Origin of the sequence: Stagnihabitans tardus, assembly GCF_009925085.1 — a bacterium.
Lineage (GTDB): Bacteria > Pseudomonadota > Alphaproteobacteria > Rhodobacterales > Rhodobacteraceae > Stagnihabitans > Stagnihabitans tardus.
The window spans coordinates 55,859-166,090 of sequence record NZ_JAABNR010000008.1; the positions used below are offsets into that span (position 1 = coordinate 55,859).

At 66.8% G+C, this 110,232-nt stretch carries 118 protein-coding genes and 1 tRNA gene (2 of these 119 only partly in view); 77 read left to right on the forward strand and 42 right to left on the reverse strand.

What is annotated here, in order from left to right:
• From GV832_RS09800 to GV832_RS09835, 8 genes are all read left to right on the forward strand, one after another.
• On the forward strand, window positions 1-604 hold the 3' portion of the coding sequence (locus GV832_RS09800; RefSeq protein WP_354001944.1) for a carbohydrate ABC transporter permease. 287 nt of this gene lie to the left of the window's left edge; 604 of the gene's 891 nt are visible here — the last part of the coding sequence; its start codon lies beyond the left edge, outside the window; the stop codon is at window positions 602-604.
• Between the two features lie 4 nt (window positions 605-608).
• The gene (locus GV832_RS09805) at window positions 609-1,688 is read left to right on the forward strand and encodes an ABC transporter ATP-binding protein (RefSeq protein ID WP_168774677.1); all 1,080 of its coding nucleotides are present in this window, start codon (window positions 609-611) and stop codon (window positions 1,686-1,688) included.
• A 2-nt stretch (window positions 1,689-1,690) separates the two neighbouring features.
• Window positions 1,691-4,060 (forward strand): beta-mannosidase, encoded by a 2,370-nt coding sequence (locus GV832_RS09810; RefSeq protein ID WP_168774678.1) that lies wholly within the window; start codon window positions 1,691-1,693, stop codon window positions 4,058-4,060.
• Window positions 4,060-4,809, forward strand: a complete 750-nt coding sequence (locus tag GV832_RS09815) for a sugar phosphate isomerase/epimerase family protein (protein WP_168774679.1) — start codon at window positions 4,060-4,062, stop codon at window positions 4,807-4,809. Before GV832_RS09810 ends, GV832_RS09815 begins: the two co-directional genes overlap by 1 nt.
• Before the next feature lie 2 nt (window positions 4,810-4,811).
• Window positions 4,812-5,942 carry a Gfo/Idh/MocA family protein gene (locus GV832_RS09820; RefSeq protein WP_168774680.1) on the forward strand — a complete coding sequence of 377 codons (1,131 nt, stop codon included), beginning with the start codon at window positions 4,812-4,814 and terminating at the stop codon, window positions 5,940-5,942.
• 345 nt (window positions 5,943-6,287) lie between these two features.
• On the forward strand, window positions 6,288-6,944 hold the full coding sequence (locus GV832_RS09825) for a GntR family transcriptional regulator (protein WP_168774681.1): 657 nt from the start codon (window positions 6,288-6,290) through the stop codon (window positions 6,942-6,944).
• Window positions 6,945-7,141: 197 nt separating this feature from the next.
• A complete protein-coding gene (locus GV832_RS09830; RefSeq protein ID WP_168774682.1) occupies window positions 7,142-8,545 on the forward strand; it encodes an aspartate aminotransferase family protein in 1,404 nt (467 codons plus the stop codon).
• Window positions 8,546-8,847: 302 nt separating this feature from the next.
• Entirely contained in the window at window positions 8,848-9,969 is a 1,122-nt protein-coding gene (locus GV832_RS09835) for an MFS transporter (protein WP_227754340.1), read from the forward strand.
• Here GV832_RS09835 and GV832_RS09840 read toward each other — a convergent pair.
• The 8 genes from GV832_RS09840 to ssb form a co-directional block, all read right to left on the reverse strand.
• Window positions 9,959-11,125, reverse strand: a complete 1,167-nt coding sequence (locus GV832_RS09840) for a cytochrome P450 (RefSeq protein ID WP_168774684.1) — start codon at window positions 11,123-11,125, stop codon at window positions 9,959-9,961. The two genes, GV832_RS09835 and GV832_RS09840, sit on opposite strands and share 11 nt — an antisense overlap.
• Window positions 11,122-12,030 (reverse strand): EamA family transporter, encoded by a 909-nt coding sequence (locus GV832_RS09845; RefSeq protein ID WP_168774685.1) that lies wholly within the window; start codon window positions 12,028-12,030, stop codon window positions 11,122-11,124. The genes GV832_RS09840 and GV832_RS09845 overlap by 4 nt, the downstream gene beginning before the upstream one ends.
• Window positions 12,031-12,136: 106 nt before the next feature.
• On the reverse strand, window positions 12,137-12,880 hold the full coding sequence (gene tpiA / locus GV832_RS09850) for a triose-phosphate isomerase (protein WP_168774686.1): 744 nt from the start codon (window positions 12,878-12,880) through the stop codon (window positions 12,137-12,139).
• 575 nt (window positions 12,881-13,455) lie between these two features.
• Window positions 13,456-13,806 carry a HesB/IscA family protein gene (locus GV832_RS09855; protein WP_168774687.1) on the reverse strand — a complete coding sequence of 117 codons (351 nt, stop codon included), beginning with the start codon at window positions 13,804-13,806 and terminating at the stop codon, window positions 13,456-13,458.
• Window positions 13,807-13,837: 31 nt separating this feature from the next.
• Window positions 13,838-14,551 (reverse strand): DUF3307 domain-containing protein, encoded by a 714-nt coding sequence (locus tag GV832_RS09860; protein ID WP_227754341.1) that lies wholly within the window; start codon window positions 14,549-14,551, stop codon window positions 13,838-13,840.
• Window positions 14,548-15,186 carry a hypothetical protein gene (locus GV832_RS09865; RefSeq protein ID WP_168774688.1) on the reverse strand — a complete coding sequence of 213 codons (639 nt, stop codon included), beginning with the start codon at window positions 15,184-15,186 and terminating at the stop codon, window positions 14,548-14,550. The genes GV832_RS09860 and GV832_RS09865 overlap by 4 nt, the downstream gene beginning before the upstream one ends.
• 124 nt (window positions 15,187-15,310) lie before the next feature.
• Window positions 15,311-15,673 (reverse strand): SUF system Fe-S cluster assembly protein, encoded by a 363-nt coding sequence (locus GV832_RS09870; RefSeq protein WP_168774689.1) that lies wholly within the window; start codon window positions 15,671-15,673, stop codon window positions 15,311-15,313.
• 252 nt (window positions 15,674-15,925) lie between these two features.
• Window positions 15,926-16,471 (reverse strand): single-stranded DNA-binding protein, encoded by a 546-nt coding sequence (gene ssb / locus GV832_RS09875; protein ID WP_168774690.1) that lies wholly within the window; start codon window positions 16,469-16,471, stop codon window positions 15,926-15,928.
• 194 nt (window positions 16,472-16,665) lie between these two features.
• Here ssb and GV832_RS09880 point away from each other — a divergent pair, with 194 nt between their 5' ends.
• Complete coding sequence (locus tag GV832_RS09880; RefSeq protein WP_168774691.1) at window positions 16,666-17,268, forward strand: lytic transglycosylase domain-containing protein; 603 nt, start codon at window positions 16,666-16,668, stop codon at window positions 17,266-17,268.
• 238 nt (window positions 17,269-17,506) lie between these two features.
• Here GV832_RS09880 and GV832_RS09885 read toward each other — a convergent pair whose 3' ends face one another.
• The 6 genes from GV832_RS09885 to GV832_RS09910 all read right to left on the reverse strand — a co-directional run bounded on the left by GV832_RS09885 (window position 17,507) and on the right by GV832_RS09910 (window position 25,920).
• Window positions 17,507-19,588, reverse strand: coding sequence for a dipeptide ABC transporter ATP-binding protein (locus GV832_RS09885; protein ID WP_168774692.1), 2,082 nt, complete (start codon window positions 19,586-19,588; stop codon window positions 17,507-17,509).
• Window positions 19,589-19,700: 112 nt separating this feature from the next.
• Window positions 19,701-20,861, reverse strand: coding sequence for an ABC transporter permease (locus tag GV832_RS09890; protein WP_227754342.1), 1,161 nt, complete (start codon window positions 20,859-20,861; stop codon window positions 19,701-19,703).
• Window position 20,862: 1 nt separating this feature from the next.
• Window positions 20,863-21,948 (reverse strand): ABC transporter permease, encoded by a 1,086-nt coding sequence (locus tag GV832_RS09895; protein ID WP_168774693.1) that lies wholly within the window; start codon window positions 21,946-21,948, stop codon window positions 20,863-20,865.
• A gap of 107 nt (window positions 21,949-22,055) precedes the next feature.
• Entirely contained in the window at window positions 22,056-23,741 is a 1,686-nt protein-coding gene (locus tag GV832_RS09900) for an ABC transporter substrate-binding protein (RefSeq protein ID WP_227754343.1), read from the reverse strand.
• 261 nt (window positions 23,742-24,002) lie between these two features.
• Window positions 24,003-24,794: an AraC family transcriptional regulator gene (locus GV832_RS09905; RefSeq protein WP_168774694.1), complete on the reverse strand. Its 792-nt coding sequence runs from the start codon at window positions 24,792-24,794 to the stop codon at window positions 24,003-24,005.
• Window positions 24,795-24,930: 136 nt separating this feature from the next.
• Window positions 24,931-25,920 carry a tRNA (adenosine(37)-N6)-dimethylallyltransferase gene (locus tag GV832_RS09910; protein ID WP_168774695.1) on the reverse strand — a complete coding sequence of 330 codons (990 nt, stop codon included), beginning with the start codon at window positions 25,918-25,920 and terminating at the stop codon, window positions 24,931-24,933.
• Between GV832_RS09910 and pyrH the strand changes: the two genes are divergently transcribed.
• The 12 genes from pyrH (at window position 25,919) to lpxB (ending at window position 37,858) form a co-directional block, all read left to right on the forward strand.
• On the forward strand, window positions 25,919-26,647 hold the full coding sequence (gene pyrH / locus GV832_RS09915) for a UMP kinase (RefSeq protein WP_168774696.1): 729 nt from the start codon (window positions 25,919-25,921) through the stop codon (window positions 26,645-26,647). The two genes, GV832_RS09910 and pyrH, sit on opposite strands and share 2 nt — an antisense overlap.
• 180 nt (window positions 26,648-26,827) lie before the next feature.
• Window positions 26,828-27,394 carry a ribosome recycling factor gene (gene frr, locus GV832_RS09920; RefSeq protein ID WP_168774697.1) on the forward strand — a complete coding sequence of 189 codons (567 nt, stop codon included), beginning with the start codon at window positions 26,828-26,830 and terminating at the stop codon, window positions 27,392-27,394.
• Window positions 27,395-27,437: 43 nt separating this feature from the next.
• The gene (gene uppS / locus GV832_RS09925) at window positions 27,438-28,115 is read left to right on the forward strand and encodes a polyprenyl diphosphate synthase (RefSeq protein WP_168774815.1); all 678 of its coding nucleotides are present in this window, start codon (window positions 27,438-27,440) and stop codon (window positions 28,113-28,115) included.
• Window positions 28,112-28,888 carry a phosphatidate cytidylyltransferase gene (locus GV832_RS09930; protein WP_168774698.1) on the forward strand — a complete coding sequence of 259 codons (777 nt, stop codon included), beginning with the start codon at window positions 28,112-28,114 and terminating at the stop codon, window positions 28,886-28,888. The genes uppS and GV832_RS09930 overlap by 4 nt, the downstream gene beginning before the upstream one ends.
• Complete coding sequence (gene dxr / locus GV832_RS09935) at window positions 28,888-30,054, forward strand: 1-deoxy-D-xylulose-5-phosphate reductoisomerase (RefSeq protein WP_168774699.1); 1,167 nt, start codon at window positions 28,888-28,890, stop codon at window positions 30,052-30,054. Before GV832_RS09930 ends, dxr begins: the two co-directional genes overlap by 1 nt.
• Window positions 30,054-31,358, forward strand: coding sequence for an RIP metalloprotease RseP (rseP, locus tag GV832_RS09940; protein ID WP_168774700.1), 1,305 nt, complete (start codon window positions 30,054-30,056; stop codon window positions 31,356-31,358). The genes dxr and rseP overlap by 1 nt, the downstream gene beginning before the upstream one ends.
• A 121-nt stretch (window positions 31,359-31,479) precedes the next feature.
• Window positions 31,480-33,840: an outer membrane protein assembly factor BamA gene (gene bamA / locus GV832_RS09945; RefSeq protein ID WP_168774701.1), complete on the forward strand. Its 2,361-nt coding sequence runs from the start codon at window positions 31,480-31,482 to the stop codon at window positions 33,838-33,840.
• Window positions 33,840-34,424 (forward strand): OmpH family outer membrane protein, encoded by a 585-nt coding sequence (locus GV832_RS09950; RefSeq protein WP_168774702.1) that lies wholly within the window; start codon window positions 33,840-33,842, stop codon window positions 34,422-34,424. Before bamA ends, GV832_RS09950 begins: the two co-directional genes overlap by 1 nt.
• A 296-nt stretch (window positions 34,425-34,720) precedes the next feature.
• The gene (fabZ, locus tag GV832_RS09955; protein ID WP_168774703.1) at window positions 34,721-35,176 is read left to right on the forward strand and encodes a 3-hydroxyacyl-ACP dehydratase FabZ; all 456 of its coding nucleotides are present in this window, start codon (window positions 34,721-34,723) and stop codon (window positions 35,174-35,176) included.
• Window positions 35,176-35,958 (forward strand): acyl-ACP--UDP-N-acetylglucosamine O-acyltransferase, encoded by a 783-nt coding sequence (gene lpxA, locus GV832_RS09960; RefSeq protein ID WP_168774704.1) that lies wholly within the window; start codon window positions 35,176-35,178, stop codon window positions 35,956-35,958. The genes fabZ and lpxA overlap by 1 nt, the downstream gene beginning before the upstream one ends.
• Window positions 35,955-36,749: an LpxI family protein gene (locus tag GV832_RS09965; RefSeq protein WP_168774705.1), complete on the forward strand. Its 795-nt coding sequence runs from the start codon at window positions 35,955-35,957 to the stop codon at window positions 36,747-36,749. Before lpxA ends, GV832_RS09965 begins: the two co-directional genes overlap by 4 nt.
• On the forward strand, window positions 36,746-37,858 hold the full coding sequence (gene lpxB, locus GV832_RS09970) for a lipid-A-disaccharide synthase (protein ID WP_168774816.1): 1,113 nt from the start codon (window positions 36,746-36,748) through the stop codon (window positions 37,856-37,858). The genes GV832_RS09965 and lpxB overlap by 4 nt, the downstream gene beginning before the upstream one ends.
• 152 nt (window positions 37,859-38,010) lie before the next feature.
• Here the strand turns inward: lpxB and GV832_RS09975 are convergent, their stop codons facing one another.
• Entirely contained in the window at window positions 38,011-39,672 is a 1,662-nt protein-coding gene (locus tag GV832_RS09975; protein ID WP_168774706.1) for a glycoside hydrolase family 3 protein, read from the reverse strand.
• Window positions 39,673-39,946: 274 nt separating this feature from the next.
• Here GV832_RS09975 and GV832_RS09980 point away from each other — a divergent pair, with 274 nt between their 5' ends.
• The 23 genes from GV832_RS09980 (at window position 39,947) to GV832_RS10090 (ending at window position 56,559) form a co-directional block, all read left to right on the forward strand.
• Window positions 39,947-40,705: a sulfite exporter TauE/SafE family protein gene (locus tag GV832_RS09980; RefSeq protein WP_168774707.1), complete on the forward strand. Its 759-nt coding sequence runs from the start codon at window positions 39,947-39,949 to the stop codon at window positions 40,703-40,705.
• Window positions 40,706-41,006: 301 nt separating this feature from the next.
• On the forward strand, window positions 41,007-41,657 hold the full coding sequence (locus tag GV832_RS09985) for a helix-turn-helix domain-containing protein (RefSeq protein ID WP_168774708.1): 651 nt from the start codon (window positions 41,007-41,009) through the stop codon (window positions 41,655-41,657).
• 19 nt (window positions 41,658-41,676) lie between these two features.
• Window positions 41,677-41,871: a helix-turn-helix transcriptional regulator gene (locus tag GV832_RS09990; protein ID WP_168774709.1), complete on the forward strand. Its 195-nt coding sequence runs from the start codon at window positions 41,677-41,679 to the stop codon at window positions 41,869-41,871.
• A gap of 88 nt (window positions 41,872-41,959) precedes the next feature.
• Window positions 41,960-43,162 (forward strand): phage portal protein, encoded by a 1,203-nt coding sequence (locus tag GV832_RS09995; RefSeq protein WP_168774710.1) that lies wholly within the window; start codon window positions 41,960-41,962, stop codon window positions 43,160-43,162.
• A complete protein-coding gene (locus GV832_RS10000) occupies window positions 43,149-43,550 on the forward strand; it encodes a hypothetical protein (RefSeq protein WP_168774711.1) in 402 nt (133 codons plus the stop codon). The genes GV832_RS09995 and GV832_RS10000 overlap by 14 nt, the downstream gene beginning before the upstream one ends.
• Window positions 43,534-45,105, forward strand: coding sequence for a phage major capsid protein (locus GV832_RS10005; protein ID WP_227754345.1), 1,572 nt, complete (start codon window positions 43,534-43,536; stop codon window positions 45,103-45,105). Before GV832_RS10000 ends, GV832_RS10005 begins: the two co-directional genes overlap by 17 nt.
• Before the next feature lies 1 nt (window position 45,106).
• Window positions 45,107-45,493 carry a hypothetical protein gene (locus GV832_RS10010; RefSeq protein ID WP_168774712.1) on the forward strand — a complete coding sequence of 129 codons (387 nt, stop codon included), beginning with the start codon at window positions 45,107-45,109 and terminating at the stop codon, window positions 45,491-45,493.
• Window positions 45,493-45,837 (forward strand): HNH endonuclease, encoded by a 345-nt coding sequence (locus tag GV832_RS10015; protein ID WP_168774713.1) that lies wholly within the window; start codon window positions 45,493-45,495, stop codon window positions 45,835-45,837. The genes GV832_RS10010 and GV832_RS10015 overlap by 1 nt, the downstream gene beginning before the upstream one ends.
• 3 nt (window positions 45,838-45,840) lie before the next feature.
• Complete coding sequence (locus GV832_RS10020; protein ID WP_168774714.1) at window positions 45,841-46,338, forward strand: hypothetical protein; 498 nt, start codon at window positions 45,841-45,843, stop codon at window positions 46,336-46,338.
• Between the two features lie 112 nt (window positions 46,339-46,450).
• On the forward strand, window positions 46,451-46,762 hold the full coding sequence (locus tag GV832_RS10025) for a head-tail connector protein (RefSeq protein ID WP_168774715.1): 312 nt from the start codon (window positions 46,451-46,453) through the stop codon (window positions 46,760-46,762).
• Window position 46,763: 1 nt separating this feature from the next.
• A complete protein-coding gene (locus GV832_RS10030; protein ID WP_168774716.1) occupies window positions 46,764-47,171 on the forward strand; it encodes an HK97-gp10 family putative phage morphogenesis protein in 408 nt (135 codons plus the stop codon).
• Window positions 47,168-47,584, forward strand: coding sequence for a DUF3168 domain-containing protein (locus tag GV832_RS10035; protein ID WP_168774717.1), 417 nt, complete (start codon window positions 47,168-47,170; stop codon window positions 47,582-47,584). Before GV832_RS10030 ends, GV832_RS10035 begins: the two co-directional genes overlap by 4 nt.
• On the forward strand, window positions 47,581-47,907 hold the full coding sequence (locus tag GV832_RS10040) for a phage head completion protein (protein ID WP_168774718.1): 327 nt from the start codon (window positions 47,581-47,583) through the stop codon (window positions 47,905-47,907). Before GV832_RS10035 ends, GV832_RS10040 begins: the two co-directional genes overlap by 4 nt.
• The gene (locus GV832_RS10045; protein ID WP_168774719.1) at window positions 47,904-48,374 is read left to right on the forward strand and encodes a phage terminase small subunit P27 family; all 471 of its coding nucleotides are present in this window, start codon (window positions 47,904-47,906) and stop codon (window positions 48,372-48,374) included. The genes GV832_RS10040 and GV832_RS10045 overlap by 4 nt, the downstream gene beginning before the upstream one ends.
• Complete coding sequence (locus GV832_RS10050; protein ID WP_168774720.1) at window positions 48,338-49,960, forward strand: terminase large subunit; 1,623 nt, start codon at window positions 48,338-48,340, stop codon at window positions 49,958-49,960. Before GV832_RS10045 ends, GV832_RS10050 begins: the two co-directional genes overlap by 37 nt.
• A gap of 2 nt (window positions 49,961-49,962) precedes the next feature.
• A complete protein-coding gene (locus tag GV832_RS10055) occupies window positions 49,963-52,065 on the forward strand; it encodes a hypothetical protein (RefSeq protein ID WP_168774721.1) in 2,103 nt (700 codons plus the stop codon).
• Window positions 52,062-52,880 carry a hypothetical protein gene (locus GV832_RS10060; protein WP_168774722.1) on the forward strand — a complete coding sequence of 273 codons (819 nt, stop codon included), beginning with the start codon at window positions 52,062-52,064 and terminating at the stop codon, window positions 52,878-52,880. Before GV832_RS10055 ends, GV832_RS10060 begins: the two co-directional genes overlap by 4 nt.
• Window positions 52,870-54,621: a hypothetical protein gene (locus tag GV832_RS10065; protein ID WP_168774723.1), complete on the forward strand. Its 1,752-nt coding sequence runs from the start codon at window positions 52,870-52,872 to the stop codon at window positions 54,619-54,621. Before GV832_RS10060 ends, GV832_RS10065 begins: the two co-directional genes overlap by 11 nt.
• The gene (locus tag GV832_RS10070; protein ID WP_168774724.1) at window positions 54,621-55,169 is read left to right on the forward strand and encodes a hypothetical protein; all 549 of its coding nucleotides are present in this window, start codon (window positions 54,621-54,623) and stop codon (window positions 55,167-55,169) included. Before GV832_RS10065 ends, GV832_RS10070 begins: the two co-directional genes overlap by 1 nt.
• A gap of 3 nt (window positions 55,170-55,172) precedes the next feature.
• Window positions 55,173-55,358: a hypothetical protein gene (locus GV832_RS10075; RefSeq protein ID WP_168774725.1), complete on the forward strand. Its 186-nt coding sequence runs from the start codon at window positions 55,173-55,175 to the stop codon at window positions 55,356-55,358.
• Window positions 55,355-55,819 (forward strand): lysozyme, encoded by a 465-nt coding sequence (locus GV832_RS10080; RefSeq protein ID WP_227754346.1) that lies wholly within the window; start codon window positions 55,355-55,357, stop codon window positions 55,817-55,819. The genes GV832_RS10075 and GV832_RS10080 overlap by 4 nt, the downstream gene beginning before the upstream one ends.
• The gene (locus GV832_RS10085) at window positions 55,816-56,079 is read left to right on the forward strand and encodes a hypothetical protein (protein ID WP_168774726.1); all 264 of its coding nucleotides are present in this window, start codon (window positions 55,816-55,818) and stop codon (window positions 56,077-56,079) included. The genes GV832_RS10080 and GV832_RS10085 overlap by 4 nt, the downstream gene beginning before the upstream one ends.
• A gap of 114 nt (window positions 56,080-56,193) precedes the next feature.
• Complete coding sequence (locus GV832_RS10090; protein ID WP_168774727.1) at window positions 56,194-56,559, forward strand: hypothetical protein; 366 nt, start codon at window positions 56,194-56,196, stop codon at window positions 56,557-56,559.
• Here the strand turns inward: GV832_RS10090 and GV832_RS10095 are convergent.
• A complete protein-coding gene (locus GV832_RS10095) occupies window positions 56,552-56,902 on the reverse strand; it encodes an Arc family DNA-binding protein (RefSeq protein ID WP_168774728.1) in 351 nt (116 codons plus the stop codon). The genes GV832_RS10090 and GV832_RS10095 overlap by 8 nt on opposite strands.
• 110 nt (window positions 56,903-57,012) lie before the next feature.
• Here GV832_RS10095 and GV832_RS10100 point away from each other — a divergent pair, with 110 nt between their 5' ends.
• From GV832_RS10100 to GV832_RS10130, 7 genes are read left to right on the forward strand one after another with little or no spacing between them, the layout of a single operon-like run.
• Window positions 57,013-57,216 carry an Arc family DNA-binding protein gene (locus GV832_RS10100; RefSeq protein WP_168774729.1) on the forward strand — a complete coding sequence of 68 codons (204 nt, stop codon included), beginning with the start codon at window positions 57,013-57,015 and terminating at the stop codon, window positions 57,214-57,216.
• A complete protein-coding gene (locus GV832_RS10105) occupies window positions 57,213-57,440 on the forward strand; it encodes a hypothetical protein (protein ID WP_168774730.1) in 228 nt (75 codons plus the stop codon). The genes GV832_RS10100 and GV832_RS10105 overlap by 4 nt, the downstream gene beginning before the upstream one ends.
• Window positions 57,437-57,649, forward strand: coding sequence for a hypothetical protein (locus GV832_RS10110; RefSeq protein WP_168774731.1), 213 nt, complete (start codon window positions 57,437-57,439; stop codon window positions 57,647-57,649). Before GV832_RS10105 ends, GV832_RS10110 begins: the two co-directional genes overlap by 4 nt.
• Window positions 57,650-57,663: 14 nt before the next feature.
• Window positions 57,664-57,978 carry a GapR family DNA-binding domain-containing protein gene (locus GV832_RS10115; protein ID WP_168774732.1) on the forward strand — a complete coding sequence of 105 codons (315 nt, stop codon included), beginning with the start codon at window positions 57,664-57,666 and terminating at the stop codon, window positions 57,976-57,978.
• Window positions 57,975-58,661 (forward strand): hypothetical protein, encoded by a 687-nt coding sequence (locus GV832_RS10120; protein WP_168774733.1) that lies wholly within the window; start codon window positions 57,975-57,977, stop codon window positions 58,659-58,661. Before GV832_RS10115 ends, GV832_RS10120 begins: the two co-directional genes overlap by 4 nt.
• Window positions 58,648-58,848, forward strand: a complete 201-nt coding sequence (locus tag GV832_RS10125; RefSeq protein ID WP_168774734.1) for a hypothetical protein — start codon at window positions 58,648-58,650, stop codon at window positions 58,846-58,848. Before GV832_RS10120 ends, GV832_RS10125 begins: the two co-directional genes overlap by 14 nt.
• Window positions 58,842-59,810 carry a site-specific integrase gene (locus GV832_RS10130; protein WP_168774735.1) on the forward strand — a complete coding sequence of 323 codons (969 nt, stop codon included), beginning with the start codon at window positions 58,842-58,844 and terminating at the stop codon, window positions 59,808-59,810. The genes GV832_RS10125 and GV832_RS10130 overlap by 7 nt, the downstream gene beginning before the upstream one ends.
• A gap of 79 nt (window positions 59,811-59,889) precedes the next feature.
• Here GV832_RS10130 and GV832_RS10135 read toward each other — a convergent pair.
• Window positions 59,890-59,963 (reverse strand) — tRNA-Cys (locus GV832_RS10135).
• 139 nt (window positions 59,964-60,102) lie between these two features.
• Between GV832_RS10135 and GV832_RS10140 the strand changes: the two genes are divergently transcribed.
• From GV832_RS10140 to GV832_RS10170, 7 genes are all read left to right on the forward strand, one after another.
• Window positions 60,103-60,450: a winged helix-turn-helix domain-containing protein gene (locus GV832_RS10140; RefSeq protein WP_168774736.1), complete on the forward strand. Its 348-nt coding sequence runs from the start codon at window positions 60,103-60,105 to the stop codon at window positions 60,448-60,450.
• Between the two features lie 55 nt (window positions 60,451-60,505).
• Window positions 60,506-61,249, forward strand: a complete 744-nt coding sequence (gene modA, locus GV832_RS10145) for a molybdate ABC transporter substrate-binding protein (protein WP_168774737.1) — start codon at window positions 60,506-60,508, stop codon at window positions 61,247-61,249.
• 55 nt (window positions 61,250-61,304) lie between these two features.
• On the forward strand, window positions 61,305-62,000 hold the full coding sequence (gene modB / locus GV832_RS10150) for a molybdate ABC transporter permease subunit (RefSeq protein WP_168774738.1): 696 nt from the start codon (window positions 61,305-61,307) through the stop codon (window positions 61,998-62,000).
• Entirely contained in the window at window positions 61,997-63,040 is a 1,044-nt protein-coding gene (modC, locus tag GV832_RS10155) for a molybdenum ABC transporter ATP-binding protein (RefSeq protein ID WP_168774739.1), read from the forward strand. The genes modB and modC overlap by 4 nt, the downstream gene beginning before the upstream one ends.
• Before the next feature lie 95 nt (window positions 63,041-63,135).
• Entirely contained in the window at window positions 63,136-63,798 is a 663-nt protein-coding gene (locus tag GV832_RS10160; protein WP_168774740.1) for a TetR family transcriptional regulator, read from the forward strand.
• 61 nt (window positions 63,799-63,859) lie between these two features.
• On the forward strand, window positions 63,860-64,726 hold the full coding sequence (locus GV832_RS10165) for a choline/ethanolamine kinase family protein (protein ID WP_168774741.1): 867 nt from the start codon (window positions 63,860-63,862) through the stop codon (window positions 64,724-64,726).
• A gap of 7 nt (window positions 64,727-64,733) precedes the next feature.
• Window positions 64,734-67,148, forward strand: a complete 2,415-nt coding sequence (locus GV832_RS10170) for a GcvT family protein (RefSeq protein ID WP_168774742.1) — start codon at window positions 64,734-64,736, stop codon at window positions 67,146-67,148.
• A 205-nt stretch (window positions 67,149-67,353) separates the two neighbouring features.
• On the opposite strand, the gene GV832_RS10175 is transcribed toward GV832_RS10170, so the two are convergent.
• From GV832_RS10175 to GV832_RS10190, 4 genes are read right to left on the reverse strand one after another with little or no spacing between them, the layout of a single operon-like run.
• Window positions 67,354-68,037, reverse strand: coding sequence for a glycosyltransferase family 2 protein (locus GV832_RS10175; RefSeq protein WP_354001946.1), 684 nt, complete (start codon window positions 68,035-68,037; stop codon window positions 67,354-67,356).
• Window positions 68,016-68,579 carry a DedA family protein gene (locus tag GV832_RS10180; protein WP_168774743.1) on the reverse strand — a complete coding sequence of 188 codons (564 nt, stop codon included), beginning with the start codon at window positions 68,577-68,579 and terminating at the stop codon, window positions 68,016-68,018. The genes GV832_RS10175 and GV832_RS10180 overlap by 22 nt, the downstream gene beginning before the upstream one ends.
• The gene (locus tag GV832_RS10185) at window positions 68,576-69,616 is read right to left on the reverse strand and encodes a ceramide glucosyltransferase (RefSeq protein ID WP_168774744.1); all 1,041 of its coding nucleotides are present in this window, start codon (window positions 69,614-69,616) and stop codon (window positions 68,576-68,578) included. The genes GV832_RS10180 and GV832_RS10185 overlap by 4 nt, the downstream gene beginning before the upstream one ends.
• Window positions 69,617-69,664: 48 nt before the next feature.
• Window positions 69,665-70,519, reverse strand: a complete 855-nt coding sequence (locus tag GV832_RS10190) for a UDP-2,3-diacylglucosamine diphosphatase (RefSeq protein ID WP_168774745.1) — start codon at window positions 70,517-70,519, stop codon at window positions 69,665-69,667.
• A gap of 171 nt (window positions 70,520-70,690) precedes the next feature.
• Here GV832_RS10190 and ccmA point away from each other — a divergent pair, with 171 nt between their 5' ends.
• From ccmA to GV832_RS10215, 5 genes are all read left to right on the forward strand, one after another.
• Entirely contained in the window at window positions 70,691-71,323 is a 633-nt protein-coding gene (ccmA, locus tag GV832_RS10195; protein WP_168774746.1) for a heme ABC exporter ATP-binding protein CcmA, read from the forward strand.
• 346 nt (window positions 71,324-71,669) lie between these two features.
• Window positions 71,670-72,326, forward strand: a complete 657-nt coding sequence (gene ccmB, locus GV832_RS10200) for a heme exporter protein CcmB (RefSeq protein WP_168774747.1) — start codon at window positions 71,670-71,672, stop codon at window positions 72,324-72,326.
• A gap of 238 nt (window positions 72,327-72,564) precedes the next feature.
• A complete protein-coding gene (ccmC, locus tag GV832_RS10205; RefSeq protein WP_168774748.1) occupies window positions 72,565-73,293 on the forward strand; it encodes a heme ABC transporter permease CcmC in 729 nt (242 codons plus the stop codon).
• Window positions 73,290-73,439 (forward strand): heme exporter protein CcmD, encoded by a 150-nt coding sequence (ccmD, locus tag GV832_RS10210; RefSeq protein ID WP_168774749.1) that lies wholly within the window; start codon window positions 73,290-73,292, stop codon window positions 73,437-73,439. Before ccmC ends, ccmD begins: the two co-directional genes overlap by 4 nt.
• Window positions 73,439-73,978, forward strand: a complete 540-nt coding sequence (locus tag GV832_RS10215) for a DsbE family thiol:disulfide interchange protein (RefSeq protein WP_168774750.1) — start codon at window positions 73,439-73,441, stop codon at window positions 73,976-73,978. The genes ccmD and GV832_RS10215 overlap by 1 nt, the downstream gene beginning before the upstream one ends.
• On the opposite strand, the gene GV832_RS10220 is transcribed toward GV832_RS10215, so the two are convergent.
• On the reverse strand, window positions 73,979-75,577 hold the full coding sequence (locus GV832_RS10220) for a calcium-binding protein (RefSeq protein ID WP_168774751.1): 1,599 nt from the start codon (window positions 75,575-75,577) through the stop codon (window positions 73,979-73,981).
• A 54-nt stretch (window positions 75,578-75,631) separates the two neighbouring features.
• On the opposite strand from GV832_RS10220, the gene GV832_RS10225 reads away from it, so the two are divergent.
• Complete coding sequence (locus GV832_RS10225; protein ID WP_168774752.1) at window positions 75,632-76,285, forward strand: hypothetical protein; 654 nt, start codon at window positions 75,632-75,634, stop codon at window positions 76,283-76,285.
• A gap of 30 nt (window positions 76,286-76,315) precedes the next feature.
• Here GV832_RS10225 and GV832_RS10230 read toward each other — a convergent pair whose 3' ends face one another.
• The 3 genes from GV832_RS10230 to GV832_RS10240 are packed head-to-tail and all read right to left on the reverse strand — an operon-like array spanning window position 76,316 to window position 78,547.
• Window positions 76,316-77,311, reverse strand: coding sequence for a methyltetrahydrofolate cobalamin methyltransferase (locus tag GV832_RS10230; protein ID WP_168774753.1), 996 nt, complete (start codon window positions 77,309-77,311; stop codon window positions 76,316-76,318).
• Window positions 77,312-77,321: 10 nt separating this feature from the next.
• Window positions 77,322-78,236, reverse strand: a complete 915-nt coding sequence (locus GV832_RS10235) for a methylenetetrahydrofolate reductase (RefSeq protein WP_168774754.1) — start codon at window positions 78,234-78,236, stop codon at window positions 77,322-77,324.
• 8 nt (window positions 78,237-78,244) lie between these two features.
• Window positions 78,245-78,547 (reverse strand): virulence factor, encoded by a 303-nt coding sequence (locus GV832_RS10240; RefSeq protein WP_168774755.1) that lies wholly within the window; start codon window positions 78,545-78,547, stop codon window positions 78,245-78,247.
• Between the two features lie 205 nt (window positions 78,548-78,752).
• Between GV832_RS10240 and GV832_RS10245 the strand changes: the two genes are divergently transcribed.
• Window positions 78,753-79,895: a Ppx/GppA phosphatase family protein gene (locus GV832_RS10245; protein WP_168774756.1), complete on the forward strand. Its 1,143-nt coding sequence runs from the start codon at window positions 78,753-78,755 to the stop codon at window positions 79,893-79,895.
• Window positions 79,892-80,680, forward strand: coding sequence for an RlmE family RNA methyltransferase (locus tag GV832_RS10250; protein WP_168774757.1), 789 nt, complete (start codon window positions 79,892-79,894; stop codon window positions 80,678-80,680). The genes GV832_RS10245 and GV832_RS10250 overlap by 4 nt, the downstream gene beginning before the upstream one ends.
• A 328-nt stretch (window positions 80,681-81,008) precedes the next feature.
• Here GV832_RS10250 and mepK read toward each other — a convergent pair whose 3' ends face one another.
• Window positions 81,009-81,578: a peptidoglycan L,D-endopeptidase MepK gene (gene mepK, locus GV832_RS10255; RefSeq protein WP_168774758.1), complete on the reverse strand. Its 570-nt coding sequence runs from the start codon at window positions 81,576-81,578 to the stop codon at window positions 81,009-81,011.
• A gap of 419 nt (window positions 81,579-81,997) precedes the next feature.
• Between mepK and GV832_RS10260 the strand changes: the two genes are divergently transcribed.
• Genes GV832_RS10260 through GV832_RS10275 form a run of 4 tightly spaced genes read left to right on the forward strand, consistent with a single transcriptional unit; the run spans window position 81,998 to window position 86,013 of the window.
• Window positions 81,998-83,587, forward strand: coding sequence for a L,D-transpeptidase family protein (locus GV832_RS10260; protein WP_227754348.1), 1,590 nt, complete (start codon window positions 81,998-82,000; stop codon window positions 83,585-83,587).
• A 1-nt stretch (window position 83,588) separates the two neighbouring features.
• The gene (locus tag GV832_RS10265) at window positions 83,589-84,644 is read left to right on the forward strand and encodes a UDP-3-O-(3-hydroxymyristoyl)glucosamine N-acyltransferase (RefSeq protein WP_168774821.1); all 1,056 of its coding nucleotides are present in this window, start codon (window positions 83,589-83,591) and stop codon (window positions 84,642-84,644) included.
• Entirely contained in the window at window positions 84,641-84,868 is a 228-nt protein-coding gene (locus GV832_RS10270) for an acyl carrier protein (protein ID WP_168774759.1), read from the forward strand. The genes GV832_RS10265 and GV832_RS10270 overlap by 4 nt, the downstream gene beginning before the upstream one ends.
• Entirely contained in the window at window positions 84,865-86,013 is a 1,149-nt protein-coding gene (locus GV832_RS10275; protein WP_168774760.1) for a beta-ketoacyl-[acyl-carrier-protein] synthase family protein, read from the forward strand. The genes GV832_RS10270 and GV832_RS10275 overlap by 4 nt, the downstream gene beginning before the upstream one ends.
• An 18-nt stretch (window positions 86,014-86,031) precedes the next feature.
• Here the strand turns inward: GV832_RS10275 and GV832_RS10280 are convergent, their stop codons facing one another.
• Window positions 86,032-86,631 (reverse strand): invasion associated locus B family protein, encoded by a 600-nt coding sequence (locus GV832_RS10280; RefSeq protein WP_168774761.1) that lies wholly within the window; start codon window positions 86,629-86,631, stop codon window positions 86,032-86,034.
• 590 nt (window positions 86,632-87,221) lie between these two features.
• Between GV832_RS10280 and GV832_RS10285 the strand changes: the two genes are divergently transcribed.
• Both GV832_RS10285 and GV832_RS10290 read left to right on the forward strand, forming a co-directional pair.
• On the forward strand, window positions 87,222-88,793 hold the full coding sequence (locus GV832_RS10285) for a helicase HerA-like domain-containing protein (protein WP_168774762.1): 1,572 nt from the start codon (window positions 87,222-87,224) through the stop codon (window positions 88,791-88,793).
• Between the two features lie 89 nt (window positions 88,794-88,882).
• A complete protein-coding gene (locus GV832_RS10290) occupies window positions 88,883-90,124 on the forward strand; it encodes a CAP domain-containing protein (RefSeq protein ID WP_168774763.1) in 1,242 nt (413 codons plus the stop codon).
• An 81-nt stretch (window positions 90,125-90,205) separates the two neighbouring features.
• Here the strand turns inward: GV832_RS10290 and GV832_RS10295 are convergent, their stop codons facing one another.
• From GV832_RS10295 to GV832_RS22320, 4 genes are read right to left on the reverse strand one after another with little or no spacing between them, the layout of a single operon-like run.
• Window positions 90,206-91,510 carry an HlyC/CorC family transporter gene (locus tag GV832_RS10295; RefSeq protein ID WP_168774764.1) on the reverse strand — a complete coding sequence of 435 codons (1,305 nt, stop codon included), beginning with the start codon at window positions 91,508-91,510 and terminating at the stop codon, window positions 90,206-90,208.
• Between the two features lies 1 nt (window position 91,511).
• Window positions 91,512-92,435: a site-specific tyrosine recombinase XerD gene (locus GV832_RS10300; RefSeq protein ID WP_168774765.1), complete on the reverse strand. Its 924-nt coding sequence runs from the start codon at window positions 92,433-92,435 to the stop codon at window positions 91,512-91,514.
• Between the two features lies 1 nt (window position 92,436).
• Window positions 92,437-93,954 (reverse strand): hypothetical protein, encoded by a 1,518-nt coding sequence (locus GV832_RS10305; RefSeq protein WP_168774766.1) that lies wholly within the window; start codon window positions 93,952-93,954, stop codon window positions 92,437-92,439.
• A complete protein-coding gene (locus tag GV832_RS22320; protein ID WP_265332508.1) occupies window positions 93,944-94,078 on the reverse strand; it encodes a hypothetical protein in 135 nt (44 codons plus the stop codon). Before GV832_RS22320 ends, GV832_RS10305 begins: the two co-directional genes overlap by 11 nt.
• Window positions 94,079-94,240: 162 nt before the next feature.
• Here GV832_RS22320 and GV832_RS10310 point away from each other — a divergent pair, with 162 nt between their 5' ends.
• Window positions 94,241-94,786, forward strand: a complete 546-nt coding sequence (locus GV832_RS10310; RefSeq protein WP_227754350.1) for a shikimate kinase — start codon at window positions 94,241-94,243, stop codon at window positions 94,784-94,786.
• Window positions 94,783-95,880 (forward strand): 3-dehydroquinate synthase, encoded by a 1,098-nt coding sequence (aroB, locus tag GV832_RS10315; RefSeq protein WP_168774767.1) that lies wholly within the window; start codon window positions 94,783-94,785, stop codon window positions 95,878-95,880. The genes GV832_RS10310 and aroB overlap by 4 nt, the downstream gene beginning before the upstream one ends.
• Before the next feature lie 347 nt (window positions 95,881-96,227).
• Here the strand turns inward: aroB and GV832_RS10320 are convergent, their stop codons facing one another.
• From GV832_RS10320 to gyrA, 7 genes are all read right to left on the reverse strand, one after another.
• Window positions 96,228-97,094 carry a lysophospholipid acyltransferase family protein gene (locus GV832_RS10320; RefSeq protein WP_354001947.1) on the reverse strand — a complete coding sequence of 289 codons (867 nt, stop codon included), beginning with the start codon at window positions 97,092-97,094 and terminating at the stop codon, window positions 96,228-96,230.
• Between the two features lies 1 nt (window position 97,095).
• Window positions 97,096-97,947 carry a DMT family transporter gene (locus GV832_RS10325; RefSeq protein WP_168774769.1) on the reverse strand — a complete coding sequence of 284 codons (852 nt, stop codon included), beginning with the start codon at window positions 97,945-97,947 and terminating at the stop codon, window positions 97,096-97,098.
• A gap of 399 nt (window positions 97,948-98,346) precedes the next feature.
• The gene (gene gluQRS, locus GV832_RS10330) at window positions 98,347-99,177 is read right to left on the reverse strand and encodes a tRNA glutamyl-Q(34) synthetase GluQRS (protein WP_168774770.1); all 831 of its coding nucleotides are present in this window, start codon (window positions 99,175-99,177) and stop codon (window positions 98,347-98,349) included.
• Window positions 99,168-100,490: a methylenetetrahydrofolate--tRNA-(uracil(54)-C(5))-methyltransferase (FADH(2)-oxidizing) TrmFO gene (gene trmFO / locus GV832_RS10335; protein WP_168774771.1), complete on the reverse strand. Its 1,323-nt coding sequence runs from the start codon at window positions 100,488-100,490 to the stop codon at window positions 99,168-99,170. Before trmFO ends, gluQRS begins: the two co-directional genes overlap by 10 nt.
• A gap of 90 nt (window positions 100,491-100,580) precedes the next feature.
• On the reverse strand, window positions 100,581-100,931 hold the full coding sequence (locus tag GV832_RS10340; RefSeq protein WP_168774772.1) for a DUF6614 family protein: 351 nt from the start codon (window positions 100,929-100,931) through the stop codon (window positions 100,581-100,583).
• A 38-nt stretch (window positions 100,932-100,969) separates the two neighbouring features.
• Window positions 100,970-101,215: a hypothetical protein gene (locus tag GV832_RS10345; protein ID WP_168774773.1), complete on the reverse strand. Its 246-nt coding sequence runs from the start codon at window positions 101,213-101,215 to the stop codon at window positions 100,970-100,972.
• Window positions 101,216-101,386: 171 nt separating this feature from the next.
• Window positions 101,387-104,101, reverse strand: a complete 2,715-nt coding sequence (gyrA, locus tag GV832_RS10350; protein WP_435531756.1) for a DNA gyrase subunit A — start codon at window positions 104,099-104,101, stop codon at window positions 101,387-101,389.
• A 204-nt stretch (window positions 104,102-104,305) separates the two neighbouring features.
• Here gyrA and GV832_RS10355 point away from each other — a divergent pair, with 204 nt between their 5' ends.
• Window positions 104,306-104,569, forward strand: coding sequence for an usg protein (locus tag GV832_RS10355; RefSeq protein WP_168774775.1), 264 nt, complete (start codon window positions 104,306-104,308; stop codon window positions 104,567-104,569).
• A gap of 346 nt (window positions 104,570-104,915) precedes the next feature.
• Here the strand turns inward: GV832_RS10355 and GV832_RS10360 are convergent, their stop codons facing one another.
• The 4 genes from GV832_RS10360 to glmU are packed head-to-tail and all read right to left on the reverse strand — an operon-like array spanning window position 104,916 to window position 109,316.
• Complete coding sequence (locus GV832_RS10360; RefSeq protein ID WP_168774776.1) at window positions 104,916-105,623, reverse strand: DNA alkylation repair protein; 708 nt, start codon at window positions 105,621-105,623, stop codon at window positions 104,916-104,918.
• Complete coding sequence (locus GV832_RS10365) at window positions 105,620-106,159, reverse strand: pyridoxamine 5'-phosphate oxidase family protein (protein ID WP_168774777.1); 540 nt, start codon at window positions 106,157-106,159, stop codon at window positions 105,620-105,622. Before GV832_RS10365 ends, GV832_RS10360 begins: the two co-directional genes overlap by 4 nt.
• On the reverse strand, window positions 106,160-107,965 hold the full coding sequence (gene glmS, locus GV832_RS10370; protein ID WP_168774778.1) for a glutamine--fructose-6-phosphate transaminase (isomerizing): 1,806 nt from the start codon (window positions 107,963-107,965) through the stop codon (window positions 106,160-106,162).
• Between the two features lies 1 nt (window position 107,966).
• On the reverse strand, window positions 107,967-109,316 hold the full coding sequence (glmU, locus tag GV832_RS10375) for a bifunctional UDP-N-acetylglucosamine diphosphorylase/glucosamine-1-phosphate N-acetyltransferase GlmU (RefSeq protein ID WP_168774779.1): 1,350 nt from the start codon (window positions 109,314-109,316) through the stop codon (window positions 107,967-107,969).
• A gap of 136 nt (window positions 109,317-109,452) precedes the next feature.
• Here glmU and GV832_RS10380 point away from each other — a divergent pair, with 136 nt between their 5' ends.
• Entirely contained in the window at window positions 109,453-110,151 is a 699-nt protein-coding gene (locus GV832_RS10380) for an HAD hydrolase-like protein (RefSeq protein WP_168774780.1), read from the forward strand.
• 37 nt (window positions 110,152-110,188) lie between these two features.
• Window positions 110,189-110,232 carry the 5' end (the start) of a TCR/Tet family MFS transporter gene (locus GV832_RS10385; RefSeq protein ID WP_168774781.1) on the forward strand. 1,186 nt of this gene lie beyond the right edge of the window, so the window shows 44 of its 1,230 coding nt (coding positions 1-44); the start codon lies at window positions 110,189-110,191; its stop codon lies beyond the right edge, outside the window.

Sequence of the window (110,232 nt, forward strand, 5' to 3'; positions counted from 1 at the left end):
CGTGCCTTCGGTCATCATCTCGATCATCGTGGCAAGCGTGAACGGCTATGCCCTGGTGAACTGGAAGTTCAAGGGCAGTGAAGTCTTCTTCACCATCCTGATCTTCGGGTCCTTCATCCCCTACCAGATCATGCTTTACCCCATCGTCATCATCCTGCGTGAGCTGGGGATTTACGGCACCCTGGGCGGGTTGATCATGGTGCATACGATCTTCGGCATGCCGATCCTGACGCTGCTCTTCCGCAACTATTTCTCGAGCCTGCCGGAAGAGCTCTTCAAGGCCGCCCGCGTCGATGGTGCCGGCTTCTGGGGCATCTACTTCCAGATCATGCTGCCGATGAGCATGCCGATCTTCGTGGTCGCCCTGATCCTGCAGATCACCGGCATCTGGAACGACTTCCTGTTTGGCGTCGTCTTCACCAAGCCCGAGATCTATCCGATGACCGTGCAGCTGAACAACATCGTCAACTCGGTCCAGGGCGTGAAGGAATACAACGTCAACATGGCAGCGACCATGCTGACCGGGCTTGTTCCCCTGATCGTCTACTTCGTCTCTGGCAAACTCTTCGTCCGCGGCATCGCCGCCGGTGCCGTGAAAGGCTGAAACCATGACCCATTCCATCCAAGTCAAGGACCTGAAGCTGGACTTCGGCTCTGTCTCTGTCCTGAAGAACCTGAACCTTGATGTCGCCGAGGGGGAGTTCATCGTCCTCCTCGGGCCCTCGGGCTGCGGGAAATCGACGCTTCTGAACTGCCTCGCGGGGCTTCTGGATATCACCGACGGCGAAATCTGGATCAAGAACAAGAACGTCACCTGGGCCGAGCCTTCGGACCGTGGCATCGGCATGGTTTTCCAAAGCTATGCGCTCTATCCCCAGATGACCGTGCGCGGGAACCTCTCCTTCGGCCTGAAGAATGCCAAGGTGCCCAAGGACGAGATCGACCGCCGCATCGCGCGGGCCGCTGAAATCCTGCAAATCCAGCCCCTCCTGGACCGCAAGCCCGCAGCCCTCTCGGGCGGCCAGCGTCAGCGCGTGGCCATCGGCCGCGCCCTGGTGCGGGATGTCGATGTCTTCCTCTTCGACGAGCCGCTCTCGAACCTCGACGCGAAACTGCGCGCCGAGCTGCGGGTCGAGATCAAGCGCCTGCACTCGCGCCTGAACAACACGATGATCTACGTGACCCACGACCAGATCGAGGCCCTGACGCTGGCCGACCGCATCGCCATCATGCGTGGCGGCATCATCCAGCAACTGGCCGCCCCGCAGGAAATCTACAACCGCCCGGTGAACCTTTTTGTCGCGGGCTTCATCGGCAGCCCTGCCATGAACTTCATCAAGGGCGCGGTGGTGGACAATGGAAGGTCGATCAAGCTGGGCGAAGCCAAGCTTGACCTTGCGGGCTATGACGGCGGGCAACCGACCGACCGTCCGCAAGCCATCCTGGGCCTGCGCCCCGAGCATCTGACCATCCAGGACCATGCCGAGCCCGGCCACACGATCCCGGCCGTTGTGGAACTGGACGAGCCCATGGGGGCGGACAGCCTCGTCTGGCTCATGGTCCAGGGCCAGCAGGTCTCGGTCCGGGTGCCCTTCGAGAAGCGGCCGACCAAGGGCGCACAGGTGCATCTGAAGGTCGACATCTCCAAGGCCTCGATCTTCGACGCCACCACGGAACTGCGGGTCTGATCATGCTGAACCTTGCCGGGGATTGGGTGCTGTCGCATGACGGCCGGGACATTCCCTTTGCTCTCCCCGGCGACGGGATTGACGCCTTGCACAAGGCGGGCGTCATCCCGGACCCCTATTTCGGGCGCAACGAATATGGGTTGCGCTGGATTTCCAACTCCACCTGGGTGGCGCGGCGCAGCTTCACGGTGCCGCGGACCGACCTGGTGCTGGTGGCCTCGATGCTGGACACGCTGGTCAGCGTGGCGGTGAACGGGGTCACGGTCCTGACCTCGGACAACATGTTCCTCAGCCACCGGGTGGACCTTTCGGGCGCGCTGCGGGTCGGCGAGAACGAGATCACCCTGACCTTCGGCAACGTGGTGGAGGAAGCCGCGCGGCGCCAGGCGGCGCAGCGCTATTTCGTGCCCTTCTCGGCGAACAACACGCCGATCCACAACGGCAACATGCTGCGCAAGCCCTCTTGCGACTTCGGTTGGGATTGGAACATCGCCCTGGCGCCCTTTGGCGTCTATGGCGATCTTTACCTGGAAGAGGCGGGCCCGCGCATCGACCACCTGGTGATCTCCCAGGCCCATGAGCCGGGGAAAGCCACGGTCACCGTCGAGGCCCGCTCCGAGGAAGAGGGCGCCGAGGTCAGCTTTGCGCTCTGTGGCGTCCATGCCCGCGCCGTGGTGCGCAAGGGCGTCGCAAGGGCGGTCCTGCCGGTCGAGAACCCCGCGCTTTGGTGGCCGGCCGGGCAGGGGGCGCAGCCCTTGCATGAGCTGGTGGTGAAACTGGGCGCCCACCGCCTGACCCGCCGCATCGGGCTCCGCCAGATGGAGCTGGTGACGGAAAAGGACGCCGTGGGCCTGGGCTTCAAGTTCCGCGTCAATGGTCGTGACGTCTTCGCCAAAGGCGCCAACTGGATTCCGCAAGACGCTCTGTCGGGGCGGATCAACGCGGAGGACACGCGGGGGCTCTTGCAGTCAGCCGTCGACGCAAACATGAACATGATCCGCGTCTGGGGCGGCGGACGCTATGAGCCCACCTGGTTCTATGACCTTTGCGACGAGCTGGGGCTGATGGTCTGGCAGGACTTCATGTTCTCTTGCCATATCTATCCTGCCGATGACGCCTTCCTTTCGGGCGTGGCCGAAGAGGTCCGCCAGAACGCGCTTCGCCTTCATCACCATGCCTGCCTGGCGGTCTGGTGCGGCGACAACGAGCTCATTGGCGCGCTCACCTGGTTCCCCGAGACCCGCGCCAACCGCGATCAATACCTGGTGGGTTATGACCGCCTGAACCGCACGATCGAACAGGCGCTGAAAGCCGCCGTGCCGGGCGCGGTCTGGTGGCCTTCGTCCCCCTCGCCGGGCCCGATGGATTTCGGCGACGCCTGGCATGACGACAGCAAGGGCGACATGCATTTCTGGTCGGTCTGGCACGAGGGCCGTGACTTCGACCATTACCGGGATGTCTCACCGCGCTTCTGCTCGGAGTTCGGGTTCCAAAGCTATCCCTCGATGGCGACGATCCGCAAATTCGCCGATCCGAAGGACTGGAATATCGCCGCCCCGGTGATGGAAAGCCACCAGAAGAACGCCGGGGGCAATGCGCGGATCGCCGAGACCATGTTCCGCTATTTCCGCTTCCCGGTGGATTTCGAGAACTTCGTCTATGTCAGCCAGGTCCAGCAGGGCCTGGCGATCAAGACCGCCGTGACCCATTGGCGCTCCTTGCGCCCGCATTGCATGGGCACGCTGATCTGGCAGTTGAACGACACCTGGCCGGTCTGTTCCTGGGCGAGCCTCGACCACGGCGGCAACTGGAAGCTGTTGCATCACATGGCCAAGGACTTCTTCGCCCCGGTGTCCGTCTCGGCCGTGCCGGTGGTGGGCGGGGTCGAGCTGCGGGCGGTCAATGACACGGGTGCGCCGGTGACCCTGACCGTCGTGGCCCATGCCGTCCGCATGGATGGCCAAAGGCGCGAGCTTGCCCGCGCGACCATCGAGGTCGCGGGTCAAGCCGTGCCCGCGCTTCACGTCGCGGTCGAGGACGGGGAAATGCTGGCCTTCACCTGGGAGGGCGCGGGGGAAGCGGGCGAGGACCTCTTCGCTCCGAAGCCCTTCAAGGCCTATGACCTCTTGCCCGCGAAGCTCGCGCACAGCATCAAGAAAGCCGGGCAGGCTTTTGAAATCACTGTGGAAGCCCAGTCCCTGGCTCTTTTCGTCAGCCTCGAGGCCGACCAGCCGGGCCGCTTCTCGGACAATGCTTTCACGCTTTTCCCGGGCCAGCCCGCCCGGATCACCTTCACCCCCGATCACCTTGGGCCTGAGCCGCGCTTTACCCTGCGCGATCTTCACTCGGCCACTTACGGAAAGGACATCTGATGGTCGCCTATCAACTTTATTCCTCGCGGAACTTCCCGCCCCTGTCGGAGACCTGCCGCATGCTGGCCGAGGCCGGGATCGAGGGGACCGAGGGCTTTGGCGGGCTCTATGCCGATGAGGCCTCCCTGGCCGAGACCGCTGCCGCGATCAATGCCGCCGGCCTGACGATGAAGACCGGCCACTTCGGCCTCTCGCAGATCGAAGACACCCCGGATTGGGCGCTGAAAGTCGCCCGCACGCTCGGGATGGAGCGGCTTTACGTGCCCTATATCATGCCTGCCGATCGTCCCACGGACGGTGCGGGCTGGCGTGCCTTTGGCGCCCGGCTGGAGAAGGCCTTCGCGCCCATCCGCGCGGCGGGCTATGGCACCGGCTGGCACAACCATGACTTCGAGTTCATCGCCTGCGCCGATGGCTCGATCCCCGAAGCCGCGATCCTGGAAGGCGGGCCTTCGCTGGAGATCGAGCTGGACGTGGCCTGGGTCGTGCGCGGGGGCGCCGATCCCATCGCCTGGATCGAGCGCTATGGCTCGCGCATCACGGCGGCCCATGTGAAGGACATCGCGCCCAAGGGGGAGAACCTGGCCGAGGATGGCTGGGCCGATGTGGGCCAGGGCGTGGTCGACTGGAAGAAGCTGATGGCCGCGCTCAAGGCCGTGGGCTGCAAGAATTTCGTTCTGGAACATGACAATCCCGCCGATCACAAGCGTTTCGCGACGCGTTCGGCCGCCTATGTGAAGGGTCTCTGACCATGGAAAAACTCGGCATCGGCATCATCGGATGCGGCAATATCTCGACCTCTTACCTGCGCCTGGCGCCGCTCTTCAAAGGGCTGGAAGTGCGGGCCGTGGCGGATATTTCGATGGAGGCGGCAACCGCCCGCGCCGCCGAATTCAACACCCGCGCCCAGTCGGTCGATGACCTGCTGGCAAACCCCGACCTGGATATCGTCATCAACCTGACGATCCCGGAGGCGCATTACCCGATCACCAAGCGCATCCTCGAGGCGGGCAAGCATGCCTATTCCGAAAAGCCGCTGGTCCTGACCCTGGCCCAGGGCGTGGAGCTGCGCGACCTGGCCAAGTCCAAGGGCCTGTCGGTCGGCTGCGCGCCCGACACTTTCCTCGGCGGTGCCCATCAGCAGGCCCGCGCCATCGTGGACTCGGGCGAGATCGGCACGATCACCACGGGGAACGCGGCGATTCAAGGACATGGGCCGGAAAGCTGGCACCCTTCGCCCGACTTCTTCTACCAGCCCGGCGCCGGTCCGATCATGGACATGGGGCCCTATTACTTCGCCAACCTGATCAACCTCCTGGGGCCCGTGAAGCGCGTCGGCGCCCTGACCTCCTCGGCCGAGGCCAAGCGCCCCATCGGCTCGGGCCCCCGCCAGGGCCAGCTGATCGACGTCAACACGCCCTCGAACATCCAGGCGCTCCTGGAGTTCCATTCGGGTGCGACGATCAGCTTCTCGGCCTCCTGGGACGTCTGGCATCACAAGCGCAACCACTTCGAGCTTTATGGCACCAAGGGGACGCTCTATGTGCCCGACCCCAACTTCTTCGGCGGCACGGTCGAGGTGGCCAAGCCCGGTGGCCAGGCCGAAGTGGTCGCGCCCTGGGATCACCCTTTCCTCGTGGTGAACCAGAACCACAACGGGCGTGAGCTGGCCAATTACCGCACCGCCGGTCTGGCCGACATGGCCGTGGCGCATCTGACGGGGCGTGAGCACCGCTGCTCTCTCGACCGGACCCTGCACGGCGTCGACATCATGACCTCGATCCTGAAGTCGGGCGAGACGGGGGAATTCGTGACCCTGACCACGACCTGCACACGGCCCCAGGCCCTGGGGATCGAGGAAGCCCGCGCGCTTCTGGCCTGAAGCGGGGTCCGGGAGAAACCCGTGGCCTGGAAGGCCAAGGGTCTCTCCCGGAGGAGGCCGGGGGGCTGCCGCCCCCCGGACCCCCTGCCTGGAGGAGGGGCGCGCCCCTCCTCCAGACCTCCACCGCGGACATTTGCGAAGCAATGAAACCTGTCAGCTGAGCGCCTTGGAACGACAGGCGCACCCCGGCAGGCATGAGCGATGTGCCATTTCATCTTTTCAGAAATATCCCACGGGGGTTTGGGGGTGTGAAACCCCCAATCCTCCCTTGGGCGAATGCGCTTCATTTCCCCTTGATCCCCGGCCAAATCCCGCCATAACCAGTTTGATCAAACCGGGGCAAAGATGACCGAGACGCGCAAGATCCCGACCCACGAGGTCACCTATGTCCGCCTGCGCGACATGATCCTTTTCGGCAGCCTTGCCCCCGGTCAGCCCGTCACGATCCAGGGCCTCGTCACCGACCTTTCGGCCGGGATGACCCCGGTCCGCGAGGCCATCCGCCGCCTGGCCGCCGAGGGCGCCCTTCTGCCCCAGGGCAACCGCCGGGTCACCGTCCCGCGCCTCGACCCGGGTCTTCTGGACCAGATCGCCTTCGCCCGCCAGACGATCGAGCCGCACCTGGCCGAACTGGCCGCCCGCGATGCCTCCCCCGACCTTGTCGCCCGGCTCGAGGCCCATGACGGCGCCGTCGACCAGGCCATCCGCGCCGGAGACATTCCGGCCTACCTGGAAAGCAACCATGCCTTCCACTTTGCGCTCTACGAGGCCTCTGGCGCCGGTGTCCTGACCGATATGGCCCGGTCGCTCTGGCTGCGCTTCGGTCCGTCGCTGCGCTTCGTCATCGAAAGGGGCGGCGCCTCCAGCCTGCCCGACCGCCACGAAGAGATGCTGACCGCGATGCACAGGGGCGATGCCAAGGGGGTTGCCCGCGCCATGCGTGCCGATATCGACCAGGGGCTCGAGCAGGTCCGCGCCGCGCTGGAAAAGGGCGAGATCTGACCCAGGAGCGCCCTGGCGCCCTCCCTTCAGTCGGCAGGGCAGGGCCCCACGACCTGGCGCAAATGGGGCAGTCGGCAGAGCCTTCCAGCGGTCTTCGAGGAATTTGATCAAATTTCTTGAAGACCGCGGCGTTTGATCATAAACTCCCCTCAAGCGGTCCTGCACCGCATCAGATTCGACCCAAAGAGGGGGACGCCATGAACCAGCCCGTCAAGATCACCAACCACCTGCCGACGGCCGAGTTGCAAGCCCTCGACGCCGCCCACCACATGCATCCTTTCACCGACAATTCGGCGCTGGCCAAGAAGGGCGCGCGGATCATGAAATCGGCCAAGGGCGTCTGGCTGACCGACACCGAGGGTCACAAGATCATCGATGGCATGGCGGGCCTGTGGTGCGTCAACATCGGCTATGGCCGCAAGGAGCTTGCCGATGCGGCGTCTTCCCAGATGCTGGAACTGGCCTATTACAACACTTTCTTCCAGACCTCGCATATCCCGGCCATCGCGCTGGCCGCCAAGATCGCCGAAGTGGCGCCCGAGGGCATGAACCACATCTTCTTCGCGGGTTCGGGCTCCGAGGCCAATGACACCAACATCCGCATGGTCCGCCGCTATTGGGACATCAAGGGCCAGCCGGAAAAGCGGGTCATCATTGCGCGCAAGAATGGCTATCACGGCTCGACCATGGGCGGCGGGTCCTTGGGCGGCATGTCGGGCATCCATGCCCATGGCGGCAAGATCGCGGGCATCACCCATATCGGCGAGCCGAACTGGTGGGAGCAGGGCGGCGACATGACGCCCGAGGACTTCGGCCTGATGCGCGCGCAAGAGCTGGAGAAGGCCATCCTCGAGATCGGCGTCGAGAACGTCGCGGCCTTCATCGGCGAGCCGATCCAGGGTGCCGGCGGCGTCATCGTCCCGCCCTCGACCTATTGGCCCGAGATCCAGCGCATCGTCGACAAATATGGCATCCTCCTGATCGCCGACGAGGTCATCACGGGCTTTGGCCGCACCGGCAACTGGTTCGGCTCCACCACCTTCGGGATCAAGCCGCATATCATGACCATCGCCAAGGGCCTGTCCTCGGGCTACCAGCCCATCGGCGGCTCGATCGTCTGCGACGAGGTGGCCGAGGTCATGGGCTCCTCGGGCGATTTCAACCACGGCTATACCTATTCCGGTCACCCGGTGGCGGCGGCCGTGGCGCTGGAGAATATCCGGATCATGCAGGACGAGGGCATCATCGACCATGTCCGCAATGTCGCCCATCCCTACCTGATGCAGAAATGGCAGGGCCTGACCGAGCATCCGATGGTCGGCGAGGCGCGGCTCGTGGGCCTGATGGGGTCCATCGCGCTGACGCCGGACAAGGCCAGCCGCGCCAAGTTCGCCGCCGAGACCGGGACCGTGGGCTACAAGTGCCGCGAGCGCTGCTTTGCCAATGACCTGATCATGCGCCATGTCGGCGACCGGATGATCATTTCCCCGCCCCTGGTCATCACGCCCGAGGAAATCGACATCCTGATCGAACGGGCCTGGAAGTCGATCGACGAGTGCTACACGGCCGTCAAGGCCGAAGGCCTCTGGCAGGCCCGCTGAGGTCCCTGCGCCCGAGGGGGCTGGTCCTGCCGACTGCCCCCTCTGCGCCCAAGGACCGGCCTTGCCCTGCCGACTGCAGGACGGTTCCCCGGTGACAGGTCCCTGCAGTCGGCAGAGCCGCAGTCCGGGCCCCGGGCGCAGGCCCATCCGTCGGCAGGGCCCTGCCTGACAGTCGGCAGAGCGCGCTTGCTCGGTGTTCGCCCGGGGCCAGTCGGCAGGGCGGCCTCTCAATCGCGACATCCCTGGTCGGGGCCGAACGCGGTTCCCCTGCCACGCTGCGCTAAGGTGCAAGGATGACCGCGATGACCGACCTGCGCCTGGCCCGCGCCCCCCTGGCCTCCTTTTTCGCCATGGGGATCCTCTGGGGCAGCTTTGCCGCCGACCTTCCCGATATCAAGACCACGCTCGGCGTCGACGAGACGCGGCTGGGTGCGCTTCTCCTCATGACGCCCCTCGCGGCCCTGATCGCCATGGCGCTTTCGGGGCGCATCGCGCGGGGGCTTGGCACCCTGGCCCTGCCGCTCTCCACCCTGGCCATGGCCCTTGCCTTCATGGTCCCGGGCCAGGTGCCGATCTGGTATCTCTTCCCCCTCGCCATGCTGTTCTGCGGCGCCTCCACGGGCGCGGTCGATGTCCTGATGAATGCCCGCATCGCCGCTCTCGAGGCCGGGGGGCGCAGCCTCATGACGCTGGCCCATGCCGCCTATTCCTTCGGCTATGCCGGCGGAGCGCTTGGCACCGGTGCCCTTCGGACCCTGGGTCTCGGGCCTGGAGGCGTCCTCTTGACCATGGGCGGGGTGGCGGCGCTGGTCGCCCTCTTGTGTTTCGAAGGCCAAAGGATCGAGGGCCTGACCAAGGGCGCCCGCGTCCGGCTTGGCCTCGTGCCCTTGATCGGCGGAGGGATCGTGCTCATCGCCTTCCTGACCGAGAACGCGGCCGAATACTGGTCGGCGCTGCATATCGAGCAGACCCTGGGCGGCTCCCCGGCCTTTGGCTCGGCCGCGCCTGCGCTTTTGGCCCTGACCATGGGCATCGCGCGGATTGCGGGCCATGGCTTGGCGGACCGTGTCGGCGCGGGTCGGCTCCTGACGCTGGGCGCCGGGATCTCGGCCTGTGGCGCCATGATCATCGCCACGGCCCCTGGCGCCCCGGTCGCCTACCTGGGCTTTGTCGTCATGGGGCTGGGCTCATCGGTCATCGCCCCCACGGCCTTTACCCTGGTGGGCAGGCTCTCGCCGCCCCAAGACCGCGCCCGCGCCATCCAGGCCGCAACCATGCTGGGCTATTCGGGCTATTTCGTGGGTCCCCCGGGGCTTGGCCTCATCGCGGGAACCTTCGGCCTGCGCGCGGCCTTCGTCGCCGCCGCCATGGCGCTTTGCCTCACCTGGGTGCTGGTCTGGACCCTCGCGCGGGTCAGGCGGTAACCCGAAGCGCCTTCAGCCCGTGGAAGTGGTAGACATCGGCATAGACCGGCGCCTCGGCCAGCTTCAGCCCCGGCAGGCGGCTCATCAGGATGGGCAGGGCCACTTGCAGCTCCAGCCGGGCCAGGGGGGCGCCGACGCAGAAATGCAGCCCCGCGCCAAAGGTCGCCAGGGGTTTCGCGGCGCGGGAGGGCTCGAAGACCTCAGGCGCCTCCCAGACGCCCGGGTCACGGTTGGCCGCGCCCAGCAAAAGCCCCACCTGGTCGCCGCGCTGGAACGTCACCCCCATGACGTCGATATCCTCATAGGCCCAGCGGGTAAACATGTGCAGCGCGGGATCGAAGCGCAGGATCTCCTCGACGCCCTTTTCCGGGTCACCAAGCGCCTTGCCGCTTTCCAGAAGCGCCTTGACCCCGTTGCCGATCGTATGAACCGTCGCCTCATGGCCGGCGTTCAGAAGCAGGATGCAGGTGGTGATCAGCTCGTCGGTGGTCAGCCTCTCGCCCGCCTCTTCGGCCTGGATCAGCGAGGTGATCAGGTCGTCGCGCGGGTCCTTGCGGCGGGCCTCGACATAGCTGCGCATGAAAGCCACGAAGGCCTCGGTGGCGGCGACAGCGCGATCCTCCCGCGCCCGGTCACGGCCGGCCATATACATCCCCACCATGGCATTGGACCAGCGCAAGAGGTCCGGCGCCATCTCTTCGGGCACGCCCAGAAGCCGGGCGATGATGATGACCGGCAGCTTCTGGCCAAAGGTCTCCAAAAGGTCGAAGTCGCCTTCGGGGAAGGCGTCGATCAGCTCATGGGTCAGGGTCTCGATCTCGGGCCGCAGCGCCTCGATCCGGCGCGAGGTGAAGGCGCGCAGCACCAATGACCGCAGGCGGGTGTGGCGCGGCGGCTCCAGCTCCAGCATGGAATGGGCCTCGACCGCGTAGAAGGGGCGCAGGTGGTCGGGGATCACCGGAGCCTTTTCCGGCGGGGCCTCGCGGCCGAAACGGCGGTCGCGGAAGATCGCATTCACCGCCGCCGCATTGCCGGTGCAAACGAGGTCGTAATCGGCCCAGCGGAAGAAGGGGCCATGCGCCCTTGCGGTCTCGTAGAAAGGATAGGGGTCCTGGACGAAGGCGGGGTCGGTGGGGGATTGGTGCAGCGTGATCATGCTTTGGGTCCGATGATACCCTGGGCGATCAGGACGCCAAGGGCGACGAGTCCGGCGGCTCCGGCTTGCATCCAGGACCAGCCATGGCCGAGGAGGAAGAGAAGAACCATGACGTAAAACGGCGCGGCGTTGATATGCAGGGCGGAAAGGCCGATGCCCAGCCGCTCGACCGACATGATCCACAGAAGCTGGCTCAGCGCGAAGGAGCCCACCGAAAAGGCCAAAAGCGCCGCGATCTCCATCGGCCCCCAGAGGCCCAGATCGGGCAGGGGATTGCCGAAAGCCACACCGCCCAGGGCCACGGCCGAGGTGGCGATTGCGGCGCCGGAGGTCGTCAGGGCCGTGCGCCCGATGGCTGACAGCTGCGGGAAGGCCGTGACCGACAGCCGCGAGCCGATGGTGAAACTGACGACCGAGCCAAAGCAGAAGAGCGCGCCCAGGCCCAGCGACAGCCCCCCCGTCCAGTCCAGCGCCACGATGCCGCCGATCAGCGAAAGGATCATGCCCAGGATCAGCCCCAGCGTCATGCGCCGCCCGTCCAGCAGGACCTCGATGGCGATGCCCACCACGGGCAGGCTGGCCGAGATGACGGCGGCGGTGACCGCTCCGCCCAGGGTCTGGCCGATGATCAGAAGCCAGGCGCCAAAGCCCAGCATGGCGCCGACCATCGTGCCCTTGATCCAGCTGGCGCGGGCCAGGGCGCCTGGCCCCTCCATCACCGCCCAGACCGGCAAGAGCGCGAGCGCCGCCAGCGCCATGCGCAACGCGGTCAATTGGTCGGCGGCCAGGAGCGGGATGATGAAATCGGCAGCCGGAAGCCCCGCGGCCCAGATCAGCATGGAGGCCATGCAGACGAGATTGGCGGAAAGCGGGCTGGAGCGGGGAGGGGCGCTGGTCGCGGTCATGGGGTCATTCTTGGCGCCAGGGTCACTGGCTTGCGCGCCTGCCCGCGACCTTGGCGCGTCGCTTCGCGGCGGAAAGGGCGACCGGGCGGGGCCCGGCCGCCGAGGGTCAGGCGGCGGAGAGGGCCGCGACGATGGCACCGAAATCGGAGGCCTTAAGGCTGGCTCCCCCCACCAGGGCCCCATCCACATGGGGCACCGCGAAGATCTCGGCCGCGTTCGAGGGCTTGACCGAGCCGCCGTAAAGGATGCGCACGCCCTGGCCATCCTCTCCCAGCGCCTTGACCAGCTCGGCACGGAGGAAGGCATGGACCTCGGCGATTTGCGCGATGGTCGGCGTGCGGCCGGTGCCGATGGCCCAGACCGGCTCATAGGCGACGACCGTATTGGCCGCCGAGGCCCCCTGCGGCAAGGAACCATGCAGCTGCGCCCCGCAGACCGAAAGCGTGGTCCCCGCATCGCGCTGACCTTCGGTCTCGCCGATGCAGACCACGGCGGTCAGCCCGGCCGCCAGGGCGGCCTCGGCCTTGGCCTTGACCTGGTCAGAGGTCTCGCCATGGTCGGTGCGGCGCTCGGAGTGGCCGAGGATGACGTAAGTGGCGCCCGCGTCCTTCAGCATGGCGGCCGAAATGTCGCCGGTATGGGCGCCGGAGGCCTTGGCATGGCAATCCTGCCCGCCGATCTTCAGGGGCCCGCGCGCCGTCATGCCGGCAGCCGAGGCGATCAGCGTGGCGGGCGGGCAGATCAGCATTTCGCAGGCGGGGGCCGGATGGGCCTCGACCAGGGCCAGAAGCTCCTGCAAGGCGGCGCCTGAGCCGTTCATCTTCCAATTGCCAGCGGCGAGTTTCTGCATCGGGACCTCCTCGGGGTTGCCGGAAAGGGGTAGCGGAAAGGCTGCGCTTAGGGAAGGGGGTCAGGCAGGCCGCCGGTCATGAGAGGGCGCCAGGGCCGTCGCCGGTCTTTTGCGGATGCCCCGGGAGGGTTTCACACACTCCCGGACCCACCCGTGGGATATTTGTGCCAATGTGAAAGGGGAAGAGGGGGCGTGGTGCTGACGGGAGGGCTTTGGGGGATAGCGCGGGAGGTCTTCACGGCCTGCCCGGTCTTTTGCGGACCCCCCGGGAGGGTTTCACACCCTCCCGGACCCGCCCGTGGGATATTTGTGCCAAGTATGAAAGGAGAAAGTGGGGCGCGTTGCCTGGGCTTCCCAAGAAGTGCGGCTTCCCAAGTGCGGCTCCCCATGCTCTGCCCCCCGTGGTCGCTCTTGCAGCGCAGCCCGTTGGCCCCCGCCGTTTGCTTTCAACTTGGCGCAAATACTCCCCAGCGGAGCGACGGCCGAGCCGGTTGGGCCGCCTGCGGCCCAGAGGCGAGACAAAAGAAATGCGGGCCCTCGGGCCCGCTCCATTTGAAAATTTCCGGTTCGGCCCTTCAGGCGTCGCGGAACTTGACCGAGGTGCCGCAGCCGCAGGTCTCGGTCACGTTGGGGTTGCGGAATTTGAACCCCGATTCCAGGATCCCGATCTCGTAGTCGATCTCGGTGCCGATCAGGAACATCTGGGCCAGCGGCGCGATCAGGATGCGCGCGCCGTCGTCCTCGACCACTTCGTCATGCGGCTGGGCCTCGGCCACGAAATCCATCGTGTATTCCATTCCCGCGCAGCCGCCCTTCTTCACCCCAAGCCGCAAGCCACGGGCGTTCTGTTCGGCCATGAGCCGGGTGATCGCCGATTTCGCGGCGGGGGTCAGGGAGACGGCGGCTTTGCCCGGGATCGAGAACATGACGTTGGTCCTTCGCGCTGGAAGCCTCAATCTAAGGCGTCAGGTCGGGAATTCCAAGCGGCGCGAGGCCGTTCAACTGAATTTGCGTCAAGCCGCTGACGCCAAGCGCCCAGGCCACCGAGGCCAGGGTGCCGATGATGACATATTCGCTGACCTTGCGGTCCGTCTTCGTGTCGGAAAACCGCAGCACCGACTTGGCGGCGATCAGGAAGCCGATGCCCGCCGCCTGGTCCGTCACGATCAGCCCCAGGATCAGCCCGCGTTCCAGCTGCCCGATCAGCCAGCCGCCGCGTGCCAGGCCCTCGGGGGCCTCTCCCGCCCAGGGCGCCATCAAGAGCCCCACCATGAAGCCCCCCGCCCGCGTGGCCAGGACCAGGCCCGAAACCAGCGCCATCAAGGGCGGCACCAGCGGCAGGCCCGCCCAAAGCCCCTGCGCCATCAGCCCCGGTTGCAGGGCGGCCAGCGCGACGATGGCCGCCAGATGTGCCGCCTGGTCCAGGAGGAAGGCCGCGACGCCCTTCGGAGCCAGGCTCTTGGCCAGGTCTGTCAGCAGATGCGCCACGGTCAGCCCCAAAAGCCAGGGCGACAGGCTCCCCAGGGCCGCCGCTGCCGTGGCAAAGACGACCAGCCCATGCAGGCCAAGTGCGGCGGGCTCGCGCTTGGCCTCGGCCATCCACCTGGTCTGCAAGACGAAATCGGCCAGGACATGGGCCAGCAGAAGGGCTGCGAAGGTCTCGGTCATCATGGGGTCTCCGGTGGCAGGGCGGTCATCGCCGCCTCCCAAAGCGCAAGGCTCTCGGTCAGGGCGGCGGCAGAGGCCGCCTTCAGGCGCAGGGAGACCGCCTGTTTCGTGATCCCCAGCCGCGCGGCGATGACGGTCTGGCGCTGGCCCTCCAGCGCCGGTCCCAGGGCCTCGGCCTGTTCGGGGCTCCAGCGTCGCGCCAGCGCCTCCCAGAGCCGGGCCAGCGCCTGGTCGCGCGGATTCATCTGGCCCAAGGGGTCGGGGAAGGCACTGGCCAGGGCCAGGACCTGGTCCGGCGCCATGGCATCCAGCGCCCGTCCCGAGGCGGTCAGCGCGGGCCCTGCGGCCTGCGAGAGGAGTTCTCCCGCGCCCCAGCTCTCGACCCGTCCAAGTCCGATGGCGATGCGGCTTTGCACCCCCCCTGCCGCCACGAGCCCGGCGATCAGGCGCAGGGCAAGGCGGGGCCCCAAGGCAAGCGTGGTGGCGCAGTGCCAGCCATCGCCCCGGAACCGGGTGAAGCGTTGCGCGCCATTTTGCACCGCGATGCGCTCGATCAGGTCCAGCGCGGCCCCGGTCGCGTCGCGTCCGGCTTCGGTCGAGCCGATGAGGTCTCCAGTCAGGATGGCGGCTTGGGACATGGGTCAAGCATAGGGGCTTGATCCCGCATCAGTCAAGCCCCTATGCTTGACTCTTGCCGCTCTTGGCAATCAAGCCCCTGGGCTTGACGAAGGTTCCAACAAGCCCAGGGGCTTGTCGCCTGCGTCACATGAAGCCAAGCTCCAGCCGCGCCTCGTCCGACATCATCTCCATCCCCCAGGGCGGATCGAAGACCATGGCGACCTTGACCTCCTTGACGCCGGGCACCGCCTCGACGGCACTTTCCACCCAGCCGGGCATTTCGCCGGCCACGGGGCAGCCGGGCGCCGTCAGGGTCATGGCGATGGCCACGGCGTCATCGCTGCCGATCTCGACGGTGTAGACCAGGCCGAGGTCATAGATATTCACCGGGATTTCAGGGTCATAGACCGTCCGGCACGCATCGACCACCGCCTCGTAAAGCGGGTGATCCGTGGTGGAGGGACGGATCAGCGGAGTCCCCTCCAGCGTTTCTGGCTGTTCGGTCATGATGGTATCCCAGAGATGTTGAGAGATTATATAGGAAATCCCGCCCCCAACGTCCAGAGGGGCCGGACGGGCTTTCCCCCTTCCCAGGGCGGCTACCCCCGAAGACCCTGCCCGCAAGCCCCCGTCCCCCAGTCGGCGGGGCAGGGCTTCGGCCCTTGGCGCTGGCCTTGCAGTCGGCAGGACCCAAGCAAAAGGCGCGCCCCGGATCCTCTCCCGGGCGCGCCCTCGTCATCTCCTGCGGTCAAGCGTGGCTCAGAACGGGATCTCGTCGTCGATGTCCGAGCGACCACCACCACCACCGCCACCACCATAGCCGCCCTGGCCCCCGCCGCTGCCGCCACCATAGCCGCCACCCGAGCCGCCGCGACCGCCACCGCCAGAGCCGCCGCCCTGATCCTCGTAGCCCCCGCGGTCGTCGTAGGACGCGCCACCGCCGCCGCCATCGCCGCGCCCGCCCAGAAGCGTCAGCTCGCCGCGGAACTGCTTGACCACGATCTCGGTCGTATAGCGGTCCTGACCGTTCTGGTCCTGCCACTTGCGGGTCTCAAGCTGGCCCTCGACATAGACCGAAGAGCCCTTGCGCAGGTATTGCTCGGCCACCTTGGCCAGGTTCTCGTTGAAGATCGCGACCGAGTGCCACTCGGTCTTCTCCTTGCGCTCGCCCGACTGGCGGTCGCGCCAGGTTTCCGTCGTGGCGATGCGCAGGTTCACCACCTTGCCGCCGTTCGAAAAGGTCCGCACCTCGGGGTCGCGCCCGAGATTGCCCACCAGGATCACCTTGTTGACCGATCCGGCCATGCCACTCTCCCTTGTCTCGCAGCCCGCGCACGGGCCCTTGCCCAAGCTATGCCGCAGACGAAGACAAAGCGCAACTTGAAGCCACCGGCCGCCTGCCCGGGCAGATTCCGGCCCGCCCCGGGGGGCGGCACTTGCCTGTCCGGCAGAATCACCTATCTTGCGCAGGGTTGGTTGAATTGGTCGAGGGTGCGGGCATGGCGGCGAAGCGGATCGGGCGGGCTGTGGTTCTGTCCCTTGCGGTCTTGCCCCTGCCGTTTGGCGCTCTGGCCGAGGGCCTGGTCCTGGGCGGCAAGGGCAGCCGCTCGGCCGCTTTCCAGAGCCAGGTCGCCCTCCTGGAGGGCCGCCTGTCCCAGCAATACTCCGGCTCCGTGCGGTTGAAACCCGGGGCCGAGGCCGACAAGGATGCCACCAAGGTCCGCTATTCCGGGCGCTACAAGGGCGAGTATCTCGACGTCGCCCGCGCCGCCGCCCGCAAGCATGGCGTGCCCGAGGACCTCTTCCTGCGCCTCGTCCAGCGCGAGAGCGGCTGGAATCCCGGCGTGGTCTCCTCCAAGGGCGCCATCGGGCTGGCCCAGCTCATGCCGGGCACGGCTGACCTCCTTTCGGTCGATCCGAACGATCCGGCCGACAATCTCGACGGCGGTGCCCGCTACCTGGCCATGATGTACAGCCGCTTCGGCTCCTGGAAACTGGCCCTGGCCGCCTATAATGCCGGCCCCGGCGCGGTCGAGGAGGCGGGCAATACCGTCCCCGACTTCGAGGAAACCAAGGCCTATGTCGCGGCGATCCTGGGCTAGGCTCTTGCACGCGTGCAAGCGCAGCCAAGCTCCTGAAACCGCTACACTTTCCCTGCGGCGTTAACCTTTCTTCAACCACGTTGTCGCGGTCCCGGGGTGTTCCAAGAGGGGCTTGGCCCCTCTTGGCCAGGGGGTGCGGGGGGCGGGAGCCCCCCGCTTTGGCCCGGAGCCCGAAGACCGCCCCTTCCAATAGCGCCACGGCGGCAAGCCTTGCTCCGCCGCGACCTTGCGGCTAGCGCTACTCCGCAGCCGCCTTGATCACCGGCTCCATCCCCGCCAGGACCTCCGCGCCCAGGTGGCACTTGATCTGGTGGCCGCCCTCCAGCATGCGCATCGGCGGCATCTCGCGGTCGCAAAGGCCCCCGGGAACCTGGGACTTCCAGCGGCAGCGGGTCTGGAAGGGGCAGCCCGGCGGCGGGTTCACGGCGGAGGGGATATCGCCCTCCAGCACGATCCTTTTGCGCACCACCTTGGTGTCGGCGATGGGCACGGCCGAAAGCAGGGCCTCGGTATAGGGGTGATAGGGCGGCTGGAAGACCTGGTCGGTCGTCCCGGTTTCCACCACGTGACCCAGATACATGACCAGCACCCGGTCGGAGAGATAGCGCACGATCGACAGGTCGTGGGAGATGAAGAGAAGCGTCGTCTTGTTCTCGCGCTGGATGTCCATCAGGAGGTCGGTCACCGCCGCCTGTACCGACACGTCGAGCGCCGAGACCGGCTCATCGGCCACCACGACCTTGGCCCCGCCCGCAAAGGCGCGGGCGATGCCCACCCTCTGCTTCTGCCCGCCCGAGAGCTGACGCGGCATGCGCTCGGCAAAGGCGCGGGGCAGCTTCACCAGGTCGAGAAGCTCCAGCATCCGCGCCTCGCGCTCGGCGTCGCTCTTGCCCTGCCGGAAGACCTCCAGCGCCCGGACGATCTGGCGGCCCACGGACATCGAGGGGTTGAGCGTGTCGAAAGGGTTCTGGAAGACCATCTGCACCGAGGAGACGGTATCGACATTGCGCTTCTGAATGGGCGTCGACTGGATGTTCTCGTCGAAGAGCATGATCGAGCCCGAGGTCGCGGTCTCGAGCCCCATCAGCACCTTCGCAAAGGTGCTCTTGCCGCAGCCCGATTCCCCCACGATGGCGAGGGTCTCACCCTCACGGGCCTCGAAAGACAGGGTCTCATTGGCCTTGACGACCTTCTTGGCCCCGCCGCCGAAGGCACCGGAGGAGAGGGCGTAGTATTTCTTCAGCTCCTCCATCTTCAGGACGACCTTGCCGATGGGGGACTTGGGCTTGGAGACACGGGCGGCGGGCGGGGCCATCCAGTCGATCTCGGCCCATTTCAGGCAGCGGCTGGCATGGCGGTCGCCGCCCGGGATCGGGTCCATGGCGATGTCACCGGCATTGCAGCGCCCGGCCTCGAAGTAATCGCAGCGGGGGCCGAAGTTGCAGCCATTGGGGCGTTCATGGGGCAGGGGGAAGTTGCCGGGGATCGAAATGAGCGGCCTGGAGTTCTTGTCGGCACCCGGCAGCGGGATCGAGCGGAAGAGCGCCTGGGTATAGGGATGGCGCATCATGTCGAAGACTTCGGTCACGTTGCCGGTCTCGACCGCCTCGCCGGAATACATCACGCAAAGCCGGTCACAGACATCCATGATCAGGCCGAGGTTGTGCGAAATGAACAGCATCGAGGTGCCGTATTTGTGGCCGAGGTCCTTGACCAGGTCCACGATCCCGGCCTCGACGGTCACGTCGAGCGCGGTGGTGGGCTCGTCCAGGATCAGGAGCGCGGGTTTGGACATCAGCGCCATGGCGATGACGATGCGCTGCTGCTGGCCGCCGGAAAGCTGGTGGGGATAGGCGTTGAGGATGCGGTCGGGGTCGGGCAGGCGCACATCGGCCACGATCTGGCGCGCCAGAGCCCAGGCCTGGTCCTTGGGCATGGCCTGGTGGATCATCGGCACTTCGGCGAGCTGGGCGCCGATCTTCATGGCGGGGTTCAGGCTTGCCATGGGCTCCTGGTAGATCATGGCGATTTCACTGCCGCGAATATGGCGCAGCTCTTCGTCATCCATGGTGACGAGGTCGCGGCCCTTGAACTTGATCTTGCCCGCGACGATCTTGCCGTTCTTCCCGAGGTCCCGCATCACGGCGAGCGCGACCGTGGACTTGCCGCAGCCGGATTCTCCCACCAGCCCCATGGCCTCTCCGGCCATGACCTTGGCGGAGAAATCCATCACGGCGGGGATTTCGCGCAGCCGGGTGAAGAAGGAGATCGAGAGGTTCTCGATTTCGAGGATCGGTTGGCTTGGGTCCCAAGTGGTCATCGGTGGCTCCTGTGACTGCGGGCGGAGCGGGGGTTTCACACCCCCGCACCCCCGTGGGATATTTATGAAAAGATGAAAGAGGGGCGGGGCGCCTGGGGAGCGGCGCTCTCTTTCAGTCTTTCAGGCTTTCTTCGCGCAGCCCATCGGCCAGGAGGTTCAGGCCGAGGACGAGGGACATGAGGGCGAGCGCCGGGACCACGGCGGGGTGCGGGACCATGGAGAGGATCTTGCGACCGGCGTTGATCGTGGAGCCCCAGTCGGGGCTCTCCGGCGAGACGCCGAGGCCGAAGAAACCAAGGGTGCCCAGCAGGATCGTGGTGTAGCCGATGCGCAGGCAGAAATCGACGATCAGGGGGCCGCGGGCATTGGGCAGGATCTCCCACATCATGATGTAGGAGGGGGTTTCGCCGCGCGTTTGGCCTGCGGCCACGTAATCGCGGGATTTGATGTCCATGACGATGCCGCGCACGATGCGGAACACGGTCGGCGCGTTCACGAAGACCACCGAGACGAAGACGTTCAGAAGATTGGGCTCCATCCCCCAGACGCCGAGCGGGTCCATGTTGAAGGCGAGGCCGGAATAGGCCCAGAGGCCGAAGACCAGGGTCACGCCGACGTAAAGGTTGCGGCGCGGCGGGTTGGTGCGGTAGCGGCCGTTCAACAGGACGACGCAGAAGATCACCGGGAAGATGAAGAGCACGGCGGCCAGATAGATCGGGATGCCGGTGTTGCGGATCTCGGGGGTGACCAGCAGGTAGAAGAGCAGGATCACCGGGAAGGCCAGGACGAGGTTGGCGAGGAAGGAGAGCCCGGTGTCGAGCTTGCCGCCGAAGTAACCGGCAGGCAGGCCGAGCGTGATGCCCACGAGGAAGGCGAAGGTCGTGGCGGCCGGGGCGATGATCAGCACCTGGCGCGCACCGGCCACCATGCGCGAGAAGACGTCGCGGGCGAGGTGGTCGCCTCCGAGCAGGAAGAAGGGATAGGGCGAGCCGTCGGGCGTGGGGGCTCCGGGCAGGGGGTTCTTGGCGGAGCCGAACTGATCGAGCGGCGGCAGGGTCTGGATCATCGGCGCGAAGACGGCGGTGAAGACCCAGAACATCACGATGGCAAAGCCCACCATGCCCACTGGGCTGTCAAAGAGCTTGCCGTAAAGGCCAAGGCGGCGCTTGAAGCGGATCGAGACGACGAAGGTCACCACCAGCGCGGCCCAGACGGGCCAGAACTGCTTGACCATGAGGCCGATGATCATGGGCCAGGAAAGCATGTCGGGCATGTCAGCTCAGCCTTATGCGGGGGTTGAGGAAGACATAGCCGATGTCGGAGATCAGCTGCGTCACGAGAACCACGATGACGGCGACGACGGAACAGCCCAGGAGCATGTCGATGTCGTTGTTGCCGGCGGCCGTCACCAGGGTCCAGCCGAAGCCCTTGTAGTTGAAGAGCGATTCCGCCACGACCACGCCATTCAAGAGCCAGGGGAATTGCAGCATGATGACGGTGAAGGGCGCAATCAGGGCGTTGCGCAGCGCGTGGCGGATCACCACGTCGCGGAAGCGCACGCCTTTCAGCCTGGCGGTGCGGATGTACTGCTGGGTCATGACCTCGGTCATCGAGGCCCGCGTCATCCGGGCGATATAGCCGATGCCGTAGAGCGCGATGGTCATGACCGGCAGGAAGAAGTTCCAGAAGGTGATGTCGTCCATGGCCGATGTGGCCGAGCCCTGGAAGAGCGTCTTCGACCCGATCACGCCCCATTCGTTCAAGAGGGGCGAGAGGCCGGTCATCGGCGAGGCCAGAAGCGCCACCAGGATCACGCCCGAGACATATTCCGGCGTCGCGGTCGAGGCGATGGAAAAGGTCGACAGCACGCGGTCCGTGCGGCTCCCCTCGCGCATGCCGGCGATGATGCCGATGATCAGCGAGGTGGGCACCATCACGATCATGACCCACATCATGAGCCAGCCCGTCGCACCCAGCTTGCCCGCGACCTCGTCCAGCACCGGGTTCTTGAAGACGGTCGAAAAGCCCCAGTTGCCCTGCAAGACGCCGCAATAGGTCGCAGCCTCGGCCGGGTCGCTGCCCTGGGGGATGCAGCGGCCGCGCGTCGTGCCCTTCTCGTCGGTATGGGTCCAGCCCGGCACCACGCCCAGCCATTCGCCATAGCGATAGACCACCGGCTTGGCGAAGCCGTTCTCGGCCAGCCAGACCTTCACCGATTCCTCGGTCATCCGCACCGACCCCTCGGAGCGGGCGAGCTTTTCCAGGTTGGGTTGCAGGTTGGTCAGGTAAAAGACCACGAAGGTCAGGACCAGCGCCGTCAGGGCCATGACCCCAAGTCGCCGGAGCACGAATATCAGCATCCCGCTCTCTCCTGTCCGGTTTCACCGGCGCATGACGCTTGATCCGGCAGGCGCCGGATAGAAAAAGGGCGGGGGCGCACTGGCGCCTCCGCCCCGGGATCAGCCGATCAGGCGAGCGACCACTTGTAGTGGTGGTGCTCGAAGGCCGGGTGCATGTCATAGCCCACGACATTCGCCTTCTGGTGATGGAAGAGCGAACGCCAGTAGGGCTGGATGATATAGCCCTCGTCCTGGAGGATCTGCTCCATGATCGCGGCCTGTTCGCGGCGCTGGTCGGCATCGGCCAGCGACAGGGCCTTGGCCATGGCGGCGTCGAAATCGGCATTGGCCATGCCGGTCTCGTTCCAGGAGCCCGTGGAGGTATAGGCATAAGCCATGTTCTGCACGGCCAGCGGGCGGTGGTTCCAGGTCGTGGAGGAGAAGGGATACTTCTGCCAGTCGTTCCAGAAGGTCGAGCCCGGCATCACGGTCCGCTTCACGTTCACGCCCGCTTCGCGCATCTGGGCCGCGATGGCGTCCGAGGTGTCGAGTTCAAAGCCGCCATCCAGCGAGATGAATTCGAACTCGGCATCCGCGAGGTTATACTTGGCCAGGATGTCCTTGACGCCGTCCTTGGTCAGGACCTGGGGCGGCAGTTGGGCATATTCCGGGTGGATCGGACCGGCATGGTGGTTCTCGGCGGTGGTGCCGAGGCCCTTGTAGCCCAGTTCCAGAACGACCTTGGGATCGACCGTCTTTTGCAGCGCCTGGCGGACTTCCTTTTCCTTGTAGAGGTCGGAGTTCGAGTTGAAGCGCGCCACGATGGTCGACATGGTCACGGCTTCGACCTTGGTCCAGCCGAGGCCGTCCATCTGCTCGATGAAGTCGCCGGTGGTCTCGTAGTTGGCGTCGATTTCTTCCGAGGCGGCGAGGTTCACCATGGCCGAGGGATCGGTGCCGAAGTCGATGTAGTGGATCTCGTCCAGCGGCGCGGTGCCACCCCACCAGGTGTGGTTCGGCGCGCGGACCAGCGTGGCCTTTTGGCCGACGGCGATTTCGCCCGGGACGTAAGGCCCGGTGCCGATCGGGGTGACCGAGGGATCATCGCCGTCCTTGAACGACCGGTGCACGATGGCGGCCGGATAGTCCGAGATCGAGGCCACGACCGCGATATCGGAGGCGTTCATCTTCAGCGCGACGGTCATGTCGTCGACCTTGACGATGGCGCCGTCACGCGGGCGGGTCACCATGACCGGCTCGCCCTTGTCGTTGACGGCGGGGGTGCCATCGGCGGCGGTGGCCTGGACGCTCTCGGTCAGGCCGGGGAAGCGCGAGGCCATGGCATTGCCCTCGACCGAGCCATCGCACCAGCGGGTGAAGTTGAAGACCACGTCATCGGCGGTGAAGTCGTCGCCGTTGTTCCACTTGACGCCCGGACGGACCTTGAGCGTGTATTCGGTGGCGTCGGCATTGGCCTCGAAGCTTTCCAGGAGCCGCGGCTCGAAGGAGCCATCGGGGTTGTACTGGACGAGATACTCCAGCCAGCCGCGATAGATGTTGGCGATCTGCGGCCAGTCGGCCAGGCGCGGGTCCTTCTGCGCCTTGACTTCCATGCCCACGCGCATGATGCCGCCGACCTTGGCTTCCTGCGCCACGGCCGGAGCCTCGGCGCCCATCAGCGCATAGGCGCCCGCAGCGGTCACGCCCAGGGCGGTGACGCGGGTCAGGAACTCGCGACGGTCGAGCTGGCCGGCTTTCAGCTCGGCCAGATGCATTTCGGCAGCGGGATGGAGCCCCATCTTCATGTCTTTCATCAGTCTCTCCCTGTCAGGCCCAGGCCTTTCGGCGACCCGGTTTTTCATTCTGGCACGGCGCCCGTTCCGGGGCGCGATTGCAATGGTATTCGGCCCGTTTTTCCCCGTCACGTCAACGCTTGGTTTCGTCGCATGGTATCTCATTTGCGACATCGACATGACGCGATGCCCCGGGCTGGGCAAATGCCGCGCTGCGGCGCAGGGATGGGGGGGATTCGCGCCCGGTGGCCGGGCCTCCGTTAGAACGGAATCGAATCGCCGTCAGAGCGAGCGGCGGAAGGCCGTCGGAGAGGCGCCGGTCAGGTGCTGGAAGGCGCGGGTGAAATAGGCGGCGGAGTGGAAGCCCAGGCTCTCGCCGATCTGGTTCACCGGCAGCTTGGTCTCGGCCAGCAGGCGCCGCGCCTCGAAGATGCGGCGGTCCTGCAAGAGGTCGATGGCCGAGCGCCCGCAGGTCTGGCGGCAGCAGCGCGTCAGGTGGGTGGCGGTGACGCCAAGCTCTGCCGCAAGATCGCCCACGCCGGCGCCGGAGCGGAAGCGTTCCTCCATCAGCTTGGTGAAGCGGGCCACCAGCTTGCGCGCCCCATCGGGCTTCAAGGTCTCGCCCGATTTGGCGGCCTGGCGTTCGATCCAGACGGCCAGGAGGCCCAGATGCGCGCGGGCGGCCTTGTCATGGCCGGGCGTATCGGCATCGAGCTCGCGCTGGATGGCGTCGAGCGTGACGTTCAGCTCTTGCTGGGCATGGACCTCGCGGATGCGCAGATGCAGCGGATCGGCGGGCAGGTCCAGCTCGGGCTCTTTCCCGAAAAACACGGCCGTGCCAAAGACTTGCGGACCGACCTCAAAGCCGTGCATGACCCCCGCCGGAATGAAGATCCCGTTGTGCGCCGTATAGCCGCGCGTCTGGCCCGCAATGGTGATCCGGCCCTGTCCCTTGGTGAACCAGAGGAAGCAGGCCTCCGAGAGGGTGCGCATCGCCTCGACACGCCAACGCCCACCGGCGGCAAGACGCGGGATGGCCACGAGGCGGAAACTGGGTGTGGAGGGCGCGGACATTCTGGCTCGCATCTTCGTGAACCTTACCGATAGCAAGGCATGGCCGCAGTCCCAAGCGAAAAAAGTGGCCAAAGCAGGGCGAGATTGCAACCTGAGGCGGAATGCCGCGCAGGCGTCACCCTGGGGTCACAGGGGCTCAGCCCGGAACGATCCCGCGCCAGGCGCCCATGCGGCTGCGAAACCAGGTCCTTTGCCGCTTGGCATATTGCCGCGAGGCGAGGATGGCCGCCGCCTCCGCCTCGGCCAGGGAGAGCTCTCCGCGCAGATGGGCGACAAGCTCCGGCGCGCCGATGGCCCGGGCCCATGGGGCCTGGGGCTGCCAATGGGGCAGGGCGGCGCGGGCCTCCTCCAGCGCGCCCTCCTCCAACATGACGGAAAAACGCCGGGCGATGCGGGCGTCGAGCCAGGGCACGGAGGGGCGGAACACCAGGGCCTCGGCAGCCTCCAGCGGCACGAGGGGCGCGGGCGTCGCCTCCTGCCAGGCGGCCAGGCCCCGGCCCGAGGCGCGCAGGACCTCCCAGGCGCGCTGCACCCGCATCGGGTTGCGCAGGTCGGTCTTCGCCGCCGTCTGGGCATCGAGCCCCGCCACCATGGCAGCGAAATCCCCCAGCCGCAGGGCATCGGCCTCGGCCCGGACCTCGGGCGGGATCTCGGGCACTTCGGCCAGGCCCTCGGTCAGGGCCATGAAGTAAAGCCCCGTGCCCCCCACGATCACCACGGGCCGGTCAAGAAGCCCCCGCACCTCGCGCAGCCAGTCCCCCACCGAATAAGGCACGCGTCCGACATGGCCATAAAGCGCATGCGCGGCCCCCGCCTCCTCCGCCACCGAGGGCCGCGCTGTCAGCACCCGCCAGCAGCCATAGACCTGAAGCGCATCGGCATTGACCACGACCCGCCCATCCCGCGCCGCAAGCTCCAAGGCCAGGGCCGACTTTCCGCTCGCCGTCGGCCCCGCGATCAGCACCGGGCGCTCTCTCGATATGGCTTTCAATTTGGCCCAAATATCTCCGGGGGTCCGGGGGCAGCGCCCCCGGCTGCGCGTGGAATCAGGGGCTGGCCCCCGGACGGTTGATCCTGCCGCCGTTTTGGCCCATTTTGCGGCCAAATCCAACCGAGGGGCAGCCATGACCGAACAAGAACCGAAAATCACCTACAACCGCGTCATGCTGAAAATCTCGGGCGAGGCCCTGATGGGCGACCAGGGCTTCGGTCTGCACCCCCCCACCGTCCAGCGCATCGCCGAAGAGGTCAAATCGGTCCGCGACCTCGGCGTCGAGATCTGCATGGTGATCGGCGGCGGCAATATCTTTCGCGGCCTCCAGGGCTCGGCGCAAGGCATGGAGCGGACCACGGCCGATTACATGGGCATGCTGGCCACCGTGATGAATGCGCTGGCCATGCAAGCGGCGCTGGAATCCATCGGGGTCTTCACCCGCGTCATCTCGGCCATCCCGATGGACCAGGTCTGCGAACCTTACATCCGCCGCCGCGCCGTCCGCCACCTCGAGAAGAAGCGGGTCTGCATCTTTGCCGCGGGCACCGGCAACCCCTATTTCACCACCGATACGGCAGCCACCCTGCGGGCCAACGAGATGGCCTGCCAGGCGGTCTTCAAGGGCACCAAGGTCGACGGCGTCTACAACAAGGACCCGAAAAAGCACGCCGATGCGGTGCGTTACGACACGGTTTCCTACGACGAGTGCCTCGAGAAGAACCTCGGCGTGATGGATGCCACGGCCATTGCGCTGGCCCGCGACAACAAGCTGCCCATCGTGGTCTTCTCCTTGGATGAGCCGGGCGGCTTCCGTGCGATCCTCTCGGGGCGCGGGACCTACACCAAGGTCGGGGGCTAAGCCCCACCCCGGGACGGTGCGTGCAAGCACGCACCCTACCGCGAGATAGCCGGGGTAGGGTGCGTGGTTCCACGCACCGCCTGCACGATTCCTGCACGCGCGCCCGCTATACCTGCGGGGCGCTTTCGCCTATAGAGACGAAAAACGCCCCCGCGAGAGGGGCTCGACGATGAGGACACCATGGCCCAGGACGATCTGGATATCGACACCGATGCGCTGCAGCGCCGGATGGATGGGGCGCTGAATGCGCTGAAGAACGAATTCGCCTCGCTGCGGACGGGACGGGCCTCGGCCTCGATGCTCGACCCGATCCAGGTCGATGCCTATGGCCAGATGACGCCGATCAACCAGCTGGGCACGATCAACGTGCCCGAGCCGCGCATGGTCGTCATCAACGTCTGGGACAAGGGTATGATCGCCAAGGTCGAAAAGGCGATCCGCGAGAGCGGCCTCGGCATCAACCCGGTCAGCGATGGGCCGCTCATTCGCCTGCCCATCCCCGAACTCAACGAACAGCGCCGCCGCGAGCTGACCAAGGTCGCCAGCCAATATGCCGAACACGCCAAGGTCTCGGTCCGCAACGTGCGCCGCGATGGCATGGACCAGATCAAGAAGGCCAAGGCCAATGGCATGGGCGAGGATGATCAGAAGATGTGGCAGGACGAGGTCCAGGAGATGACCGACAAATGCATCCTGGTCATCGACAAGATGCTGGAGACGAAATCCGCCGAGATCATGCAGGTCTGAAACAGTGACCTCTTTGCGCCCCGCCGAACATGTGGCCATCATCATGGATGGCAATGGCCGCTGGGCCACGAACAAGGGGTGGCCCCGCCTGGTGGGCCACCGCAAGGGCGCCGAACGCGTCAAGGAGATCGTCCGCTGCGCCCCTGACCTTGGGATCAAATGGCTGACGATCTATGCCTTTTCGACCGAGAACTGGAAGCGCTCGACCGAGGAGGTCCTGGGCCTCATGTCGCTCTTTGCGCGCTATATCGAGGACCAGGCCGACCGCCTGGCCTCGGAATCGGTGCGGATGCGGTTCATCGGGGATCGGTCGCGCCTCGATGCGCGGCTGCAAAAGCTGATGGCGGGGATCGAGGCGCGGACCTCGGTCTATTCGCGCCTGAACCTGACCATCGCGATCAACTACGGCGGCCGCGATGAGCTGCGCCGGGCCGTGGCGGGCATCGCGCGCGACGTGGCCTCGGGGAACCTCGCGCCCGAGGATGTGAGCGAGCAGCTGATCTCCTCGCGTCTGGACACGGCCGCCTTGCCCGACCCGGACCTGGTGATCCGCACCAGCGGAGAGACCAGGACCTCGAATTTCCTGCCCTGGGCTGCGGCCTATGCGGAATATGAATTCACCCCCACGCTTTGGCCCGATTTCACGCCCGAGGAGCTGGCCCGCATCGTGGCCCGCTTCGGCAACCGGGAGCGGCGTTTCGGCGGAGTTGTCTCGGCATGACATCGGGGCGGTGGGCGGACCTGGGCGTCAGGCTGGTCTCTGGGCTGGTGCTGGCGGGGCTTGGCGGGATCTCGGTCTGGTCGGGCGGGCTGGTCTTCGTCGTGATGACGGCGGTGATCTTCGCGCTGATGGCCTGGGAGCTGGCGGCGATGACCGACCGCCCGGCCAATCCGGGCTTGCGGCTGGTGGTGGCGGGGCTGGCGGGGGTCTCGATCCTTGCGGCCCAGGGCGGCTGGGTCGTGGCCCTGCTGGCCGCGCCCCTGGTCCTGGCCCTGACCCCGCGCAAGGATGCCAGGCTCTTGGGGGTCTATGGCCTGGCCGTGATGCTTTCGGCGCATGAGTTCATCGAGATCGACCAGCGCGGCGCCATCCTGATCGTCTGGCTGGTGGGCGTGGTCGTGGCCTCGGACATCATGGGATATTTCATAGGCCGCCTGGTGGGCGGGCCGAAGTTCTGGCCCAAGGCGAGCCCGAAGAAGACCTGGTCCGGCACGGTTGCGGGCTGGGTGGGCGCGGCCCTGGTGGGGCTGGCCCTGGTGATGAGCGGTCATGGGCAGCCGGCCCTGGTGCTCTTGTCGCCCCTGGTGGGCTTTGCCGGGCAGTTGGGCGACATCGCCGAGAGCCTCTTGAAGCGCCGGGCGGGGATCAAGGATGCCTCGCGGCTGATCCCGGGCCATGGCGGCGTGCTGGACCGTTTCGATGCGCTGGTCGGCGCGGTCCTGGCGGTTTGGCTGTGGCAATTGGTCCTGCCCCTGCCGATCGGGGGCCCGTGATGCGCAGGGTTTCCGTCCTGGGCGCCACGGGGTCTATCGGCGAAAGCACCTTCGACCTTTTGCGCGACGGGACCCACCAGGTCGTGGCCCTGACCGGGGGGCGCAATGTCGCGCGCCTGGCCGAACAGGCCCGCGCGCTTCGGGCTGAGGTTGCGGTCATCGCCGAGGAGGCGCTTTTGCCCGACCTGCGGGCGGCCCTTGAGGGCTCGGGGGTCGAGGCAGCGGCGGGGCCGCAAGCGGTGATCGAGGCGGCAAGCCGTCCGGCCGATTGGGTCATGTCGGCCATCGTGGGGGCTGCGGGGCTCGCGCCCGGCATGGCGGCCCTGGGGCAGGGGGCGACGCTGGCCCTTGCCAACAAGGAGAGCCTGGTGACGGCGGGGCCCCTGATCCTGTCCCATGCCAAGGCCCATGGCGCGCGCATCCTGCCCGTGGACAGCGAACATTCCGCCATCTTCCAGGCGCTGGCGGGCGAGGACACGAGGGCCCTGACCCGGATCATCCTGACTGCCTCGGGCGGGGCGTTGCGGGACTGGCCCTTGGAACGGCTCGCCTCGGCCAAGCTGAAGGATGCGCTGGCCCATCCCAACTGGTCGATGGGCCAGCGCATCACCATCGATTCCGCCTCGATGTTCAACAAGGCGCTGGAGGTCATCGAGGCGAAGGAGTTCTTTGCCGTCCGCCCGGATCAGATCGAGGTCGTGATCCATCCCCAAAGCATCGTCCATTCGGCGGTGGAGTTCCATGACGGCGCGATCATGGCCCATATGGGCGCCCCCGACATGCGCCATGCCATCGGTTACGCGCTGAACTGGCCCGAACGCGGCCCGCTGCCCGTGGCGCGGCTGGATTTCGCGACCCTGGGGCAATTGACCTTCCGCGCCCCCGAGCCCGGACGCTATCCCGCCCTGCGGCTGGCCCATGAGGTCATGGCGGCGGGCGGCATGGCGGGCGCGGTCTTCAACGCGGCCAAGGAGATCGCGCTGGACCTTTTCATCGCCGAACGCATCGGCTTCCTGCAAATGGCCGAGATCGTCGAGGCGACGCTGTCCCGGCTTTCAGGCACAAGTGATTTCCACGAGGCTCCACAAGGGCTTGAACAGGTGCTGGCGATGGACCATCTCGCTCGCAAGGCCGCGCATCAGATCGCGGCGCAAAGGGGGCTTTGATGGAAGTGATCGGCGTGTTGTGGTTTCTCGTGGCGCTGGTCGTCATCGTCACGGTCCATGAATATGGCCATTACATCGTCGGCCGCTGGTCGGGCATCAAGGCCGAGGTCTTCTCCATCGGCTTCGGCCAGGTGATCTATTCCCGCACCGACCGGCACGGCACGCGCTGGCAGATCGCGGCCATTCCCCTGGGCGGCTATGTGAAGTTCAAGGGCGACAGCGACGCCTCCTCGCGGCCCACGGCGGGCGGGCTGGAGGGGCTGTCGGCGGCAGAGCGGCGCCAGACCATGCAGGGCGCACCCCTCTGGGCGCGGTCGGCCACTGTGCTGGCCGGGCCCTTTGCCAATTTCCTTCTGGCCGTGGCGATCCTGGTGGGGCTGATCTTCTGGCAGGGCCTTCCGGTCAACGAGGTGCGCGTCGGATCGGTCGCGCCCATGGCGCAAGGCGTGTTGCAGGAAGGCGACCTGATCCAGGCCATCGACGGGCAGGAAACCCCGGATTTCACGGCCTTTTACACCGTGGCCGATGGGCTTTCGACCAAGCCCCGCGTGGCCTATCAGATCGAGCGGGCCGGCGCCGAAGTCACGGTCGAGGGCCCGAACCCCCTGCCGCCCCTGGTGGGCCAGGTCATGCTGAAATCGGCAGCCCTCGAGGCCGATCTGCGGCCCGGCGACCTGATCGTCAAGGCGGGCGGCCAGGACATCGCGAGCTTTGGCCAGCTTCCCGACATCGTCAAGGCGGGCGACGGCGCGCCCGTGACCCTGACGGTGCAGCGCGACGGGGAAAGCTTCGACTTGACCCTGACCCCGCGCCGCTCGGACCTGCCCAAGGCCGAGGGCGGCTTCGAGACGCGCTGGCTGATCGGGCTGAATGCCGGGTCGCTCTTCGAACCCGCGACCCGCACCCCGGGCGTGCTGGAGGCCACGGGGCTCGCCGTCGAACAGGGCTTCGGGCTGTTGAAGGTCAATGTCGAGGGCGTGGTGGCGATGCTGGCGGGCAAGATCTCGGTCTGCCGCAACCTCTCCTCGCCAGTGGGCATGGCCCAGGCCGTGGCCCAGGCGGCCGAGCAGGGGGCTGCGGCCTATCTGAGCCTTCTGGCGGTCTTTTCGCTGGGCATCGGCCTGATGAACCTGTTCCCGATTCCGGTGCTGGATGGCGGCCACCTGGTCTTTCACCTTTACGAGGCCGTGACGCGGCGTCCGCCCTCGGACCGGGCGATGCAGGTCTTGATGATGGCGGGGATCGCGGTGCTGGTCAGCATCATGCTTTACGCCGTGCTGAGCGACCTTGTCGGCTGCCTCTGACTTATCCACAGGGAAGTCCACAGGAAAGGCCGCCATGGGCCTCTTGCCGGGCGGGGCCTTTTTGACAAGGCCCGCTCAAGGGGCTAGTCAGGCAGGAATTGGGTGATGGCGGATCGGTAAGATGATGCGGAATGTGGGCGTTATGGGGCGGCTGGCCTCGGCTGTGGCGGTTGCGGCTCTGGTCGGGCTTGTCCTGCCCGAACCTCCGGTCTTTGCGCAGACCGCCGAGGAGCTGGGCCTGTCCATGGGTCTGCCGGACGAGCAGGTGCAACCCACCGTCGCCCCCGTGCCCCAGGGCTTTGTCGCCGACAGCGTCAGCATCAGCGGCAATGCGCTGGTGGATGGCGCCACGATCACCGCCTTCCTCGCCCTGCCGCGCGGCAAGGAACTGTCCCAGGCCGAGCTGAACGACGCCTGGCAGCGGCTTTTTGGCTCGGGGCTGTTCCGGTCGGTGCAACTGGTGCCGCAGGGCCGGGTCCTGGCCGTGACGGTGGTGGAAAACCCGATGATCGGCGAGGTCGATTTCCAGGGCAATGACGTGATCAAGGACGAAGAGCTGTCCAAGGTCGTCAAGCTGGCCGGGCGCCGGATCCTGTCGGTCACCCAGGCCGAGGCCGATGCGGCGGCCATCACCGACCTCTACCAGGCGCGCGGAAGGGCATCTGTCCGCGTCACCCCCAAGATCATCCGCCGCACCGCCAACCAGGTCGACCTGGTCTTCGAGATCATCGAAGGCAATGTGAACGAGATCGCCGAGATCACCTTCGTCGGCAACCAGGCCTTTTCGGATTACCGCCTGCGCCAGGTGCTGAACACCAAGCAGGCGGGCATCCTGCACCGGCTGATCCAGCGCGACACTTTCAACGAGGACCGGCTGGAGCTGGACAAGAAGCTCCTGGCCGATTTCTACCTGTCGCGCGGCTACCTGGATTTCCGCATCGTCGATGCCTCGGCCACCTATGCGCGCGAACGCGACCGGACCTTCCTGTCCTTCACCATCGAAGAGGGCCAGGCCTTCAAGATCGGCGCGGTCACCGTGGTCTCCGAGATCGAGGGGCTGGATGCAGAGGGCTTCCAGCGGGCGCGCAAGCCGCGCTCGGGGACGGCCTATTCGCCCAATGCCGTGCAGAACACGGTCGAGGCGCTGGAGACCATGGCCCTGCAACAGGGGCTGAACTTCGTGACCGTCGATCCGCGCCTGACGCGCAATGATGCGGCGGGGACGGTGGATGTGGCCTTCGTGCTGATCAAGGGCGAGCGCGCCTTCGTCGAGCGCATCGACATCGAGGGCAATACGACGACGCTGGACCAGGTGATCCGCCGCCAGTTCCGCACGGTCGAGGGCGACCCCCTGAACCGCCGCGACATCGCCCAGGCGGCCGAGCGCATCCGGGCCCTCGGCTTCTTCACCGATGTGGCCGTGACCCAGGCGCCGGGCAATTCGCCCGACAGCGCCGTGGTCAAGGTCGCGGTCGAGGAAGAGCCCACCGGCACGCTGACCCTGGGGGCGGCCTATGGCAAGGCCTCGGGCCTGGGGCTGAACATCGGCTATTCCGAGCGCAACTTCCTGGGCCGGGGCCAGGGGCTGACGGTGAACATCCAGTCGGGCTCGGACAATGTCGACAGCCGCATCGACTTTACCGAACCGGCGCTTCTGGGCCGCGATCTGTCGCTTGGGCTCCAGGCCACCTATGGGACGACCGAACACCCGAACAATGCCAATTACGACACGGTCATCGCCACCTTCTCGCCGAGCCTGACCTTCCCCATCGCCTCGAACACCAGGCTGCGGCTGAACTACAAGCTCTCGAGCGAGACGATCAGCAATGTGGACGGCGGCTCGACGCTTCTGGCGGCCGAGGCCGGGGAGAAGCTCTCCTCCTCGCTGGGCTACAGCGTCACCTGGGACACGCGGGGCACCGGGCTGAACCCCAAGGGCGGGACGCTGGTGCAATTCGGCCAGGATTTTGCCGGGCTGGCGGGCGATGTCCAGGCCGTGACGACCAATTTGCGCGCCGTGACCGAGACGAGGGTGCTCAGCGACGAGGTCACCTTGCGCTTCAGCCTCGAGGGCGGGGCCGTGACCTCGCTGGGCGACGATACGACGCGGGTCGTGGACCGTTTCTCGGGCATCGGCAAGATCCGCGGCTTCGAGGTTCGCGGCATCGGCCCGCGCGAGAATGACCAGGCCCTGGGCGGCAATCTCTTCGCCGTGGCCAAGTTCGAGAGCGAGTTCCCGCTGGGCCTGCCCGAGGAATATGGCATCACCGGCGGGGCTTTCGTCGACATGGGCTCGGTCTGGGGCTTGGACCAGACCGTGGCCGGGGTGGACGACGGCTTCCGCCTGCGCACGGTGGCGGGGGTTTCGCTGCTGTGGGATACGCCGATCGGGCCTTTGCGCTTTGACTTCACCAAGGCGCTGAAGAAGGAAAGCTACGACCGCGAGCAGACCTTCGACTTCACCATCTCGGCCAAGTTCTGATGCCGAGGCTCCTGCTGGCGGCTCTGCTGGCGGCGGGGCTTGGGTGCGGGATCGCGGCCGGGATCGGGGCCGGGGCTTCGGCCCAGACCACGGTGACCCCTGCGCCGCAGATCGCGACCCTGGACCAGGACCGGCTTTACAGCGAAAGCCGCTTCGGCCGCGCGCTGGAGGCCAAGGCCCAGGCCGCGAGCCAGGCCCTGGCCTCGGAGAACCGCCGGATCGAGGCGGAGCTCACGGCCGAAGAGACCGACCTGACGGCACGGCGCCAGAGCCTGACCGCCCAGGCCTTCGAGCCCCTCGCTGCGGCCTTCGACGCCAAGGTCGAGAAGCTGCGCGCCGACCAGGCCGCCAAGATCGAGGCCCTGAAGGCCGAGCGCGACGCCGACCGCCAGGCCTTTTTCGCCGCCGCAGTGCCGATCCTGGCCGATCTGATGCGCGAGTTGGGGGCCTATGCGATCCTGAACAAGCAGGCGGTGATCCTGTCCTTCGACACGATCGACATGACCGACCGCGCTATCGAGGCGCTGGATGCGCGGCTTGGCGACGGCACCGGCCCCAGGGATGAGCCCCCCGCCGCGCCCTGAGCCCCAGGGTGCGTGAGATCACGCACCCTACCCACGGCGTGCCCCTGGCGTGACCCGGGGCCCGGCCCCGAAGCCCCTGCGCTCCCTCCCCGCCGCGTAGCCCGGGGTATACCCCGGGTCTTCTCCCTCCCCCGACCCTGCGCACCGGACCCTGCGCTCCCTCCCCGCCGCGTAGCCCGGGGTATACCCCGGGCCTCCTTCTCCAAACCCACCCGCCATGGCGCTGCCAACAGCCCCCCGCTTGTCCTGTCCCTTCTCCCCTGCTACTCAGGCCCAAAGACGTTCAGGGGGATTTCATGACCGCAGCCGCCACCACCGCCGATCTGGAACTGATCAAGCGGATCATCCCGCATCGCTATCCGTTCCTCCTGATCGACAAGGTGCGCGACGTGGTGATCAACGAGAGCTGCGTCGGCATCAAATGCGTCACCAACACCGAGCCGCATTTCCAGGGCCATTTCCCCGACATGCCCATCATGCCCGGCGTCATGATCATCGAGGCCATGGCCCAGACCTCCGGCGTGCTGGTCGGCCTGTCCATGGACCTGGTCGACAAGCAGGCCAAGGTCTTCTTCATGGGCGTCGATGCGGTGAAATTCCGCCGCAAGGTCGTGCCGGGCGATGTCCTTGAGCTCCATGTCAAGGCGCTGCGCGGTGGCGGCAAGGTCTGGAAATTCGAAGGCAAGGCCATGGTCGATGGTGAACTGGCCACCGAGGCCACCTTCACCGCCATGTTCGATCTGCCGAAGTAATGCCGGTCGTCGTCCATCCTTCGTCGGTGATCGAGCCCGGGGCGCAACTGGGCGAGAATGTCACCGTGGGCCCCTTCTGCCTCGTGGGCCCCGAGGTCACGCTTGGCGACGGGGTCGAGCTGAAATCCCATGCCGTGGTCTCGGGCTGGACCGAGGTCGGCGCGGGCACGGTGATCTTTCCCCATGCGACGGTCGGCGGCGTGCCGCAGGATCTGAAATACAAGGGCGAACGCACGCGGCTTATCGTGGGCCAAAGGAACCGCATCCGCGAGGGCGCGACCCTGAACCTCGGCACCGAGGGCGGGGGCGGGGTCACGCGCGTGGGCGAAGACAACCTCTTCATGGCGGGCAGCCATGTCGGCCATGACTCGGTCGTGGGCAACCGCGTCGTGGTGGCCAATTGCGCCGCCATCGCGGGCCACTGCCAGATCGGCGACGACGTGATCCTGGGTGGGCTTTGCGGCATCCACCAATGGGTCCGCATCGGGCGCGGCGCCATCATTGGCGCCCTGACCATGGTGACCAATGACGTGATCCCTTACGGCCTCGTGCAGGCCCCGCGCGGAGAGCTGGACGGGCTGAACCTGGTGGGGCTGAAGCGCCGGGGCCTGGACCGCGCCGCCATCACGGCCTTGCGCCATGCCTTTGACGAGCTCGCCCGGGGCGAGGGCTCCTTCCAGGACCGCGCCCGGCGCCTGGCGGATGCCGTGACGCCCGAAGTGGCCGAGATCGCCGCCTTCGTCCTCGGGTCCTCGGACCGCAGCTTCCTGACGCCGAAATGAGCGGTCCGGCGAAACTGGCCCTGATCGCCGGAGCCGGGGGCCTGCCCGGAGCGGTCCTGGCCGCCTTGCCCCGGCGCCCCTATCTTTGCGCGCTCGAGGGATTTGCCGCCGATGCGACCCCCGATGTGACCCTGCGGGCCGAGCGGCTGATCCCCTTCCTGCATCACCTGAGGGAAGAGGGCATCACCGAGGTCTGTCTCGTGGGCGCCGTCCGCCGCCCGCGCATGGACCCCGCGCTCTTCGACCCTGCCACGGCCATGCTGGTCCCCGCCATGATCGCGGCCTTTGCCGCCGGGGACGATGCGACGCTGCGCTTCTTCCTCGGCCTTCTCGAGGAGCACGGGCTTGAGGTCCGGGGCGTCGATGAGCTGGCGCCGGGGCTCTTGCCCGGCCCGGGGCTCTTGGCGGGCAGCCTGCCGCCCCAGGCCGAGGCCGATGCGACCCGCGCTGCCGCCATCGTGGCGGCTCTGGGGGCCGTGGATGTGGGCCAGGCCTGCGTCGTCGCGGGGGGCCTGTGCCTCGGGGTCGAGGCCTTGCCCGGCACCGATGCGCTGCTCTCCCAGGTGGCGGCCTGCGCGCCGCAATCCGGCAAGGGGCTCCTGTTCAAGGGCGCCAAGCCGGGCCAGGACCGCCGCGTCGATCTGCCGACCGTCGGCCTGGCGACGGTCCAGGGCATCGCCCGCGCCGGTCTTGCAGGGCTGGTGATCGAGGCGGGCTCGGTCATCCTTCTCGACCGGGACCAGGTCCTGGACTTCGCCGCCGCCCAAGGGCTTTTCCTGTGGGCGCGCTGAGCTTCTTCCTGGTGGCCGGAGAGCCCTCGGGCGACAAGCTTGGCGCCGCGCTGATGGCGGGGCTGAAAGAGCTCTCCCCGGGCGTGACCTTCCAGGGCGTGGGCGGGCCCTTGATGCAAGAGCAGGGGATGGTGTCACTCTTCCCGATGGAAGAGCTCTCGATCATGGGCCTGGCCGAGGTCCTGCCCAAGTATTTCCACCTCAAGCGCCGCATCCGCGAGACGGCCGAAGCCTGCCTGGCCGCCAATCCCGCCGCTCTCATCACCATCGACAGCCCGGATTTCTGCCTGTGGGTGGCGGGGCTGGTGAAGGCCGCGACGCCCCTGCGCACGATCCATTACGTCGCGCCCTCGGTCTGGGCCTGGCGCCCGGGGCGTGCGCGCAAGATGGCCCGGGTGATCGACCATGTCCTGGCTTTGCTGCCCTTCGAGCCGCCCCTGATGACCTCCGCCGGCATGACCTGCGATTTCGTGGGCCATCCGGTCGTGGCCGAGCCGCGGGCCTCCAAGGCCGAGCTTGCGCTGATCCCCGGCGGCGATCCGCTGGTCCTGTGTCTGCCCGGCTCACGCCGGGGCGAGATCCTGCGCCTTGCCCCAAGGATGGGAGAGACTCTGACCGCGCTGAAGGCCCGCCATCCCGGGGTCAGGGCCGTGCTGCCGACCCTGCCGCATCTGAAGGCCCTCATCGAGGAGATGACCCAGGACTGGCCCGTTCCGCCGCAGATCACCACGGATCCGGCCGAAAAGCGCGCGGCCTTTGGCCTGGCCGATGTGGCGCTTGCGGCTTCGGGCACCGTCAGCCTGGAATTGGCCGCCAACCAATGCCCCATGGTCATCGCCTATGACCTGCATCCGATCACGCTGTGGCTGATGCGGCGCATGTCCCTGACCGACACCTATACTCTGGTGAACCTGGTCTCCGAGACGCGCCATATCCCTGAATATATCGGCGAAGACTTCCTGCCCGGCCCGGTCGCCAAGGCGCTGGAGCGGGTCCTGGCCAATCCCGGACCGCAAGAGGATGCCATGGCGCTCACCATGGTGCGCCTGGGGCTAGGCGCCGAGCCCCCCGGCCTGCGCGCCGCAAGGTCCGTCCTCGCGCATCTTTAGCCTTTCACCCGTCCCCAAATATCCACGGGGATTTTCAAGGGGAGCGTGCTCCCCTTGAAGCGGGGGGCTCGGGGGGCTTGCGGCCCCCCGATTGCGGGGGTGCGGGGGCGGCAGCCCCCGCTTCGGGCGACGGCGTCAGCCGGCGCAATCCCTCAATACCGCGCATCCCCCAAGCCACAAAACGGATCCACCGGCGTCCCCGTCCCCCAGTCCGCCCGCCCCATCAAGCACTCCACCACCGCCCTTTGCATCGAGGGCATCGTGGCCCAAGCATTCACATAGCAGGGCACGCGGGGCGCATCGTAAAGGTAATAGGGCCAGCCGAAAGAGATCATGACCGTCGGGATATCATGCCAGCGCCGCGCCATTGCCTCGCCGAAATGGCCGGTCAGCTTCAGCCAATCGAGGAAGATATGGCTGCGGGTCAACAGCGTCTCCTCGCCGAAGAGATAAAGCATCAGGTCCCAGTCCTCCGGCACCACCTTCATCCCCGGGGCAAACATCGTCACCTCGAAGCCTTCCGCCTTCAGCATCTCCGGCAGGTCAAAGGGCAGGGGATGGGGCACGAAGGGCACGACCACCCCGCCCGAGACCACCAGGACCCGCCGATGGCGCGCGGGCGACAGGGGCAGCGTCGCGCGCACATCCTTCACCAGGTGCGGCGCGCGCTGCGTCACCGCCATGGCCGCCTCGCGCGCCTCCGCCCGGCCCAAAGCCGCGCGGTCGACCTTGAAGGGCCCCGCCACATGCAGCCCCGCCCAGGCCTTCAGCCCCAGGACCCGCGTCAGCGCCTCATCGAGCCGCCGCTCCGAGATCCGCCCCTCCGCCACCGCCACCTTGATGCGCGCCACATCGGCCTCGGCATCGGTGGAGAACAGGATGATGTCGCAGCCATTCTCGATCACCTCGGGCAGCATCTCGTCCCGGCTCGCCCAGGCGCCAAACCCCGCCATCGGCGTTGCATCCGAGACGATGACCCCGTTGAACCCCAGCTCCCCGCGCAGAAGGTCGATGTTCAAGGCCCGGTTGACCGAGGCCGGACGGTAAGCCTCCACCCCCGCGCCGCCATAGGCCGGCAGGGCGATATGGGCCGACATGACCGACATGACCCCCGCCTTGATCGCATTGCCGTAAAGCCGACCGAAGGTGGCCCGCCACTCTTCCATCGACAGCGGATTGATCGTGGTCACCAGGTGCTGGTCGCGGTCGTCATAGCCCTCGCCCGGCCAGTGCTTGACCGTGGCCGCCACGCCAAGCGACTGGAATTCGTCGATCTGCGCCAGGGCCTGGGCCTCGACCGTGTCGATATCGGCGCCGAAGCCACGCGTCGCCACGATGGCCGACCGCCAGGCCTTGTTCAGATCCACGACCGGGGTAAAGCTCCAGTTGATGCCCACGGCCCGCGCCTCGGTCCCCATGATCCGCGCGATGCGGCGGCTCGCCTGCAGGTCATTCACCGCCGCCAGCGCGATGGGGTTCGGCACCTCGGTCCCCACGGCAAGGCTCATCCGGCTGCCCTCGAGGTCGGCCGAGACCAGGAGCGGCACATTGGCCTGCCCTTGAGCCGCCTCGATGAAACCCGCCTCGTAATCGAGGTCCGGCGTATAGCTCCGCGTGATCCCGGCCGGTTTCAGGGCGCCAAGCCGCGCCAGCGCCTCGGGGTCCTGACCCATGGAGTGAAAGACGAAGAGCTGGCCGACCTTCTCTTCGGGCGAGAGCCGCGCCTTGGTCTGGCGCACCCATTCGATGGACTCGGGGCCCAGGTTGAAGGGCGCGCGGGACAGGATTTCGGTTTCGGTATCAGTATGGGACATGGGGGTTCCTCCTCGCCGCAGGAAAGTCCGCCCCGCCAGGGAAAGCAAGCCCGCAGGAGCGCCCCGCCAACCGCCGTCCCCCGGTTTTCCGCCGCCGCACCCCCGCCAGGCCCCCGGAGACCAGGGCCCCCGGACCCGATCCCCAGTCGGCGGGGCCACCTCGACCCTGTCGCCCCAGGGTGCAGTCGGCGGGGCGCCGCCATCCGCCGCCGCGCCTTCCCCTGCAAGCCCCCATTGCAACTCCGCCCCGCCCGCGCCAAGGTCCGGGCCCATCATGACCCTGACCGAAATCCTGCTTCTCTATGCCGGCGGCCTTCTCGCGGGCGTCATCAATGTCATCGTCGGAGGCGCAGGCTTTCTGACCTTCCCCCTCCTCCTCGCCGCCGGGATGACCGAGATCGAGGCCAATGCCTCGAATTTCGTCGCCGTTCTGCCCGCCAACCTGGTGGGCACCTGGGTCTATCGCCACGAGATGAAGGTCATCCCCCATCTGCCGCTGCGCCTGGGACTGGCCGCCACCGGAGGGCTCCTGGGCGCGGTTCTCCTGATCACGACGGGCGAGCAGAGCTTCCAGGCCGCCATCCCCTGGCTCCTCCTTTTCGCCACGACCTCCTTCGCCGTGGGCCCCACGATTCGCGCAGGGGTCGAGCGCCTGGGCAGCTTCGACCGTGGCCGCTGGCTTGGCCTGCAACTGGCGCTGGAATTCGGCGTCTATGTCTATTCGGGTTACTTCGGCCTTGGCATGGGGATCATCCTCTTTGCCATCTACGGCGTCTTCACCACCATGACGATCCACGAGGGCAACGCGGTCCGCAACATCACGACCTCGGTTTCGAGCCTGGTGGCGATCGGGCTTTTCATCCGCGGCGGGCTGATCGACTGGGGGCCTGCGCTGATCATGATGGCGGGCGCGGTCTGTGGCGGCTATGTCGCGGTCAAGGTCGCCCGCAGCATCCCCGCCGTCGTGGTTCGCCGCAGCATCCTCGTCTGGGCCGTGGTCCTGACCGCCGTCGCCTTCTGGCGCTACCTCTGACGCAAGGCCCGGCACCGCGCCCGGCGCGGCCCTGCAAGTATCTGAACTGGAAGGGAACCTTGGAGGCGGGTACCGGAATCGAACCGGTCTACACGGATTTGCAATCCAGTAGACTTTGCAGGCGCAGCAACGCCCTACGCTGAAAAGCGTATCGGGACAAACGGCGACCATTTGGGGAACCTGATACAGGGGGGTTCCCGTGGCTAGGGTCATCCAATTGAACGGCCAGAGGCCGGGCGGGTGGGCCAAGGATCGGTGGGAATGGCTGAAGCGCGTGAGGCGGGATGACCGCTTGGCGCCCATGACCCGCCTGATAGCGCACGCCCTGGGGTTCGGCTTTGCCAACTGGGATAACGGCGAGTGCCGCCCGGGACATGCCGCCATTGCGGAAGATTGTGGAACTTCCATTCGCACGGTCGAACGGTCCATGGCCGAACTTGAGCGCGGTGGGTGGGTGGTTCGGATCGGTCGGGAAGCGCCCGGCCTCTCGGCCCTGATCCGGTTTTCCTTCCCCGAACGCCCGCCAGAAATGGCGGCCGAACGCCCGCCAGAAATGGCGGCCGAACGCCCGCCAGAAATGGCGGGCGACGAAGATCAACGCCCGCCAAATCTGTCGTCAACGCCCGCCAAATCTGGCGGGACATATAAGGAAGAACCAAAATTGAACCATAAAACACGCCTGCCCCTGCACGCTACCCGCGTCACTGTTCCGGGGGGTGCGAGGCCCACGCCGCTGCAAGCCCTGGTTGGCATCAACAGCGAGGCCAGGGCCGATTGGGACGAGTGGCTGAGGTCGCATGGCTTCCCGACCCTGGACAAGATCGGCCAGCATATCCCCCACGCCGGGGCGGTGTATTTCGATATGCCCTGGCGCTACCCGCCCCGGGCAGACGACGAGGCGTCCACCCGCACCGCTGGCAGGTTCGCTGAGTGGCTGAGAATTAGGGCCTGAGAAAATGACGGGGGCAGGGATGAACGAAAACGGCGCAAAGCTGGAAGGTGTGAAGCGGATTGCTGACTTCCTCGGGGTGGACGAAAGCACGGTGCGGCGGTGGATCAAGAACCCGAAAAGGGGGGCGCCGATCCGCAAGTTGGGCGGGCGCTATTTCGCCTGGGAGGCCGATCTTGTGAACTGGCTTTCGGGGCAGGGCCTCTTGCCCGCCTAGTGATTGCCCGGTTTCGCCCGGTTCCGCCCGATTTTGCGCGGTTTGCGGGACTAGGCACAACCCCTAGGGGCGGGCGTAGAAAAGGAGCATGGAAAAGCAATCCCTCTTCGCCCGCCTCTTCCGCCCCTCGGCCAAGTCTGTGGCCGATCCCTGGGCCGATCTTTTCCAGCTTTTCGGCGTGGTCCAGACTTCCACCGGCGTGGCGATTTCGGCCGATGCGGCCGCCCGGGTGCCTGCGGTGGGCCATGCAATCCGCCTGATTTCCAACGCGGCGGCGATCCTGCCCCGGGTGGTCAAGAAGGTGGCTGAAGATGGCACCGAAACCCGCATGGCGGGGCATTGGGCGGAAGCCCTCTTGAACCGCCAAGCCAATGACTGGACTTCGGGCTTTGACCTGATCCGGGATTGCATGGTGGACGCCCTGACCGATGACCGGGGCGGCCTGATCTATGCCAACCGGTCATCCTCGGGCAAGGTGGTGGAGTTGATCCGCTATCGGTCGGGCGTCATGACGGTGGATTATCACCAGAAGACCGGCCAGCCGTTTTACCGGATGGAAAGCGCCCCGGTCGAGGCGGCCAAGGTGGTGCATCTGCGGCCGATCTTCGGCAAGTCGCCTCTCACCATGTTCCGGGAAGCCATCGGGATTGCGGTTGTCCTGGAGCAACACGCGGCCGCGCTTTTCAGCAAGGGGGCGCGGCCCTCGGGTGTTTTGTCGTTCCCAAAGGGGATGGGTCAAGACGCGGTGAACAAGGCGCGGGAAGGCTGGAGGGCGACCCATGAGGGCGCCGACCCCGGGGGGAAAACCGCAATCCTGTATGACGGGGCAGAGTTCAAGCCGCTGGCCTTCACGTCCACCGATGCGCAATTCATCGAAAACCGCAACTTCCAGATTTTGGAGGTTGCCCGGGCCTTCGGGGTGCCGCCGTCGATGCTTTACCAACTGGACCGCGCCACCTGGGGCAATACGGAACAGATGGGCAAGGAGTTTCTGGTGTGGTGCCTGGAACCGTGGCTTCAGGCCCTTGAAGGCGCCTTCACCCGGTGCCTTTTGGGCAAGGGCGATCTGGTCATCCGGTTTGACCGGGATGACATGACCCGCGCCGATCTGGTCACCCGCGCCACGGCAATTTCCTCTCTGACTTCGGCCCGGGTCATCAACCCCAATGAAGGCCGGGGATGGCTTGGCATGGCGCCCTATGCGGGCGGGGAAGAGTTTGCCAACCCGCATATCAACCCGGATCGGGACGGCGCCCCGGCCAAGAATGAGGCGCCGAATGGAACTCTCTGAAATCCTCTCGACTGTGGACGAGCAAAGCGCCGGGCGCTGGTTTGAAATCCTGCACCCGGTCGAGGGCGGGCCGCTGGGGCTGCGCCTGAAGCTGGCCGGGCCTGACAGTCGGCAACAGGCCGAAGCGCTGGCCATCATGACCGATGAATTGGCCGAAGCTGCGGACGCTGAAGGGCGCGTGACCGGGCAGGATCGGGAAGCCATCCGGCGCCGGTTCCTGGCGCGGATCGTGCTTGACTGGGAAGCCACGGAAGATGGCAAGCCGGTGCCCTTCAGCTTTTCGGCCGTTCTGAAGCTGATGGGCGTGGCCTATGTGCGGTCGCAGGTTGACGCTTACGGCGCGGCCCGGGCGCCCTATTTCGTGGGGGCTTATGATGCAGAGGCTTGAGTTCAAGGCGAAGGTCACGGCCGGGCTTGAAGGCCGGATCGAGGGCTTGGCCTCGGTCTTTGGTGCGCTGGATCGGGGCGGCGATGTGGTCCACAAGGGCGCCTTCGCCTCGGCCAAGGCGCCGATCCCGATGCTTGACAGCCATCACCCTGACGCCCCGATTGGGGTCTGGGAAGAGGTCACGGAAACGGCCGATGGGCTGGCCGTGAAAGGGCGCTTGCTGGTGCAAGAGGTGCCCCGGGCGGCCGAAGTGCTGGCCCTGATCGAGGCGGGCGCAATGCGTGGCCTGTCCATCGGATACATCGCCCGCAAGGCGGCCCGCCGTGCCAACGGGGTGCGCGATCTTACGGCGGTTGAACTCGTGGAAATCAGTGTGGTGGCGGTGCCGATGTGCCCCGGCGCCGATATCAGCGCGGTGAAATCCGCAGAAGGGGAAACCATGACCAAGGAAGAACTGGCCAAGATGCTGGCCGAACTCGGCATCACGGCCGAGCAAAAGGCCTTCGACCCGGCCAAGGCCATGGCCGACGCGGTGGCGGCCGCCGTGGCGCCCGTGGCGGCCAAGCTGGAAGAGGTCGAGACCAAGTTGAACCGCCCGGGCGGCATCGGCGGGGCGCCTGCCAAGGAACGCTCGGCCGAGTTCAAGGCCTTCTCGGCATACCTGATCCGGGGGCCTCACCTGGACCAAACCGAACTGAAGCTTCTGAGCGTGGCCAGCGACCCCAACGGCGGCTATCTGGCATCGCCCGAGTTCTCTTCGGAGGTCTTGCGCGATCTGGTGGACATGTCGCCCATGCGGTCCATCGCGTCCATCCGGGGCACCAACGCGCCCTCGGTGATCTATCCGACCCGCAAGCCGATGGGCAACGCGACCTGGGATGATGACACCACGGCCGAACCGGAAACCTCGGTCACGAACATCTTCGGGCAACTGGAAATCATCCCGCGCGGGATTTCCACCTTCGTGGATATCCCCAACACCCTTCTTCAGGACGCCCCGGCCGTCGAGGCTGAAGTGCGGGCGGCGCTGGCCGAAGATTTCGCCAAGAAGGAAAGCGTGGCCTTCGTCAACGGCGACGGCATCGCGGCCCCGGAAGGTCTCATGACCAACGCGGATATCGTGTCGTTCAACAACGGCGCCACCACGTTCACTTCGCCGGATGGCCTGATCAAGTTCCTCTATTCCTTCGCCCCGTCCTATCGCAATCGGGGCGTCTGGGCGATGAACGGGACGACGCTGGGCATTCTGCGGACCATGAAGGGCACGGATGGGCAAATGATCTGGCAGCGGTCCCTTGCGGAAGGCCAGCCGGAAACGATCCTGGGCCGCCCCGTGGTCGAAATGATCGACATGCCCGACATCGCGGCCAACGCAACGCCCATCATCTACGGCGACTTCTCGGGCTATCGCATTCTGGACCGGCTGGCCCTGTCCATGCTGGTGGACCCCTACAGCCAAGCGACCCTGAAGCGCACCCGCTACCATGCCGGGCGCCGGGTCGGGGGCCGCGTCATTCAGGCGGCCAAGTTCAAGAAACTCAAGATGGCGGTGTAACATGCAGTATCGTGACCAATATTCGCAACAGGCGGTGCGAACCTCGGTGGTTCCGCAGGCCATCGCGGCCGCCAAGGCGGGAACCGCTGTGGACCTGGCCGGGGCGAAATCCTGCCTGATCCTGGCTTCCACCGGCGCCTTCGCCGGGGCTGAGGTCATCAGCGTCAAGCTGCAAGAGGCCGACGCCTCGGGCGGGCCGTGGTCGGATGTTCCGGCCGCCTATGTGCAGTCGGACGCCCCGGCGTCTCTGGCGGCAAGCTTCAGCTACCGCCTGGGCTATCTGGGCGGCAAGCGCTTCGTGCGGCCGATGTTCGTCTGGACCTCCGGCACCTCGGCGCAGGTTGCCGCCTTGGCCGTGGTCGAGCCGCTCGTTCGCCCCGTGCCCTGATGCCCACGAAAGCCCCGCGCCTGTGCCCTTGCGGAAAGGTGATCCCCTCGGGGGAGCGCTGCACCTGTGAGCGCAAGGCAGAGACGGCCCGGAAAGCGATCTATGACCGCAACCGGCCTTCTTCTTCGGCGCGGGGCTATACGGGGGCTTGGGACAAGGCCAAGCGGGCCTTCCTGGCCAAGCACAAGCACTGTGTGCGCTGCGGCAAAGACGCGGACACGGTGGACCATATCAAGCCCCATCGGCAGGACCGGGAATTGTTCTGGGATAGGGCCAACTGGCAGGCCCTTTGCGCGTCCTGTCACAACAGCACCAAGCAGCGCGAAGAGCGCAAAGGAGGCTAAACCATGGCGGTTTACACGATTGCCGGTTCCAAGTTTGAGGTGGGCATCGCTGGCCCGCTTCAGAACACGGACTATGTGGCGGCGGATTTCACGGGCGCGACCAAGCCGCTTTCGGCGGTCAATGAAGTGGGTGAACCCGAGACCTTCGGCACTGTCTCCGATCCCTGGGATACGGAAGACTTCACCAACGTGACCTATGCCCGCACCCGTGTCTTCAAGACGGTGCGCAAGGGGTCCACGGTGGAACTGACCTGCGGCCTCGACCCGACCGACACGGGCCAAATCTTCATGCGCACGGCCTACGCGGCCACGCTGAACTATGGCTTCCGCCTGACCCTTGCGGACAAGCCCACGAGCGGCGCCACGCCCAAGAACTCCACCCGCATGTTCATGGGCACGGTCATCAACGTGGAAGATGACCCCTCGGGCAAGATCGGGAAGGTGAAGTTCACCATCCAAATCAACAGCAACATTGTCAGGACGGACGCAAGCCCGACCTGATCCGGGTGCCGGGCGGCAAGGGGGGGGGTGGTTCCCAACTTTGCCGCCCCCCATGGGGACCGGCGCGGGGTGTCTTGCGGCAGAAAGTCGCTAATTGGAGATTTTGGGGCAAATGGCAATCGTCACGCTGGCACAAGTCAAAGAGGAATTGGCCTTCACGGCCGACCTGGGCGCGACGGATGACGCCATGTTGACCGCGAAAATTGACGCGGCCCAAGATCACGTCGAGCGCCTCTTGGGTTACAAGATCGAAACCCAATACGGCACCGCGCCGGGGCAAGAGCCGATCCCGGCCAGCCTGCGCCAAGCCGTCATGTCCCTGGCGGCCCACTGGTATGAACAGCGCGGCGCGGTCGGGCGCGAGGCGGAAGCGCCCTACTGGATTGAAGATATCGTTTCGACCTATCGCGGGTGGACCTTCTGACATGGGAGCCAATGGCCTTGCATCCTTCAAAGCCCGACTGTCGGGCATCCCGGCCGCCGTGCGCGAGACGCTGGCCGGTGATCTGGTCGAGGCGGCAACGGATGTTGCGGCGGCCGTGGCGCGGATTGCCCCGCGAGACGAGGGCGACTTGGCGGCCTCGGTCGCGGTCACGGGGCCGGGCCAGCCCACGCCGGAATACAGCCAACCGGGCGGGTCTTTCGTGGTCGGGACCAACGCGGCCGCCGTGACGGTCGGCAACAGCGAAGTGCGCTATCCGCACCTGGTCGAATACGGCACGACCAAGGCCCCGGCGCAGCCGTTTTTCTGGCCCGCCGTGAACGTGACGCGGGGGGCCGTCAAAGCCAAGATCAAGGCCGGTATGCGCCGGGCAATCAGGGGGGGCAAATGAGCGCGGACCTTGCCCTTCAGAAGGCCTTGCGGGCGCGGCTGGTGGCCACCTCGGCCGTTACCGCCCTTGTGCCTGCCTCGGCTATCCTGGACCGGCATACGGCCCCGGTGGTGGACCCGGCGTTGATCTTGGGCGAGACGGTCGAGGCCCTGGACCCCTCGGCCGCCTCGGATAACCGGGTCACGTTTGCCCATACCCTGCACGTCTGGAAGAAGGAGCCTTCCTTTACCGGTGCAAAGCTGATCGTGGCGGCTATCCGGGCGGCCCTGAAGGGCAATCGGCCCGCCCTTGAAAATGGCTACCATCTGGCCGGGTGGCGCGTGGCCTCGGCCCGGTTCCTGCGTGATCCTGATGGCCTGACCTCTCACGCGGTGGTGACGGTAGAGGCGACTGTGGGCGGGGGTGCGCTGTGAGGGTGGGCCGGTTCCGCGAGACGATCTTGATTGAGGCGGCCACGCCCGGCGCGGCTGATGGCTACGGCGCCCCGGCCGTTGCCTGGGCGCCCCGCTGCACCTTGCGGGCCGAGCTGGTGACGGCAGAGCGCGAGGGCGCCCCGGCCGGATCGGCGGGTAAGCGTGACAAGCGCACGGTGACCTTTCGGACCCGGGCCTTTGGCGGGGTCATGACCCGCGACCGGGTGACCTGGAAGGGCGACCTTTACACGGTCACGGCCGTCAAGTCGGGCGACTTCGCAGCGGCGGCGGGTATGGAACTGACCTGCGAGGCGCTGACATGAAGGGCCGGAAGCCTGAAGTGCGCGTGGCCCGGGATGCCCTGGGCGAAGTGCCGCCCCCCGAATGGCTGGGCGACTATGCCCAAGCCTATTGGGTCGAGGTGGTGCGCGACCTCTCGGCCCGCAAGATCCTGACCAATGACAACCTGCCCTCGGTGGCAAGCTATTGCATCGCCCTGGGCGCGGTGCGCGAGGCTGAAGAGGATATCCGGGAACTAGGCCGGGTGGTGAAGACCTACAGCGAAACCAAGAGCGGCGACGTGATCCTGACCGGCGTCAAGCCCAACCCGGCCGTCAAGCAGCGCGGGGACGCCATGTCCCTGGCCCTGCGTCTTGCGGCCGAACTTGGCGCCACGCCTATCAGCCGCAGCCGCCCGAGCCTTCCCGATGATGACGGGCAGGACGATCTTTTTGACTTTGAAGTGGACCCGACATGCTACGGCCAGCCTGGATTGATGCGCCAGAATTGATCCCCGATCCGATGGGATACGGGGAGCGGGCGGTTCGGTTTCTGCGGAAGCTGCGCCACCCAAAAAGCACCTTGCCGGGCAAGCCGTTTCAGCTTGACCCGTGGCAAGAGGCAATCATTCGGGCGATCTATGGACCCCGCGACGAGGCCGGGCGCCGGATCGTGCGCCGGGTGGTCTTGCTGGTGCCCCGGGGCAATCGGAAAACCTCTTTGGCGGCAGCAATCACCCTCTTGCACCTGATCGGGCCGGAACGGCAACCCGGTCAACTGGTGGTTTCGGCCGCCTCGGCCCATGAGCAGGCGCGGGAACTCTTCGGGGAAGCGGCCATGATCGTGCAGGACGATCCCCGGTTGCGGGGCAAGCTGGCGGTGCGGGATTACATGAGCCGGATTGCCTACACCGGCACGGAAGGGAGCGCCCGGGGGTCGCGGTATCTGGCCGTTGCGGCCGATGGCAACGCCCTGCATGGCAAGACGCCCAATGTCGTTCTGATGGACGAGTTGCACGCCTGGGCGGGCGGCAAGGGGCAGTTGCAATATGAGGCCCTGGATAGCGCCTTGGTGAAGGTGCCCGGAACCCTGTCGGTGATCCTCTCGACCTCGGGCCGGGGGCAGGAAAACCTTGCTTGGCGGGCGGTGGAATATGCGATCCGGGTGCAGAAGGGCCAGATTGATGACCCCGCGACCCTTCCCGTGATCTTCATGGCCGAACCTGAAGACGATTGGCGGGATGAAGCCCTTTGGGCGGCCCTCAATCCTGGGATGCGCCACGGTTACCCGGACCTTTACGCCTTCCGCGACAAGGCCAAGAAGGCCGAGTTTTCGCCCTTTGAGCGGGAAAGCTTCCAACAATTCAACCTGAACCGCTGGCTTGACCAATCGACTTCGCCATTCGTTGACATGGCGGTTTACGATCAAGGCGCCTGGGAAGTGGACCTTGACGACCTGGAAATGGAGCAAGCGCCGTGCTGGATCGGCGTTGACCTGTCCAAGAATGACGACCTTACGGCCGTTGTCGCCTGTTGGCGGGGCGAAGATGGGGGATACACGGTCCACCCGTGGTTTTTCTGCCCGGAAGAGAGCCTACGGCGCCGGGGCGAGTTGCACGGGGTGGACTATGTGACCTGGGCGGAAGATGGCCATATCATCCCGACCCCGGGCAATACGGTGGACCTGCGGACGGTCGAAAGCCATATCCGCGACCTTTGCGCCCGGTTCAAGGTCGAGGAAATCGCCTTTGACCCCGCCTTTGGCCGGGTCATGATGGCCAACCTTGCCGAAGATGGCTTGCCCGCCGTGGAACATCGGCAAGGGTGGGTTTCCATGGGTCCAGCCGTCAAAGAGTTGGAACGGGTGATGTTGGCGGGCCTCTTCCGTCACGGCGGAAACCCGATCCTTCGGTGGAACTTTGAAAACGTCCAAGTCGAGACCGACAAGGCCGGGGTGCGCATGTTCCACAAGTCCAAGAGCGGGAACAAGATTGACGGGGCGGTTGCCTGCGCCATGGCCGTGGGCCGGGCCGCAATCGGGCAAGAGCGGTTCACGACCTCGGCCGCTTGGTTCAAAGATGACATGATGTGGGCCTGACCATGAGCGCAGCCGGAGACGTTGAACGCCTGATCGTGGTGCTTGAAGCCAAGATCAACGACTTTGAAAAGGGGATGAAGCGGGCCGAAAACCAAGGCACCGCGACCTTCCAAAAACTGGTCGATGGGTCTTACAAGGCCACGACCTCGGTTGAAAAGCAGATGCAGGCGACGGCGGCCGCGATGGGCCGCAGCATGGAACAGATTTTCGGATCGGCAAAGACCTGGGCCAGCCGGGCGGCGATGAACGCAGAGTTCAAGGGGTTCATTCAGGCCAAGGCGGCCGTGGATCAACTGCGGGCGTCCTATGATCCGGCCTTTGCCGCCTCGGAGCGGTTCCGGCAAGGGGTGGCGCAGCTTGACGAGGCTTTGGCCAAGGGCGCGATTGAAACGGCCGAACATGCGGCCATGGTGGCGCGACTGAAGGCCGAATATGCGGCGGCCGTGCCATCAGTGGATGCGCAAACGGGCGTCCTGGGGCGCCTCGGCAACATGTCGAGCGCGACCAAGGCCAAGGTGCAGGGGGTCGGGTTTCAGGTCCAAGATATGGCCGTTCAAATGGCGGCCGGAACCTCGGCAACCACGGCCATGGCGCAACAGCTTCCGCAACTCTTGGGCGGTTTCGGCCTTGTGGGGGTGGCAGTTGGCACCTTGGCTTCTGTCGGCTTGCCGCTTCTGGGGGCGATGTTCGGCAAGACCAAGGGCGGGGCGGATAGCCTTTCCGGGTCCATCACGGCCCTGGAAAACAGTGTGGCGGCCCTGAACGAAGCCGCGACCCGCTACACGGCGGACGGGCTGGAGGCCATGCGCAAGAAGTATGGCGAGATTGACTTGGCCGTTGTGGGCCTGATGAACCGCCAAGCGCAATTTGCCAAGGATCGGGCGGAGGTCGATGCTGACGCGGCCGTCACGGCGCTGGCCGAAGCCTACGGGGTCATGTCCATCAATCTGAACGCGGTGGGCAATGCTGCGAAACCCACGGCCATGGCGCTTCTGAACCTTCAAAACTCTCTCGGCCTGACCCTGGATCAAGCCAAGGCCTTGGTGCGGGCCATGCAGGATGCTGACGCGGCAACGACCTTTGAGGGCAAGGCCGAAGCCCTCGGCCGGGTCGCGGATATCATGCAGGAAAGCACCGCCCGCGCCTCGGACCTGACCAAGGGGGTGCTGGACGCTGAAAGCGCCATGCGGGAACTTGCCAACGCGGCGCCCCGGTCAACATGGCTTGGGGCCGCCATGGCTCAGGTCGAGGAACTGACGGCAAAGCTTTGGGCGGCGGTTTACGCAAAAGGTGCCCTTGGGGACAAGACCGGAACGGTCCTGGGGTCGCAAGGTTTCGGCGGGCGCCCGGAAGGGCTGGCCGATCAAAACGGCGGGGCCATCGGCGCGGCAAAGAACCGGATTGCCGCCAATGCCTCGGCCGGGGCTGGCCGTGGCGGCGGTGGCGGCGGCGGGTCTGGTCGGGTCGAGGCCCTTTTGCAAGACCTTCAGACAGAGCGCGAGACGGTCGAGGCCTGGAACGCGGAAAGCCTTGCCACTCTGGCCACGGCCACCGATGCGCAATTGGCGGCCGTGGGGGGGCGCCATGCGGCCCTTGAGCGTCTGGAGGCGGAACACCAAGAGCGGTTGCGGGGCATCCGGGACACGGCCAGCGGCGGGGCGCTGGCCAATGCCGAAACGTTCTTTGGCGCCATGGCCACTGTCTCGGCCGCAGGCGGGGCCAAGCTGGCCCGGGCGGCGCAGGCCTCGGCCGCGATTGAAGCGGGTATCAACGTCTTGCGGGCGCAAGCCCAAGTTCTGGCCGATCCCAAGCTTGGCTTCTGGGCCAAGCTTCCCGCCATGGCTGCGATTGGCGCGGCCGGTCTGAAGGTGGTAAGCGCCCTGGGCGGCGGCGGCCGGGCGGTGGCGGCGAGTTCGGCCGCGTCAAGTTCTGGCGCCTCGGCCGGATCGGCCACGCCCTCGGCCCCGGCCGTGCCGGATATCACAATCAACTTCAAGGGCGTGGAGCCGGGCAAAATCCTTTCCACCGACATGGTGCGAGACATGGCCGATGTTCTGACCAAGGAATTTGGCAGGCGGGGAATGAACGTGGGGTTTGCGCTATGATCGTGGTCAACGGCGATGCGGTCGGGGCCGAGTTCCCCACGGTGCTTTTCGACAATGCCTTGGCCTCGGCCACCCTCTCGGGCGCCACGGTTTCCGCCGGGGCCGCCCGGGAAAACGTCCTGGGGCCGCAAACCTTCGACTACTGGGAGCCGATAACGCAAACGGGCGTCCTGACGGCAACTTGGGCGGCGCCCATTCAGTTGGACATGGTGGCAATCGCGGCCCATAACCTGCACCTGACCGGCGCCAATCTGCGCGTCCATGCGGCGCCCGATCTGGTGGCCGTTACATCCAATATCACGGTCTTTGCTGCGGCCGATCTTGCGGCCAATGGAGCGGGGCCGCTTGCGGTGGTGTTTGGGTCGCGGACGGTGCAGAAGCTTTCTTTCACCTGCACGGCCGGGCCGGGCGCCCCCTTGCCTCGGATCGGAATTATCTATGCGGGGCAGCGACTGGCCATCCCCGGTGGCATCGCGCCCCCCTATGTGCAGGCCGAAGACGCCCGCAAGGTCGAGACGAACGCGGCCCAAAGCCTGGGCGGCCATTACCTGCGAGGTATGGCGCGGCGCAAGGCCATGCGGCAAACGGCGCAGATTTCCGCCGTGGAGCGGGCTTGGGCTGACGGTGCCCTTCAGCCCTTCCGGGCCGCCTATGACATGGGGGCGCCGTTCTTTTGGGCCGGTTCCCCGGCCTTCCTGACCCGTGATCTGTCTTACGCTTGGCGCCCGGATGATGCGCCCGAACTGCGGCCGCAAGTGCTGGCAGGCGGGGCGCGGGTGGGCCTGACTTTGGAGTTGGCAGGTTATGGCGGTTGAACCCTTCACCATCGTGGAAATTGACGTGGGCCGGTGTGCCAACGTCTTCGGAACGGCGCCTTGCACGGCCGCCCTTGGCGGGGCCGTGGCGGCCAAGTGCTTCAACACCTTTGGCACCTGTGAAGCCACTGTGGCCTTCGTGCCGGGCGTCATGACGCTGCGGTATACCCTGCCCACGCCTGGGGCGCCTCTGGCCCCGCTGACCTTCCCGGCGCTTGTCTCAGTCTCGGCCGATACCTCAACTGTGAACATCGCCGGGGCTGATGACAGCATGGGCGCTTTTGGGCGGCGCGGTTCGGTCGAAATCGAATTGCAAGACTTCCTGCACCATGACCGGGGGATTGACCTCTATCAGGCCGAGCGGGTGACCGGGGCGGCGCAAGCCGATGGCATCGGATACACGCCCGAAAGCCGGGGAACCCATTTCGGCCGGCTGCGGGCGCGGTGGCCCCATTATGCGGGCCGGGCCTGTCGCGTGATCGAGGGTTATTTGGTGGGGGGCGCCGTGGTCAACACTGTGACCCGGCATTACGTCTTGACCGGGTTTACGGCGCCAGACAGTTCCGGCCGCGTCAAGCTTGCGGCGGCCGATGTGCTTAACCTTGCGGACAATGACCGGGCGCAATGCCCCAAGCCGGGGGCGGGCGTCCTGGCAGCGGCCATAGGCACGGGCGACACGGCCTTGACCTTGGCGCCCTCGGGCATCGGGGCGCAATACCCTGCGGCCGGGCGGGCGGTGATCGGATCGGAGATTGTCGACTACACCCGGGCGGGCGATCTGGTGACCCTGACGGCCCGGGCGGTATCGGGGTCCACCCTCTCGACCCACGCGGCGGCCGATACCTTCCAACCGGTCTGGACGGCGGCCGGGGTGCGGATTGATGACGCCCTGAAGGATTGGCTTGTGAACTTCGCCGGGGTGCCCTCGGCCTTCATACCGGCGGCAGCCTGGGCCGCTGAAGTCACGCGATGGGCGCCTGATGTGCGCCTCTGGTCGGACGTGTGCAGCCCTACGGGGGTCAACAAGCTTGCGGGCGAGTTGGCGGCCCTTGGGGTTTCGGTCTGGTGGGATGACGCGGCCCAACTGGTGGGCCTGAAGGTCAACCGGCCGCCTGATGGGGATACGGTCTGGACCCTGACAGAGGGCGACAATCTGCTTTCGATCGAGATCATGGACCGAGACGAGGACCGGTTGACCGATCTTCTTTTCCTCACGGTCCAGAAAGACCCGACCAAGAGCGCCACCGATCCGGCCAACTTCCTGCGGGCCGCCTGGATACAGGACACCAAGGCCAAGCGCCCGGAAGCTTATGGCGACACGAAAACCCGCAAGGTCTTCTGTCGCTGGTTCAACAGGGGTGACGACTCGGCCGCCCTGACCTTGGGAACCCGCGTCTTGAAGCGGTTTTCCTCGGCGCCCGCCCGCGTCAAGCTGACGGTGAGCAAGAATGACCGCGCCATTGGCCTGACTGACGTTCTGTCCCTGACCTCGGCCGGATTGCAGGACAAGACCGGCGCGACCCCGGCCAGCCTTTGGCAGGTCATCAGCCGCAAGGAAACGGCCGATGCAGTCGAGTTGCTGGCCCAAGCCTACCAATGGGCCGGGCGCTATGGCTTTGCCCTGGTCAATACCGCGCCCGTCTGGGCCTCGGCCTCGGCCGCTGAAAAGGCCGTGGGGGAATGGGCCTGTGATGCAACCCTGAAAATGCCGGACGGAACCCCGGCTTATGAGGCGATCTGATGACTGATTACAGCGCGATTGCGGAGACTGAAACCGACCCCGGGGCGCCGTCCAAGTCCAGCCTGTGGAAGCGGTGGGCCAAGAACTGGATTGCCGGTTTTGAAGGGGCAGCGGGCGCCCCGCGGCTGATGGGCGAGGCCATCGCCACGGCGGCCAACGGCGCCTTGCCGGTGCTGACTGTCACGGCCTCGGACGCCTTCGACCTGGGCGAGGGCATGGCGCCGGTTGCGGGAACGGCCGTTGCCACCACGGCGGCCGAAGTGGTGGCGCAAACCTACACGGTGGCATTGTTCACCGGTTCGGTTCGGGTGCGGGCCACCATCACGGCGGGGGGCGGCGGGGTCGCAACCGCGATCCTCTACAAGAATGGGGTTTCGTTCGGCTCTTCCACGACCTCTTCCCAATCCTATGACGTGCCGGTTGTGCCGGGCGATGTGCTGCAATGGCGGCACAAGACCAACGGAACCGGAACTTCCACCTTCTCGGGCGCGGTGGCCCGGGCAAGCAACAGCTATTTGCCGCAATCCGCTTTCCGAAAGGCGGTCTAAAAAATGAAAGGGCAGGCTTTGAACAGAGTGACCAATGGAGTGGCGGCGGCGGGGGTGACCCTGCCCGCCTGGGAAGTGCATCTGCAACACGCCGGGGTGATTGCCGCCTCGGTGGTGCCGATTCTCTCGGCCCTGTGGCTGGCCGTGCAAATCGTGCGGTTCGTCCAAGCCTGGAGGGCCGCCAAATGAAAAGCCGGTTGGCGATGGCGGCCGGTCTGATGGCGGCCGCCGTGGCGCTGGTGGGTGGGTTCGAGGGGCGGCGCCTCTCGGCCTATCTCGACGGCGGCGGGGTGCCCACGATCTGCTTTGGCGCAACCAAGGGGGTGCGCCTGGGCGACACGGCCACGGCGGGCGAGTGTGACAGTCGGTTGCGGGCCGATCTGGTCGAACATGAGGCGGCCTTGCGCGCCTGCCTGAAGGCGCCCGATGCGATCCCGGATCAATCCTATCTGGCGCTGGTGTCTTGGGCCTTCAACGTGGGCACCGGCGCGGCCTGCAAGTCAACGGCCGTGCGCCTGGTCAACGCGGGTGATCTGCGGGCCGCCTGCAATCAACTGCCCCGGTGGGTGCGAGACAACGGCCGGGTGATCCCCGGCCTTGTCAACCGGCGCCAATCCGAACAGGCGCTGTGTCTGGAGGGCCTGCGATGATCCGGCTTTACATCGTGGCGGGCCTTTGCCTGGTGATCTGGGCTTTGATGGCGCGGGCGGAATTGACGGCCGCCCGGGCCGATCTGGCGCGGGTCGAGGCCAAGGCGGCGGGGCTGGAAGAGGCGGCCCGGTTTCACGCGGTCGAGGCCCGGCGCCGGGAAGCGGCGGCCGCCCTGGACATGGAACTTCAACAGGGAGCCGGGGCCGATGCGCCGTTATCTGATTATCTGCGCCTTGGCGCTGGCAGGGTGTGGCCCTGACCCGGCCACGATCCCGCCCGACCTGCTGACGCCCTGCCCGGGATGGGTGGGGCCTCGGCCCGAGACCGAAGGCCAGTTGATCCGGGCGGCGCTGGCAGAGAAAGGGGGGAGGCAATGCGCAAACGGCAAGCTTCAGGCCATAGCCACGCTTTCGGGCGGCTGAAGGTCCAGCTTTGCGAGGCCCTGCGGCGCCACCTGAATGAAGGCGGGCGGCCCCGGGTGCCGGTGGCGGGCGTGATGCTGTGGCAGGCCTTCGCCACGCTGTGCGAGGGCAGGACATGGCGCGGGGGGATACCCGATCCGATCCGGTGGGGGGACGGCCTGGCGCGGCTGGCGCTGGCCCGGATCGTGCTGCACCCGCACCACGTCGAGGCCCTGGAGGCAATGGACGCGGAATGGCTGGCATGGGCCGCCGTGCCGCCATCGGAGCGCGTGGCGGGGCCTCTGACCGGCGCGGCCTTTGATGCGATGTTCAGCTAGTCCGGGGGGTGATCGGCAGGAACACCATGGGGCCATGGTGCGGAACGTCTTTCACCATGGCCGTTGACCCAAGAGCGGCAATCTTGGCGTTCACCTCGGCTTTGCGCGCCTCGGTTTCCTCGGGGGTCGAGGCGGAAAGGATATAGGCCAGAAGGTCGCGGGCTGCGGTTTCGGATAGTGGGTCTGGTTCCGGGTAGGTGGCTTCTAGCGTGGCCACAATTTCCGCGTTCATGGAGCGCCCGGCCGCCTCGGCTGCGGCCCGTATGCGGTCCCGCATGCCTGGAGGCATGCGCACAATGAAGCGTTCCATGAGTTCTGACGGGTATGGGTCACGATCCTGCATGGCCTTGCATATCAGGTCATGCTTCCGAGTCGCAACCTATCCTTCTTGACATGATGCCAACTTGGCGCCAAGTATCGTTTAATGCCAAGTTGGCATCATAGGAGGTTTTAATGAAGAAGTTTCCTTCGGACAGCGCCAAGAAGTTCAACGTTCGCATGTCGGATGAACTGCACTCGCAACTGAAGGCGGCCGCAGCGATCAACCGCCGTTCCCTGAACTCGGAAATCCTGGTTCGCCTTGGCTGCGAGGGCAAAGCGAAGATGGCTCCCGTTTCCGGCGATCATGCGGCGCAACTGAGGCGGGAAGGCGCATGAGTTTGCACAAGCTTTGGCTGAACCCGTGCCCGCATTGTCTGCACGACATTGCCAAGCCCATGCGGGCCGTTGGCCACGGTGACGGAGCGTTTTTCGCGGTTGTTTGCGTGATCGGATACGGCGGCTGCGGCCATGTTGGCCCGGTGCTGGAAGGTGAAGGCGCGGCAATCGACGGATGGAACCGGGCAAACTTGCCCTACTGGTTGGAGGAAATGGCGGGATGAAACCGAAAGCACTTTACGCCGATCTGGCGGCGCTGGCCTGCCACTGCGGCGGCGGCGATCCGGTCGAGGTCTGGGACATGATGGGCAATGCCTTTTGGTGCCAGTGCGCGACCTGCGGCAACACTGTTCACGGCGACACGCCCGATGATGCCAGGGCGTCCTGGAACATGGAAGCGCGGGCGATGCTGGCCCGGGGGGTGGCGGCATGACCCGGAAACCGAAGATGAAGGAAACGGCCGAAGATCAAGCCGTGACCGGCAAGGCCCTGGAGAACAGCGGCGCCCGCCTCTTGGAGATTGTCGAGGGGCTTGAGGAACTGGCCGACCGAATGGACGTGCTGAAGGAAGACCGCAAGAAGCGCTTGGCGGCCGCCAAGTCGGATGGCTACGACCCGAAAGCCATTCAGCGGGTCATCCGGCAACGGGCCATGACCACGGAAGCGAAGAGCAAGGAGCGCGATCTTTTCGCGGTGGTCGGGGTCTATGAAGCCGCGATCTGGGAAGCGGAGCGCGGCCCGGAAATGGATGGGATGAAATGACGCCCCGGGCGCTGATCGGCTGCGAAACCTCGGGCCAGATGCGGCGGGCCTTTGCCGCCCGGGGGTGGGATGTTTGGTCCTGCGATCTGTTGCCCGCTGATGATGGGTCAAACCGGCATATCCGGGGCGACGTGCGCGACCTCTTGGGGGAAGGGTGGGATTTGCTGGCCGTCCTGCACCCGCCTTGCACCCGCCTTTGTCGGGCGGGGCAGCGGTGGCTTTACGGCCCGGGCAAGACGCGGCCCAAGGCCCTGCCCAAGGGTCGGACCTGGGAAAGCATGGTGGCGGAGTTTGAAGAGGCTTGCGCCCTTTTCTCGGCCTGTCTTCATGCCCCGATCCCGCGCCGGATGATCGAAAATCCCGTGATGCACTGTCACGCGGTCGAGGCCATCCAGCCGCCAAAGCCGCAGGTTGTTCAACCGTGGTGGTTTGGTGATCCGGCCTTTAAAGCCACCGGCCTCTATCTGGCCGGGCTTCCGCCCTTGGTCGCGTCCAGTCCATTGACCCCGCCCGCCCATGGGTCGGAAGAGTGGCGCCGGTGGTCTGCGGTCCACCGGGCGGCGCCTGGGCCGGATCGGTGGAAAATCCGCAGCGCGACCTTTCCGGGGCTGGCGCGGGCCTGTGCCGATCAATGGGGGCCGCTGGTCGAGGCGGCCACGGGGTGGACCCATGCGGCGGCCTGATCCGATCTTTGCCGCAGAGGCCACGGCCGCCCGGCTTTGCGACATGACGGCCGAAGAGTTTCGGCGCCTGGTCGAGGCGGGGCACCTTCCGCCCCCTCGGGTGATTGGCAAGCTGCGGCGCTACGACGTGGAAGAGCTGCGGCGCGTGATCCGGGGCGAGGCTGCGGCAGAGGCCTTGACATGGTGACGGGGGGGAAGCGCTTTGTCTGGTCACCCGATGGCAAGCGGTGGTATTTCCGGCGCCTCGGCAAGCTGGTCAGGATCAAGGCCGAACCCGGGACAGAAGAGTTTGACCGGGAATACTGGGAAATCATGCGGGGCAGGGTCGCGCCCCGGGGCACGTCCTGGGCGGAACTGATTGCCAGCTATCGGGCTTCCGATCGGTGGCTTGGCCTGAAGCCTCGGACCCGGCGCGACTACGAAACCGTCATGGAATACATCACGGAAAAGAACGGCCGCAGGGATGCGACCCGGACGCGGCGGGCCGATGTAATCGCGGCCATGGATGCCAACCGGCATCGGACCCGGTTTGCAAACTATCTGCCCTCGGTCATGTCGCAAATCTTTGAACATGCCCAAGACCTCGGCCTTATGGCCACCAATCCGGCCAAAGGGGTTCGGCGGCAAAAGGTGCCAGAGGATCGGCGCCGGGCGCATATCCCCTGGCCGGATGAGGCGGTGGACAAGTTCCGGGCAGAGGCCCGCCCGGCCGCCCGGCTGATCTTTGAGGTTGGGGTGGGCAGCGTCCAGCGGCCTAGCGATTGGCTGGCAATCCCCTGGGGCGCCTATGACGGGGACAGCCTGAGCCTTGTGCAGGGTAAGACGGGGGTCAAGCTGGTGATCCCCTGCACGGCCGCCCTGCGGGCCGCCCTAGACGCGGCGCGGCCGCCTGGTGTTGATCCTGCCCGGCCGATGACTTACAACAGCATGGCTTACCTGATGCTTAGGGAGCGGCGGCGCCTCGGCCTCGGCGCCTATGACCTTCACGCCCTGCGGTATCGGGGGGTGATCGAACTGACCTGGGCGGGCTGCACTGATGACGAGATAGAGGCCTACAGCGGTCACGAGACAATCGAGATGATCCGCAAATATGCGGGGGAAGCACGGCAGGAAATGCGGGCGCGGCAGGCCCGGGAAAAGCGGCCGTGAACGAACACGGCACAAAGCGGCATTTGATACGGGGGCTGATACGGTGGAACGGGCAAGGGCCAGAAAGGCCTTGTTTACTTGGAGGCGGGTGCGGGAATCGAACCCGCCTTCACGGATTTGCAATCCGCTGCGTAACCTCTCCGCCAACCCGCCGCCGAAGGTAGGGGGGATTTAACGGCAGGCGCGGGCTTTGGCAAGGGGCTTCGGACAGGCTGCGCAAAGGGTCGGAAGTGCGAAGGGGGCGCCGCACGGGTGGCTTGCAACCCGGCCCCTCTCACCGCAGTCTGGCGCCATGGAACCCCGTCTTCACCTGCGCCTCTATTTCGGCGAGATCCCCTTCGGCCCCGGCAAGGCCGCGCTTCTGGACCAGATCGCGGCCCAGGGCTCGATTTCGGCCGCGGGCCGCGCCATGGGGATGAGCTACAAGCGCGCCTGGGACCTGGTCGAGGAGATGAACGCGCTGTTCGCAAGCCCCCTGGTCGTGACGGCGCGGGGCGGCGCTGCCAAGGGCGGGGCCCAAGTCACCGAGGCGGGCCAGGCCGTGCTGGCCCATTACCGCGCGCTGATGGACCTGGTGGCCGAGCAGGGGGCAGGGGACCTTGCCGCAATCTCTGCCCTGCTTGCGCCCGCAAAGGGGTGACTTGCCGCGCCAGGCGACCTCCGTTATGTTCATGCAAACATAACGGAGGTCGCCGATGCGTCACTTTCTCCTTGCGGGCCTCCTGTCCCTGGCCAGCCCGATCCAGGCTGCCGAGATCACGGTCTTTGCCGCGGCCTCCTTGAAAGGCCCGCTCGATGCGGTGGCCGAAGCCTGGCAGGCCGCGACGGGCAATGGGGTCACGATTTCCTATGGCGGCTCTTCGGCCCTGGCCAAGCAGATCGAACAGGGCGCTCCGGCCGATGTCTTTCTCTCGGCAGCCGAGAGCTGGATGGACAAGCTGGCCGAGGACAAGTTGATCCAGGAGCCGACGCGGCGGGATTTCTTCGGCAATGCCCTGGTCCTGATCGCGGCAGACCCTGCCGCCGCCCCGGTGACGCTGGATGACAAGACCGACCTGAACGCGCTTCTGGCCGGGGGGAAACTGGCCATGGCCCTGGTCGATTCGGTCCCGGCGGGGCAATATGGCCGCGAGGCGCTGACTGCGCTCGGCCTGTGGGAGGGCGTGGCGCCCAACGTGGCCCAGGCCCAGGACGTGAAGGCGACCCTGACTCTGGTGACCAGCGGAGAGGCGCCTTACGGCATCGTCTATGCCACGGATGCCAAGGGTGCGGGGCTGACCCCGGTCGCCATCTTCCCCAAGACCAGCCACAAGCCGATCCTCTACCCCGGCGCGGCGACCGTCACGGCCAAGCCCGAGGCGGCGGCCTTCCTCGACTTCCTTGCGACGCCCGAGGCCGGCCAGGTCTTTGCCGAGGCGGGCTTTGCGGTCTTGCCGTGAGCGCGCGCAGCGTGTCTGATGGGCCGCCGGAGCGGTCTGGCGGCTTTCCGGTGGGATGATGGAGCTGACGGCGGATCAATGGGCGGCGGTGGGCCTGTCGCTGAAGGTCTCGTTCTGGGCGGTGGTCGCAAGCCTGCCCTTCGGCATCGCCGTGGCCTGGGTCCTGGCGCGGTGCCGGTTTCCGGGCCATGGGCTCTTGAACGCCGTGGTCCATCTGCCCCTGATCCTGCCGCCCGTCGTCACGGGCTATGCGCTGCTTCTGCTTTTCGGCCGCAAGGGGCTCTTGGGTGAGGCCCTGGCCAGCATCGGCATCGTCCTGGCCTTTCGCTGGACCGGCGCGGTCCTGGCCGCCGCCGTCATGGCCTTTCCCCTGATGGTCCGCGCCATCCGCCTGGGGTTCGAAGCGGTCGACCCCAAGATCGAGGAGGCCGCGCGGACCCTTGGCGCGCCCCCCTCTTCGGTCTTTGCCCGCGTGACCCTGCCGCTGATCCTGCCCGGGATCATCGCCGGGGCGATCCTGGCCTTCGCCAAGGCGCTTGGAGAGTTCGGGGCGACGATCACCTTCGTCTCGAACATCCCGGGCCAGACCCAGACCCTGCCGACCGCGATCTACACCTTCTTGCAGCAACCCGACGGAGACGCCGTGGCGGCAAGGCTGGTCGCGGTCTCGGTCGCCCTGGCCTTTGCGGCGCTTGGCCTGTCAGAGCTCTTGTCGCGCGCCGTGGCCCGCCGCATCCGGGGGCGGGCATGACGCTGCGGATCGCCATCCAGCACCGCTTTCCGGGCGCCGAGATCGCGGTGGATTTCAGCGTGCCGCCGGGGGTGACGGCGCTGTTCGGCCCCTCGGGCGCGGGGAAATCTTCGGTGCTGATGGCGATCGCCGGGCTCTTGCGCCCCGACCGGGCCACGATCACCCTGGACGGCGCGGCCTTGCCCCGCGCCCCTCACCGCCGCCGCGTCGCCGTGGTCTTCCAGGAGGCGCGGCTCTTCCCGCATATGTCGGTGCGCCAGAACCTGGGCTTTGGCCTGCGCTGGGCGCCACAGGGGGGCCCGGCGCTGGGGGAGGTGGCGGGCCTTCTTGGCCTCACCGCGCTTCTCGACCGTCACCCCGCCACGCTCTCGGGGGGCGAGGCGCAGAGGGTGGCCATCGGTCGCGCGCTTCTCTCCCATCCGCAGGTTCTCTTGATGGACGAGCCGCTGTCGGCGCTGGATGCCCCGCGCAAGGCCGAGATCCTGCCCTGGCTCGAGGCCCTGGCCGCCCGCACCCGCATCCCGCTGCTTTACGTCTCCCATGCCCTGCCCGAGATCGCCCGGCTTGCCGCGCGGATGGTGGTCATCGACCGGGGGCGGATCAGGGCCGAGGGCCGGCTGGAAGAGATCCTCTCCGATCCCGATCTGGCGCCGCTGATCGGCCTGACCGAGATGGGCGCGGTCATCGAGGCGGAGGTGGCCGAGACCGCGCCGGACGGGCTGGCGCGGCTGATCACCCCGGGCGGGCCGCTGTTCCTTGCGGTCCAGGCGGCCCCGGGGGCAAGGCTGCGCCTGCGGCTTGCCGCCCAGGACATCATCCTGTCCCATGCGCGCCCCGAGGGGCTTTCGGCGCTGAACATCCTCACTGCCCGCATCCTGCGGCTGAACAGCGGCGAGGGTTCGGTCCTGGTGCAACTGGGGATGGGAGAGAGCCGCTTCCTGGCCCGCGTCACGCAGCGCTCGGCCCAGGCCATGGACCTGCGCCCGGGGCAAGAGGTCCATGCCATCCTCAAGACCGTCGCACTTGCCGGAGCGCTTTGATATTTCGCCGCAGGGTTGTGTGGTAAGCAAACGTTTACATCGCGCGAAGGGGATGCCATGATCAGCGCTGGACCGGATCTTGCGCGGAGGATGTCATGGCCCAGACAGACATGGGCGAGGCCCAGGACGAACGTGACCAACGCGGCCCGCGCAAGCAAAGCCGCGAGGCCCGCCGCAGCCAGTTGATCGAGGCCACGCTCGAGACCCTGGCCGCAAGGGGCTATGCAAGGGTCACCCTGCTCGAGGTCGCGCGCACGGCGGGGCTGTCGCATGGGCTGGTGAATTTCCACTTCTCCAGCAAGGAAAAGCTCCTGGAGGCCACGCTGACGCAACTGGCCGAAGAATACCGCGCCAACTGGCTGCGTCATGTCGAGGAGGCGGGCGAGGACCCGGCCGCGCAACTGGCGGCGATGGTGGCGGCGGATTTCGACCCGGTCATCAATTCTCCGCTGCGCATCGCGGCCTGGTGTGCCTTTCTGGGCGAGGCGCAGGTGCGTCCCCTGTACCAGGCGCAGTGCCAGGCCAATGACGAGGCCTATGTCGACCGGATGGAGGTCATCGTCCGCCAGCTTCTGAACCGGAATGGCATGACCGGCCATGCCTGTCGCATCGCCCGGGCGATCCGGCTGGTCTCCCTGGGTTCATGGGTCGATGTCGTGACCCTGACCGCGCCCTATACCATGGCCGAGGCGCGCGAGACCGCCTTCACCGCCGCAAGGGCCTTCTTTCCGGACGAGCCCGCCTTGCAGACCGCCTGACGCCTTTTCAAGTTGACTTGACCTTGCGGGCGCATTCTCTTGGGCCCAAGGGGGGGCGGGAATGCGTCCGATCGACAGGGTTCTGGGGCTGAAAATCTGGCAGGGAGAGGTCGTGGCCGATCCGCTGGGCGGCGGCATCACCAATGTCAATTTCCGGGTCCGCGATGGGCGGGGCTCTTGCGTGGTGCGGGTGGGCGACGATATCCCCGTCCACCAGATCATGCGGTTCAACGAGCTTGCGGCCAGCCGCGCGGCCTATCTCGCGGGGGTCTCGCCGCAGGTCCTGCACCATGAACCCGGGCTCCTGGTCATCGACTTCATCGAGGGCCGCACCCTGACCGCCGCCGACCTTTGCGACTGGGCGCTGGACCAGGCGCTGGAGATGGTGATCCGCACCCACCGCGACATTCCGCGCCACCTGCGCGGCCCCTCGCTGACCTTCTGGGTCTTCCAGGTGATCCGCGACTATGCCCTGACGCTGACCGATGGCGACAGCCGCCACCTGGAAGCCTTGCCCGCGCTTATGACCCAGGCCCAGGCGCTCGAGGCCGCCGTGGGCCGGATCGAGATGGTCTTCGGCCACAACGACCTGCTTCCGGCGAATTTCCTGCATGACGGGGCGCGGATGTGGCTGGTGGACTGGGACTATGCGGGCTGGGGATCTCCCTTGTTCGACCTTGGGGGGCTGGCGGCCAATGCGGGCCTGTCGCAGGCGCAGGAAAGCGTCATGTTGACGCGCTATTTCGGCCAGGTGGACCGCGACCTGATGCGGCGCTATGCGGCGATGAAGGCCGCCGCCGCCCTGCGCGAGGCCATGTGGTCCATGGTCTCGGAAATCCATTCCGAGCTGGATTTCGATTACGCCGCCTATACTTCGGCCAATCTTCTCACCTATCGGGCGGCCTATGACGCCTGGACGCAAACCTGAGGGCATCATGCTTCCCACCACTGCAAAAGCCGTCATCATCGGCGGCGGCATCATTGGCTGTTCGACCGCCTATCACCTGGGGAAACTGGGGTGGACCGATACCGTGCTGTTGGAGCGCGCCAAGCTGACCTCGGGCACGACCTTCCATGCGGCGGGGCTGGTGGGGCAGCTGCGCACCTCGGCCAATATCACCCAGCTTCTGGGCTATTCGGTGGACCTGTACAAACGCCTGGCCGAGGAGACCGGCCTTGCCACGGGCTGGAAGATGAACGGCGGCCTGCGTCTTGCCTGCAATGCCGACCGCTGGATCGAGGTCAAGCGCCAGGCCACAACGGCGCATAGTTTCGGGCTGGAGATGCATCTTTTGACGCCCAAGGAGGCGCAGGAGCTTTGGCCCCTGATGCGCATCGACGACCTCGTGGGCGCCGCCTACCTGCCGACCGATGGCCAGGCCAACCCTTCCGATATCACCCAAAGCCTGGCCAAGGGCGCCCGCATGTCCGGCGTGAAGATCTTCGAGGACACGCCGGTCACAAGGATCATCGTGGAAGACGGCAAGGTGAAAGGCGTCGAGACCGCCCAAGGGGTCATCACTTGCGAAAAGGTGGTGATCTGCGCGGGCCAATGGACAAGGGCGCTGGCGGCCACAGTGGGGGTGAATGTCCCCCTCGTCTCGGTCGAGCATCAATACATGATCACCGAAAAGGTCCCCGGCGTGACCTCCAACCTCCCGACCCTGCGGGACCCCGACCGGCTGACCTATTGGAAGGAAGAGGTCGGCGGCCTGGTCTGGGGCGGCTATGAGCCCAACCCCAAGCCCTGGGCGCAGAATGGCATCCCCGAGGGCTTCCATTTCCAGACCCTGCAACCCGATTTCGACCACTATTCCCAGTTCATGGAAGACGCGATCTACCGCGTCCCCGCCTTGGAGACGGCGGGGGTGAAACAGCTCCTGAACGGCCCCGAAAGCTTCACCCCCGATGGCAATTTCATCCTGGGCGAGGCGCCGGAGCAGCAGGGCATCTTCATCGGCGCGGGCTTCAACGCCTTTGGGATTGCCTCTGGCGGTGGCGCGGGCATGGCGCTGGCCGAATGGGTCGCCACGGGCAGCGCGCCCTACGATCTCTGGCCCGTCGACATCCGCCGCTTTGGGCCCCATCACCGCTCGACCGACTGGGTGCGGGCCCGCACGATGGAGGCCTATGGCAAGCATTACACCATCGCCTGGCCCTCCGAGGAGATGACCTCGGCCCGCCCCACCCGCCGCTCGCCGCTTTACGGCAGCCTGAAGGCGGCAGGCGCCGTCTTCGGCGAAAAGCTCGGCTGGGAGCGGCCGAACTGGTTCGCGCAGGGCGAAGAGCCGCGCGATGTCTACAGCTACACCCGCCCCGGCTGGTTCGACGCGGTCAAGCGCGAACACCATGCCGCGCGCACCGGCTGCGTGCTGATCGACCAGACCTCCTTCGCCAAGTTCCGCCTGCGCGGGCCCGATTCGGAAAAGGCCCTGTCCTGGATCGCCGCCGGGCGCGTGGAGCGCGCCCCGGGGACCCTGACCTATACCCAGATGCTGAACGACAAGGGCGGCATCGAGGCCGATGTGACCGTGGCGCGCCTCGGCTCCGACGACTATTACATCGTCACCGGAACGGGCTTTGCGACCCGCGATTTCAACTGGATCTCCCGCAATCTCCAAGGCGATTGCCACTTGACCGATGTGACCTCGGGCCTGGCCGTCCTGTCGCTGATGGGTCCCAAGGCGCGCGAGGTCCTGCAAGTCCTGACCCCCGATGACCTCTCGAACCAGGCTTTCCCCTTCGGCACCGCCCGGACCATCTCGGTCGCCCTTTGTCCCGTCCTCGCGCTGCGCGTCACCTATGTCGGCGAGCTCGGCTGGGAGCTGCATATGCCCGTCGAGGTCGCCCAGAGCGTCTATGATGCGCTGATGGGGCAGGGGGTGACGCTGGCGGGTTACCGCGCCATCGAGACCCTGCGCCTGGAGAAAGGCTACCGCGCCTGGGGCGCCGAGATCGGCCCGGACCATACGCCCCTGGAATCGGGCCTCGGCTGGGCGGTGAAGCTGAAAAGCGGCACCCCCTTCAAGGGCCGCGAGGCGCTCCTCCGCCAAGAGGCCGAGGGCGTGAAGAAGCGCCTCGCCACCTTCTGGGTGGACGATCCGAACGTCACCCTCCTTGGCCGCGAAACGATCTACCGCAACGGCGAGCGCATGGGCTGGCTGGCCTCCGGCGGCCATGGTCATACGCTGGACCGTCCCATCGGCCTGGGCTTCATCCGCCGCCCGGGCGTCGACCAGGCCTTCCTGGACGAGGGGGAATGGGAGCTCGAAGTCGCCTCCGAACGCCACAAGGCCCAGGTCACCTTCGCCCCCCTCTACGACCCCAAGGGCGAAAGGGTGAAGGCCTGACAGAAAAGACCGGGGAGGGGGCGCCCCTCCCCGGACCCCACCGGGACTTGAGGCAAAGCGCCCCCCATTCATCTTTTCCAAAATATCCACGGGGATTTTCAAGGGGAGCGTGCTCCCCTTGAAGCGGGGGGCTCGGGGGGCGGCAGCCCCCCGATCTGGGTCCGCAGAGCGGCGCGAGCGACAGCGAGCGCCCCCTGTTTCCCGCTCAGACCCGCATGCGCCGCATCGCGATGATCTGCCGGATCAGCCCCAGGGGCGGCACGGCGCGGAAGAGGTCGCGCATCATCAGCACATCGCCCCAAATCCCCGCCCAAAACCCGTATTTCGCCGACTTCAACGGGCTCACCACGCCGGGCAGGCGCACGACGGCGATCTTCACCCCGGCCTTGATGGCAAGCCCGTTCAAAAACACCTCGAAGCCGAATTTCGGCAGGCGCCGCAAGGCCTCGTCCTGGCCCGCAATCAGGTCGCGCCTTATCGCCCGCTCGCCCGAGATGTAGTCCAGCCCGATCCAGCGCCAGGGCCCGGGCGCATTGTCGCGGAGCGAGATCGACATGGCGGCCCGCCCCTCCTTCACCGGCGCGATCAGCGCCGTCAGATGCGCGGGCGAAAGCCCCACGAGGTCGGCGTCGATCAGCAGAACGACCTCGGACGCGGTCTCGGCAAAGCCCCGGGCGAGGGCCGCCGTCTTGCCGCCGTTCTGCGCCAGCGTGATCAGCCGCACCGGGTAGCCCCGCGCGACCTCGGAGGTGCCATCCGAGGAACCGTCATCGACCACCAGGACCTCGTCGATCAGCGGATGGCCGATGACCGCCTGCAGGACAGATCCCAGCCGCGCGGCCTCGTTATAGGCCGGGATGATGCAGGTCAGGCGGATTTGCGCCTCCACATCCAGAAGACCACGACCAGCCCCACCAGCCCCAGGGCCAGGGAGCCGCGCCAGATCCAGGTATCGGCCGCCGCATAGGCCGAACCCAGGACCCAGCCAAGCCCCACGAAGACCGCCGATTTCGGCACGGTTCCGATGAAATTCCACAGCATATAGGCGCGGAAATCCATCCGCGCGGCGCCCGAGGCCAGCATGATGGGCAGGCCCGTCGAATGGGTGAACTTGCCGAAAAGCAGCGTCTTGCCCCCCCGTTCGGCGAAATGGGCCGAGAGCGCCATCTGCCGCGCCTCGGTCATGCCCAGCTTGCGCAACCAGCGTTCGGGCAGGATCTTGGGCCCGGCGCGCCCGATCCAGTAATACATGGCGTCCCCCACCAGGTCGCCCAACACGCAGACGACATAGACGCTGGCCAGCCCCATATAGCCCGCTTTCGCAAGCCAGGCCGCGATGATCGTGACGATGGGCCCCTCGATCACCGCCAAGGGCCCCACGACCCAAAGCCCATGGCTCTGCATCAGAAGCTGGACCCCTTCCAGCGTCATCTCGGCGCCTCGGAGGACATGGCATTGCCGCGCCATTCGAAGGAATTGCCCATCCAGCCCTTGACCCAAAGGACCGGGTTCAAGGCATCGCGCAAAATCCAGGCCGCCACATCCTCGACCTGGCGCGGCCAGCCGCCGCGGGCGGCGAGGATGGCCTCGGGCAGATACCACAGGACCAGGAAGCCGGGCAGGGCCCAGGGCGCTGCCAGGGCCAGCGCCAGGGCGGGAAGGGCGGCGCCGGCAAGGACCTCGGGCAGGTAAAGCGCCGGAAAGCCCATGCGCCGCACCTTGGCCCAGCGGACCTGGCGGCTCCAGACCGTGGCGAGGTCGCGCTGGCCGATGGGCTGTTCGAAGAAGCGCCCCGGCAGGCGGACCTTCAACCCCGCCGCCCGCACCACCTTGGTCGAGGCCACATCTTCGGCCATCTCGGCCCCCAGGACCGCGATGCCGCCCGCCTGTTCCAGCACCTCTTTCCGCCAGAACAGCATTTTGCCCTGGGCATAGCCCTGGCCCAAGGCGCTGCCCGCCATCTGCCAGCGCGCCTGGTGGGTGTTCAGGAAGGCGCATTCCAGCCGTGCCGCAAAGCCCTCGGGCCTTATGCCGATGGGCGGAGAGGAGACGAGCCCGGTATCCGCCCGAAACTCCGCCAGGCAGCGCGCCAGGTAGTCGGGCGGCAAGAGCACGTTGGAATCGCTCATCAGGATGCGGTCGTGGCGCGCGGCCTTCCAGCCCTTGACCAGGTTGTTCAGCTTCGGATTGCCCGAGACCCTGTCATCGCCCACCAGGACCTGGGACGGCACGCCCGGATGGCGCGCCATGATCTCGCGGGCGAGGGGGATGGCCGGGTCATCGGGAGAGGCCGCGCAGAAGATCACCTCGTAATCCCCTGTCGCCGAGAAGGTGCTCTCCAGCGTCTCGGCCAGGTTGTTTTCCAGCCCGCAGATCGGGCGCAGGACCGTGACGGGCGCAGGCGCCCCCGGCCCGGGCGCGCGGGACAGGGCCCAAAGCGCGAGGCCGGTTCCGACATATTGCAGCACCAGGCAAAGGGCTGCGAAGGCAAGCAGGATCGACAGGGCACACCTCTCTCAGGCCGGGCTGAGCCCGATATGCGCCTTGGAATGGGGAATTTCCACCCCCTGGGCTTGCGAGGCCAGGGCCCAGTCGATCAGGACCAGCCGCCCGCCCGTTGTTTCGACCAGGGCCGTGGCATTTTCCACCCAGTCGCCGCAATTGGCATAAAGCGCATCCGGGCGCTCGGTCAGGGCGGGCTTGTGGAAATGGCCGCAGATGATGCCATCGGCCTGATGCGCCAGGGCGATGCCGGACAGCCGCGTCTCGAAATCGTCGCAGGCGCGCGCCGCATCGTTCACCCATTTCACCACGAGGTCCGCGAGCCGCGAGGGCGCGAGGCCCATCCGCGCCCGGACCCGGTTCCAGCCCGCCACAGCGCCCCGGAAGGCGCCATCCACCCGCGCCACCAGCCGCGTGATGCGGGGGAAATGCGTCTCGAAGACATCGCCCTCGTCGCCATGCACGACCAGCAGCCTGCGCCCCTCGGCGGTCTCATGGATCAGGCGGTCCTCGATCTCGACCCCGCCCAAGGCCTGACCGATGAAGCGGCGGAAAAAGGCATCGTGGTTGCCGGGCGTATAGATCAGCCGCGCGCCCTCGCGGCCCCGGGCGAAAAGAAGCGAGAGGATGTCCTGCTGGCGCGCCGACCAGTGGCGCACCGGCATCCAGGTGTCGAGGATATCGCCGACCAGATAGATCCTGTCGGCCGAATGGCTTTGCAGGAAGGACAAAAGCAGCTCCTCGCGGCAGGCGCGCGAGCCCAGGTGCAGGTCCGAGAGGAAGAGCGCGGGGAAATGGCGGCGCGCGACCGGGGCCGACTGGGTGCGGTCGGGCAGGAAGTCGCGGCTCAGGTCGGAAAGGGCGGACATATCGGTCTCCCGGGGTCTTTTCGGTGAAACGGCGGTGCGGGTCGGTTCCGTCGCCGTCAGTCTAGGTTTTTTCTGCAACAGCGAAGTGACGGAGCTTTGTTTGCTGCCCTGCGACCGGGTGTCCCGGGGCAAGGGGTTCCGGTGGCGGCCGGAACAGGCTAGGGATGGGGCATGTTGAAGGTGCAGAATCTGGCCGTGGCGCGGGGCGGGGTGGCCTTGCTGGAGGGGGTGAGCTTTGCGCTCATGCCCGGTGCGGCCTTGGTGCTGCGGGGCCCCAATGGCGCGGGCAAGACGACGCTTCTTCGGACCCTGGCGGGCTTGCAGCCTCCGCTGGAAGGGGAGGTGGTGGTCGAGGGCGAGAGCCTGACCTATGCCGCCCATGCCGATGGGCTGAAGGCCATGCTGACGGTGACCGAGAACCTGGCCTTCTGGGCGCGGGTCCATGGGGTTGCGGTGCCGGGGGGGGCGGGCGCGGTTCAGGCGGCGCTGGAGGCGATGAACCTGGGAAGCTTGCGCGAGCGGCGGGCGGCGGATCTTTCGGCCGGGCAGAAGCGGCGGCTGGGGCTGGCGCGGCTGATGGTGACGGGGCGGCGGCTGTGGCTTTTGGACGAGCCGACGGTGAGCCTCGATGCGGCCTCGGTCGGGCTTTTCGCGGCCATGCTGCGCTTGCATCTGGCGGGGGGAGGGGCTGCGGTCCTGGCCACCCATATCGACCTTGGCCTGCCCGAGGCGGGCGTGCTGGAGCTTGGCCCCTACCGCGCCAAGCCGCGCCAGACCGGGGCTTTCGACGAGGCCTTCGCATGAGGGGCGGGGCCTGGTTGCCTTTGGGGGAGGGCTCTGCCGACTGCGCGGCCGGGGCCTGGCGCCCTGCGTGGCCCTGCCGACTGGGCGGGCGCCCTGCCGACTGCACCGCAGCGGCGGGGCGACTGGCCAGGCTCCGCCGACTGGGGGGGCGCCCTGCCGACGGCACGCTCGGGGCTGCGCGCCAGGCCTCGCCCTGCCGACTGGGGGGGCCTGTCATTGCCCCGCTCCGTCCGGCTGGCGCCATGGCTCGAGAGCCTGCGGCGGACTATGGCGTCCTGTCGGGCCCGGAGAGGGCCCTGGGCGGGGCTCGGCTTTCCCTCTCTTCCTTTCATGACGGAGCCCGCCGATGATCGCGCTTCTCTCACGGGACTTGCGGCTGGCCATGCGGGCGGGCGGGGGCTTCGGCCTTGGCCTTGCCTTTTTCCTCATGGTGGCCGTCCTCGTGCCCCTGGGTGTCGGGCCCAAGGGCGCGCTTCTGGCGCAGATCGCGCCGGGGATCCTGTGGGTTGGCGCGCTCCTGGCCTGTCTTCTCTCGCTTGACCGCATGTTCGCGCTGGATTTCGAGGATGGCTCGCTTGATCTCATGGCGGTCTCGCCCCTGCCCCTGGAGGGGGTGGCCCTGGTCAAGGCGCTGGCGCATTGGCTGGTGACGGGGCTGCCCCTGGTGGTGATCGCGCCGCTTTTGGGGCTCCTGATGAGCCTGCCGCCTGCGGGCTATCCTTGGCTTTTGGGCTCGCTGATCCTGGGCTCTCCGGCGCTCTCGGTCATCGGCTGCTTTGGGGCGGCCCTGACGGTGGGGCTGAAACGCGGCGGGCTGATCCTGTCGCTGATCGTCCTGCCCATGTATGTGCCGACGCTGATCTTCGGGGCCGAGGCGGTGCGGCGGGGCGCGGCGGGCCTGGCTGCGGGGGCGCCGATGCTGCTTCTGGCGGGGATCTCGCTGGGGGCCTTGGCGCTCTTGCCCTTTGCCACGGCGGCGGCCTTGCGGGCGAATTTGAAATGAGGCGGCGTGGGGCGCCAGGGCCTGGCCGGGGGCAGGTCCGGCTTGCGGCTGGCCCCGCTGCCGGAAGGCCTGCGATTTTCGGCTTTCCTGACAACTTGGTGAATTGCCAAAATGCCGCTGGCAGGGCAGGGAACGTCTCAGGCCGCGTCCGTCCTTCAGTCGGCGGGGCAGGGTTTGGGCCCCCGGGGGCCATGGGTGCAGTCGGCGGAGCCCTTGCGGCCCGCACAAGGGGGTGCTGATGTCGATCTGGGACTATGCCAATCCCAAGAGGTTCATGACGACCTCGGGGCTCTTGCTGCCCTGGGTCTCGGGCCTTGCGGCGGCCTTGGTGCTGGGCGGGCTCGCCTGGGGCTTCTTCTTCACCGGGGATGATTACAAGCAGGGCTCGACGGTCAAGATCATCTATCTCCATGTCCCCGCCGCCATGCTGGGGATCGGGGCCTGGTTCATGATGCTGGCGGGCTCGCTGATCTGGCTGATCCGGCGCCACCATGTCAGCGCGCTCGCCGCCCGCGCCGCAGCTCCTGTGGGGATGACCTTCACGCTCATCGGCCTTGTCACCGGAGCCATCTGGGGCCAGCCCATGTGGGGGACCTGGTGGGCCTGGGACCCGCGGTTGACCGCCTTCCTGATCCTCTTCCTCTTCTACCTCGGCTACCAGGCGCTTTGGGCCGCGATCGAAGACCCCGACACCGCCGCCGACCTGACCTCGGTCCTGTGTATCGTGGGCTCTGTCTTCGCCTTCCTGTCGCGCTATGCCGTGCTCTTCTGGAACCAGGGCCTGCACCAGGGCGCCTCGCTCTCGGTGGCCGGAGGCTCCGAGGTCTCGGGCGTCTATGCCTGGCCTCTGGTCACCTGCATCACCGGGTTCTTCCTTTTGTTCGTGGCCCTGGTCTTCCTGCGCACCCGGATGCATATCCGCCTGCGCCGGGTCAGGGCGCTGATGGCGCGGGAGAGGTTGGCATGATGCCGGATCTTGGGAAATATGCCTTCACCGTGCTGGCGGCCTATGGCGCCTCGCTGGGGCTGATCGCGCTTCTGATCGGCGTGTCGCTCTGGCAGGGCGCAAAGGCCAGGCGCGCGCTGGAAGCCTTGGAAAGGACCTTTGACTGATGGCTTTCAAACCGCTCTACTTCGTGCCCGTCGCAATCTTTGCCGCCCTGATCGGTGCGGTGATCCTGCCCAAGCTTTCCGACCAGGCGGCGGGCAAGGACGATTCGCTGCCCTCGGTCCTTTTGGGCAAGGAGGCGCCTGCGGTGACGGTGACGGCCTTTGGCGCGGGGCCTGCGCCCACGGATGCCGACCTCCGCCAGCCGGGGCTGAAACTGGTGAACTTCTGGGCCTCCTGGTGCCAGCCCTGCCGGGCCGAACATCCGCTCTTGGAGCGGCTCAAGGCCGAGGGCGTCACGATCTATGGCATCAACTACAAGGACAAGCCCGAGGCGGGGCAGAAGTTCCTGGAGGAGATGGGCAATCCCTTCGCCAAGATCGGCGCGGACGAGGGGCGGATGGCGCTGGATTGGGGCCTTTACGGCGTGCCCGAGACCTTCGTGATCGACGGCGAGGGCAAGATCGTGATGCGGCTTGCGGGGCCGATCACGGAGGCCAACCTGCTCAGCCAGTTGCGCCCCGCGATGGACCAGGCGCGCTGATCAGACCAGGTCGATGGCACCTGCCAGCCCCTCCAGACCGTGCAGCCCATCGAGGACGATGATCTGCCCCTCCCCAAGGCGCAGCGCCACCCGGTCCTCGAAGACCAGGCCGAACTCAGCGACGATCTCGGAGGCCGTCAGCCCGGCCCAGGGCGCCGAGCCCGCCTCCAGCGTGATCCGGTCGACCCCGATCTCGAAATCGGTGATCCGGTCGATGCCCTGGCCCGCCCCGGCGCGAAAGACGAAGTGATCGGCGCCCGCGCCCCCGGTCAAGAGGTCGGGCCCAAAACCGCCGTCCAGCCGGTCCGAGCCCCTCCCGCCGATCAGCCAATCCCTGCCGCCACCGCCCAGGAGCAGGTCATCGCCCGCATCCCCCTCCAGCCGGTCGTCGCCCTCCATCCCCTCCAGCCGATTGGCCCCGGCCGAGCCGTGCAGGTGATCGCCCGCCGTGCCGCCGGTGACCTCCTCGACCCCGGTCAGCAGGTCGCGCCCGAGGCCCGTCTCTTGCGCCACGGTCCGGCGCAGATCGACCGTCACGGGCGTGGTCGTGGCATAGATCACCCGGTCCACCCCCGCGCCCCCCCGGATGCGGTCATCCCCCGGCCCGCCAAAGAGCGTGTCGTTGCCCTCGCCGCCCAAGAGCGCATCATTCCCCGCCTTGCCGTAAAGCCGGTCGTCGCCCGCCTGGCCCAGGATCAGGCTCGCGACATTGCCCGCGCGCCCCGCCAGGACATCGTCGCCCGCGTCCCTCTGGCCCGAGAGCCATTCGCCATAGCCGCGCCCGTTCAAGACGAAGCGCAGATCCGTGTCGTTCAGCGCCCCGGTCCGCAGCAGATCATGCCCCGCCGCGTCACGGATCGTCAGGCTCTCGACCGACAGCCCCGCCAGCGGCGCAAGGTCAAGCCGGCCCTCGCGGTCGAGCTGCCGCACCACCCCCATCAAGGACATCGCCAGCCCGGGTGAGGCCGCAAGCGCGCCCGTCACCGCGATCCGGTAATCGCCCAGCCAAAGCGAGGCCACCCGTCCCTGCACCTGAAAGCCGAAGACCTCCTCCCCCCGGTCCTGCAAGGAGAGGGCCGTCATTCCCTGCGCCATCATCTCGGCCAGCCAGGCCTCCTGCGCCTCGGGGCTGGCCGTGGCGAAATCCTGGACCTTCAGCACCACGTCTTGCAGCGCGCAGAGCGCCGCAAAGGAGTCCGGCCTTTCGCCCAGCACCGTGATGACCTGTCCCCCGCTGGTCGCCCGCCAGCCATTGACGGCGAATTCCGTGGTCCAAAGGCTGCGGTCCCCGGCAAAGACCTCGAAGCGCACGACCTTGCCCTCGGCGAAAGCGCGGTCGAGCGCTTCGGGCAATTGGTCCAGCGAGGCGATGGGGCCGATGCGCTGGGCCAGGATCTCGACCTGGTAGGCCTGGCCCGAGGCCGAGGTCCATTCCTGGCGCAGCTTCTGGGCCGAGATCTCCAGCGCCTCGACCGTGCCCTCCAGGGCCGCGGGCAGCCCGGCCAGCGCCTCTGCGCTGTTCAGATGGAAGGTGAAATCGGCATCAAGCGTGCCCTCGAGGCCCGCGACCAGGCGCCCCGATAGATCGACTTTTGTCAAAGAAATCACCCACCGTTTACGCCCCGTTAGGTAACTTAGGGTGATGCTAAATGCATGAAAAGCTTAATCAAAGTTAACGCACTTCTGATCGTTCTGGCGCTCGTGGCGCTGCCTTCGTGCAGTTTTGCCCTCGGTTGGACGAATTGCGCGGGCACGAACCTGCGTTATGGCGTGGAATCGGGCGAATGGGCCGCGATGAACAAGACCGAACGCGACTTCCTCGGCGACAATCCCGGGCTGTCGGGCGTCGGCGGGGGCTTTCTGGACGACACCTTGCGGCAGGGGACGCGGGTCAAATTGTTTCGCGTGACAGAGGTAACGGCCGGCCGCTGCCGCCCTGATTCGCATGTGCTCTTGCGCTTCTCACCCCTGATCGCGGACCTGCCCGATGGCATCGGCGTCTTCACCGATCCGGCGCGCATGGTGGGGGTCAGCATCGGTGTCCGGGCCGAGCAGTTCTATTGGCACCGGGGGCGGCATTGGGAAACGGGCCTGGGCCTTGGGGTCGAGGCGAACTGGCACAAGATGCGCCTGCGCTCTGCCCTTGTGTCCTTGGACAGCGAGGCGGTTACCCTCAGCGCCCCGGTCACGCTGATCATGCGGCGCGAGATCGGCACGGCCGAGATCGCCTTGTGGCTGCGCCATTCCTGGGCCCTGGGGGGCGAGCAGGGCCAGGCCGTGGGTTTCAGCCTGACCCAGAAATTCTAGGCCCGCAGCGGACTGCGGGCCATGGGGGGCTCAGCCCTCGGTCGCAGCCCCGCGCGAGCGGCGGCCACCGCGGCGGCCCGAGGCGGCGGCGGAATGAGCGGCCGAGGCTTCGGCGAAGGTCGCACCGGCCTCGACGGCCTCCAGCACCTTGGCGAAGCGGATCCACTCGGCGCCGTTGGCATCGTGGTTCATCAGGAAGTTGGCGGCGCGGATCGCCTCCATCTCCTGCTGGCGGACCGGGTTCATGATGGCCGAGGTCATGCCGGCGCAGATCGCCATGGGCAGGAAGGCGCCGTTGATCCCGTGACGATGCGGCAGGCCGAAGGAGATGTTCGAGGCGCCACAGGTCGTGTTCACGCCCAGTTCGTCACGCAGGCGACGGACGAGCGCAAAGACCTGCTGGCCCGCCGAACCCATGGCGCCGACCGGCATGACCAGCGGGTCAACCACGATGTCATGCGCCGGGATGCCGAAATCGGCGGCGCGCTGGACGATCTTCTTGGCCACGGCGAAGCGGACATCGGGGTCTTCCGAGATGCCCGTATCGTCGTTGGAGATCGCCACGACCGGCACGTTGTATTTCTTGACCAGCGGCAGAACCAGCTCCAGCCGGTGCTCCTCGCCCGTCACCGAGTTCAGAAGCGGACGCCCCTCGCAGGCCATCAGCCCCGATTCCAGCGCGCCGGGGACCGAAGAGTCGATGCAAAGCGGCACGTCGACGGTCTGCTGGACGATCTCGATCAGCGCCTTCATCAGGGGCGGCTCGACGAAGTTGTTGTCGGCATAGCGCGGGTCCTTCGCCATCATGTTGGTGAAGACCGCGCCCGAGTTCACGTCCAGGACGGTCGCGCCGCAAGCCACCTGCTCCAGCGCGTCCTTGATGACGGTCTCATAGTTCCCGGCCTCAAGCTCCAGCGCCAGCTTCTTGCGGCCCGTGGGGTTGATGCGCTCGCCGATGACGCAGAAGGGCTCGTCGAAGCCGATCACGACGGTCTTGGTTTTCGATTCGATGACGGTACGGGTCATGACGCTCTCCTCAGGCGTTGGCGGGGACGCCCGAAGCGCCGCCGTTGTCGGTCACCCATTGGGCATTGGTCTTGATGCCGCCCAAGGGGAAGAAGTGGACTTGTTCGATGTTGAAATTCGGGGTCTTGGCGGCATGGGCGGCCAGTTCGGTGACGAATTCCGTGGGCTCATAGGGCATCAAGAGCTTGGTCACATCCATCGCGCGCTTTTGCAAGACGCGCAAGCTGGGGCCGACGCCGCAAGCGATGGCGAATTTGATCAGGGTTTGCAGCTTGGCCGGACCCGCCACGCCGATATGAACCGGGATCTTGACGCCAGCCGCCGAGAGCTTGTTGGCCCATTCGATCACGGGGCCAGCCTCGAAACAGAACTGCGTGGCCACGGCGACCTTGGCATCCGTCCGCTCGGCCCAGGCGTTCTTCCAGGCCAGCGCCTTCATCACGACCTCGTCGCCGCCCTTGGGGTCGATGTCCTTGTTGCCCTCGGGGTGACCCGCGACATGGAGACGCTCGAAGCCGTCGAAGAGCCCGGTCTCGATCAGCTGCATCGAGTTGTCGAAATCGCCCGCAGGCGTCGGAATCCCGCCGCCCAGAAGCAGCGCCTGCTTGACCCCGGCCTCGGCCTTGTAGCGCGCGATCCAGTCGGCCAGGGTCGCCTTGTCCTTGATGATCCGCGCCGGGATATGGGGCATGACGTCAAAGCCCTCGCCCGCGATGCGCTTGGCGGTGGCCACCATGTCCTCGATCGGCGTGCCGTCGATATGGGCGATATAGACGCGGGTGCCCTTGGGCAGGATCGCGCGGAAATCCTCGACCTTTTCGGCGGTGCGCGGCATGACCTCGATCGAATAGCCCTTCAGAAAGGCTTCGACCTCGGCATTGACGCCTTGCGGCGCGGTGTCACGACGGAAATTGAACAGGGCCATGGGTCACGTCAGGCTTTCGCCCAACCCTCTGCGTTGATGAGCGTTTTCAGCCGCTCGGTGTCATAGGTGGTTTCGATTTCGGCGGCAACCTGGGCCGCCACTTCGGCAGGCTCGCCCTCGACCGCATAGGACGCCGCCTTGCGCCATTCCGCGAGGTAAGCATCCGAATCGCGCGCGCCGATCTTCATGGCGCAGCGGTCGATCGCCTGTTCGAAGCGTTCGGACAGCTTGGCCTTGGATCCCGCGCGGCCCTTGCCGACGATGACCTGGGCCGGGATGTCGCGCCAGTAGACGATGGTGACTTCGGGCATCTGGTTGATTCCGCTTCATGGGTCTTTCCCCCTGTGTAACGCCAATTTGCGACAAGCGAAGCCGGATTTCGACATGGAGAGGGGCTAACGCGACAGGCGCATGACGGGCGCACGGCGGGCCCTTCGGTGCGGCCAAAGGTGAATGCGCCCTTGAGAAGCCGACATATCATCGTTACGTTGGGGGCAACTGAAGATGGAGGGCGACATGGCGCCCAGGCGTCCCCGGAGGGCGGGCGCAAATCGGCCAAGGGTCGAGCAGGCGGGTTCACCGCCAAGCTCCCCGGCGCCGGTGACGTCGGCCCCTCCCCCCCCGGATACCGGGCTTTATGCCGCGGTCGATCTGGGGACGAATTCGTGTCGGATGCTGATTGCCCAACCCCGGGGCAGTCAGTTTCTGGTCTTGGACAGCTTTTCCAAGACCGTGCAGCTTGGCGCCGGGCTCGAGGCCTCGGGGAAGCTGTCGCGCGCCTCGATGGGGCGCACGATCCAGGCTTTGCGGATATGTCAGTCCAAGATCGAGAAGCATGGCGTCAGGCGCATGCGCCTGGTCGCGACCGAGGCCTGCCGGCGGGCCAAGAACGCGCGCGACTTCATAAGGCAGGTCAAGCGCGAGACGGGTCTGGTGATCGAGATCATCCCGGCCGTCGAAGAGGCGCGGCTGGCGGTGATCTCTTGCGCGCCCCTGGTGCGGCGGGATTCGGAACAGCTCTTGATCGTCGATATCGGCGGTGGCTCGACGGAGCTGGTCTGGATCGACCTCTCGGGCGTGGCGCCCGAGGATCGGCCCCGGTCGATCATGCGGTTGAGCCAGGGCTTCGACGGGCAGGGCGCGGGCGATGCGCGGGTGGTGGACTGGATCTCGGTGCCCCTGGGGGTGGCGACGCTGAAGGACCAGTTCGGCGATGTCGAGGACGATGCGGCGCGCTTTGCCCTGATGTCCTGGTTCTTCGAGGAGAGCCTGGCCAATTTCAACCCGGCCAAGTCGGCCCAGCCCAAGGCGGGGTTCCAGATCATCGGGACCTCTGGCACGGTGACGACGGTTGCGGCCAGCTACCTTGGCTTGCGCCGCTATGACCGGGCCAAGGTGGACGGCCTGGTCATGACTTCGGACCAGATCGACCTGGTGATCCGCGACTATCTGAGCCTTGGCCCCGAGGGGCGCCGCACCGATCCGCGCATCGGACGGGATCGGCACACGCTGATCATGTCCGGGGCGGCTATCCTTCAGGCGCTGATGCGGATATGGCCGACGGATCGCCTGTCCGTGGCCGACCGGGGGCTGCGCGAGGGGCTGTTGTATGCACAGATGAGCGCCGATGGCGTTCTGGAAGATGGACCTTTCCTATGACCGACAAGACCACATCCGGGAAGAACACCTCGGGCCGGGGCACGCGCGACCTGCGGGTCAAGGTCAAGACGGCCAAGGGGCGCAAACTGTCCTCGACGCTCTGGCTCGAGCGGCAGTTGAACGACCCCTATGTCATCCGGGCCAAGAAAGAGGGCTACCGGGGGCGTGCGGCCTACAAGATCATGGAGCTGGATGACCGCTATGGGTTCCTGAAGCCGGGGGCGCGGGTCGTGGACCTTGGCTGCGCGCCGGGCGGCTGGTGCCAGGTGGCGGTGCCCAGGGTGAATGCGCTGGGAGAGCGGGCGGGCAAGCCGGTCGGCACGGTTCTGGGCATCGACCTGCAAGAGGTCGAGCCGATTGCCGGGGTCGAGCTGCACCAGCTCGATTTCCTCAGCGACGAGGCGGATGCCCTGGTGAAGGGCTGGCTGGGCGGCAAGGCCGATGTGGTCATGTCCGACATGGCGGCGGCGGCTTCGGGTCACAAGGGGACCGATCACCTGCGCATCGTGGCCCTGATCGAGGCCGCCCTGGGCTTTGCCTTCGACGTGCTGGAGGAGGAGGGGACTTTCGTCGCCAAGGTCCTGGCGGGCGGGGCCGAGGCCGAGATGCAGACCGTGCTGAAGAAGGCTTTCAAGAAAGTGGCCAATGTGAAGCCGCCCGCCAGTCGCAGCGATTCGTCCGAGAAATTCGTGGTGGCCCAGGGCTTCCGGGGCCGGCCGGAGGGCTGGGGGCTTCTGCCCGGGCAGGGGATGGACCAGGGGGCGGAAGACCCGGACGAGGTGTGAGCAGGGGCGTCGCAGCTCTTGCCCCCGACCTGGGACTTTGAAGCTTCAAGCGCTGGCAAGGGGCTGGGCTTTTTCATCGGGCCCGAGCCCTTTCCGAAGCCGGGACAAGGCAAAGCCCTGACATGGCAGATCAAGGCCAGCCGTTGCCCGCGCCCTTGGCGCGGGCCGCGCTTCCTCCAAGAGAAAAGCCCGCATCGAAGATGCGGGCTTTTCTCTTGGACCCATTTGGCCGGGGCCCTGCCGACTGATCCCTTGCCCTGTACTCTCCGCCCTCGCCCTGCCGACTGAAAGGGCCCGCTTCGGACAGGTCTCCGGTGACAGGCGCGCCTCAGCCGCCCCAGGTGCGGACCGGGCCGCAATCCATGTGGACGAAGTTCGAGCGGCTGTAGATGCCCACCCCACCCGCCGAGCAGGCCTCGGCGGCGCGGGCCATCTGGCTCACCGAGCGCGACTTCAGCCGCAGGTCCGCCGCCTGGCCCTTGATATGCAGGGAATTGCGCGCCACGCCGCGGCTGTTCTCGCGCAGCATCGCATTGGTGCCGGGCGTCCGATAGCCCGAGAGCAGGTTATAGGGCTCGTTCGTGTCCAGGAGGTGATGCGTTGCCGCGATGATGTCGAAATTGTGCGGGTCCATCTTCGTCGCCTTGTCGGCGCGCAGGTCCCGCATGAAATGGTTGATCTCCTTGCAGACCTCGGGGATGTATTCCCCGTCGATCCAGTAGATCGCATTGATGCTCTCGCCCGAGCGGCCCGAGATCAGGTTCACCTGGCGGATATCGCCCGACCCGCGCAACAGGCCGAAGGCCTTGGCATAGGTCGGCGCCGCAACAACAGTCGCCGTCGCAAAGATGCGCAGCAGGTTGCGGCGCGAGAAGACTGCGTTGTCACCAGAGGTCATGAGACTGTCCCGTATCCCCGAGCCACCTTGAGCGGCGGCGTTTTATCGGCCCCTTCACAAGGCCGCGAGACACTGATGGCATAGTTTTCCCCATGCTCAAACCCGGAATTCTCTCCGATGGGGGAAGCTTGCCAGCCATAGGCAAAAAATCGCTGAATGTCAGGGCGAAGATATGCCGAAAATTCCCCCCAAATGCACAACACCCGGAAGAAAGGGCTTGATCGCTGGGCAAATCCCCGGGCCAAACCCGCAATTTCGCGTGAAAATCACGGCCCATTGCGCGCTTTCGGCCCTGCGGCGGTTTGCAAAGCCCGGGGAAAACGACTAGGCTTTTCTCAACTGAACAAGCGGCGGACATGGGGTTCGACCCCAGAAGATGACCCGGGAATCGGGCGGGGATTGGGACGATGAGCTTTGGAATGACCCGGCGCGGGGCCCTGCGCGCGATGACCTCGGGCCTTGCGGTCATGGCGGGTGGCCCGCTCATGGCGGCTTCCTTGCCCTCGGCCTACACGCAAGCCCTGATCGAAGACCTGGGCGAGGCGGCCGAGGCGCAGGACTTCTACCGCGCCCGCGCCCATGCCAGCCTCTGGACCGGCCCCCAGGATGCCGAGCGCCGCGCCTTGGCCCTGGCGGCCTTCGACACGGCCGCCGATCATGGCCTTCCCGTTTCGCGCTATGATGCGGCCGCCCTGCGCCGCGCCATGGCCGAGGCCCAGACCGAAGGCGATCTCGGCCGGATCGAGGCGCGGATGACCAAGGCGCTTTTGTCCTTCGTGCGCGACCTCTCCTCCGGAGCGCTCACGCCCGAGAAGATCGACGACGGCATCAAGCGCACGATCACCCGGCCCGATCCCGCCCTGGTCCTGTCGCAGGTCGAGACCGGCCTGTCCGACCTTCTGGCCAATCTCGCCCCCCAGGCGCCGGAATATGCCCGGCTCATGTCCGAGAAATTCCGCCTTGAGGCGATCATCGCCCGGGGCGGCTTCGACAGCTCGGCCCCGATCAGCGAGACCGAGCACGGCACAAGCGGCGCGCGCGCCGTCGCGCTGCGCGAAAGGCTCATCGCGCTGGGCTATCTGCAAGCCTCCTTCACCGAAAGCTATGACGCCGAAATCCAGACGGCGGTTTCGCGCTTTCAACTGGCCCATGGCATCACGCCGGATGGCGTCGTCGGCAACTCCACCGCCGAGGCGCTGAACACCCCCGCCGAGGCCCGGCTGAAGTCGGTCATCGTCGCGATGGAGCGGTTGCGCTGGATGGGCAATGCGCCCCTGGGCGCGCGCCACATCCGCGTCAACCAGCCCGAATACAAGGCCCGCGTCATCGACGACGGCGCCGTGACCTTCGAGACCCGCGTCATCATCGGCAAGGTCGGCCATGAGACCGCCAGCCCGGAGTTCTCTGAACTCATGGAGTTCATGGTGATCAACCCGACCTGGTCGGTGCCGCGCTCGATCGTGGTCAAGGAATACCTGCCGCAGTTGCAGAAGAACCCCGGGGCGCAGCGGCAGTTGCAGCTGATCGACAGCGCGGGCCGGGTCGTCGACCGATCGACCGTCGATTTCGCCGCCTATACGCCGGGCAGCTTCCCCTATGCGCTGCGCCAGCCGCCCTCGGACGGCAATGCGCTCGGCAAGGTCAAGTTCATGTTCCCCAACCAGTGGAACATCTACCTGCATGACACGCCGACCAAGCCCTTGTTCGCCAAGGAAGTGCGCGCCTTCAGCCATGGCTGCATCCGCGTGGGCTCTCCCTTCGACCTGGCCTATGTGCTTTTGGCGCGGCAGACCGATGACCCGAAGGGCCTCTTCAAGCAGCACCTGGACACCGGGCGCGAGACGACGCTGAATTTCGATCAGCCGATCCCGGTGCATCTGGTCTATTTCACCGCCTGGCCGGACGAGACGGGGCAAATGAACTGGTTCCGCGACATCTATGGCCGCGATGCGAAACTGGCCGCCGCTTTGGCAGAGGCCGGGACCGGTTTTGGCGGCACGCCCGCCTGACCTGATGTTCACCATCGAACAGATCGCGGCGGCGATGGGCGCGCCCTATGAGGGGGCGGGCGACCTTGTCATCGCGCGCGCCGCAGAGCCTCACGTGGCGGGGCCCGGCGACCTGGCCCTGGCCATGAGCCCGCGTTACGCCGAGGGTCTGACCCGGGGCCAGGCGCGGGCGGCCGTGGTCTGGCCGGGGGCGGACTGGCGCTCCATGGGGCTTGCCGCCGCCATTATCGCCCCGCGCGGGCGGCTGGCCATGGCCGGCCTGACCCGCGCGCTGGACCCCGGGCCCGCGATTGCGCCGGGCGTGCATCCGATGACCGTCATCGACCCCTCCGCCCGGATCGGAGAGGGCGCGGCCATCGGCCCCTTCGTCTCGGTGGGCCCCGGGGCGGTGATCGGCGCAAGGGCGCGCATCGCAAGCCATGTCTCGGTGGGGGCGGGCGCGGTGATCGGCGACGATGCGCTGATCCTGGAGGGCGCGCGGATCCTGCACCATGTCACCATCGGCCACCGCTTCATCTGCGGCCCCGGCACCGTGATCGGCTCGGACGGCTTTTCCTTTGTCACCCCCGAGGTCTCGGGCGTCGAAGAGATCAAGCAGACCCTGGGGATCCGGGGCGAGATCAAGAAGCAATCCTGGGAGCGCATCCATTCCCTCGGCACGGTCGAGATCGGCGACGAGGTCGAGATCGGCGCCAATTCGACGCTGGACCGCGGCACGATCCGGGCCACGCGGATCGGCAACCGCACCAAGCTGGATAACCTGGTCCACATCGCCCATAATGTCGAGGTGGGCGAGGATTGCCTTCTGTGCGGCATGGTCGGCATCGCGGGCTCGACCCGGATCGGCAACCGTGTCGTGCTGGCGGGGCAGGTGGGGGTCGTGGACAATGTCTTCGTGGGCGATGACGTGATCACCGGGGCGGGAACCAAGATCATGACCAATGCTCCGGCGGGGCGGGTGCTTCTGGGCTATCCGGCCATCCGGATGGACACCCATATCGCGCTGCAAAAGGCGCTGCGTCGCCTGGCGCGCCCCCGGACCGAGGCCAAGCCATGATCCGCGCCCGCCTGCTTGAAATCCTCGCGGCCCAGGCAAGGGTCCCGGTCGTCGACCTGGACCTGACCTTGCCGCCTGCCGCCCAAGGTCTTGATTCCGTTGCCATGGTCGAGGTGCTCTTCGCCATCGAAGAGGAATGGGACCGCCCCTTGCCCTATGACGCCGAGGCGGCTCCGGTGACCTTGGGCGATTTCCTGACGGCGGTCGAGGCGCGCCTGACGTGAGGCGCGTCGTCGTGACGGGGGCGGGGACGGTGAACCCGCTGGGCGATGTGTCAGGCACCTTCCGCGCGATGGAGGCCGGGACTTCGGCCATAGGCCCCCTGGACCTGCCCGACCTTGACCGGCTTTCGATCCGCATCGGCGCGCGGGCATCGGTGCCCGATCTTGACCTCGGCGCCTGGGCGGACCCCTTTGCCACCATGGCGGTGGCGGCGGCGCGCCAGGCCGTGGCAGGGGCCGATCTGCCGCCCGGGACCGGGGTGATCCTGGGCTCGGCGGGCGGGGGGCTGCAGACCGTCGATGCCGCCTATCGCGCGGTCTATGCCGAGCGCCGCGACCGCGTCCATCCCTTTACCGTGCCGCGCCTGATGGCCTCTGCCGCGCCCTCGCTGGTGGCGCGCGACCTGGGGCTGACGGGGCCGTCGTTTACCGTGGCCTCGGCCTGCGCCTCGGCGACCCATGCGATTGGCCTCGCCTTCCAGATGATCCGGGGCGGCGCCGATGTGATGCTGGCGGGTGGCTCCGAGGCGATGATCTGTTTCGGCGGCATCAAGGCCTGGGAGGGCTTGCGGGTCCTCTCCCCCACAGCCTGCCGCCCGTTTTCCAAGGGCCGCGACGGGATGGTGATGGGCGAGGGCGCCGCCGTCTTCCTGCTCGAGGAGCGCGCCCATGCCCTGGCACGCGGCGCGCGCATCCTTGCCGAGATCACCGGTTTCGCCATGAGCGCCGAGGCAGGCGATATCGTCGCCCCCTCGGCCCCGGCCGCCGAGGCCGTGATCCGCGCCGCTCTGGACGACGCCCGCCTGACGCCCGGCGATATCGGCCATGTCAATGCCCATGGCACCGGCACCCAGGCCAATGACCGCTGCGAGGCCGAGGCCTTGGCCCGTGTCTTCGGGCCGATCCCGGTGACGGCCACGAAATCGCTGCATGGCCACCTGATCGGGGCCAGCGGCGCGGTGGAGCTTCTGGGGGTTCTTCTCGGCCTGCAAGGCACGATCCCGGCGACGGCGGGCTTCCTGGGGCCGGACCCCGCCGCCCCGGTCGATCTTGTGACGACGGCCCGGAAGGTCTCCCCCCGGGCCGTGGTCAAGACGTCGTTTGCTTTCGGGGGCTTGAACGCGGTGCTGGTCCTGGCCCCCGGCTGAAAAGGGGCCCCCGGCTGATCACTGGCTGAGCGAGTCGAGCCCCGCCGTGAAGCCCTTGAGCGAGATGGCGATTTTCACGGTCTCTTTCGGCGCGGCGGCGGGGACGATGGTGATGATCGACTGGTTGCCGCTTTGCATCGCCTTGATTTCCTCGGCGGTGAAGCCGACCTTGGCGATGCAGCCGTTGATGTTGCAATAGCTGTAAGGGTAAAGCTTGCCCTGGGTCGCATCGACGCCCACGCGGATATTGGCGGTCAGAAGCGTCTCCAGCGGCACGACGATGGTCGCCCCCGCCACGGCCTGGCCGCCTTCGGGCAGGGTAAAGAAGCTGACTTCGGCCACCGGGTTGCCATCGGCGCCCATCAGAAGCTGGTAAAGCTGGCAGGGGTCCTTGCCCTCGGTGGCCTTGATGCAGCGCTTCTCCCAGGCTTCGGATTTCGAGGCCAGGTAAAGCTGGCCGGGCTGGGCCGTGGCGGCATCGGGCATCTCGGGGATGCCCATCGAGACTTCGGGGGCAGCGGCGGCGGCAGGGGCCGAATCAGTCGTCGTCTCCTGGCCCAGGGCCGGCAGGGCAGCCAGGGTCAAGGCAAGGGCGGTCAGGGTCAGGCGGGTCATCATGGCATCGTCCTGCGGAAGGTCATTTCGGCCCCTGTTATCACGGCAAGCCCCCGGCGTCAGGCCCATTTTTCCGTGATCGGCGGGCTTCCCTCGGACCGCTTCGCGCCCCGGGTGAGGAGGAGGGGCGAAGACTTTGACCAAAAAGGAAAAAGCAGGGGTGCAAAAGGAAAAAGGCCCGCGGCAGTGCGGGCCTTTTTCAATGTCTTTTTTGCTCCCTGTCGGACTGGCCGACTTCATGGATCGGACGTTATGTCGGCTTCTTGGCCTCGTCAACAGGCTTTGTGACAGGATGTGTCAAAATCCTCGCCGCTTCGTGAAGTTTGCGGGATTGCGTTCCGCGCGCATGGGGTTTGGCGGGAAATCCGCATGGAAATCGGTGCCCTGGCGGCACGAAACGGGGAACGGGCGGAGGGGGGCGGGGCCCTGGAAAGAAAAAAGCCGCACCCGAAGGTGCGGCAGTCTGACAGGGAGGAAGTCATCGGGCGGCAACCAGGGTCGCAGGCCCGATGACTTCGTTATGGCGGTTAATGGTTAAGGATGTATTGTCATGCAGCAGGAATTGAGAACAAAACGAGCCGGGGTGCATAAAAATGGACGGGATTTTCGCGGGCGGCGGGGGTGAGGGTTACGTTCTGCCGCAGAACCTGCTTCTGAAATACGGCAACCGGCATGGGCTGATCGCGGGGGCCACGGGCACGGGCAAGACCGTGACGCTGCAGGTCCTGGCCGAGGGCTTTTCGGCCGCGGGGGTTCCGGTCTTCATGGCCGATGTGAAGGGCGACCTTTCGGGCGTGGGCGCCCCTGGAAGCGAGACCCACAAGCTGCACGAGGCCTTCAAGAAGCGGGCCGAGACGATCAAGTATGACCTGACCTATCGGCAGTTCCCGGTCTGCTTCTGGGACATCTGGGGGGAGCTTGGCCATCCGATCCGCGCCACGGTGGGGGAGATGGGGCCTTTGCTGCTGGCCCGGATGCTGGATCTGAACGAGGTGCAGGAGGGCGTGTTGAACGTCGCCTTCCGCCTCGCCGATGAAGAGGGGCTGCCGGTCCTGGACCTGAAAGACCTTCAGGCGCTCTTGGTCTTCGTGGCCGAACATGCCGAGGAGATCTCGCGGCGGTACGGGCTGGTGGCGGGGACCTCGGTGGGCGCGATCCAGCGGCAGTTGCTGGTCCTGGAGAACCAGGGCGGCTCGGCGATCTTTGGGGAACCGGCGCTGGAGCTTTCGGACCTGATGCGGGTGGATGCCAATGGGGCGGGGGTGATCAACGTGTTGGCGGCCTCCAAGCTGATGCTGGTGCCGCAGCTTTACGCGACCTTCCTGCTGTGGCTTCTGTCGGAACTCTTCGAGACCCTGCCCGAGGTGGGCGATCCGGACCGCCCGAAGCTCGTCTTCTTCTTTGACGAGGCGCATCTTCTGTTCAACGACGCGCCGAAAGCGCTCATCGCCAAGGTCGAACAGGTGGCGCGGCTGATCCGATCGAAGGGGGTCGGGGTCTATTTCATCAGCCAGAACCCGGCTGATATCCCGGAGGTGATCCTGGGCCAGCTGGGCAACCGGGTGCAGCACGCGCTGAGGGCCTTCACGCCCAAGGATCAAAAGGACCTGGAGAAGGCGTCGGAGACCTATCGCCCGAACCCGCGATTCGATACGGCGACCGCGATACGCGACGTGGGGACGGGGGAGGCGGTGACCTCGTTCCTGGAAGACAAGGGCGTGCCGGGGATCGTGGAGCGCACCCTGATCCGCCCGCCGCAGAGCCAGTTGGGACCGATCGATGCGGGGGTGAGGGCTGCCATGGTGGCTTCCTCGCCCATGCAGGCGAAATATGCGAAGACCGTGGACCGCGAGAGCGCCTATGAGCGGCTCCAGGCCCGGGCGGCGGGAGAGGCGGCTGAGCCCGCCGCGCCGCAGCCGGAGGCCCCGTCTGCGCCGGTCTATTCTTCCGCCCGCCGGATCGGCGGCGGCGCCATCGGTGGCGGCAGCTCTTACGGGGGGGGCGGCTCTGTCGGGGCATCGAGCCCCTCAGAGCCGCGCGGCCGAGCCGCATCGCGCTCGGATTCCCTGGGGGAGGCTTTTGCGAAGAGCTTCGCGCGCCAGATCGGCACGCAGACGGGCAAGGCCATGGTGCGCGGGCTTCTGGGCGGGCTCTTCAAGCGCTGAGCCTGCGGTAGCGGGCCCATATCGATCAGCAGTCAATCGGGCGCAGACCCGTACGAAACGAGAGGCAGACAGGCATGACGCAATCGGCAGTGGAACAATATCTTCTGGAACTGATCAACCGCGCGCGGCTCGACCCTTTGGGCGAAGCGAAGCGGCAGGGGATCGATCTTAACCAGGGCCTGGCGGCGGGGACGCTGAATGGCACGGCCAAACAGGTCCTGGCGGGGAATGACGCGCTGGATGCGGCGGCGGCGCTGCATTCGGTCTGGATGCTGCAGACCGACATCTTCTCCCATACCGGGGCGGGGGGCTCTTCGCCGGGGGACCGGATCGCGGACCAGTCCTATGCCGCCTCGACCTGGGGCGAGAACATCGCCTGGAGCGGGTCCACCGGCACCGTCACGCTGGAAGGCGCCATCGCGGGCCTGCACCGGGGGCTTTTCCTCTCGGCGGGCCACCGCACCAACCTCTTGAACGGCAGTTTCCGCGAGGTGGGGCTGGGGGCCGAGACGGGGAGCTTCTTCACCCAAGGCCGCGACTGGAATGCCGCCATGCTGACCGAGGTCTTCGCCAAGGCGGGGGCGGAGGTCTTCGTCACCGGCGTGGCCTATCGCGATGCCAACCGCGACCGGTTCTATTCCCTGGGCGAGGGCCAGGGCGGTGTCACTTTCCGGTCCGGCGGGGTCGAGGCCGTGACCGAGGCCCCGGGGGGCTATGAGCTGAAGCTTGCGGCCTCGGCCACGACCCTGGTGACGGGCCAGGCGGGGACGCGGAGCTTTTCGCTGACGCTGGACACGACGGGCGGCAATGTGAAGCTCGACCTGGTCGATGGGGTGCGGCTCGAGACCTCGGGCAGCATTACCCTGGGGGCGGGGATCAACCGGGCGACGCTTTTGGGCGTGGCGGGGCTTTCGGCCACGGGGAATGCGGCGGCCAATGTCCTCTCGGGCAATGCCGGGGCCAATGCGCTGAGTGGCGGAGAGGGCAATGACACGCTGACCGGTGGCGCCGGGGCGGACAGCCTCACGGGTGGCGGCGGGGATGATCTGCTGACCGGGGGCGCGGGCAAGGATGACTACACCGGGGGGGCGGGGGCGGATACCTTCGTCCTGACCTCGGGGGTGGACCGGGTCAGCGACTTTGACCTCGGTCTCGATCATATCCAGCTGAACGATGCGCTTTGGACCGGGACGCTGACGGCGGCAGAGGTCGTATCGACCTTCGGTCGCATCGGCACGGGCGAGGTCGTGCTGGACTTCGGCGCCACCGAGATCCACCTGGCGGGGCTGACGAGCCTGGAGGGGCTGGCGGCGACGCTGATCATCGTCTGATCCCGGCGACGCGCCGCGGGCCCCGGGACCTCCTTGCTTTCAGGTCGAGGTCCCGGGTCTTCGCCCGGGACGGCGGAGCTCTTACAGTTTCCGGATGCGGATCCGGGTCAGGCGGTTCTCGCGCCGGGCCACGACCTCGAAGCGGAAGCCGTGGAAAGAGAAGGCCTGGCCCTGGATCGGGATCATCTGCGCCTCGTGGATGACGAGGCCCGCGATCGTATTGGCCTCTTCATCGGGCAGGTTCCAGTCGGTCGCCCGGTTCACGTCGCGGATCGTCATGGCGCCGTCGACCGTCACCGCGCCATCCTCGGCCCGTTTCAGCATCGAGGCGCTGTCCACCTTGTCGAATTCGTCGGTGATCTCGCCGACGATCTCTTCAAGGATATCCTCCAACGTGATCAGGCCCTGCAGCCCGCCGTATTCATCGACCACAAGGGCGAAATGGGTGCGCCGTTTCAGGAACTCGCGCATCTGTTCGTCCAGGGTCGTCGTGTCGGGGATGAAATAGGGCTTCATCGCCACCTTGACCACATCCAGCGCCGCAAGGGCCTCTTCGCGGGTCGGGTGCAGGTGGATCAGCCGGTCCACCTCGCGCAGGAGGTCCTTGGCATGGATCACGCCCAGGATGTTCTCGTCGCTGTCACGATAGAGCGGCAGGCGGGTGTGGCTGGAGGCCAGGACGCGGGTCACCAGCTCTTCGGGGGGCAGGTCGGCATCCACCATCTCGCAATTGCGGCGGTGGCGCATGATCTCGTCCACGGTGCGGTCGGCGAGGTCGAGGGCGCCGAGAAGCCGGTCGCGGTCTTCCTTCTCCACCGCGCCCTCGGAATGGCCGAGGGAGATGGCGCCTGCGATCTCGTCGCGCAGCGCCAGGATATGGCTCTCGGGGTCGGGATTCAGGCCGAAGGGCCGCAGGATGGCGCGGACCAGGGCGCGCACGGTCGAGACGATCGGCGAGAAGACCACGATCAGCACCCGGATCACCGGGGCCACGCGGACCGAGACGGCGACCGGGTTCAGGATGGCGACCGTCTTGGGCAGGACCTCGGCAAAGACCAGGACGAGGACCGTGACGATGACCGTGGCGAAGGCCACGCCCTGGGTGCCGAAGATGCCGGTCAGAAGCGCCGTGGTCAGGGCGGCGTTCAGCGTATTGGCGACGTTGTTGCCCAAAAGCAGCGCGCCGATCATCCGCTCGTTGTCCTCGGACACGCCCATGGCGGCGCGGGCCCCGCGTGAGCCCCGGTCGGCCTGGGCCTTGAGCGCCGCGCGCGAGGCGGCGGTCAGGGCGGTTTCCGAGGCCGAGAAGAAGGCCGAGATCACCAGGAGAGCCGTGACCGCCAGCGCGGTCAGAACGAGTTCCAGGTTGGCGGCAATCCAGTCCATATCAGTCCTTCTTGGCAAGCGGGTGGTGGTTCAGGACCAGCTCTTTCAGGTGGTCCTCCAGCACATGGGTGTAAATCTCGGTGGTCGAGAGATCGGCATGGCCCAAAAGTGTCTGGATCACCCGAAGGTCGGCGCCCCCCGCCAGGAGATGGGTGGCGAAGGCATGGCGGAGGACATGGGGGCTGACGCGGGCAGGGTCGATGCCGGCCTTCAGCGCCATCTCCTTGATCAGGACGAAGAACTGCTGGCGGGTCAGGTGGCCCTCTTTCCCCGACCCGGGAAAGAGAAACCGGCTGACGGGCTTGCCCTCTTTGCGGGCCAGGTCATCCTCGGCCTCGCGGTCGCGGAGCCAGAAGGTCAGGGCGATGCGGGCGGGGTCGGAGAGGGGGGCGAGCCGCTCCTTCCCGCCCTTGCCGCGCACCAGGATCATGCGGGGGTCGCCTTTCACCGCCGCGATGGGCAGGGTGACAAGCTCGGTCACCCGCATGCCGGTGGCGTAGAGAAGCTCCATCAGGGCCAAGTTGCGGCGGCGGTCGCGGGGGGCGCGGCCCACCTCTCCGGCCACGGTGATCAGCGCGGTGACCTCCTCGGGCGAGAGGGTCTTGGGCAGGTGCTGGCTGGCCCCGGGGCCGGAAAGCCTTATCGCGGGATTGTCCTTGCGCCAGCCCTCCTCGACGGCAAAGCGGAAGAACTGCTTGATCGACGAGAGCCGCCTTGCGCGGGTCGCCTTGGACAGGCCCTGCGCGTCGCAGGCGGTGAGGTAATCCTCGATCTCCTCGCGCGTGGCCTCGACCAGGTCGCTGTCGCAGTGTTCGGCAAAGGCCAGAAGGTCGCGGCCATAGGCGAGCGCCGTGTTCCGCGCCGCGTTCTTTTCAGCCGATTGCGCCGCAAGGAAGGCCGAGATCGCCTGTTGGTCGCTGGCCATCTCAGCCCCTGCGGTCAAGGAGCAGCACCTGCAAGCCCGCCCGGCGTGCGGGCTCGACCTGACCCAGGGCCACCAGGACCGAAAGCCCCTCGCTCAGCGCATGATTGTCGCCCGAGGCGCCAAGCCGGATCAGCGGCAGGGCGGTCAGAAGCGCCTCTCCGACCCGGCCCTGGTCGATCAGCGCCTGGACCTGCGGCGGAATTTCCGGCGACAGGAAGGCCCGCGACACGGCAGCGGCCGTGTCGTCGGTGGGCGTGACACCCTCCAGCTTGCCTTGCGCCAGGGCCAGGAGAAAAGCGCCCGAAGGGTCGGCCGAGGTCATGCCCTGGGTCAGCTTGGCGGCCTCGGGCGACAAAAGCAGGATGTCGCGCTGGGCGGAGGCCGCCTCTCCGGTCAGGGCCATTCCGGCCAGGTCGGGGGCATAGATCGTGGCGAAGGCCACTTCCAGCTCGGCCTGTTGCATCAGCGCCCAGGCGGGCGGCAGGCTGCGCATCACGAGGCGCGGGTCCTTGGCGGAGAGCGCCGCCTCCAAGGCCTGGACAGCGGCCGCACGGTCCCAGACCCCGCCCGAGGCCGCCGGTTTCTGCTGGGTGTAAAGCCCCAAAAGCAGGTTCGGCGCCACGACGCCAAGCCTGGAAAGCCGTTCGGCCGCGTCGAGCTGCGCCTTCCAGCCGGCCGTCTCCGACAGGTCGGCATAGGTGAAGGCCAGGGGCAGGGTCGTATCGGGCAGGGGCTCGCCGATGGCCTGGTAGATGCGGTAGACCAGGGGCGTGACGGGGTTGGGCATCAGGGGCGAGACGCCGCCCTCGTCGAGGTCGGGGTTCATGAAGCGCGCCAGGAGGGCGGCTTCTTCGGCGGTGACATTGCCAAGCGCCCGGGCGGTGTCCAAGGTCAGCTCGGCGGTGGCGAAATCCCCCGCGCGGGCGAGGCAAAAGATCCGGGTGGGCAGGGCGGGGGCGAGGCCCGGGGCGCGGGCCAGGGCCTCGCAGGCGCGGTCCTCGTCGCCGATGAGCAAAGCCACGTCGAAATAGCGCCGGAAGATCTCGGGCGAACGGTCCGCACCCGCCGTATCCAGAAGCGCCCGCGCCTGGTCCAGCGCGCCCATGGCCAGAAGCGTGTCGACTCGGGTCAGAAACAGGCTCTCGCCCTTGGGCAGGCCCAGGGGAGGATCGGCCTCGGCCAAGAGGAGGCTGATCAAGAGCCCCTGCGCCGCGGGCAGGTTCGGCCCACGGTCGGCCAGAAGCCTTTGGATATCCTCCAACCGCGCCCCGCCCCAAAGCGCCTGGGGCAGGCCCGTCACCATGGGGGCCAAGAGCCCCAGCGCATCGGTCGAGGCGGCGCCCAGGGTCTCGGTCGTAACACCCTCGGTCGCTTGCGGCGTCACCGGGGGCTCTGGGGCCAGGGGCTGGACGACCGGGGTCACCAGCGATTTCGACAGCCAGTCGATGGCCGACAAGGGCTGCTCTTGGCCCAAGGCAAGCCCTGGCCAGCAGGCCAGCAAGAGGACCTTAGTCCGCATCGAGCGTCACCGGAACCTTGATCTCACCCGTGGCGGGCGAGAGATCGGCCAGGGTTGCATAGGCCGCCAGCCCCGCAACCCCGATCAGCGCCAGCACGACCAATGCCATGATCAAACGTCCCATCTTCGCGCCCCTTTGACTGCCTCTGGCGGGGGCCGCTTCCGGGCCCCTTCGCTGTCGAATATATATGGCTTTTGTCGTAACTTCACGCCATTCAGGACACAAAGTTATGCGTCAGGGCGGCATTATCTTGCCTTGAGGCTGGGGGAAAGGGGGAACGGCGCCTTGTTGAAGAAGACGGTGGTCCTTGTGGGCATGATGGGGGCGGGCAAGACGGCCGTGGGCACGGCGCTGGCACGGGCGCTGAACGTGCCCTTCCTCGATTCGGACGAAGAGATCGTGAAGGCCGCCCACCGCTCCATCGCCGAGATTTTCGAACGCGACGGCGAGCCGTTTTTCCGCGCCCGCGAGACCGAGGTGCTGAACCGGCTGTTGCATGGCGCGCCATGCGTGCTGTCCACCGGGGGCGGGGCCTTCCTGTCGGAGGTCAACCGTGCCCTGATCCACGAGGCCGGGGTCTCGGTCTGGCTGCGCGCCGACCTGGAGCTTCTTTGGCAGCGGGTGCGCCACAAGACGACGCGGCCCCTGTTGCGCACCCCCAACCCGCGCGAGACCCTGCGCGGGCTTTACGAGGCGCGGCTGCCCGCCTATGGGCTGGCCGATCTCGCCGTCGATGCCTCGCCGGAATACTCGGTCGAGGATATGGCGGGGCGGGTGGCCCAGGCGCTGGCCACGCGGCCCGATGTCTATGAGCTTTTGGAGACGGAATGAACGAAGTCCATGTGAACCTTGGGGCGCGGTCCTATGATGTGCGGATCGGGCCGGGGCTTCTGGCGCGCGCGGGGGCGGAAATCGCGCCCTTCCTGCGGCGCAAGAAGGTGGCCATCGTCACGGATGAGACGGTCGCGGGGCTGCATCTTGCGACCTTGCAGTCCGCTTTGGACGCCGAGGGCATCACCCATTCCGCCCTGCGGCTTCCGGCCGGAGAGGCGACCAAGTCCTGGCCGCATTTCGCGACCTGCGTCGATTGGCTCTTGGAGAGCAAGATCGAGCGGCGCGATATCGTCGTGGCGCTCGGCGGCGGGGTGATCGGTGACCTCGTAGGCTTTGCCTCGGCGGTCTTGCGGCGCGGGGTGCGCTTCGTGCAGCTGCCCACCAGCCTCTTGTCGCAGGTGGACAGCTCGGTGGGCGGCAAGACCGGGATCAACTCGGTCCATGGCAAGAACCTGGTGGGGGCCTTTCACCAGCCGACCCTGGTGCTGGCCGATACGGGGATCCTGGACACCTTGCCCGACCGCGACCTTCTGGCGGGCTATGGCGAGGTGGTGAAATACGGGCTTTTGGGCGATGCGGGCTTTTACGACTGGCTCGAGGTCAATGCGCCGCGCCTGCGCCATGACCCTGCGGCGCGGCTCCATGCCGTGACGCGGTCGGTGCAGATGAAGGCCGAGATCGTCGAGCGCGACGAGACCGAAGAGGGCGACCGCGCTCTGTTGAACCTTGGCCATACCTTCTGTCACGCGCTGGAGAAGGCCACGGGCTATTCCGACCGCCTGCTGCATGGCGAAGGCGTGGCGATCGGCTGCGCCCTGGCCTTCGAGCTTTCCCAGCGGCTGGGGTTGTGCAGCCAAGAGGCGCCCTCCCGCGTCAGGGCCCATCTGAAGGCGATGGGGATGAAATGCGACCTGCGCGACATCCCGGGGGACCTGCCGGGGGCGGAGGAGCTTCTGCACCTGATGGGCCAGGACAAGAAGGTCATCGACGGCAAGCTGCGCTTCATCCTCGCACGCGGCATCGGCCAGGCCTTTGTCGCCGAGGACGTGCCGCCCGATGTGGTGGTGCAGCTTCTGCGGGATCACCTCTAGGCGCCGCCGCCGCCCTCTCCCCGCCGCGCCCCGGGCTTGAGCCCCTGGGCCCCGCCCTCCGACTCGCCACGGCAAGGCAGTCTACAGGTCTGGCCGAGGCCATCGCCTCGGCCACAGGCTGAGGGTTCCGGTGGAGCCGCCGGGGGCCGAAGCCCCCGGCCAGCGCCCGTCCCGCCCATGGCGGGCGCTTCTCGCCCGCCGGGCCGGGCGCTGGCCTTTGGCAGCCTGAGCGGAAAGGGTCCGGTGGAAAGCCGGCGTCACGGGCGGGGAAAAGCGGGGCTTTTCCTGATCCGCCCGATCCAGCCTTGGTCGCTTTCCGGGGTAGGGGGCGTGTTCACACGCACCGCTCACCGCCAGCGGCGATGCGCCCAGAGCCATTGTTCGGGATGGGCGCGCACCATGGCGGCCAGGCTGTCATTCACCGCCTGGGTCATGGTCACCGGGTCGCTGTGCGGGATGGGCTCTTCGACCACCAGCTCGAAACTTACACCGTCAGGTTGGCGGATGCCATAGACCGGCACCAAGAGAAGGTCGTATTTCAACGCCATCGAGGCCATCGCGGTCGAGGTCTTGGCGGGCCGCCCGAGGAAGTCCAGCTTCTCGCCCAGGTGGTAATACTGGTCGATCAGAACCCCCAGCATGCCGCCCTTCTTCAGATGGGTGACCAGCCCCGCCAGCTCCCGCCTCTCGCGCCCGAAGAGCGGCTCGGATATCGCGCGAATGGTGGCCGAGAAATGCCGGTCGAACTCGGCATTGGACTGCGGGCGATAAAGCGCCGCCACCGGATGGCCGCGCCCATCCAGCATGGCCCGCGCAATGTCATGATTGCCGAAATGGCCCGAGATCAGGATGACGCCTTGCCCCCGCGCCTGGGCCTCAAGCACTGCTTCAAGGTTGCCGCGCACCGGGCTCGCCGCTGCCCGGGCCTTGAACTCGGCCGGAGAGTAAAGCTCGGCCAGCGTCCGGCCAAGGTTGTCGCAAACCCCCTGCGTGATGTGCTTGACCTCGGTCGGGGGCAGGTCGGGCCAGATCAGCGCCAGGTTCTTGGCGATCCGCCGGTCATAGCCGGCAAGCGGCCCCACGATCCGCCGCAGGATCCAGCCCCCAAGGCCCACGCGCCGCCCATAGGGCAGGGCCCGCAACAGGCCGATGACCGCGCGGGCAAAGACATCCTGCCCGCGTAAGGTCCATCTTTGCCGCCACGTTTCGCTCACCTCAGGCCCCTTGTTCCCTGCGCCAGACATAAATCCCGGCACAGGCGATCACAAGCGCTCCGCCAAGAGTGTAAAGGTCCGGCCATTGGTCAAAGACCGTGACCGACCAGAAGATGGCGAAAACCATGTCCAGGTAGCCAAAGGGCGCCAGGACCGAGGCCTGGGTCAGGGAATAGGCCCGGATCATCAAGAGCTGCGCCGTGGCCCCCAGAAGCCCCACGGCAGCAAAGAGCCCGACATCCTGCGCCGTCATCTCCCGCCAGCCAAAGGGCAAGAGCGCCGTGGTGACGATGGTCCCGAAGAGCGCCGAGTAGAACATCGCGGCCCAGGGGCTCTCACGGCTTCCGACGGCTCGGGTCAGAAGCATGTTGGCCGCATAGGAAAAGGCGCAGATGATCGGCAGGACGGCGGCAGCGGTAAAGACCCCCATGCCGGGGCGCAGGACGATCAGCGCCCCCAGCATGGCCACCCCAAGGCCCAGGACGCGGGCGCGTGTCAGCGTCTCGCCCAGGAAGAGGGCGGCGCCCACGGTGATCAGGACCGGGTTGATATTGGCGAGCGCCGTGGCCTCGGCCAGGCCGATGTGGTTGAGCGAGTAGAAGAAGAAGCCCGTCGCGCCAAGCTGGGTCAGAGAGCGCGCCACGTGCAGGCCGGGCAGCCTGGTCTTGACCGCCTCGGGCAGGCGGCGGTTCAGGTAGAGGAGAACGAAGACCAACTGGCCGATGTTCCTAGCCCAGACGACCTGGGCCGTCGGATAGATCGCCACCAGGTGCTTGGCGATGGCATCCATCGCGGTGAAGGCAAAGATCGCCATGGCCAGGAAGGCGATGCCCTTTTGCGTCGTCTTGTCCATGGATGCCCCCCTGCGCGCGCCCCCGTTTGCGCCCCCGATTGCGCGCCGCGACCCTAGGGGGCGGCGGGGGCAGGGGCAAGGCGATTTGATCAAAGCCCGGGGTTTGACGGAAGGGGCGAGGTCCAGGGGCCGCAGCCCGGGGCGCCGGGGCTCGGGTTGGTCTGCGTGGCCTGGGGGATACACCGGGTCTGGCCTCATACCTGACCCACAATCTGGCGGATGTCTTGTGGCGCCGTTTCCGTCAAGGCGTCGAGGTCCCGGGTCAAAGCCCGGGACGGCAGGGCGCCGGGGGCTTGGTTCGCTCTGCCCAGCCCAGGGGCACGGGGCGGTGCCGCGCCGCCCTTTCCGTTTCCGGGGGCTCCGGTCGGCCTGCGTAGCCCGGGGTATACCCCGGGTCTCTCACCCCAAACCCACCATGCGGCGGATATCGGCAGGCGTCGCCCCTTCGGCGCGATAGGTCATCAGCGCCCGCGCGTCGTCGCGCTTGGCCAGCCTGCGGCCCTCGTCGTCGCGGATCAGGGCATGATGGTGCCAGATGGGCGAAGAAAGCCCCATAAGCCGTTGCAGCAGAACGTGAATCTGCGTGGCCTCGAAAAGATCCTCGCCCCGCGTCACATGGGTCACGCCCTGGAAGGCGTCATCCACCACGACCGAAAGATGATAGGATGTCCCCATGTCGCGCCGCGCCAGGACCACGTCGCCCACCTCGGACAGCATCTGAAGCGGGTCGATCCGGTGCAGGCCCGGGCGCGTGCCGGTCTCGGTGAACTCCAGATGCGGCGCGCGGTTCACGGCCCGCGTCAGGTCCAGCCGCAGCGCCCCCGAGGTCACGGGCTTGCCCCGGCAGGTGCCGGGATAGACCAGGCCATCGGGCCCCTCCGAGGGCAGGATGCCGCCCTGCGGAGCCGAGAGCGCGGCCTTGATGTCGCCGCGCGTGCAGGTGCAGCCGTAAAGCAGGCCCATTGCCTCCAGCCGGTCCAGCGCCGCCTGGTAGGCGGGCAGGCGGGTGGACTGGTAGAGAAGCCCGTCCCAGGTGAGCCCCAGCCAGGCCAGGTCGTCCAGGCAGGCCTGGTCCCAGCCCCCGCGCGACCTTTGCCGGTCGATATCCTCCATCCGCAGCAGAAACCGCCCCCCCGCCGCCCGCGCCATGTCATGCGCCACGATGGCCGCATAAGCATGGCCCAGGTGCAGGGGCCCGGTTGGAGAGGGCGCAAACCGCGTCACAACCAAGCGGCGAAGGCCTCCTTCGCCCGGTCGGTATAGGCCTTGTAGCGGTCATGCCGCCCCTTGCGGCCGCCCCGCGCCTCGATGGGCGGGAAGAGCCCGAAGTTGACGTTCATCGGCTGGAAGGTCTTGGCCTCGGCATCGCCGGTGATATGGGCGATGAGCGCGCCCATCGCCGTCTCACGCGGGGGCGGGGGCAGCTCGCGGCCGAGGAGTTCCGCCGCCGCCATCCGCCCCGCCACCAGCCCCATGGCCGCGCTTTCGACATAGCCCTCGACCCCGGTGATTTGCCCCGCAAAGCGGATATTCGGGCGCGACTTCAGCCGCATCTGGTGATCGAGAAGCGTGGGGGAGTTGATGAAGGTGTTCCGGTGGATGCCGCCCAGCCTTGCAAACGAGGCCTCATGCAGCCCGGGAATCATTTTCAGAACAGTGGTTTGCGCGCCATACTTCATCTTGGTCTGAAAGCCCACGATGTTGTAAAGCGTGCCGAGCTTGTTGTCACGGCGCAGCTGGACCACGGCATAGGGCTTCTTGTCAGAATGGGGGTTCGTCAGGCCCACGGGTTTCATCGGGCCAAAGCGCAGGGTCTCGCGGCCGCGTTCGGCCATGACCTCGATGGGCAGGCAGCCGTCGAAATAGCCCGCCGTTTCGCCCTCGTGGAACTCGGTCTTTTCCGCCGCCAGAAGCGCGTCGATGAAGGCGTTGTACTCATCGCGGTCCATCGGGCAGTTCATATAGGCGGTCTGTTCCTCGATGGTCTCGCCCTTGTCGTAGCGGCTTTGCATCCAGGCCACCGACATATCCACGCTTTCGGCATAGACGATGGGGGCGATGGCGTCGAAAAACGCCAGGGACTCCGCCCCCGTGGCCGCGCGGATGCTCTCGGCCAGGGCGCCCGAGGTCAGGGGCCCCGTCGCCACGATCCAATGGCCCTCGGTGGGCAGTTCCGTGACCTCCTCATAGCTGACCGAAACGAGGGGATGGGATTTCAGCTTCGCCGTCACATAGGCGGCAAAGGGGTCGCGGTCGACGGCGAGCGCCCCGCCCGCAGGCAGGCGATGCGCGGTCGCGGCCTCCAGGATCAGGCCCTGCGCCGCCCGCATCTCCCAATGCAGAAGGCCGACCGCGTTCTGCTCATGGTCATCCGACCGGAAGGAGTTCGAGCAGACCATTTCGGCGAAATCGCCGGTCCGATGCGCGAAAGTGCCCTTCTTGGGCCGCATCTCGTGGATGACGACGGGGACGCCCAGTTGCACGGCCTGCCAGGCGGCCTCGGAGCCCGCCATGCCGCCGCCGATGATATGTATAGGTTCCATGGGGCGGATGTAGCCGCCCGCCCCCTTCAGATCAAGCGGCCCCTTCGGATCAAGCCCCTCTCGGCGCGGTTCCTCATCCGGTCCCCTGACCTAGATCAAGGCGATGCGTTCCCTTTGCGTCGGGTCGGGATAGGGACGGTAAAGCCCCACCTCGCTATGGGCGATCATGCCATGGAGCTGGTCATAGCGCCGCGTCGCCTCCTCATCGGCCTGGGCCAGGGCCGCAAAGGCCGTGTCCAGCGTGGCAAGCGCAGGCAATTCGATCTCCAGGAGGAAATCGGTATGCTGGCCCGAAGCCAGGCCAAACTTGCGCCGCAAGAGCCGCCAGCCCGAGATCAGTCCCTGGGCCTGAAGATGCCCCATCCATTGCGTGCAGGCCTGGGCAAAGGCCAGGGGCCGCGCCTCGGGGCGGAGTTCGATCATGCAGTGATACAGGTTCATGGGCAGCCTCCCTTGGGCGCCATGATCGCAGCCAAGCGTTACCCGGCTCTTAACCGCCGCCGCTGCTCCGCCACGAAAGCGACAGGGTCGGACACATCCATCCCAAGCGCCTCAGCCTTCAGGAAAAACCCCGGTGCGGGCAGGCCGGGCGTCAGCCGCCCGCAAACCAGCGCCGCCCGCAAGGGCCGCCCCTGGCCCGCATCCGCCTCCATCAGCGCCTCCAGCGCCGTGGTCAGCTCTGCCATCCGCAGGCCCAAGACCTTGGCCAGGGCGCCGTAAGTCACCGTCTCGCCACGCTGGCCCAGGGTCGCAAGATGTTCGGTCAGTCCGGACAGGATCTTGCCCCTTTCATCTTTTCACAAATATCCCACGGGAGGGTCCGGGAGGGTGTGAAACCCTCCCGGGTCATCCGCGAAAGACCGGGCAGGCTGTAAAACCCGCCCCGCCCTTGCCGCTTACGCCTCGCTCTCGACGATCCGCGCGACCGAAACCACCTGCTCTTCGCCGCCGGTGTTCAGCACCTTGACCCCACCCGCGCCCCTCGACCGGAAGGAGATCTGATCGACCGGCACCCGGATCGACTGACCACTGGAGGTCGCCAGCATGATCTGATCGCCGAGCTCGACCTTGAAGGAGGCGATCAGCTTGCCGCCCCGCATGGCCGAATCCATCGCCTTGACCCCCATGCCGCCACGCCCGCGCACCGGGTAATCATGGCTCGACGAAAGCTTGCCCGAGCCGCTTTCGGTGATCGTCAGGATCAGATCCTCGGCCGCCGACATTTCGGCATAGCGCTCCGGGGTCAGCTGGCCTTCGGCGCCCGTGGTCTCTTCGGCCTCCTCATCGGCCTCGGCCTCCTCGGTGACGCCCGCCATGAGGCGGCGCTGCTTGAGATAGGCCTCGCGCTCGGCCGGATCGGCCTCGAAATGGCGGATGACGGACATGGAGACCACCAAGTCCCCCTCGGCCAGCCGGATGCCACGCACCCCCGTCGAGCCCCGCGACTTGAAGACGCGGATTTCGGTGGTCGAGAAGCGGATCGCCCGGCCCAAGGCGGTGACCAGCATCACGTCGTCATTGTCCGAGCAGATGGCGGCATTGACCAGGGTCACGCCCTCGGGCAGGTTCATCGCGATCTTGCCGTTGCGCTTGACGTTGGTGAAGTCCGAAAGGTCGTTCTGCCGCACATCGCCGTCCGAGGTCGCAAAGACGATCTGCAACTCGTCCCAATGATCTTCCGGCGCATCGACGGGCATGAGCGCCGCGATGGAAATGCCGGTGGTGATCGGCAGGATATTGACCATGGCCTTGCCGCGGGCATTGCGGCCCGCCAAGGGCAGGCGCCAGGTCTTCAGCTTGTAGACCATGCCGTCGGTGGTGAAGAACAACAGGGGCGTATGGGTATTGGCCACGAAAAGCGTGGTCACCACATCGTCTTCCTTGGTGTCCATGGCAGCGAGCCCCTTGCCGCCACGATTCTGTTGGCGGAACTCGGCCAGGGGGGTGCGCTTGATATAGCCTCCGCTCGTGATGGTGACGACCATATCCTCACGCTCGATCAGGTCCTCGTCCTCCATGTCACCGGCCCAATCGGTGATCTCGGTGCGGCGGGGGACGGCGAAATTGGTCTTCACCTCGGAGAGCTCGTCGGAGATGATGCCCATGATCCTCTCGCGGGAACCGAGGATTTCCAGGTAATCCTTGATCTTGGCGGCGAGCTCTTCCAGCTCGTCGGTGACCTCTTTGACGCCCAGGGCCGTCAGGCGCTGCAGACGCAGCTCCAGGATGGCGCGGGCCTGGGTTTCGGAGAGGTTATAGGTCCCGTCCTCGTTCATCTTGTGGCTGGGGTCGTCGATCAAGCGGATATAATCCGCGATGTCGGCAGCGGGCCAGCGGCGGGTCATCAGCTTCTCGCGCGCCTCTCCAGCGTCAGCCGAGGCGCGGATCGTGCGGACGATCTCGTCGACGTTAGAGACCGCCACGGCCAGACCGCAGAGGATATGGCTGCGCTCGCGCGCCTTGCGCAGTTCAAAGGCCGTGCGCCGCGCCACCACTTCTTCGCGGAAGGTGATGAAATGGGTGAGGAAATCGCGAAGGGAAAGGGTCTCCGGACGGCCGCCATTCAAGGCCAGCATGTTGCAGGCGAAAGAGACCTGCATCGGCGTGAAACGGAAAAGCTGATTGAGGACCACATCCGGCGTGGCATCGCGCTTCAGCTCCACCACAACCCGCACGCCCACGCGGTCGGATTCATCCGCCACCGAGGAGACGCCTTCGATCTTCTTCTCCCGCACCATTTCGGCGATCTTTTCGATCATCGAGGCCTTGTTGACCTGGTAGGGGATCTCGTCGACGACGATGGCGAAGCGGTCCTTGCGCAGCTCTTCGACATGGGTCTTGGCGCGGATGATGACGCTGCCACGGCCCTCAAGGTAAGCCTTGCGCGCCCCGGAACGGCCGAGGATCAGGCCCCCGGTGGGGAAGTCGGGGGCCGGGATGATCTCCATCAGCCGTTCCATCGACAGGTCAGGATCGGCGATGAGCGCGAGCGTCCCGTCGATGACCTCGCCCAGGTTATGCGGCGGAATGCGGGTCGCCATGCCGACCGCGATGCCCTCGGTGCCGTTGACCAGCATATTGGGGAAGCGGGCGGGCAGGACGGTGGGTTCCCGGTCCTTGCCGTCGTAATTGTCCTGGAAATCGACGGTGTCCTTGTCGATATCGGCCAGGAGGAAGGCGGCAGGCTTGTCCATCCGCACTTCGGTATAGCGCATGGCCGCCGCCATATCGCCATCCATCGAGCCGAAATTGCCCTGACCGTCCAAGAGCTTGAGGCTCATCGAGAAGGGCTGCGCCATCCGCACCAGCGCATCGTAAATCGCCGAGTCGCCATGGGGGTGGTATTTCCCCATCGTGTCGCCCACCGGGCGGGCGGACTTGCGATAGGCCTTGTCGTGGGTGTTCCCCGATTCCTGCATCGCAAACAAAATGCGCCGATGCACGGGTTTCAGCCCGTCGCGCAGATCGGGGATCGCGCGGGAGACGATGACCGACATCGCATAGTCAAGATAGGCCGACCGCATCTCGGTCGAGATGTCAATCTGCGGCCCCTTATGCGGGTTGATCGGGGATTCATCCGTGTTTTCAGGGACTTCGGGCGTATCGGTCAAGGGGTCTGCCTTTGCGGAGGACTGGGCCATATCTGGTTGGGGGGCACTTTACCCCATACCACAGATAGGGTGCAAGGCAGGGTTTCAGGGCATTTGGCAGCAGCCGTAGTTGAGTGACAACATACTGTTTTCATTGATTTTTTATTTGTCCGTGGAATCATGGTGACACAGGTCTTTTGGGGCGCCGGAACAGGAGGTTCAAGGATGCGCGAGACGGAGTTGATGCTGAAGGGCTATGGGCTCACCACGGCAGAGCTGTTTTACCACATGCCCGACCATCCCCATGTGCTGAACAGCTTCACCTGGCAGGAGTATGACCTGGCGCCCGACTATCCCAAGCTCTTCGGTTTCATCGAATTCTGGCAGCGCGAGATCGAAGGTCCGCTGCACTCCATCCGCTTCTGCCACCGCAAGCTGATCGGCCCGGCCGAATGGCGCAATGTCGTGGCCGAGTTCCGCCTGCACTAAGCGCGGTCCGGGAGGTTTTGCAGGCATGAAATGCCAGCGAAACCTCCCGGAGGAAGCCGGGGGGCTCATGCCACTTGTTTCTTGAACCAGTGGCGAAACAAGTGGCAAACCCCCCGGACCCCCCGCTTCAAGGGGAGCACGCTCCCCTTGAAAATCCCCGTGGATATTTGCGCCAAGTTGAAAGAGGAGACATGCCGCTTTCATACTTGCTCAAATACTCCCCTAAGCGATCAGTTGTCCTTTGCCTTCAAGTTGGCCCAAATACTCATGGCAACCGCCTCACCCCTCCCGCCTTTTCACATTGGCGCAAATACTCACGGGGTTTCTTAAGGGGGCCGTGGCCCCCTTAAGGCGGGGGTGCGGGGGCGGCAGCCCCCGCTTCCAGGTGCTTGGCCGCCTCGCGCTGCGCCCAGGGTTTCAACCCCTGGCCGGGACCCTCCAGGAAGGCCCGCGTCCGGGCGGCATCGTGTTTGGAGAGGTCGCGCAGCCACCAGGCGACGGCCTTCTGGATGAACCAGTCGGGGTCGCTGACATAGGTCGCGGCCCAGCCCAGCACCCGGTCGCGGATCGCGAGGTCCGCCTCCTTGGGGAAGTTCTGCTTGGTCCAGGGCAGGGTGATCACCAGGGCCGCGCGGCGCGTCCACATATGCTCGGACGTCGTCCAGGTCTCGACCTCGTCGATCCGGGAGGGATCGGCCACCAGGCGGCGTTCCCCGGCGTCGCAGGCGTGGTCGGCCAAGGCCCAGCCGTCGAACTGCGGCACCCAGGAGGCGATCAGGCGCCAGACTTGCTCGTCCTCCTTGATCCGCGCCTGGGTCAGGAGTTTCGCCGCCGCCACCCGTGCCTCGTGGATGTTGCTGTCCCAGAGGCCTGCGGCCAGGGCGACCCGGGCCTCGGTGCTCAGCCCCTCGCGCCAGGTCTGCGCCAGTTCGGTGATCTGCGGCACGGTCACGCCGAAACAGGTGCGCGCGGTTTTGTGGTAGGCCGCCATCTCGGCGGCTTTCTCGGGGTTGGAGAGAGCGTGCAGCTGGGCCAAAGCGTCGGAGGGGGTCACAGGTTGGCCTCGATTCCGGTCGGCAGCCCGTCGATCGACTGGCGGTTGCGGGTGTCCCAATAGGTGCGCAGGCCCTCGGGGCCCTTGCCCTCGGCCCAGCTGCGCAGGACGGGGCGCTCTTGCGCACCCTCGAAGGTCGGCACGGCATAGCCGCAAGAGGTCTGCACGAGGGAGACCTCCATGTCGAAGATCTGCCTTGCGCCGGGGGTCTCGGGGAAATGCTGCGCCAGGGCCCAGTCGTCGCGGTGGAGCGTCTTCGCCGTCCCATAGGCGCGCAGGATCAGCGGGCGCGTCCCGAAGCTGCACCACATCACCGTCATGCGGGGATCAAGGGCCAGGTGGGCCGCCGTCTCGTTGCCCGAGCCCGTCAGGTTCAGCCAGATCAGCCGGTTGGGGCCAAGGATGCGCAGGCTATCCATCCCCTTGGGCGAGAGGTTGTGATGCGCCCCGGGCGCCGAGGTGGCGACGAAGAAGATATGCTGTTCGGCCACGAAGGCGCGGTGGTCCTCGGTGAAGGCGTCGAATTGCTTGGCCATTCATTCCACCGTCACGGATTTCGCGAGGTTGCGCGGCTGGTCCACATCGGTCCCCTTGGCTACGGCGGTGTGATAGGCCAGAAGCTGGGCGGGCAGGGCGTAGAGGATCGGCGCGAAGGGGCCGGGGCAATCGGGCAGGGTCAGCGTGGCCCACGTGCCTTTGCCCGCCTCATGCACGCCCTTCGCGTCCGAGATCAGCAGCACCTTGCCATGCCGCGCCATGACCTCTTGCATGTTCGAGACCGTCTTGTCGAAGAGCCCATCCCTGGGCGCCAGGACGATGACCGGAACCTCGGGGGCGATCAGCGCGATGGGGCCGTGCTTCAGCTCTCCCGACGCATAGCCTTCGGCGTGGATATAGCTGATTTCCTTCAGCTTCAGCGCGCCCTCCAGGGCCAGGGGGAACATGGCGCCACGGCCGAGGAAGAGCACATCCTGCGCGCGGGAGAGCTCTTCGGCCACTTCCGCGATGCGGGGCCCCAAAGAGAGCGTGTGGTTCATCAGCCCCGGCAGGGCCTGCAACTCGGCCAGGCGCTGCGCCAAGGCCTCGGGCGAGATGCGGCCCCGGTCGACGCCTGCCTTCAGCGCCAGCAAAGCCAGGGTCAGAAGCTGCGCGGTGAAGGCCTTGGTGGAGGCCACGCCGACCTCCACCCCCGCGCGGATCGGCAGGACCACATCGGCCTCGCGGGCAATCGACGACGTCGGGACATTGACCACGGCCAGGACCTTGGCGACCTTCTCTTTCGCATAGCGGAGCGCGGCGAGGGTGTCGGCGGTCTCGCCCGACTGGCTGACGAAGATGGCGAAGGATTTCTCGGACAGGACCGGATCGCGGTAGCGGAATTCGCTGGCGATATCGACCTCGGCGGCGAGGCCCGCGAGGCTCTCGAACCAGTATTTCGCCACATGGCCGGCGTAAGAGGCCGTGCCGCAGGCGACCAGGACCACGCGGTCCACGCCGGTGAAGTCCACATCGGGTAGGGTGGGTGCCAACCCACCGCTGCGCAGGGCCTCGGCCAGGACGACGGGCTGTTCGGCGATCTCTTTCGCCATGAAATGCCGATAGCCCGCCTTTTCGATCCTTGTCTGATCAAGCGCGATCCGCTGCTCGGCCCGGTTGGCCAGCCGCCCGGCCTCGTCATGGATCACCGCGCCTGCGCGGGTGATCACGGCCCAATCGCCCTCTTCCAGATAGGTGATGCGGTCGGTCATGGGCGCGAGCGCGATGGCGTCCGAGCCCAGGTACATCTCTCCATCCCCATGCCCGATGGCGAGCGGCGAGCCCTTGCGGGCGGCGATCATCAGGTCATCCTCGCCGTCGAAGAGGAAGGCCAGCGCAAAGGCGCCGTGGAGCCGGGGCAGGGTCTTGCGCACGGCCTCGACGGGGGAAAGGCCCTGGTCGAGGTAGTGGCGGGTCAGGAGGGCGACCATCTCGGTGTCGGTCTGGGATTCCGGGACAAGGCCAGCCGCCGCCAGCTCCTCCCGCAGTTCGCGGAAGTTCTCGATGATGCCGTTATGGACCACCGCCACGCCGCCCGAGCGGTGGGGATGGGCGTTGACCGTCGTCGCAGCCCCATGCGTGGCCCAGCGGGTATGGCCGATGCCGGATTTGCCAGCGAGGGGGTTATGGACCAGCTCGTCCGAGAGGTTCACGAGCTTGCCCACCGCCCGGCGGCGGTCGAGGACCCCCGCATTGACCGTGGCGATGCCCGCGCTGTCATAACCGCGATATTCCAGACGCTTCAGCGCCTCGACCAGGAGGGGGGCGACTTCATGGCTGCCCAATACGCCCACGATACCGCACATCTCAGGAGCCTTTCTTCGCGGCTTTGATCGCCCGCAACTTGTCCATCAGCCGCACCGCAAGGCCCGGCTTGTTCACCTGTTTCGCCCGGGCCAGGGCCAGGGCGCCTTCGGGGACGTCCTCGGTGATGACCGAGCCCGAGGCGGTCAGGGCATTGTCGCCCACCGTCACGGGCGCCACCAGCATCGTATCCGAGCCGATGAAAGCGTTCTTGCCGATGGTCGTGCGGTGCTTCATCACGCCATCATAGTTGCAGGTCACGGTCCCCGCGCCGATATTGGTGAACTCGCCGACATGGGCGTCGCCGAGATAGGTCAGATGGCCGACCTTGACGCCCTCATCCAGGACCGCGTTCTTGATCTCGACGAAGTTGCCGACATGGACATCTTCGGCCAGCTCTGCCCCGGGGCGAAGGCGGGCGAAGGGGCCGACGGTGGCGCCGCGCGAGATATGGCAGCCCTCGAGGTGGCAGAAGCCCTTGATTTCCGCCCCGGTTTCCACCGTGACGCCGGGTCCGAAGATCACCGCCGGACCCACCACGGCGTCGCGGCCGATATAGGTGTCGCGGGCGAAGAAAGTGGTCTCGGGGGAGATGAGGGTGACGCCCTCCTCCATCATCTCGGCGCGTTTGCGGGTCTGGAAGGCGGCTTCGGCGGCGGCCAGTTGCGCCCTTGTGTTGATGCCCAGCGTCTCGGCCTCGGGGCATGTGACATAGCCCACCGTAAGCCCCTCGCTGCGTGCGAGGTCGATGATGTCGGTGACGTAGTATTCGCTGACGTTTTCCCGCAGGGGGACGGATTTGGCGAGGCGCAGCAGGGTCTGGACCTCGGCCGCGATGACGCCGGAGTTGCAGAGCCGGATCTGACGCTGGGCGTCTGTCGCCTGCTTTTCCTCGACGATGGCGCGGAGGTCGGTGCCCTCCACGATGAAGCGGCCATAACCCTTGGGATCGGCGGCCTCAAACCCCAGGAAGACGATGTCATGATGGCTGCGGGCCGCGAGCATGGCCTCCAGCGTTTCGGGGCGCACGAAGGGCGTGTCGCCGTAAAGCACCAGTGCCGCGCCCGTCGCGTCGGAAAGGAGGGGTTCGGTCACGGCGACCGCGTGGGCGGTGCCCTGGGGCGGGTCCTGCAGCGCGGTGACGATATCGGGGTCGAAGTCATGGGCGGCCTTGGCCACCTGCTCCGCGCCATAGCCCGTCACGACCACGGTCCGGGCCGGGGAGAGCGCCTGACCGGCGGCCAGGGCATGGTGCAGAAGCGGCACGGCGGCCAGGTTGTGCAAGACCTTTGGCAGGTCGGAATTCATGCGGCTGCCCAGTCCGGCGGCCAGAACGATCAGGGATACCTGCATCTGCCTCTTTCCTTTGTTTGGGTGTCGTTCTAACCGGGGAGGGGGCAGGGGCCAAGGGGGCATGGGCTCACGCCATGTTACAGCGGCCGGGGGCGCTGCCCCGATGCCATCGGTTCTTGAACCGGTGGCGAACGCGATGGCATACCCCCGGGATATTTGGGCCCATGTGAAAGGGAAAGCGGTGAGGACGGTTGTCTTTGATCTGGACGGGACCTTGGCGGATACGTCGGAGGACCTCTTGGCCGCCGCCAATGCCTGTTTCGCGGGCCTGGGACTGGGGGAGCCCCTGGGCGCGGCCGATACCTTGACCGCTTTCGCCGGCGGGCGGGCCATGCTGCGGCTGGGGTTTCAGCGCCTGGGCGTGGCGGGGGATGTGGACGGGCAATACCCGGTCCTGCTGGCACATTACGCCGAGGGCCTTGACCGGGCGACGCGGCTATATCCCGGCGCCGTCGAGGCCGTCGAATCCTTGCGGGCGGCGGGATTTGCCACCGCGATCTGCACCAACAAGCCCGAGGGCCTGGCCGAGGAGCTCATGCGGCGGCTGGGGGTGCGGGGGCTTTTCGGCGCGCTGGTCGGAGCAGATACCTTCCCGGTCAGGAAGCCCGACCCCTTGCCCTACCGGGAGTCGGTCCTGCGGGCGGGCGGCGATCCCAGACGGTCTTTGCTGGTGGGGGACACGGTGACCGACCGCGACACGGCGCGGGCGGCGGGGGTGCCGGTGGTGCTGGTCTCCTTTGGTCCCGAGGGGGCAGGGGTGGCGCGGCTCGCGCCCGATGCGCTGCTGGACCGCTACGCGGACCTGCCGGGGCTTGCCGCGCGGCTGGTTCTCTGAAACAAAGATAGAACATTTACCACGATTGGGGACTGTCATGTCCGATGCATCCGCCGTGCCGCAGCGCCGCGCCTTTCTCTT

Coding starts and splice junctions, on each gene's coding strand:
- ssb (WP_168774690.1), bottom strand. CDS start 16,471: ATGGCCGGATCGGTCAACAAGGTGATCCTGGTGGGCAATCTCGGGCGC.
- GV832_RS09950 (WP_168774702.1), top strand. CDS start 33,840: ATGCCGAGGCTCCTGCTGGCGGCTCTGCTGGCGGCGGGGCTTGGGTGC.
- GV832_RS09815 (WP_168774679.1), top strand. CDS start 4,060: ATGGTCGCCTATCAACTTTATTCCTCGCGGAACTTCCCGCCCCTGTCG.
- GV832_RS09820 (WP_168774680.1), top strand. CDS start 4,812: ATGGAAAAACTCGGCATCGGCATCATCGGATGCGGCAATATCTCGACC.
- lpxA (WP_168774704.1), top strand. CDS start 35,176: ATGCCGGTCGTCGTCCATCCTTCGTCGGTGATCGAGCCCGGGGCGCAA.
- aroB (WP_168774767.1), top strand. CDS start 94,783: ATGAACGAAGTCCATGTGAACCTTGGGGCGCGGTCCTATGATGTGCGG.
- GV832_RS10045 (WP_168774719.1), top strand. CDS start 47,904: ATGAAGGGCCGGAAGCCTGAAGTGCGCGTGGCCCGGGATGCCCTGGGC.
- GV832_RS10060 (WP_168774722.1), top strand. CDS start 52,062: ATGATCGTGGTCAACGGCGATGCGGTCGGGGCCGAGTTCCCCACGGTG.
- GV832_RS09885 (WP_168774692.1), bottom strand. CDS start 19,588: ATGACCACTTGGGACCCAAGCCAACCGATCCTCGAAATCGAGAACCTC.
- bamA (WP_168774701.1), top strand. CDS start 31,480: ATGATGCGGAATGTGGGCGTTATGGGGCGGCTGGCCTCGGCTGTGGCG.
- GV832_RS10055 (WP_168774721.1), top strand. CDS start 49,963: ATGAGCGCAGCCGGAGACGTTGAACGCCTGATCGTGGTGCTTGAAGCC.
- GV832_RS09835 (WP_227754340.1), top strand. CDS start 8,848: ATGACCGACCTGCGCCTGGCCCGCGCCCCCCTGGCCTCCTTTTTCGCC.
- GV832_RS10160 (WP_168774740.1), top strand. CDS start 63,136: ATGGCCCAGACAGACATGGGCGAGGCCCAGGACGAACGTGACCAACGC.
- GV832_RS09930 (WP_168774698.1), top strand. CDS start 28,112: ATGACATCGGGGCGGTGGGCGGACCTGGGCGTCAGGCTGGTCTCTGGG.
- ccmD (WP_168774749.1), top strand. CDS start 73,290: ATGATGCCGGATCTTGGGAAATATGCCTTCACCGTGCTGGCGGCCTAT.
- GV832_RS10285 (WP_168774762.1), top strand. CDS start 87,222: ATGGACGGGATTTTCGCGGGCGGCGGGGGTGAGGGTTACGTTCTGCCG.
- GV832_RS10020 (WP_168774714.1), top strand. CDS start 45,841: ATGGCGGTTTACACGATTGCCGGTTCCAAGTTTGAGGTGGGCATCGCT.
- GV832_RS22320 (WP_265332508.1), bottom strand. CDS start 94,078: ATGGGACGTTTGATCATGGCATTGGTCGTGCTGGCGCTGATCGGGGTT.
- modC (WP_168774739.1), top strand. CDS start 61,997: ATGACGCTGCGGATCGCCATCCAGCACCGCTTTCCGGGCGCCGAGATC.
- GV832_RS10355 (WP_168774775.1), top strand. CDS start 104,306: ATGCGCGAGACGGAGTTGATGCTGAAGGGCTATGGGCTCACCACGGCA.
- GV832_RS10090 (WP_168774727.1), top strand. CDS start 56,194: ATGCGCAAACGGCAAGCTTCAGGCCATAGCCACGCTTTCGGGCGGCTG.
- fabZ (WP_168774703.1), top strand. CDS start 34,721: ATGACCGCAGCCGCCACCACCGCCGATCTGGAACTGATCAAGCGGATC.
- GV832_RS09825 (WP_168774681.1), top strand. CDS start 6,288: ATGACCGAGACGCGCAAGATCCCGACCCACGAGGTCACCTATGTCCGC.
- GV832_RS10230 (WP_168774753.1), bottom strand. CDS start 77,311: ATGACCCGTACCGTCATCGAATCGAAAACCAAGACCGTCGTGATCGGC.
- ccmB (WP_168774747.1), top strand. CDS start 71,670: ATGATCGCGCTTCTCTCACGGGACTTGCGGCTGGCCATGCGGGCGGGC.
- GV832_RS10190 (WP_168774745.1), bottom strand. CDS start 70,519: ATGTCCGCCCTTTCCGACCTGAGCCGCGACTTCCTGCCCGACCGCACC.
- GV832_RS10380 (WP_168774780.1), top strand. CDS start 109,453: ATGGCATACCCCCGGGATATTTGGGCCCATGTGAAAGGGAAAGCGGTG.
- GV832_RS10340 (WP_168774772.1), bottom strand. CDS start 100,931: ATGAACCTGTATCACTGCATGATCGAACTCCGCCCCGAGGCGCGGCCC.
- GV832_RS10215 (WP_168774750.1), top strand. CDS start 73,439: ATGGCTTTCAAACCGCTCTACTTCGTGCCCGTCGCAATCTTTGCCGCC.
- GV832_RS10035 (WP_168774717.1), top strand. CDS start 47,168: ATGAGCGCGGACCTTGCCCTTCAGAAGGCCTTGCGGGCGCGGCTGGTG.
- GV832_RS10030 (WP_168774716.1), top strand. CDS start 46,764: ATGGGAGCCAATGGCCTTGCATCCTTCAAAGCCCGACTGTCGGGCATC.
- GV832_RS10305 (WP_168774766.1), bottom strand. CDS start 93,954: ATGCGGACTAAGGTCCTCTTGCTGGCCTGCTGGCCAGGGCTTGCCTTG.
- GV832_RS10260 (WP_227754348.1), top strand. CDS start 81,998: ATGACCCGGCGCGGGGCCCTGCGCGCGATGACCTCGGGCCTTGCGGTC.
- GV832_RS10140 (WP_168774736.1), top strand. CDS start 60,103: ATGGAACCCCGTCTTCACCTGCGCCTCTATTTCGGCGAGATCCCCTTC.
- GV832_RS10005 (WP_227754345.1), top strand. CDS start 43,534: ATGATGCAGAGGCTTGAGTTCAAGGCGAAGGTCACGGCCGGGCTTGAA.
- modA (WP_168774737.1), top strand. CDS start 60,506: ATGCGTCACTTTCTCCTTGCGGGCCTCCTGTCCCTGGCCAGCCCGATC.
- GV832_RS10120 (WP_168774733.1), top strand. CDS start 57,975: ATGACGCCCCGGGCGCTGATCGGCTGCGAAACCTCGGGCCAGATGCGG.
- GV832_RS10080 (WP_227754346.1), top strand. CDS start 55,355: ATGAAAAGCCGGTTGGCGATGGCGGCCGGTCTGATGGCGGCCGCCGTG.
- GV832_RS09860 (WP_227754341.1), bottom strand. CDS start 14,551: ATGATGACCGAGACCTTCGCAGCCCTTCTGCTGGCCCATGTCCTGGCC.
- pyrH (WP_168774696.1), top strand. CDS start 25,919: ATGACCGAACAAGAACCGAAAATCACCTACAACCGCGTCATGCTGAAA.
- GV832_RS09990 (WP_168774709.1), top strand. CDS start 41,677: ATGAACGAAAACGGCGCAAAGCTGGAAGGTGTGAAGCGGATTGCTGAC.
- GV832_RS09865 (WP_168774688.1), bottom strand. CDS start 15,186: ATGTCCCAAGCCGCCATCCTGACTGGAGACCTCATCGGCTCGACCGAA.
- GV832_RS09810 (WP_168774678.1), top strand. CDS start 1,691: ATGCTGAACCTTGCCGGGGATTGGGTGCTGTCGCATGACGGCCGGGAC.
- GV832_RS10325 (WP_168774769.1), bottom strand. CDS start 97,947: ATGGACAAGACGACGCAAAAGGGCATCGCCTTCCTGGCCATGGCGATC.
- GV832_RS10000 (WP_168774711.1), top strand. CDS start 43,149: ATGGAACTCTCTGAAATCCTCTCGACTGTGGACGAGCAAAGCGCCGGG.
- GV832_RS09995 (WP_168774710.1), top strand. CDS start 41,960: ATGGAAAAGCAATCCCTCTTCGCCCGCCTCTTCCGCCCCTCGGCCAAG.
- GV832_RS10025 (WP_168774715.1), top strand. CDS start 46,451: ATGGCAATCGTCACGCTGGCACAAGTCAAAGAGGAATTGGCCTTCACG.
- GV832_RS09980 (WP_168774707.1), top strand. CDS start 39,947: ATGACCCTGACCGAAATCCTGCTTCTCTATGCCGGCGGCCTTCTCGCG.
- GV832_RS10240 (WP_168774755.1), bottom strand. CDS start 78,547: ATGCCCGAAGTCACCATCGTCTACTGGCGCGACATCCCGGCCCAGGTC.
- GV832_RS09985 (WP_168774708.1), top strand. CDS start 41,007: ATGACCCGCCTGATAGCGCACGCCCTGGGGTTCGGCTTTGCCAACTGG.
- dxr (WP_168774699.1), top strand. CDS start 28,888: ATGCGCAGGGTTTCCGTCCTGGGCGCCACGGGGTCTATCGGCGAAAGC.
- GV832_RS10130 (WP_168774735.1), top strand. CDS start 58,842: ATGGTGACGGGGGGGAAGCGCTTTGTCTGGTCACCCGATGGCAAGCGG.
- modB (WP_168774738.1), top strand. CDS start 61,305: ATGATGGAGCTGACGGCGGATCAATGGGCGGCGGTGGGCCTGTCGCTG.
- GV832_RS09830 (WP_168774682.1), top strand. CDS start 7,142: ATGAACCAGCCCGTCAAGATCACCAACCACCTGCCGACGGCCGAGTTG.
- GV832_RS10270 (WP_168774759.1), top strand. CDS start 84,641: ATGATCCGCGCCCGCCTGCTTGAAATCCTCGCGGCCCAGGCAAGGGTC.
- trmFO (WP_168774771.1), bottom strand. CDS start 100,490: ATGGAACCTATACATATCATCGGCGGCGGCATGGCGGGCTCCGAGGCC.
- GV832_RS10050 (WP_168774720.1), top strand. CDS start 48,338: ATGCTACGGCCAGCCTGGATTGATGCGCCAGAATTGATCCCCGATCCG.
- GV832_RS09975 (WP_168774706.1), bottom strand. CDS start 39,672: ATGTCCCATACTGATACCGAAACCGAAATCCTGTCCCGCGCGCCCTTC.
- GV832_RS09900 (WP_227754343.1), bottom strand. CDS start 23,741: ATGAAAGACATGAAGATGGGGCTCCATCCCGCTGCCGAAATGCATCTG.
- GV832_RS10125 (WP_168774734.1), top strand. CDS start 58,648: ATGCGGCGGCCTGATCCGATCTTTGCCGCAGAGGCCACGGCCGCCCGG.
- GV832_RS09870 (WP_168774689.1), bottom strand. CDS start 15,673: ATGACCGAACAGCCAGAAACGCTGGAGGGGACTCCGCTGATCCGTCCC.
- GV832_RS10235 (WP_168774754.1), bottom strand. CDS start 78,236: ATGGCCCTGTTCAATTTCCGTCGTGACACCGCGCCGCAAGGCGTCAAT.
- GV832_RS10165 (WP_168774741.1), top strand. CDS start 63,860: ATGCGTCCGATCGACAGGGTTCTGGGGCTGAAAATCTGGCAGGGAGAG.
- ccmC (WP_168774748.1), top strand. CDS start 72,565: ATGTCGATCTGGGACTATGCCAATCCCAAGAGGTTCATGACGACCTCG.
- GV832_RS10105 (WP_168774730.1), top strand. CDS start 57,213: ATGAGTTTGCACAAGCTTTGGCTGAACCCGTGCCCGCATTGTCTGCAC.
- GV832_RS10250 (WP_168774757.1), top strand. CDS start 79,892: ATGACCGACAAGACCACATCCGGGAAGAACACCTCGGGCCGGGGCACG.
- tpiA (WP_168774686.1), bottom strand. CDS start 12,880: ATGCAGAAACTCGCCGCTGGCAATTGGAAGATGAACGGCTCAGGCGCC.
- GV832_RS09840 (WP_168774684.1), bottom strand. CDS start 11,125: ATGATCACGCTGCACCAATCCCCCACCGACCCCGCCTTCGTCCAGGAC.
- frr (WP_168774697.1), top strand. CDS start 26,828: ATGGCCCAGGACGATCTGGATATCGACACCGATGCGCTGCAGCGCCGG.
- GV832_RS10280 (WP_168774761.1), bottom strand. CDS start 86,631: ATGATGACCCGCCTGACCCTGACCGCCCTTGCCTTGACCCTGGCTGCC.
- GV832_RS09805 (WP_168774677.1), top strand. CDS start 609: ATGACCCATTCCATCCAAGTCAAGGACCTGAAGCTGGACTTCGGCTCT.
- GV832_RS10245 (WP_168774756.1), top strand. CDS start 78,753: ATGGCGCCCAGGCGTCCCCGGAGGGCGGGCGCAAATCGGCCAAGGGTC.
- ccmA (WP_168774746.1), top strand. CDS start 70,691: ATGTTGAAGGTGCAGAATCTGGCCGTGGCGCGGGGCGGGGTGGCCTTG.
- GV832_RS10085 (WP_168774726.1), top strand. CDS start 55,816: ATGATCCGGCTTTACATCGTGGCGGGCCTTTGCCTGGTGATCTGGGCT.
- GV832_RS10015 (WP_168774713.1), top strand. CDS start 45,493: ATGCCCACGAAAGCCCCGCGCCTGTGCCCTTGCGGAAAGGTGATCCCC.
- GV832_RS10300 (WP_168774765.1), bottom strand. CDS start 92,435: ATGGCCAGCGACCAACAGGCGATCTCGGCCTTCCTTGCGGCGCAATCG.
- GV832_RS10295 (WP_168774764.1), bottom strand. CDS start 91,510: ATGGACTGGATTGCCGCCAACCTGGAACTCGTTCTGACCGCGCTGGCG.
- GV832_RS10115 (WP_168774732.1), top strand. CDS start 57,664: ATGAAGGAAACGGCCGAAGATCAAGCCGTGACCGGCAAGGCCCTGGAG.
- GV832_RS10075 (WP_168774725.1), top strand. CDS start 55,173: ATGAAAGGGCAGGCTTTGAACAGAGTGACCAATGGAGTGGCGGCGGCG.
- glmU (WP_168774779.1), bottom strand. CDS start 109,316: ATGCAGGTATCCCTGATCGTTCTGGCCGCCGGACTGGGCAGCCGCATG.
- glmS (WP_168774778.1), bottom strand. CDS start 107,965: ATGTGCGGTATCGTGGGCGTATTGGGCAGCCATGAAGTCGCCCCCCTC.
- GV832_RS09845 (WP_168774685.1), bottom strand. CDS start 12,030: ATGACCGCGACCAGCGCCCCTCCCCGCTCCAGCCCGCTTTCCGCCAAT.
- GV832_RS10010 (WP_168774712.1), top strand. CDS start 45,107: ATGCAGTATCGTGACCAATATTCGCAACAGGCGGTGCGAACCTCGGTG.
- GV832_RS10110 (WP_168774731.1), top strand. CDS start 57,437: ATGAAACCGAAAGCACTTTACGCCGATCTGGCGGCGCTGGCCTGCCAC.
- GV832_RS10100 (WP_168774729.1), top strand. CDS start 57,013: ATGAAGAAGTTTCCTTCGGACAGCGCCAAGAAGTTCAACGTTCGCATG.
- GV832_RS09880 (WP_168774691.1), top strand. CDS start 16,666: ATGGCGGCGAAGCGGATCGGGCGGGCTGTGGTTCTGTCCCTTGCGGTC.
- GV832_RS09965 (WP_168774705.1), top strand. CDS start 35,955: ATGAGCGGTCCGGCGAAACTGGCCCTGATCGCCGGAGCCGGGGGCCTG.
- rseP (WP_168774700.1), top strand. CDS start 30,054: ATGGAAGTGATCGGCGTGTTGTGGTTTCTCGTGGCGCTGGTCGTCATC.
- GV832_RS10180 (WP_168774743.1), bottom strand. CDS start 68,579: ATGACGCTGGAAGGGGTCCAGCTTCTGATGCAGAGCCATGGGCTTTGG.
- GV832_RS09895 (WP_168774693.1), bottom strand. CDS start 21,948: ATGCTGATATTCGTGCTCCGGCGACTTGGGGTCATGGCCCTGACGGCG.
- GV832_RS10065 (WP_168774723.1), top strand. CDS start 52,870: ATGGCGGTTGAACCCTTCACCATCGTGGAAATTGACGTGGGCCGGTGT.
- uppS (WP_168774815.1), top strand. CDS start 27,438: ATGGATGGCAATGGCCGCTGGGCCACGAACAAGGGGTGGCCCCGCCTG.
- GV832_RS10095 (WP_168774728.1), bottom strand. CDS start 56,902: ATGCAGGATCGTGACCCATACCCGTCAGAACTCATGGAACGCTTCATT.
- GV832_RS09905 (WP_168774694.1), bottom strand. CDS start 24,794: ATGTCCGCGCCCTCCACACCCAGTTTCCGCCTCGTGGCCATCCCGCGT.
- mepK (WP_168774758.1), bottom strand. CDS start 81,578: ATGACCTCTGGTGACAACGCAGTCTTCTCGCGCCGCAACCTGCTGCGC.
- GV832_RS10225 (WP_168774752.1), top strand. CDS start 75,632: ATGAAAAGCTTAATCAAAGTTAACGCACTTCTGATCGTTCTGGCGCTC.
- GV832_RS09910 (WP_168774695.1), bottom strand. CDS start 25,920: ATGGCTGCCCCTCGGTTGGATTTGGCCGCAAAATGGGCCAAAACGGCG.
- GV832_RS09855 (WP_168774687.1), bottom strand. CDS start 13,806: ATGTTCTCGATCCCGGGCAAAGCCGCCGTCTCCCTGACCCCCGCCGCG.
- GV832_RS10365 (WP_168774777.1), bottom strand. CDS start 106,159: ATGGCCAAGCAATTCGACGCCTTCACCGAGGACCACCGCGCCTTCGTG.
- GV832_RS10070 (WP_168774724.1), top strand. CDS start 54,621: ATGACTGATTACAGCGCGATTGCGGAGACTGAAACCGACCCCGGGGCG.
- GV832_RS09890 (WP_227754342.1), bottom strand. CDS start 20,861: ATGCCCGACATGCTTTCCTGGCCCATGATCATCGGCCTCATGGTCAAG.
- GV832_RS10170 (WP_168774742.1), top strand. CDS start 64,734: ATGCTTCCCACCACTGCAAAAGCCGTCATCATCGGCGGCGGCATCATT.